The following is a 115,343-nucleotide window of genomic DNA, read 5'->3' as shown; positions in this document are numbered from 1 at the left end:
CTGTTCAACCATCGACTGCATCCGAGTCGTCTGTTGCTGCATCAATGATAGTGGTTTGTGATTAGGAGAGTCTGCATCTTCCATGGTTTGCATAATTTCTAAATACCCCTGTAATACTGTTAATGGGGTCTTAAGTTCATGGGAAACGTTTGCCACAAAATCTTTGCGCATACCCTCTAACTGATGAATTCGGGTGACATCTCGAGCGATTAACAGCAATTGTCGATCACCATAGCTCATTACTCGAATTTCAAGTAAACGCTTATCGGACACGGGAGAAGGGATTTCTAATGGTTCTTTGTATTGTGCTTTCTTTATATAAGTCGAAAAATCAGGATGGCGAATAAGGTTATCAATTCTCTGACCATTATCCTGAGGCCAAACAAACCCTAAGATTAACTGAGCGAGTTTGTTACACCATAAAATATTATGTTCGGCATCAAGCACTACAGCCGCATCAGGCAAGGCCTCAGCGCCTTGACGAAAACGGGCTAACAACGTAGCTAACTGACCCACTCTTCGTCGATTCTTGCCCTGCAGGCGATATATTCCATTGAACACGCCCTCCCAACTTCCCCGCCCTTGTGGAGGCGTAAGCTTTTTATCTTTCCATAACCAGAAGTTTAAACGAGTAATTTGACGATAATGCCACACAAGTAATGCAATCGAGCCTAATAGCATAACGATAACAACTTGATTGAATAAAGCGCCGATAAGCATGAATAAAACAAGCAATATAGCTAACCGGAAAAATAAACGATATCCAGAGTACGAGATAAACATAGGCTACCTAAATACGAAAGTAACGCCGCCAACACATTCAGTGCCGTTACTGATTATTAGGGCTAACGAGGAACCACAAGATAGCCTAAATCGACTATTATGGCTAGACAGCGAAAAAAACAGTTTTTAAAAAGCTCTGCCTAGCATGGCAGAACTTTTCGAGCCGCCAATACGAATTACATTCTGGTTGAAAATCGATAACCAGCACCACGAACAGTTTGGATCAATTTATCATGTCCACCCTCTTCTACGGCTTTTCGTAAACGTCTGATGTGCACATCGACAGTTCGATCTTCAACATACACATTGGTGCCCCAAACGTTATCGAGTAACTGCTCTCGACTGTAGACTCGCTCAGGATGGGTCATAAAGAAATGCAATAAGCGAAACTCTGTCGGTCCCATATCGAGCACGGCGTCACCAACGGTCACTCTGTGACTCACAGGGTCGAGTTGTAATCCTTGCACATCAATAGTTTCTTCTAAGCGCGTTGGTGCGCTTCTGCGCAAAACGGCTTTAATTCGTGCGACGAGCTCTTTAGGTGAAAAAGGTTTAGTTATATAGTCATCAGCGCCTACTTCAAGGCCCTTCACTTTATCTTCCTCTTCTCCACGAGCTGTCAGCATAATAATCGGGATCTGACGCGTAAATTCATCTTGCTTTAAACGTTTAGCTAATTGGATGCCACTACCACCAGGGAACATCCAATCCAATAAAATTAAGTCAGGGTATGGCTCTTTAAGCAACTCAATTGCTGAATCAAAATCTTCAGCTGCAGCTGTCGTAAAACCATGTTGATCCATCACAAATGTCAGCATCTCACGGATTGCTGATTCATCTTCTACTATTAATATCCTAGCTGTCATATTGGGTTTCTACGTTAATTTGCCACGAGACTATTATTGGACACTTTTGTTACAGATTTATGATCTAACAGCTGATTTTGGCATTAAATACGCCTTTCTGTCATAAAAAATTCATTGCTGTTAATGCAATGTAACAAAAAAAGGGCCTAAGCCCTTTTTAATTGATTGAAGATTTAACCATCACATGATGACTGGGTTTAGAACTTATGTTCGATACCAATACCAACATAGCTATCATCTTGGTCATTTGAATCAAACGAGTTGGCTGTGTAGAAAGCAAATAGTTTAGTTGGTTTACCTAGTTTGTAGTCAGCACCTACAGACCATGAATCGCCTTTGTTTTCCATGTCGACATACTGAGCTTTTAGTGTCACATCATTGATGTCATAAGCTGTACTTAATAAGAAACCGTTATCTGTTACACCGCTATCTATTGCTTCTTGTTGCTGGTACATACCACCAATAACTAAGCCAGCAACTTTACCTTGAACCGTTGCACGTGCAGTGTCATAACCTTTTACTTTTGAATCATAAGCAATCGCTGCATATATTGGTGTACTTTTAAGACCTGCATCACCGTACATTACAGCCATACTCACACCATCTTCACCAGTTGTATTGTCACCAACAACTTGGTCTGAATCGCCAGATGCAACATACGTTACACCCGCTTGAAAATCACCAAACATAGGTGTGTAGTATGTCGCGGTTTGCGCCATACGGTTTTCACCTTTGAACATGTTTTTTACGTCACCAGATAAATCGTTAAACTGGTCAACTTTACCTTGAGATACTTTAAGGATAGTGTCGTTACGACCTACAGAAACGGCACCAAAGTTACCTTTTAAACCAACAAATTGGTTACGAGCTAAAAAGTTTTCTTTGTCATCATCACCGGTATTAACTTCGTATTCGATGGTATAGAAAGCTTCTAATGATTTGCTTAACTCAAACTCACCGGTTACACCAAAACGTGATGCATTACTTTGAATAGTTGTTTCAGTTTCATCATTAACATCATTAGACTGTGCTGTAACATTTAATTTTCCATAAACTTGTAGAGGATCTGCCGCATAAGCACTTGATACTAAAGAGGCTGCCATTGCAGAGGCTAATAGAGTTTTACAAAAAACATTCATCATTTCATCCTTTCGACGCATATTTCGTCATGGTTATTCTGGGTTAGTTGTATCGGAACGAGCAGAATTTTGCCTTGCGAATGTTTCAGAAATATTGCAATGCTTAATTAAAAATGAATATTTGCCATACCAAACCACATTATTGCGCAGTAGATCTAGCTACAGCAGTGGTTTCAAGGAAGTTTGGGGGAATGTGACAATTTGATGAATTCTAACCCTAGCGACGACAGCGGTCGTATTATTAGTGTTTTTTTGTAGGTTTACCGCTTTGCATCTATCCCGTAAACTGCAGTAACTTATTTTTCCTGTTAATTAATGAGAGCCTTCTATGTGGTTTAAAAATCTCACCCTGTACCGTTTCAACAAACCTTTTACGACAGATACCGAAACATTAGAAAATGCCTTAGCTGATTTCACTTTCTCTCCTTGTTCAAGCCAAGACATAAGCAAGTTTGGTTTTTCTAATGCCCTAGGCAAAAAAGGCCAGGCATTAGTCCATAGTGCCGAAAATCGCTATCTAATTTGCGTCACGAAAGAAGAAAAAATTCTCCCAGGCCAAGTAATCAAAGAAGCCTTAGATGAAAAAGTGGCAGAGATTGAAGAGTTAGAAAATCGTAAAGTCACTAAAAAAGAAAAAGACACCATTAAAGACGAAATCACCACAACATTATTGCCTCGTGCATTTTCTCGACGTAGCCAAACTCATGCACTCATCATGCCTGAGCTAGAAATGATTTTAGTTGATAGTTCTAGTGCGACTAAAGCGGAAGAGTTGTTGGCACTGCTTCGTAAAGCGATAGGTAGCTTACCGGTTATCCCGCTAAGTTATGCCACACCAATCGAATCAACGTTAACGCAATGGTTGCAAGCGGGTGAAGCACCGGCGCCATTTGAAATGCAAGATGAAGCCGAGCTTAAGTCAGACTCTGATGAAGGCGGTATCGTTCGCTTTAAACAACAAGTGCTTCAAGAAGATGAAGTGCTTGCCCATATTGCGACAGGTAAGCAAGTGCACAAATTGGCATTGCATTTTGGTCAGTCGATTGCTTTTTTAATGCAGTCTGATGCCAGTATTAAACGACTTAAGTTTTCTGAAGAGTTTAGAGCAGGTAGTGATGACGTTGGTACCGAAGATCCATTAGCACGTTTAGACGCTGACTTTGCCTTGATGGGCAGTGAATTAGTGGCTTTCGTCAATGCGGTAAATCAAGCATTTGGTCCTTTAGAGCAAAGCGTTTAATACCATAAGGGTATCCCATGAAACTTTACGGTAGCTTTACGTCTCCCTTTGTTCGGCATTGCCGAATAGCCTTATTGGAATCAACATTAGATTATCAATTTATTGAAACAGATCAGGCTAGCAGCGCAATGCTATCCCCTACAAAACGGGTTCCTTTTTTACACGATGGAGAGTTATCGTTAACGGATTCAAGCGCTATCTTGCGCTACATCCGTCATAAGTCATCAAAAACGTACCTTGATACCGTGGTAGAACTTGATCAGTTTTGCATGATCAACACTGCTCTAGACAGTTCAATTAACTTGTTTTTCTTGTCTCGTGATGGCGTTGATATTGAACGTTTTGATTACACAATCAGACAAGCGCAACGCATTAACGCAACACTAGCTGAATTTGAAAAATTCGAACTACCGCTATACGGACCGTTTAATGATGTGCAATTGCGTTTAGGTTGTTATTTAAGTTGGGCGGTTTTCCGCCAACGGATTGATATCGAAGATTATCCAAAACTGAAAATATTTTTAGCCACAATAGAAAAAGAGCCATTTTTTATCGAAACAGCTCCTCCGGCGTAACCATCATACAAAAATGCCCTGTTCTCAGGGCATTTTATTTATCATAACGGCTCGCATCTCAATACTGAATGACATATTCAACCAAGCCACTTCAACATGCTCGTTTCAAAGCCCCGTAGGATAACTGAACAAGGCAGTGATTGAAGAGAATTAATATCACTATTCTTAGAGCGCTGCGCTGCTAGGACGCTACGCGGCTAGATTCTATAAAAGCAGACAGCACAGCGAAGCTGTCACAACCGCTTGAGGTAGCAAGCGGTGACGAGCGAAAGGGCGATAACAAGCCGCGAGACCGCTTTATCCGTGAGCGCAGCGTTCGCTTGTTATCGTTTCTGAAGCGTCACTTCTCCACATGCTGGATCCTGCATTTCAAGGTCGTTTGGGTATATGCAAATCAACATTTTAGTCAGTAGTATTAATCCACTCACCCTTGTCATCAAACGGCCATTCAACCCCCAACCATGCTTTATAAAACGCTTTCTGCGCATCAGTTACCTTATCTACTGATGCAATTGATAAGTCACCTTTGGGTTGTTCAGTCAGGAGTAAACTCACTTCTTTTAAACGCTCATCCCTGAATATGCTTAGTTTAATCGTATCACCAACATTAAAATCATTAAGACGTTTAGTTAAACCATCCGCGGTAACCTTTAAACCATTAACAGCAACAATTTCATCTCCGGCAGCAACACCAGCATTCCAAGCTGGGCCATTTTTTAGCACACTCGCAATAATTAGATCGTTATATAAGCCAGACAACATCATTCCGGCATCGACTTCTGTTTTAGGAGATGGACCATAAGTCGTGATCAAACCAGCATGTGCCAACAAGTCATCAAAAGATAAACTAAACGGTTGGTTTACATATTCAGCCCACCACGACTGGTAATCTTTACCAGAAAGATTTTTTAAAATAGATTGCACGTCCGCGACGTTATAACTTAATGGAATTTTATATTGTTGATAAAGCGCTTTATGGACATCTCTATATGAATGAGCAAGTTGCGTATCGCTTAACAAACTAAAATCAAGTGCCATTGAAGCCAAGTAACCTTCAGAGTAAATATTCACACTGTGATTAACCGCATAATCGCCCCAAGTGCTACTCCACTGGCCTAAACTGGCTTCTGCGACAGATTGGACTTCACGACCTGGGTTATGTTGATTAAGCACAATACGTTGACTTAAATCGTCAAAGAACTCTTTGGCGGTTATCACTCCAGCACGTAACAATAACTGATTTTGGAAATAACTGGTGGAGCCTTCAGCCATCCACAGTAAATCGGTCATATTTTCCGACTGATAATCATACGGAACAAGCCCTTGAGGTCGGTAAGCTTTAACATTCCACGTATGAATAAACTCGTGCGAGGCGGTACTGATAAAGCGTAAATAATCTTCGCGTTCACGAAAATTAAATCGTGGTAATTGGATAATAGTAGAATTGAGATGCTCTGTTGCACCACGAGCACCGCTGGTTGCATGCACCATGTACACATATCGTTTAAATGGATAATCAGGCCAAATAGCCGATGCCTGACCACTGATTTTGGTGAGATCTGCTACAATTTTTTGAGTATCGTAATTACCTTCGCCCCAAAATACCACGTCGTAATCACGACCGTCAGCCTCAAAGCTGACATGTTGGTTTATGCCTGTTTCTATCGGTGAATCAACTAACACATCATAATTGGCCGCTTTAAATGAATGTGATGTGCTGCCTTTATCCATGCCAGAGTAACTTTTCCAACCTTCAGGAACTTCCATGTTGACCGTAACGGGTTGCTGACGAAATGCAGGGCTATACATAAATACACCACTAGCATCTAAAAAAGCATGGCTACTATCAATGTGACGTAAACGATCACCAAGCTCATTGGCATGTAATTGATATGTCACCTTCACCGATGTAGGTTTGGTTAAGGCGATTTGCCATTCGCCACTGGCAGTGCGTTTCCAAGGTAATGATTGTCCTTTACTGTCGGTCGCATTAAACAACCTTACGCCATCTGCAACGGGTAATACTTGATAACGACCTGTTCGCCATACCGGTAAATTGACCGTTAATACATCCGAATTGGTTTGAGGGAATGACACACTCACTTGGGCTAAATGGTGTGTGGGTTGGTTAATATCGATATGGTAATCGACATCTGCAAGTGCAGGCATTGCCCAACTCATCGAAAAAATAGCACTGCTGGTTAAAATTGCAAGAGAAGTAGGTTTCACTCTAGGTTCCTTCTGGTATGATTCTATTGTTTTTATTTTAAATTCCGAACAATTATAACGATCTAGACTCATTAACACAGTGGCAATTTGCAATTTAGTGGAAAACACCCGGTGAGAACATCTGACCCAGGTAAATTTATTTATTCATTCCACGTAAAAATGAAGTCCACGTTAACTAACACTATAAAAGGTATCTCTTACTATGCTGCGATGTTTTCCTCTGGTCATATTATGTTCGATACTATTAAGTTCAGTGGTTTCAGCAAGGGATATTGAGCAGCAAGAAATATTTTTCAAAGAAAATCCTCAAAAGCTGTATACAAAACTAATGAAGGCCACAGAGTTTCCTTTACAATTTTCAAATAAGGAGGAATTTGAGCAAGCCGCAAATGAATTAAGTTACCCACCCAATGAACTTCATCGCGATTTAGAGCTGCTGGCTCGACTGAATTTAGAAGCAAAGCTTACATCACCTACTAAGTATAAAGACGCTAAATTGCTCATAACACAATTAGACGCCATTGCATCAACCACACTTGAGCAAGCCGTCGTCATCATGCTTAAAGCGCGAATTAAAGGCCGTCAAAACCAAGAATATAACCAGGTGATTGTTGAATCAAATAATGCGTTGAATATGGTAAACACAGATGTCAGTTTAGAAAGTACGCTATTTAAATCAACACTTCATGAACAACTCAGCATGTTACATTCATTGCTACTTCAACCTACGCCGGCATTTTCTCACTTAAATCGTTACCGCGATATCGCTTACCAATTACACAATAATTATTTTATCTCCGATGCCGAAACCCAGTTAGGTCGTTATTACAATCTTAATGGCGATCAAGCCAAGTCACTCCAGCACTACAGTGAAGCATTTCGTTTAGCCAATAGTCTGGATTACCCCGGAATTAAAGCTCATACACAACTTAATCTTGCGCGTACATACCGAGATTTAGAACAATGGGATGATGCCCTAAAATATGCCCATAATGCTGCCGAAATACTTCAAGCGATAGGTCAAGATGTCTACCTAGCAGAGACCTTGACGGTCATCGCAATGATTTACGCTGGCCAAGATCAATGGAATAAAACCATCGACTATTATTTAAATGTCCAGCAAGTTAATGAGCGTATGGGAAATGAAATCGCCATAGGGCTCACATACCACAACTTAGGCGAGGCTTACTTCAAATTAAATAATATCCAAGCAGCATTGAACGTAATGCAACGTGCAAATGATATATTTAGAGCTCGGAAAGTAGAACATTACTTAGTCCATAATGAACTACTATTTGCCCAAATAAATACCAGTGAAGGCATGTGGAATGAGGCTATTGATCATGCGAGCAAGGCTATTGAACTGGCTAAAAAGAAACATTTAAATGATGTGCAAACAGAAGCATTAGGCTATTTATCTACCGCATATCGCAAAACAAACAACCTCAATGCAGCACTTGCAACAGTCGATGCCATTGTTGAGCTGATCAACACATCGCAACAAAAAACCGAACAAACAAATGATTTTTCTGAACTCACTGAACAAAAATTAAAATTCGAACTGGGTTTATTACGTAATAAACTACATCAACAAACGGCAAAGAATAAATATAGTCAATTTATCATTTTAGTATTAATTCTCGGTTTCAGTATTGCGATTATCGTGTTGTTTTTTATCTACAGAAAATTTCAACAGCGAAATACCTTATACCTTAACGCCCAACATTTAAATACCATAGACCCGATAACGCAAGCCCAAGGTTACAGGGCGTTTATTCAACGCATCAGCACTCTTAAACACACTGAGTCTAAAACGATTGCGTTAGTGAATATCAATAAATTAAACAATATTGATATTCAACTTGGGCTCACTGAATCTATCGCATTGATGCAAAATTTTAATAGCCTGTTCAGTAAACACCTAGACACTGAAGTGTATATAATACGTTCAGGATTGATTGCATGTTATTTCGATAAGCAATACGACGCAGAAAATATCTTACATGCTGTAATTGATTGCCTTAAACAATTACATGAGACCCAATTTACTATACCAAATTTTGCTAACATATCCGCGGTCCAACATGCCAGTATTGGTCACATTAATTTGCCACTACTGGGTAACCCAGATGCCAGCATCAGTGCTGAATTACAATTTGAAACATTGCAATACGCACTTGCTGCAGCCATGGAAATAACTGAGCAACCCGCTTATGTGTCATTGCGACCACTTAATTTCGCTCCAGCGGCTGTTTTTATGCGCCCACTTTATTTAAATCTGACTCAAGCACTTAATCGCGGCATCATTCGTGCAGAAAGTAATCGTAACACCCAAGAGATCAACTGGCCGAAAAACTAATTGATTAATAAACATGCTATTGTGACCAGTTATGAGATTTTGTACGGTAATTGGATTTGCTGCACAACATTATTGAGATAATATTACTATAATGTTAATCGATGATATGTTAATTACTATAAATTCGATTTGCCGTCTAAATTAATATCCTAATCACGGCAATAGATGCCTTTAGCTGAAGAATGAAAGTAGGCACTGCAAAATGAAAGAGTCAAATACAGCGATAACTCAAATTTCGTTGATGAAGCAAAAGCTCCATGCAGCTAAACTTGCTCTCGAAGAAATAAATATCGATCGTAATGATAAATTGAAAACATTAATTCAATTTATCACTCATCTGAGTCTTGCTTGTAAAGGGCAAAACTTAGAACTCGATAATAAACTGGCTAAATTGCGCCATCATATGCACAATTTTGAGCAAATTGACGAGGCACTACCTGAACTCGTCGATATCGAAAGACTATTAAAATCTCAATATAGCCATACCATGACTCGTTTAGAAGACAGTCGTAATGGCCTCAATCGAGTGATCCGTCAGATCCAACGAATTAACTCTGCGCCAGACAAACTCAAAAAAGAAATCACTTACTTTAAACAAGAATTAGGCAAACCATTCCATACTGTATGGGAATACATTCCCAAAGTTGAAAAACTGATTTTTTTCTATGAAGAAATTTTAAAACACGAATTTGCTGATGCCGACAATTACGAAATTTTGCCTCACCATATTCAGCTAGCTAAAGAGCTTGCCGCTAAAATTGCTGAAATTGAATTTAGAAAAGATCAACGGGACCAAATTCTAGTCATAAAAGAAGTGTTACTTGGTGATATCAGCTTAAATAACTTACTGGATTCTTACCAATCGATATTAAGCTTACTATTAGAAAATATTGCTCGCGAAAAAACCGCATCACAAGACTTTTTATTTGCCCTCAACGATGCTCTGACTATCGTTCGCGATGTGGTCAACAACACCCATAACAACAACCAACGTTGTGAGCAACTTAAAGGTCAATTAAATAAAGAAATCAATTTACGCGTCAATAACGCCGACGAGTTAGTGGTAGATGCAGATGATCTTAACCAATTAAAGATTCAACTGACGGTGCAGTTATCTTCACTTCGCGATTCACTGTCTCGTAAAGAGGCACTGGAACAACGTGAACAAACCATTTTACGTAAATCAATAGAGACAATGCGTAAAGAGCTCAATTCAATGAGCCAGGAAGCGAATAGTTACAAAGAAAAGCTATTTGAACATCAAAAGCTCAACCTACTCGATCCGCTTACCCAATTAGCAAACCGTACTGCGTTAGAAGATCGCATGGAGCAAGAGTATCGCAACCATGTCCGCTTTAAAACGCCACTGTGGATAGCCGTTACAGACATAGACCACTTTAAAGGCATTAATGATAGCTTTGGCCACAGTACCGGCGATAAAACCCTGCAAGTCATTGCTATGGCGTTAAAAAACTCATTACGCGATAGCGAGTTTGTTGCTCGTTATGGTGGTGAAGAATTTGTATTACTATTACCTGATATTACTGATGAACATATCTCTCAACTATTGAATCGAGTGAGAGAGAAAATCAAAAATATTCCGTTTAAGTTTAAAAATCAGAGAATTACAGTTACATTATCTATAGGTGCTGCACAAGTAATGGAAAACGAAACGCTTGAAGAAGCTTTCGAAAGAGCAGATGCTGCATTATACCAAGCAAAAAACAACGGCAGAGACCGAGTCGTTATTGATATCTAGCCTCCCAAGACAGTTTTCTTTGGACTCGGCATCAAACACTCGAGTCCAAAGGAGTTGCTTATGATAGTAAAAATTAGTCCACGTGGTAGTCTAGATCAGCTTTCTCAATTAGAAGTCGAACGTCTGAAACAAGGTGCAAAAAGCGACCTTTACCAATTATATCGAAATTGCTCACTCGCGGTGTTAGCTTCAGGCCTTATCAGCGACAGTTCCGAAGACCTGTTTAGTCGCTATGAATCTTTTAGCCTTAATATTTTACAGCGTGAAAGAGGCATCCAAATTGAACTCATCAACCCTCCTCTGCAAGCCTTCGTCGACGGGGAAATCATTGTCGGTATTCAAGAACATTTGTTTGCAGTACTCCGCGATATTATATACATCAGCAATAAGTACGAAAATTTAAAGCATATTGACTTAAGTAATGCCAGCCACATTACCAATGTTGTGTTTGATATTTTACGCAATGCTCAAGCAATCTCGCCAATGAAAGACCCTAATGTGGTGGTTTGTTGGGGAGGACACAGCATCAATGCTGTTGAATACCAATATACCCGCGATGTCGGTTACCAACTTGGGCTACGTAGACTGGATATTTGCACCGGTTGCGGCCCTGGTGCTATGGAAGGCCCAATGAAAGGTGCGGCGATTGCCCACGCAAAGCAACGAGTTCACAACGCCCGTTATATCGGCTTAACCGAACCCAGTATTATTGCTGCTGAGCCCCCAAACCAAATTGTTAATGAATTAGTTATTTTACCCGACATAGAAAAGCGTCTAGAAGCCTTTGTCCGTTTAGGCCATGGTATTGTCATTTTCCCTGGCGGCGCGGGTACGGCTGAAGAACTACTCTACTTTCTTGGTATCTTATTAAATAAAGAAAATTGCCATGCATCCTTTCCACTGGTATTAACCGGACCTGCTGAAAGTGCTGAATACTTTGCCGTTATCGATGAATTTATCGGGGCAACATTAGGCGAAGAAGCACAGAGTAAGTATCAAATCATTATCGGCGACCCTGCCAAAGTGGCGCAAATAATGAAGCAAGGCATGGAGCAAGTAAAAATCTATCGCAAAGAAAAATGTGATGCTTACCAGTATCAATGGTCACTCAAAATTGAACCCGAATTTCAATTACCCTTTGCGCCGACCCATGAAGTTATGGCAAATTTGAATCTCTATTTTCAAGAAAATAAGGCAGAACTTGCCGCTAACTTACGTAAAGCGTTTTCAGGTATTGTCGCCGGTAACGTAAAAGGCGATACCATCAAGTTAATTCAAGAGTTTGGTCCCTTTAAGATTGAAGGTGATGCTAAGCTCATGCTAATGATGGATAAGCTATTAAACGCTTTTGTTAAACAACAACGAATGAAACTGCCAGGCAGCGCTTACGTGCCCTGCTACGAAATAATAAAAACCAATGAATAAATTACTCATTATTGATGGACTCAATCTCGTACGCCGCATTCATGCGGTGCTACCTGATGAAAACGATATTACCAGCGTTCAAGAACGTGTTTTAGCAGCATCCAAAAAAATGCTGTTACAACATCAGCCGACTCATTGCATTGTCGTTTGGGATGGCAATGAGCCATCTTGGCGCAAAACGCTGTACAGTGATTACAAAAAAGGTCGTAAACCCATGCCGACGGCATTAAGTGATGGCCTGGTAAATATCAAAGCCACACTGGCTGAACACGATATCAATTCTTTCGACGCTCAATCTGAAGCCGATGATGTTATCGCCACCATCGCGATGAAAATGATCAGCAACAAGGGTGAAGTGATTATTGTGTCAACCGACAAAGGCTTTAGCCAATTACCGACCAAAAATCTCACCTTGTGGGATCACTTTAATCAGCACGTTTTTGATGTTGCGCAATATGAAAAGAAACTGGGAATAGAGCAATACCAAATGCTCGACTTTATTGCATTAGCGGGTGACAGCGGCAATAAAATTCCCGGAATTATGGGCATAGGCCCAAAATCTGCAGCGGATTTACTCAATAAATTTAGAACGCTAGCTAATTTATATCGTTCTTTAGATAACCTTGGCGCCAAGCAAGCACTTAAATTAGCCGAAGGAAAAGAGATTGCCAGAATTAGTTATAAATTAGCGCAGTTACAATGCGATATTCCACTGAATATTAATTTGAAACAATTTAGGATCAATCCAATAACAAACTAATGCCATAATAAGCTAACCTCTACTCTGGATAAGGGATGGGCTAAAGCGTTAAAAATAAGTGTATTTAACGTCTGCTATCACTCTTGCTATTGATGTTGCCAAGGGTTTTAACATGATAGTAGGCTTATGGTAAGTCGATACAATACAGATAACAAAAAAGTGTTATTTGATAACCGTTTATTATCCAGAGTTGAGTAAAAACACATAACCTCAACGGTATTAATACCATAACGGATTACACAGATTATGAATACAAAAGTGACGTATATCATCGGTGGAATTTTCACTGCCTATTTACTGTTTGTTGCCGTGGTGATTTTTGTTTATGAACCACAGCCAGAAGACCGAGCATGGGATGATCGCCAAGCATTCAACTTACAAAAAATGAGTGAAGTCAGCTTTGGTCAAAGCCTTGATGAGATCAGAACATTATTAGGCAGTGCAGATTTTGTCGAAGCCAAAACCGGCATTGATGGACAATATCAAGTGATGTACTACCGTACCCACCACATAAAATCAGACGGTGAAACCACTAAAGAAGAGTGCACCCCATTGTTATTTAGAGATAATCTGCTGATTGCATGGGGACAAGACACTGAAGATCAATATTTTGCCGTGCCAATAACTCATCAAGAACCACAATAGTTGCTTATTTGTCTGTGGTATCAATAACAAAAACGCCCTATCGGTATCAGCATAGGGCGTAAAAGTTAATTCAGATCAAACATTGATAGCCGTTTTAATCTACTTTTTATACTCCTGATAAGCTTCACCTTGGCGGAGCCAATCTGGGGCTTGCTCACCCTTTAAGTAATGATCGAAGTACTGCTTCATCTTAATGGTATAATCAAGTTTATTGGGATATTTTTTCAAATGATGTGGCTCATCTTCATATTGTAAAAACACCACATCCTTGCCTGCACGACGCATTGCCAGATATAGCTCAATACCCTGCTCCCATGGTACAGCATCATCTTTATCACCAAACATAATCATCATGGGTGTTTGAATGCGATCGACATAAAAAATCGGCGAGTTTTCAATATACTTTTGTGGTGCCTTGAATAGACTCTCGCCCATTCGACTTTGGCCCGTTTCATATTGAAATTGTCTTGCTAGCCCTGAACCATGGCGAATGCCACTATAAGCACTGGTCATATTCGATACCGGAGCACCAGTCACAACAGCTTTAAAGATATTGGTTTGGGTTACCGCATATGCACTCTGATAGCCGCCCCAAGAATGCCCTTGAATACCAACAGCATCAGGATCGGCAATCCCCATCGCTATCAATTTTTGTACGCCTGCGGTCAGTGCTTTTACTGAAGATATTCCCGGATAACCTATCTCGAAACGAATATCAGGCAAGAAAATCGCATAACCATTGTCTGCATACCAAGCAAAGTTAGGTCGATGATTGAGCTTCATATCAGGAAACGCATGTAGCCTATCGCTCATAAACCGATAGAAATACACCAAAGTTGGATACTGTTTACCGGCTTGGTAATTTGTTGGCTTAATGAGTACCCCATCCATGTTAACACCGTCACCATCTCGCCAATGTACTAGCTCCGCATTGCCCCATTTAAAGGGTTTACGCTGCTTATCAAGTTGGGTCACCTGTTGGGCGTTCTGTGGTGAGGTATTAGTTGCAATATATAAATCAGGATATAAATCATAGCGCTGTTTCGAAAACACCACTGTCGAGGCTTTATTAGCTCTGGCAAGCAACGTTAATTTACTGTTGCTTTCGGTTAAGCGCTTCACACCAGCAACACCCATTTTGGCGCTGAAAAAACCGTCTGCTTTTGATAGATGACTATAACCTTGCAATAGCACAGTTTCAGCATCACTAACTACTGCGGGTAACAATTCATCCTTCACTAAGCCAACCAGTCTAAATTGAGTTTTCTGCTTTCGCCCTTCGCCATTGGTTAACATAAACCCTTGGTTCGATGCGGTATTAAACTGCCATACATCATATTTATCATAAACGGTTATCGCACTATCATCAGTTAGCCAAGGGCCAAAACCGTAACCGGGTGCAGCACTGGGATAGTCATGGTCTTCATCAGCAAACGGTGTCGTAATATTAGCAGTCAAATTAACCCGACGTTGAGATGCAATGTCTAAAAGAAACACGTTACCTTGCTGATAATAAGCTAGAAACTTAGCATTCGGTGACAGAGTCGGCATTGCATCACTAGGTTGCTGAGTTAACACTGGAATTTTATTACCGTTGTTTACATCAACCAAATACACATCACGATAAAAACCTGCCCAGGTGATCATTTTTTGATATGGCACATCTGAACTGGCCAATAAAAAACGCGCTTGCTCACCATAAGTAACATCTGGCACCACTTGATCAGCTAATTGGACTAACTTATTTGAATCTAAGTGTAAAACCGCTAAATAAGTGCGTTTTAATTCTTGCTCATATTCTTTGACTTCTTGAGGCTTAATTTTGGCATCATCACCATGCCAAATGCGTAGCTGCTTTTTCGCCGTGATAATCTCTGGATTAAACACATCATTGGTATTTTGATAATCAGCTAATTCAGCTTGCTGAGCAACTTTTGGGACTCGACCAATATACAAACGTTGGCCGTCTTTTGAAAACTGTAAGCTTGAATATTGGTTATATGTCCAAGCTTCAGACTGGGCAAATTGCTGTTGTTTATTCTGCTCTACATCAATAAGCAACATGTTGTGCTCACGGCCATAGCGTGTCGAACTCGCAGCGCCTTTCGTCACGGCAACATATTGACCATCATCGCTGATAGCTAATGCTTCAATATGTTCATCGCGACTACCATAAAGTTGACGCTGTTTTTGGTCATCCAATGCTACCAGCACTAGTTGGTGCAATTGATTTTCAACTTGATTAACGACTGCAACAAAATGCTTCCCAGCTTTATCAAAAGCAAATTGGGTCACATCAGATAGCTGGGTGTGTTGATTGGTAGCCAGATTAATTAACCGAACATCAGAGCCTTTATCTGCTTCCTCAATTTCAACATCAGTATCATCTTCAACCTTAGCAGTATTTTCGGTAACCGTTGATTCAGAGATAATAGATTCAGAAGCTTTAGACTCAGAAGCAATGGATTCAACAGCCTTAGATTCCGATAATTCAGATTTCTCATTCGTAGACTCAGGCTTGTTAATTTTAAATTTTAAAACTAAAAAATGACCATTATCGCTAAATAGGGCAGATTCAACATTCTCAAACGTCTGTTGCTTACCACTTTGAGTATTCAGTAAGACCACTTCATGGGGTAAATCGGCTTTCTTCTTGGTTTCTCGCTCAAATAAGTTCGCTTCAATGGTCGCCAACACAAATTTGCCATCAGCACTGACATTCACATCGGTGCCATTGGCAATTTCATACTGTTTACTGTTATCACTAAAACGGATTAATGCACGACTATTGCCTCTATCAGGAGTAGCCTGTACCGCAATCACGTTGCCATTATCAGAAATAACCGGCTGTTGTAAGGTTTCAAAATGCATAATGTCATCAAGGGACAGTGCACGTTGTGGAGCCGCATGGGCATTAAATGACAGACAGACTGCCAATGGAATTAAATTGAATAATTTCACAGTTTTCCTCTAATGGTAACGTTGATTGATTATTTTTATAGATCACCGTAATAGATCATCGTGTTGGATTATCTCAATATTGACTAGCTAACGTTAAGCCAACCAGCAAAAGACATGACATGCGACCAAAGTCGTCTTTATAAAAAATGCTTACAGAATAAGCTAATGCTGCCAATAAAACATTGAACCGCAGATAAATCTTCAGCATTAAGATACTTTACAAGTAAACGATTTGTAATAAAGGTTCATAGTAAAACAATCAAATTAGAATTGACTTAAAAATAACGGAAATAATGTGATAATACTCACTATTTTCTGTAAATAAACATTAAAAGTCGTTAAAATACGCCGCAGAAAAACGACGCTTTTTATCGTCACCTAGCCGTGCCATATATGCGGTCTATCAATTGCAGTAACCACAACCGTGGAAGGACTATTCATGTCAAAACGTACAATAACCGTGATCCCAGGTGATGGGATTGGCCCAAGCATTATCGATTCAGCATTGAAAATCCTCGACAAAGCAGGATGTAACTTTGAATATGAATTTGCAGATGCAGGGTTAACGGCGTTAGAAAAGCACGGTGAATTAGTACCACAACGTACATTAGACCTTATCGAGAAAAACCGCATTACGCTTAAAGGACCTTTAACCACACCTGTCGGTGAAGGTTTTACCTCTATTAATGTAAGCTTACGTAAAAAGTTCAGTCTTTATGCTAACGTGCGCCCGGTGATTTCATTTAAAGGAACCCAAGCGCGTTATGAGAACATTGATATCATTACCGTGCGTGAAAACACTGAAGGTATGTACTCAGGCTTAGGTCAAAAAATCTCTGACGATGGTCAAACAGCCGAAGCGACCAGTATTATTACTCGTCATGGTGCAGAGCAAATCACCACATTTGCTTACGAACTTGCTCGTAAAGAAAATCGTAAAAAAGTGACTATCGTTCATAAAGCTAACATCATGAAATCAACTTCAGGTTTATTCTTGAAAGTGGCACGTGAAGTGAGCTTGCGTTACCCAGACATCACCACCGAAGAAATGATTGTTGATGCCACTTGTATGAAACTGGTTATGAATCCTGAAAACTTTGATGTTATTGTGACCACTAACCTATTTGGCGACATCTTGTCTGATTTATGTGCCGGTCTTGTGGGCGGTTTAGGCATGGCTCCAGGTGCAAACATTGGTCGCGATGCCGCTATTTTTGAAGCTGTACACGGCAGTGCACCAGATATCGCAGGCAAAAACTTAGCCAATCCAACCTCAGTAATTTTAGCGTCGATTCAAATGCTAGAGTACTTAGGCATGTCTGATAAAGCTGAGATGATCCGTAGCGCTGTATCGGCTGTTATTGAAGAAGGTGACCGTACTACCCGCGATTTAGGCGGCACTCACGGCACTACCGACTTCACTCAAGCAGTACTCGATCGTCTAGGATAATTCCATATGGTTACGTTAATGACTGAGTTATCTGTCATTAACTAAAAAGCCCCTTATGCACTGTTGCATAAGGGGCTTTTTGTTAGCGGCGCAATAATATTTTTATGCGTAGCTCACACCCTTTTCAGGGAATATCCATAAATGCACGGTCACTTCATCGCGGTCATGATAAAGGTGCTTACACTGCATTTTAAAATCAATTTCATTTTCAGTTAAAATGGCACCAATGGTTTCTAAAATCACGCTAACTTCTTTATAGCGGCTTTTCATGGGTAACTTAAGATTAAAAATAGCTTCTTTAAACCAACCATTAATCGCCCAAGCTTCCATTAATTCAGCAACTCGGGCTGGCTTTTCAACCATATCACACACTAACCAATACACATTTTTACGCGGTGGCTCAAAACGAAAACCATCTGCACGGTAATGCTTCACCTGGCCTGTTTCCATCAATTTTGGATCCATTGGACCGTTATCAACGGCAGCCACCATCATCCCACGGCGAACTAATTGGTAAGTCCAACCGCCAGGACAAGCGCCTAAATCAACGGCATTTAACCCACTACGACAACGTGTTTCTTGCTCTTCTTTAGTTAAAAAGGCTCCAAACGCTTCATCTAGCTTAAGGCTTGAACGACTTGGTGCATCTGCAGCCATTCTTAACCGAGGAATACCCATAAAGTGTGGCGAACTATTGTGGCTTAACGAATAACCCGCATACGCTTTGCCTGGTCCGATAAAACACACATGAATAATGGGACGGCGGTCACTTTCAGCGTTAAGTAATGCGCCGCTCTTTTTTAAACCTTGACGTAACGGCACTGTCAATTTACGACAAAATGCAGATAATTCTTTTGCTTCATTGGTGTCAGGCGTTTCAACGCGTAGCTCACCACATTTTGACAGCGCGGCCAATGAAGCCACAATAGGCCCGACTCGATCTTGTTCAGGTAAATCACTCAACAACTCACCCGCGGCAAACATCTGACGCGCAAAAACTAATGAACTAAGCGCCAATTCCTTAACTAACGTATCGGCACCATTATCGTCAAAACATTGATAAATCACATAGGCATCGTTGATGTTGGTTTTAACAAAACCACCCACATTTAATTCTGTTGCCCGTTGTTGAATTTCTGCCGCACAGTCTTTTTCATAGCCTGAGCGACAAAATAGGAATAGGTTTTTCATTTGGAGCCTTAGCGTAAGGATATTCGCATAATAGCGAGACAATAATCTCGCTATTATACTCAAAAATGCTCAAGGTGGGAGAATTTAGCTAAGGCATTATTCTGCTGATTTTGCATGCCAAATCGCCGCAGCAAATAACAACCACCCCACTAAGAAGCATAACCCGCCCATAGGCGTAATTGGGCCAATCCATTTAGCCCCTGTAAAGGCATAAAGGTATAACGAACCAGAAAACAATATTATCCCGGCAATAAAGCTATAAGCTGCCCAGTTGATCAACTTAGAGGGGATCCAATGAGCAGAAAAAGCCAACGCAATCAATCCGAAGGTATGATAAAACTGATAATCGACCCCGAGTTTAAAAATACTCACTAATTCCGGTGGTGCGATAGTTTTAAGCCCATGAGCAGCAAAAGCACCCAGTGCTACAGCCATAAAACCACTTAATGTGGCAAATAATAATAGACCTTTATTCATTTTACTTAACCTCATACAACATAAACCGACAATGCATCATACTATTGAAGCAAGCTTATTTTCGTGACTTAAACCATCACCGTTAGTATTCGTGTAGTGTTAATATTAATACTGGGGTTGATTGAACTATCAGCAAAGTAGACACAACATATGCGTAAAACATCGCGTTACAGCATTAGCCTACTCGGGTAATAAACTGACTAATATTCTCAATGGCATGATTAAGATTGCCCTCAAGGGTATAACCAGACGATTTTCGCGGTTGTAAACTATGGTCACCATCACCAATCCAACAGACTTCTGCATGTTCACCCAAAGCCCAATTGGGTACTTGTTGAAGGTCGCCAAATTTATCGCGTTCACCTTGAACAATCAGCATCGGAATGGAATTGTGCTGAATAGGCGCAAGTCGTGGTTCTCCACCTTTAAGGGGAATAAATGGGTAGCCCAAACACACAATTGCACTAATTTTATTGGCAACATCGGTAATAAGGGGCTGTTGTAGTTGATGGTCTGAACTGGTCAATATCGCCGACATGCGACCGCCCATTGACTTACCCATTAAGATTATCCGCTGACAATTGATAAGACCAAGAGCCATTTTTTGTTGAATATCAAGCAGCACCTGTTCATAGTGCGCAAGTAATTTAGGCGCTCGGTCAGGCGGACGACGTTTACCATCTTGCATATTGGCTTGCATATACAAGAAATTAAATCGGTACACTTGATAGCCTTGAGCGATTAACTTATCGGTCATCGAAGTCATATATTGATGATGCATATTCGCACCAGCACCATGAGCAAAAACAATCAAGGTGTCACTTTTAGAACCTTGCAAAAGAAAGTCTTCAGCTAATACTGGCGTATTATCCGGTAAGTAACTCACTACGCGACTCCTCTGCAAACATATCGACCATCCACTCTCTGAACGCTGATATTTTACCTATTTCGGAGTGATTTTGTTGGCACACAAGGTAATACGCATCTTTACTGACTAACACTTCAGAAAACGGGCACACTAAGCGCCCTGCTTTGATATCGGGTCTTGCTAGTACGCTATATCCTAATGCCACACCTTGACCATGTGCAGCAGCTTGCAGCACTAATGATGAATGACTGAATATCGGCCCTTGATTGACATTGATGTCAGTGACGCCACATTGCCTAAACCATGCCTGCCAATCTTGGCGACTGGAATCATGTAATAGGGTATGGAGCTTTAAATCACTCGGTTGAATTAATGGCTTAGGGCCGTTAAGTAATAATGGTGAGCATACTGGAATCAGCACTTCATTACGCAGTTTATCCGCACGTAGTCCAGGCCAGTTACCTTGACCGTAATAAATCGCCACATCGACATCATCCGTTAACGAACTGGCATCGCTGTCTACCGCTTTAATACGCACATCAATATCAGGATTTTTTTCGCTAAACTTAGCTAAACGAGGCACTAACCATTGAATAGCAAAACTCGGAGACATACTCACCGTTAACGATCCTACCGCGCTTCGGGCAAGCAGACGATTAGTTGCCTCGCCGAGTTCAATAAAAATGTCTTTAATGTCCAGAAAATAGCTTTGGCCTTCTTCTGTTAACAATAATGATCTATTTTTACGTCTAAACAGTTTTAGCCCTAAAAAATCTTCTAATGCTTTAATTTGATGACTCACCGCAGCCTGAGTGACAAACAACTCTTCTGCGGCGCGGGTAAAGCTCAAATGTCGTGCTGCAGCTTCAAATGCTTTAACTGCATTCAAAGGAGGTAATCGTCTAGACATAGTGATCAATCTCTCGTTTTTTAATTAGTTTTTCTAATGATTATCGTTATTTTTTGTCGTTTGTAAAGAACACTGTGTTTGGTTAAATTAGCATCATTGAAAATACAGTTGGACAATCTCTACGATGTTACTGGGATAGTCCGGCAAATGTGACTTATTAGCCTGGAGGCTCATCCCCTATGTTCAACCTAAACACTATTTTTGCAGTCGCACTATTATCTATATTGGGTTTATCTTCTACTCAAGCGACTGAACTAGAACCTATCGATATGATCGATTTACATGCTGAATTATCACAAAGCATTGAAGCGATGCAAATTGATATCAATAATGATGTTAACAGCATTTTAATTGCTGACAATGATGAACAACAAAAAACTTCAGAAGTGGTTCAAGCTAACTAGAGCTAGCTCATCTTAAGCACGTTACTGAGACAATAAAAAACCGCATTAAATGCGGTTTTTTATTGTCTGTGATTCATCTCACTCAAAGCGTATTACTGTTTAAGCTCACCGCCAAAACTAACACTAACGTGGATAAATCCCTAAAAATAGACCAAAGTCACGACACCGCAAAGACGGTGTCGTTTCGACAACTTAAGGGCGATACACTTTAACGTTAGTATAGCCCTTTTCTACAAGATATAAGGCTTGCAGCTTACTCATTACGCCACGATCGCAATATAACAAATACGTTTTAGACTTATCTAAATCGGCAAATTGGGTGGCTAACTTAAAGAATGGAATCGCTTTAACCATTACATTATCAATTAATAATGGGCTACGTTCTTCTTCTTCAGGTGCACGAAGATCAATAATTATTTCGCCAGAAGCGACATCGTTAACCGTTTCGGTCTCGGTCACTTGTTGGTTCATTTCAGCTTCAATATCGCGAATATCCATTACCACTGCAGATGCAACCACACGGTCGATTAAATCTTCAGAGAATTTAAGCTCTTCGGCTTCAACCTTAGATAATACCGCTTTAACCGTAGGTTTTTGTGAAATAACACCACAATACTCGGGAATAGATTTAGCAAAATCTTCAGTGCCAATAATACGGCTCTGATTAATAATATCTTGTTTGTCCATTGCGATAAGCGGGCGTAAAATCAATAAATCGGTGCTGCGATCGATAACATTTAGATTCGTCAGTGTTTGGCTAGATACTTGACCTAAGCTCTCACCTGTCACCAGTGCTTGAATACCATATTTGTCAGCAATGCGTGTTGCTGCTCGCATCATTACACGCTTAAGTACCACACCCATCTGACCGTTATCAATACGCTCTAAAATCTCTTCAACTACAGGCTCAAATGGCACCGACACAAAACGTACTTTGTGAGACTCACCGTACTTCTTCCATAGATGGTAAGCGACTTGCTTAACGCCAATTTCGTGCTGAGCGCCACCTAAATTAAAGAAACAGTAATGGGTACGAGCGCCTTTTTTAATAAACTGAAAACTCGACACACCAGAATCGAAACCGCCTGAAATAAGCGACAACACATCTTCTTGGGTCGCCATCGGAAAACCACCCAAACCTTGAATACGACGCTCAACCATGTAAAGCTTATCTTGATTGATTTCAAGATTAACGGTCACGTCAGGGTCTTTAAGTTTTACCCCTAGCGCCTCAGTGTGTTGATTTAATCCGCCACCGACATAACGCTCAACATCAATTGAATTAAAGTCGTGATTACCAGAACGTTTTACGCGGACACAAAAAGTTTTACCGGCAATTTCATCGCGGTACTTTGGTAAAGCTTGCTGATAAATATGATCGATTGAATCAAAAGTGTACTCACTCACTTGCACCACGTGAGCAATACCTGGAATACACGCTAGTCGCTCTGCAAAAACATCACATAACTCCGGTTTATCGCTCGGTACTTGCACGATTATACGATCGTATAAGCGTTGTACTTTTGCACCTTCATCCACATTTTTAAGCACATTACGTATATTAGTTTCAAGCATTTTGGTAAAGCGCATTCTTACCGACTTGCTCTTCATCATAATTTCAGGGTACAGCTTTACAATAAACTTCATGGGGCGTCCACAGGTATCACCATCAAATAGCACTACACTCGGTTTTGCTAAATAAAAAAGACAGTAATACCTTGATAATAAATTAAAAAAACAGCACAGCTCTATTTTCTAGATGTGTATATAATCCAGTCGATAGCATAACGTATGCAATAATTCGTCGATTATACCAAATGATGCCTATTAACCAAACATATTCACTTTTTTATCTGTTATTTGTTAGTAAAAGCGCTGTAAGGCACATTTATAAAACAAAAAAGCGCAATCTCTTTAACTTGTAGAGATTGCGCTTATCTTTTGATGGCAAACTATTGAGTTACAATTATTTCATTCGACTCTTTCGCTTTGCCTTGTTCGATAGAGATTTCTACCCGGCGGTTTCGAGCCTGATTTTCAATAGAATCATTGGCGATTAATGGTCGATTAGACGCCTCGCCAACCACTTTCATCCTTGATTCATCAAAACCAGAAACTCTTCTTAATTCATGAGCCACAGCCACAGCTCGTTGGCTTGATAGTTCCCAGTTTGAACTGTAAAGCTCATTATTAATATCAGCACCATCAGTGTGACCCGACACCGTAATAATCCCAGGGACATCTTTTAATAATTCACCAATTGAGCGCACAATAGGTTTGAACTTAGGTTGTAAAAAGCCTGAGCCCGAAGCAAAAGAGCCTTTCTCACGGATACGGATAATAATTTGTTGGCCTAAAGATTCAATTTCAATGGCGCCATCGACAATTTCTTCATTGAGTTTTTCAGCCATTTTTTTAACTTGATCATTAATGTTTTCTTGCGAAGAGGCAGCGTCTTTTTTAACGGCTTCAGCTTCTTGTTGCGCTGTTGCGGCTGCATTGCCACCGCGTTGCTCACCATTCTGTTTTTGAGTCCCACCCGCGCTGTCTTCTTCACCCGCCTGATATTCTATCGTCGGCTGAGTCATTTCATTGGTTTGTTGATTAATGATCTCTATTGGAGTGGGATCGGGGCGACCTGGGCGGAATTCAAGCGCAATAACAGACGTCCCCTTAGGAATGTCTTTTACTTCAACTTTGTTTTGTACCCCGAATGCATACTTCATTGAACCAGCGATTTGTTTAAACTTCATCACGTCCATTTCAGAGAACGCTAACAACAACACGAAGAAACACATCAGCAACGACATTAAGTCTGCAAATGTGGCAAGCCACATAGGGGCGCCAGCGGGTGGACAATCACACTTGGCCTTAGCCATGAGTTACTCTCCGTCCGTTGTATCGATTTTTCGCACACTTTCAGCCAAATAGTTCTTCAAAAAGCCTTCAATAACCCGTGGATTCTGTCCATCTTGAATCGCTAATACTGCATCCATAATTAAATTACGATTAAGCAATTCTTCATTCATCCGCAATGATAATTTATCTGCCATCGGGATGGCGATCATGTTGGCAATCACCGCGCCGTAAAGAGTCGTTAACAATGCCACTGCCATTGAAGGTCCAATAGACTTTGGATCGTCCATGTTAGATAGCATCGCCACTAAACCAACTAAAGTACCAATCATGCCCATTGCAGGTGCCACATCGCCCATGGCTTTAAAAATACCCACCCCTGTTTTGTGGCGTTCTTCAGTTAATGCGATGTCTTTTTCTAATGCGTTGCGCACCACATCACCGTCATGGCCATCAACTAACATATCAACGGCTTTTTGCATAAAGGTGTTGGTAATAACCGCTTCTTCTAATGCTAAAAAACCGCCTTTACGGGCAGCATCAGCCATGGTGACAGCTTGTTCTATCAAGTCTTCAGGTTTATCTAATTTAAACATGAAGGCTTTCATACCAATCTTTATTGAACCTAAAAATTGCTTTAGGTTAAATTTCATCATCACCACAAATAAAGAGCCTGCCACAACAATCAAAATTGACGGTACATCGATAAATAATCCGATACCACCACTGGTGATCATCGCACCAATAATAAATGCAAAAGCACCGATAATACCTATTAGGGTAGCTAAATCCACAACCTCTCCTCAATCGCAGTCATTATGCTGCTTATTTGTGCTACTTCCATCGTGCTGTTAGCGCACGTTATATGATCCGAATAATCCGACAGCATTTTGTGTTGATAACAATGCCCATCGTTATGTATTACAGCAAAAGTTTCAATACTATTTTTGCTAGCAAATTTAAATCATGACTTGTTATCGGACAAACTTGGCTCAAGTTTAGCTTGTTTTTGTACATTCTAAACAAAATTCAATAACAAAGCGTGCTGTTGAGCAAATAACCAGCGACTGTATTTGACCGATACGCTGGGCTGATATACCTTGTCACACGCTGAATGAAAGGAATATTACTCGTGGCTAAAAAACCTGAAAATCTCAGTTTTGAACAATCATTAACTGAACTTGAAACCATTGTTGCTCATTTGGAGCAAGGTGAAGTGTCGCTGGATGATGCACTTAAGCAGTTTGAGCGTGGCATTAAGTTAGTACGTCAAAGCCAAGCAAAACTTGAGCAAGCACAGCAAAAAGTCTCTATCTTATTAAATGAAGATGATGCCGAATTAGCGTCGTTCACTGTAGAAAGTGAATAATCGTCAACATAGTGTGTATTAAATAATAGGTCTTGATACGTGTTAGCTGAAGCAATAACAACATACCAAAATCGCGTTAATGGTATTCTTAACCAACATTTAACGCTGCTCGATGACGCTGCACCAGATTTAAAAGCAGCGATGCTCCATGGTGCGCTATTGGGTGGGAAACGCATAAGACCATTTTTGGTCTACAGTGTAGGTGACATGCTCGGTGTCAATATCAATGCACTTGATAAAGCCGCGGCTGCTATTGAGTGTATTCATGCCTATTCATTAATACACGATGACTTACCGGCAATGGATAACGATGCACTTCGTCGTGGCCAACCAACTGTTCATATTGCATTTGACGAAGCCACCGCGATTTTAGCCGGTGATGCGTTGCAAACATTGGCTTTTGAAATTATCACAGCCCCTTGTAATGACTTACATCCGAAGCAACAACTGGCGATGGTCAGAGTACTCGCAAAAGCTTCAGGGTATCAAGGTATGTGCGGTGGGCAGGCGATTGATCTGAGTGCAACAGATCACAGTATAAATTTAGACCGATTAACCGAATTACATAATAAAAAAACCGGAGCGTTAATCAGTTGTGCGGTTGAGCTTGCCTTAATCGCTGCTGACGTACCCGATGAGCATTATAAATTAATGATGAAATATGCCCATACGCTTGGGCTCGCTTTTCAAGTGCAAGATGATATTTTAGATATTACTGCTAGCACCGAAGAGCTAGGCAAACCACAAGGCAGCGATCAGCAATCGAATAAAAGCACTTTCCCGAAACTATTGGGTCTCGATGGTGCCAAAGCCTGTGCAGAACAACTAATACAAGATGCACTATCAGCGCTGACTAAATTACCATACAATAGCCAGTTAATTGCAGACTTCGCCCACTACATTATTGAGCGAAGATTATAATAAAGAGTCAGACAATCTCGCTATGAGCTTCGATATTTCTAAATTTCCAGTACTAGCGAAAGCTAATACACCAGAAGAATTAAGGAAGTTACCTCAAGGTTTACTTCCTCAAGTGTCTGATGAACTCAGACAGTTCTTACTTCAGTCTGTTGCTATTTCTAGCGGACATTTTGCTTCTGGCTTAGGCACAGTTGAATTAACTGTGGCACTTCATTATGTCTACAATACCCCATTTGATCAGTTAGTTTGGGATGTAGGGCATCAAGCTTATCCACATAAAATCCTTACCGATCGTCGTGAACAGATGCATACCATTCGACAAAAGAATGGCTTACATCCTTTCCCATGGCGTGAAGAAAGCCCATACGATACGTTTAGCGTGGGTCACTCTGGCACCTCTGTTAGCGCCGCCTTAGGTATGGCGATTGCTGCAGGTAAAGAAGGTGCGGGTCGAAAAGTGGTTGCTGTGATTGGTGATGGCGCCATGACCGGGGGAATGGTGTTTGAAGCCTTAAATCATGCTGGCGACTTGCACAATGACATGCTCGTGGTACTGAATGACAATGAAATGTCAATTTCTGAAAATGTTGGCGCGCTTAATAATCATTTGGCACAGCTGATGTCAGGTCGTTTTTATACCACCATTCGAGAAAACAGTAAAAAGGTCCTTAAAGGGATGCCGGTCATTAAAGAAATGGCTAAGCGTACTGAAGAGCACCTTAAAGGCATGGTGGTGCCTGCAACGTTATTTGAAGAACTAGGGTTTAATTATATTGGCCCAATAGATGGTCACGATGTTGATTCGCTCGTTGAAACAATGCGTAATATGCGTAACCTCAAGGGTCCACAGATACTGCATATCATGACCAAAAAAGGTCGTGGTTATGAGCCTGCTGAAAAAGATCCTATCGGCTGGCACGCGGTGCCTAAATTTGATCCTAGCCAGTTTAAGAAACCGACAACTAAACCAGGTTTACCTACGTTTTCACAAGTGTTTGGTAAATGGTTATGCGACATGGCTGCCACAGACGACAAGTTAGTCGCTATTACGCCCGCTATGCGTGAAGGCTCAGGTATGGTTGAATTTTCGCAACGATTCCCAAGCCAATATTTTGATGCTGCCATTGCCGAACAGCATGCGGTCACCTTATCCGCAGGGTTTGCCTGTGCAGGTCTAAAGCCTGTGGTTGCTATTTACTCGACTTTTTTACAGCGCGGATACGATCAACTTATCCACGATGTGGCTTTGCAACGTTTACCAGTATTATTCGCTATTGACCGTGGTGGTATTGTTGGTGCAGATGGCCCAACTCATCAAGGGGCATTCGATTTAAGCTTTATGCGTTGTATTCCTAATATGATCATTATGGCGCCATCAGATGAAAACGAATGCCGTCAAATGCTCTATACAGGTTATTGCTATCAAGATGGGCCGACTGCGGTACGTTACCCTCGAGGGTTTGCGACTGGGGCTGAACAAGTCGAGGCCATGACATTAATACCGATAGGTAAAGGGGTATTAACCCGTCAAGGTCAAAAAATTGCCATTGTTAACTTTGGTACCACACTTGAAGCTGCTACCTATGCTGCTGAAAAACTGGATGCTACCATTGCCGATATGCGCTTTGTTAAGCCACTAGATTTAGCCTTGCTTGAACAACTTGCCAATAGCCATGATGTTATCGTTACCGTTGAAGAAAATGCGATTATGGGTGGTGCGGGTTCTGGAGTGATTGAAGCATTACACAAAATGCGGATCGTGAAACCTGTGTTACAGATTGGTTTGCCTGATGAATTTATTCAACACGGCGCACCTGATGAAATCATCACGGATCTTCAACTTGATGCTGAAGGTATTTTAGCGCAAATCCAAGCATTTATGGCTTAATATTCTACTGTTATTACTGGCAGAGGATCAAAAAAGGACTGAAAATTCAGTCCTTTTTTATGGCTCGCGTTCTAGTGATCATAGTGCAAGTAACTATAATAAATAGCACTATATTAAATAGCACTATATTAAATAGCACTATGATAAATAGGACTATATGAATAGCACTATGTTGAAGAACACTATAATGCTATTGGCTACAGCTCTAGTGTCAACAAGCGAGTATTGAGATTAACGTTATCGTTAAGCTTCAACATCCACACTGCCACCGCCTTGAGATACCATCACCATCGCAGGACGCAGTAAACGGTCATTCAATAAATAACCTTTCTGCATGACCATCATGACAGTGTTGGCAGGAAACTCAGCACTTGGCTGCATGCCAATAGCTTGATGATGTTCAGGGTTAAATGCTTGGCCTTGTGGATCAACTTGAGTTACACCAAACTTTGCCACCGAGGTTAAAAAGCCTTTCATGGTCAGTTCGACACCCTCATAAATCGCTTTAGTCGCTTCATCTTCAGGGTTAGTCCCCTGTAAGGCACGTTCCATATTATCGATTACAGGCAAGAGTTCGTTAGCAAACTTTTCCAAGGCAAACTTACGTGCTTGCTCGACATCTTTTGCCGCGCGAGTACGAATGTTCTGTGTTTCTGCCGCTGCGCGCATTTCAACATCTTTACGCTCAGCTAAGGCAGTTTCAGACTCAGCCAATAATTGCTCTAGTTCTTCAATACGAAAATTTGCTTGGGTTAATTCATCCATCAAACTTACCTCATCAGCCACAACTTCAGGAGTTACAGCTTCTTCCACTTGATCTTGCGATGTGTTGTTCGATTCGTTGCTCATTTTCACTCCAGCTAAAAAATGCGTTATTTCGTAATCTACGACAATAAATAAAGTGGCCATTTACTGATAAATTAACAGCAAATCTCACACTTTTAATAAGTTTGAGTATATTATGGGGATCAATTCTTATGTTTCAAGGCCTAAAGGCATAACAAACTCGAATATGACTAAAATGTTCCAGACAATCGGCCTCATCGGTAAACCACATCATCAAGGGACGAACCTCACGTTAACCCGATTGCATCATTGGTTGAGCATGCAGGGCTTTAGAGTTATCGTCGAAGGACGAGTCTCCGCAGAGCTAGGGGCAGATGTTTGCTCAATGGACCTACTTGAAATGGGTGAGCATTGTGATTTAGCCATCGTGGTTGGCGGTGACGGTAATATGCTAGGTGCAGCCCGAGTATTAGCTCGCTTCAACGTTGCCGTAATTGGTGTAAACCGAGGAAACTTAGGCTTTTTAACCGATTTACCTCCTGATAACTTCGAAGAAGCCTTGTCCAAAGTCCTTAGTGGTGAATTTGAAACTGAACACCGTTTTTTACTGGAGGCTGAAGTTCACCGTCACGGCAAAATAACCGCCAGTAATACTGCCGTCAATGAAGCGGTACTTCACCCTGGCAAAATTGCTCATATGATCCAATTTGAGGTGTATATTGACGAGCAGTTTATGTATAGCCAACGTGCTGATGGCATGATTGTGTCTACACCAACAGGTTCTACAGCTTATTCTTTGTCAGCTGGCGGTTCAATATTAACCCCTAATCTTCAAGCACTTATTTTAGTGCCGATGTTTCCTCACACCTTGTCATGCCGACCTATTGTAGTCGATGCGTGTAGTACCATTAAATTAGTGGTATCACCTGATAATGGTGAAAACCTCGAAGTCAGTTGTGATGGCCATGTTCATTTAGCCGTATTACCCGGTGATGAAATTTTTATTCGCCGCTCAAATGAACGCCTAAGACTCATCCATCCCAAAGGCCATAATTATTTTCACGTATTACGTAACAAATTAGGCTGGGGAAGTAAACTTTTCTAACTGTTTGAACTCGATCACAACACCGTCGCCTTTCTAGTGAGCCTCTTCACATTACCAAATGCTAATTAATTATATTGTAAGCCAATCGGTAACTCGCTTGGTTTTACTTTATATGAATTGTTACATCTCTGAAAAGCGTGATCTCTACCACGCACTAAAAACCTCACATTGGACTCGCTTCACAGTTCTGTCGGCTAATGCACTTTCCCGTGTATTAGATGATCTCGATCAACACTTTTAACACTTAAATAACGTCTATTACGCCCTAGTTAGCCAAATGCTAACAAATAATAACAATTTAGTACCCACTTATAGTGATACGAGGTATGCATGACAATATTACAGATACTAGCAAGCTTAACCCCCATTATTAGCGTAATGGTATTCTTGGTGCTTATGCGCTTACCAGCGTCGAAAGCAATGCCCATATCAATGGTTGCTACAGGCCTTGTAGCAATGTTTATTTGGCAAATGGATACGCAACTTCTTGCGGCATCTGTAGTCGAAGGTCTTCTCGCTGCATTAACACCGCTGACCATTATTTTTGGCGCGGTATTTTTGTTAAATACCCTTAAATATTCTGGCGCCATGGACACTATTCGTTCAGGCTTTACTAACATCAGTGCCGATGCGCGAGTTCAGGTGATTATTATTTGCTGGTTGTTTGGATCGTTTATTGAAGGCTCTGCAGGCTTCGGTACTCCAGCTGCAATCGGTGCACCGCTACTAGTATTATTAGGTATCCCACCCATTGCTGCAGCCGTAGTGGCCTTGATTGCTGATTCAACATCAGTGTCATTTGGCGCAATTGGTTTACCTGTTCTATTTGGGATGGAACAAGGCCTAACTGAAGGCGGCGTTAACATGGCGGCAGCTCAAATTGCTGAACATGGTGGCACCTTCGCAGGTTATGCGCAGTATATAGCTAAACACATGATCACCATCGACTTAATAACAGGTACATTAATTCCGTTAGTGATGGTTTGTGTATTAACAGGATTTTTTGGTCGCAACAAGTCGATTAAAGAAGGTTTACAAGTTTGGAAATTTGCAATATTTGCCGGTTTTGCCTTTACCATACCAGCATGGTTAATTAACTATTTTGCCGGTCCTGAGTTCCCTTCTGTTATTGGTGCTCTTGTGGGTATGGCGTTAGTTATCCCTGTCGCGAGAAAAGGCTGGTTACTGCCATCAACACCTTGGTGTGACTTCAGCGAAAACGACAATAAATCAGATGAAGAGCTCGCGATTAATCAAACACCGGTTAAATTCTCACAAATTGCCGCTTGGTCTCCATACATCATTATGGCGTCGTTATTAGTCTTATCTCGTGTCGTTACACCATTTAAAAGCTGGTTGCTTGGCTTTAACATTAGCTGGACGGGTTTATTAGGCACAGAGCTTAAAGCCGGCTTTGCTACATTGTATGCACCGGGAATCTTCTTTGTTGTTGTATGTTTATTCGGTTTTATCTTATTTAAAATGAAACCTACTGCAATGAAGCAATCAATCACCGTATCTTGTCGTTCAATGTTACCAACGATCATTTCACTAGGTGCATCAGTACCTATGGTAAAAATATTCCTAAACTCAGGTGAAAATGGCGCCGGTCTCGCTTCAATGCCAGTTGCATTAGCAGACCTACTGGCCAATAGCATGGGCTCAGTTTGGGCTTGGGTTTCACCTATTGTCGGTATTTTTGGTGCATTCCTGTCAGGTTCTGCGACTTTCTCAAACATGATGTTCTCAGGCTTACAGTATTCAGTTGCAGATAATATCGGCATGAATCACGCCATCGCGTTAGCGTTGCAAGGCATTGGAGCCAATGCGGGCAACATGATGTGTGTAATGAACGTCGTTGCTGCTGCTACCGTGGTAGGTATGGCTGGTCGTGAGTCTGAAATTATTCGTAAAACAATGCCTATCGCACTGGGTTATGCCTTAGTTGCAGGCACTATTGCTGTTATCTGGGGTGGATTCTAATTAACGATAAAGTTACTTATATTCTAACGATAACAATACAACAGCAGGCACAAAATGCCTGCCGTTCATTCGAGTGTAAAGAGAGCATGTTATGACTATTAATTATCAAGTAGTGATGGATACGTTAACGTCACAGCTCGGCAGTCACGCCGTATCCAATGATCCAGTGCGTCGTTTTGCTTGGTCAACTGATGCCAGTTACTTTCGTATCGTACCTGAAATTGTGGTACACGCAGATACTCAAGAACAAGTTAAAATAACCCTTAATATCGCCAGAGCACATAATGTGCCAGTAACCTTTCGTGCTGCCGGTACCAGTTTATCTGGCCAGGCAATTGGTGATGGCATTTTACTTATTTTGGGCCATGATGGTTTTAGAAACATTGAAATCAGTGAAGATAGAAATTCAATCACTCTAGGTGCTGCGGTCATTGGTTCAGATGCCAACATGGCATTAAAACCCTTCAATAAAAAAATTGGTCCCGATCCAGCCACACTAGCCTCTGCACAAATTGCCGGAATGGTAGCAAATAATGCATCTGGAATGTGTTGTGGCACCGCGCAGAACAGTTATCAAACCATTAAATCAGTTAAATTAATGCTTGCCGATGGTACTGAACTTGATACAGGTTGTCCGCATTCAAAAGCAGCATTTAGCCAATCTAATCCTGCGTTACTTACGGCGTTAACCGATCTTGCGCAATTAACTCAAAATAATCCAACCCTATCGGCGCGGATCCGTAAAAAGTTCTCGATTAAGAACACCACGGGTTACAGCATTAATGCACTGGTAGATTTTAGCGATCCATTTGACATCATTAATCACTTAATTGTGGGCTCAGAAGGCACACTTGCGTTTGTAAATGAAGTCACTTATCACACCGTTGAAGAAGCTCAATTTAAAGCTTCTGCCATGGCGGTGTTCTTCAATATGGAAGATGCTGCCAGCGCAATACCACCGATTAAAGGTGATAGTGTGGCCGCTGCAGAATTACTTGATTGGGCATCGATTAAATCGGTTACCGGTAAAACTGGCATGCCGGAGTGGCTAAGTGATTTACCAGAAGGTTCAGCCATTCTATTAATTGAGTGTCGTGCTAATGATCCCGAAACGTTAGTGCAATACACTCAAGATGTGATCACAAAAATCGCTCACATTGACACTGAACGTCCAACTGAATTCAGTAATGATCCAGCAGTATTTGGCCAGTATTGGGCAATGCGCTCTGGTTTATTCCCTATTATTGGCGGTGCAAGACCTAAAGGCACATCGGTTATTATTGAAGATGTTGCATTCGAATTACAACATTTAGCCAGTGCAGCAGCAGACTTAACCGCTTTATTCCATCAACACGGTTACCCAGAAGGGGTGATTTATGGCCATGCTTTAGCCGGTAACTTCCATTTTATTATCACGCCAACGTTTGCCTCTCAAGATGATATCAATCGTTTCCAAAATTTCATGCAAGATGTCGCTGAAATGGTGATCAATAAGTACGATGGTTCGATGAAAGCAGAGCATGGTACTGGTCGAGCTGTAGCCCCCTTTGTTGAAATGGAATGGGGCACTGACGCATATACATTAATGAAGCAAATCAAACAGATTTTCGACCCAAGTAAATTGTTAAATCCTGGGGTTATTCTCAATGATGACACGCTGGTACATGTTAAAAACATCAAACCTTGCCCAGTGGTAGATGACTTTATTGATAAATGTATTGAATGTGGTTTTTGTGAGAAAACCTGTCCAACATCGGCGCTTAACTTCTCTCCGCGCCAACGTATTGCGGTATTGCGTGAAATTGAACGTTTAGAGCAATCGGGTGATAAAAAAGCCGCCGCAGAAATGCGTGCCAGTGCCAAATATGATGTGGTTGATACCTGTGCAGCCTGTCAGCTATGTACTATTGCCTGCCCAGTTGACAACAGCATGGGTAATTTGGTGCGTAAACTGCGCACACCGTACATCACCACCACAGAACAAAAAGTGCTCGACTTCCAAGCCAAGCATTTTGGCGCAGTAAACCAAGTGATCAGCACCGGCTTTGATATTTTAGGTATTGTGCATAAAATAACTGGCGATGGTATCACCAACTCGTTGATGAAAGCGGGTCGTTTGATTTCCAAAGAAGTACCTTATTGGAATCCAGACTTCCCTAAAGGTGGCAAAGTGGCAAAGCCATCAGCCCATAAACCGGGTCAACAAACAGTTTTATACTTCCCTGCATGTGGTGGCAGAACCTTTGGTCCAACACCAAAAGATCCTGACAACCGCACCTTGCCAGAAGTGGTTATGACTTTACTTGAACGCGCTGGCTACAATGTGATCATCCCAGAAAATACCCGCCATTTATGTTGCGGTCAGATGTGGGAATCAAAAGGTGATTTTAAAAACGCCGATGCTAAGCGTGATGAACTTATTGACGCACTCAGTACACAGTCTGAAAATGGCAAAGTGCCTATTATCGTTGATGCATTGTCTTGTACTTATCGCACATTAACCGGTAACCCTAAGGTGAAAATAACCGATTTAGTCGAGTTTATGCACGACGAGATGTTACCAAACATGACAATTACCAAGAAATCTAACGTCACTTTACACCAAGGCTGTAGTGCCCGTAAGATGAAATTAGAGCCTAAGCAACAAGCTATTGCTGATGCGTGTGCTAACCATGTAGTGTTGCCCGCGGGCATTAGCTGTTGTGGTTATGCCGGTGAAAAAGGGCTTTATAAGCCTGAAATTAATGCCAGCGCACTGCGTAACATTAAAAAGCTCATTCCGGCAGAAACGAAAGAAGGTTACTACGCTAACAGAATGTGTGAAGTCGGCTTAACCCAACACAGTGGTATTTCATACCGCCATTTAGCCTATTTATTAGAAGAATGTACTCGTTAAACTAATGGACCATCACAGTAAATAGCGTAAACAATAAGGGCATTGATATCATATCAATGCCCTTAATTTTTGTTACCATACTTAACACTAATATCCGAACTCAGCGTTAATTAGCGTACTCAAACGAGTCATCCTACTCAATCGAGAGGTACTATCAAAACGACATGTCCTATAAAACGAATTGCTCATCTCAACTCAGACTAAATCAATAAACACGCCAGTAACTGTTGCTGCAATCTTTCATGTTCAAGCGGCATATCGCTAATAATTTCGACCCGTGTATCTAGTGCATCATCAAGTTCATTAAGCATCAACTTATCATCCACCATATTGACACTGAGCACCCCATCCTGGGTAATAACAATAGCTTTTAATCTCAGCACCTTGTCCATTTTAACCGTGTCTACCCACGCCATAAATTGCTCAAACTGAAAACAATGTACTGCTGAAAATATCCAACCACTACTGTAACAGCCCCCACCTTGGTTAGTTTTGTGAATAAACCCAGTAGGGGAAAACTCAGGGGTATCGATATCGCTCAGTGGTGGTTCGTTAGACAGCCAGTTATCCATAAGCGTTTTCCGCCCCAATAGCCGTTGTCCCGCTGGCACCGTTTGATACTTTGTCGGGGTATTTAAGCGCAATAATAACTGTTGGATTAGGTCAACATCAGTAAAGTGATTATCGACACTAATTAGTGGCGTCTGTTGTAAATGTAACTTGCAGAGGAATTGCTGTAACTGTAAATGATCTGTTTCAGTGTAATGCTGGGCTTTATTGGCCAACAGCACATCTGCCATCTGTAATTGCTGCGTAAACGTATCATGATTTCGATAGCGCGGATCGCTGACTTTACGCGCATCAACCAGACACACACTACTTTGCAAAGTAATAACATGTTGATAATATTCAGATGTTAATAACTTCACTATTTCAGCAGGATGCCCAAGCCCAGTAGGTTCTATCAATAACCGGTCCGGCTTAGTTTGCTGAATAAGTTGATTTATCGCGACTTGTGTTGGTAAGCCGGAGACGCAACACAGGCAACCACCTGGCACTTCTTTTATGACAATACTGGCAGGCTTTGCTGGTGTAACATCAGGACTATTACTATTATTACTATTATTACTATTATTACTATTACCTGCAGCAGTCGCATTTAACAAACCACCATCAATGCCTATTTCGCCAAACTCATTTACCAGCACCGCCCACACTTCATCTTTGGGCTTATGAGCTAATAATTGGCTAATGAGCGTGGTTTTACCCACCCCCAGAAAGCCAGTAATAATATTGGTGTTAATCGGTTTGGTGATCATTTTTTCGCTTTAGCGTATTTACCCTTTCGAGTAGGTTTCACATCGGTTTGCGATGGCTTGCCACGTTTGTACTTAAGTACTTTTTTCGGTTTTTCTGCCGCAACATCGCGATATCGAGCCGGTAATGGTGCCCCTTCCTCGTACCCTGTTGGTACCAATATCGGCAATGATTGTTCAATAAGTTGTTCAATCGCGCCAAGTAACTCTAGCTCTTGAGGACTCACCAGCGAAATGGCTTCACCGCCTAATCCCGCACGGCCTGTACGCCCTACTCTATGAATGTAATCTTCGCATTCTTCAGGTAATTCAAAGTTAATGACTCTTGGCAGAGCTTGAATATCAAGCCCTCGAGCGGCCAAGTCAGTAGCGATTAACACGCGTAATTGACCAGTTTTAAACTCTTCCAACGCACGATTTCGAGCCCCTTGGCTTTTATCACCGTGAAATACCGATGACTTAATACCGTCTAAGCTTAACTCGCGGTATAAATGATCTGCTGTTTCTTTACGGCTGGTGAACACCATAACTTGTTGCCAGTTATGCTTGCCAATTAATTCAGATAACAACTCAGCTTTTCGGCGGGTATCCACTTGATAGACTTGCTGGACAACATTAGCGGCAGTAGTTTGGGTTTCAACATGAACGTATTCAGGATTGTTTAGCATTTTAGCCGCTAGCGTTTTAACTTCTTCAGAAAAAGTAGCAGAAAACATCATAGTTTGATGTTGTCTGGCGATTAAACGCTTCACTTTTTCAATATCTTTAACAAAACCAAGATCAAGCATGCGATCAGCTTCATCAATCACTAAGTGAGTAACAAAAGATAGATCCAATTCATGCTGGCCAATAATGTCAAACAATCGTCCTGGCGTTGCCACTAAAATATCGACGCCTTGTTCTAATGCCTTACGCTGAGGATTGATGCTCGCGCCACCATAAACGGCTAAGCTGGTCAGATTGATAAACTGGCTGTATTTAACTAAATTTTGCTCAATCTGAATTGCTAGCTCGCGAGTCGGTGTCATGATTAATGCGCGTAAACGATTTGGTGGCAATAAGTCTGAATGATCTTGCGCCATTAAATGACTTAGTAACGGTAACGCAAAAGCAGCTGTTTTTCCGGTACCGGTTTCGGCACTGGCCAATACATCTCGGCCATCGAGCGCTAGTGGGATCACAGCTTGTTGGACAGGAGTAGCAGTTTGATACCCAGATTGATTAACCGCATCTAATAATAATGGCGGTAACCCTAGCGACGTAAATGACATAACAGACCCAATAACACAAATAAAAATAGGTCGCTATTGTATACTAATCTAAACATCATTAACTATTACATTAGTGATGGCATTAGCCATATCATCACGATGGGTCACGCCGGTTTTGAATGAACAGTCACAGTACTAACGTTATATCTGCTGACTAACCTGCAATGGTATTACCTTTTCCACTAAATACTTTTGCTCAAAATCATCGCGACACAAGGCATGCGAAAATACATATCCTTGGCCATAATCACAACCAGCAGACGCCAATAAACGCCGTTGACTTTCGGTTTCAACACCTTCGGCAATGACTTTGATACCGAGTTTATGAGCCATTGCAATAATCGCTTCACACAAACACATATCATTGTTTTTGGCAGCCAATCGACCCACAAAAGATTTATCAATCTTAAGATAATCAACATTATATTTGGTTAAATAGGGTAATGATGAATAGCCAGTACCAAAGTCATCAAGCGACAATTGCATACCTGCATCACTATAAGCCTGCAATTTAGCCTCAACATTAGGTTCAATGTCATGTAGTAAGTTTTCAGTGATTTCAATACAAATGCTATTGGTAGGCAGCGCGAGTAAAGACATGTGTTTAAGCCAATTTTCAACATCGGTCGACTCGTCTTTAAACTGTACTGGTGACATATTAATACTAATCTGAATATGGTGATTAAATTGTGTCTTCCATTTTGCGACTTGCTCGCAGGCTTGATAAAAAGCCCAATTGCCAATATCGATTATCATCCCAGTATCTTCAGCAATAGAGATAAAATCTGCCGGTGGAATTAACCCCATTGTTGGATGGTTCCAACGAATTAACGCTTCCACCTTGATGATCTGCTGACAGCTTAAATCCACAATAGGCTGATAATACAACTCAAATTGCTGCTGGATAATCGCCACTTTAAGGTCTTGAATCAACGCCATCCGCTTTTGTGCATCGTCTTGCATTGCGGAGGTAAAATAATTAAACCGATTACGACCATGGGATTTTGCCGAATACATGGCTTGGTCGGCATTCTTCAATAATGCCTCGGTTGTTTTTGCATCGTCTGGAAATAACGTAATACCAATACTGCCACTAATATAGGCCGTTTGATCACCTAATAAATAAGGCTCTGCAAGTCGTTTAAGTATTTGTTGTGCAACACGTTCTACCCCATGAGTATCTTCAAGATTAGTTAACACTATGGTAAATTCATCACCACCAAGACGGGCGACAACATCAGTTTCGCGTACGCTGTTTTTTAAGCGTTCCGCCGTCTCAATTAACAATACATCGCCCATATCATGGCCCAACGTGTCGTTAACCTCTTTAAAAAAATCCAAGTCTAAAAACATCAATGCAAAATGATTATGCTGTCGGTCAGAATGGAATACCTCTTGATTCAAAAATGTTAACAACATCCTACGATTTGGCAAACCGGTAAGTGCATCATAATTAGCCTGGCGCCATATCAACTCTTCAGTTTGCTTTTTCTCAGTAATATCGGAAAACAACGCAACAAATCGCGCAGCCTGCGACTTTGTTCGGATGATTGAATTAATGGTTAATAAGATAAGGTAATTTTCACCATTTTTACGACGCATCCACACTTCACCATGCCAATGTCCCTGCTGGCTAAGCTGTTGGCTTAATTGTTGATAAAAATGTTGGGGTTGAAGATCTGTTTCAAACATACGTAAATGCTGATCTTGTATGTCTTGTTGACTGAATCCAGTGATAAAAGAAAAGGCAGGATTTGAATCAATGATAATGCCCTTTGCAGTAAACACACTCATGGCTTCACTGGAGTTTTGGTATACAGATGCTGCAATACTTAGCGAGTCTTCAACCTGCTTGATATCAGTGATATCACTATGAGTACCACACATTCTAAGCGGTTTACCTTTATCATCAACGTCAACCACTCTTCCTGTTTGCAAAATCCACCGGCTGTCGCCGTCCATGTTAGTTAATTGATATTCCACTCGTTGGCTTATACAGCGACCTTTTACAATTTCATTAATGCTGCGAAGAAACTTAAATTTATCTTTTAGCTGTATCGCATTTATCCACAATTTAGGATGCTGATTAAGCTCTTCCATTGAGCAACCTAAAATGTCAGCACTGTATCGATTCGTACGAATTCGATTGTGTTGTACATCCCAGTCCCACACGCCTAACTCACTGCTATCGAGTACCAGCGCAAGTTGCTCGTTACTTTGCAATAAATCTTGTTCGGCCTGTTTCTGATGAGTGATATCAAGAAAACCGGCAATAACGAGGAAAGTATTGTCTTGAACATGACGGCGGCAGGCGATGGTCACATGGGTATAAATGACCGAACCATCTTTGGCAATAAAACGCTTATCAATTTCATATTCATTGAGTTCGCCTTTACTCATTTTCTCAAATAATAATAAATCTTTATTCAAATCATCTGGGTGTGTTAATTCAGCCCACGTTAACGCCTTTAATTCATTTTCGCTGTAACCGAACATTCGACATAAATAGGGGTTAACTCTCAACCAATGCTTAGTTTTAGTGGTAATAGAAATACCAATATTGCCAATATCAAATTGATTGTTGAAAAGAAAATCTTCTTGTAATTTGACTTGAATATCGCGCCCACGAAACACTATTTTTGCAAGTAAATGACCGATGACCATAGTCAATAAAGGTAATACCAGCATGATAGGCAAAGACACAACACTGATAGCGTGTAACGCTTGATCAAATGGCAATAAAAATAGCCATAACAACAATAGGGAATGAACAATAACGCCAAAAAGGTAGAATTCACGATAACGAATTTGATCTAATTCATGCCGACGGTACCGACGCCACACTAATCCAATGACAGCACTACTGCTTAACGCAAATATACCAACCCATACAGCAACGCCACCCAAATGATAGCGATAAAGCGCCATGATAATAGTTGCGACAAGTGTTGGAATACCTCCAAAAAACAGTCCACTTAAACAGAGTACTACCGAGCGGGCATCAAACAATATTTCCTGTTGATGAACCAAGGGATCCATCATAATAACAACGCCAATAGTGCCAATAACTGCGCCCATTAAAAATTGCCATAAAAAAGGCGTCACCTTACGTTGATGCGTAGGAGAGAGTGAGTAAACATAAACTAGCGCAAGTAATAGCGCTGCATTTTCTAAAATTGAGAAAAAAACATTTAGACCAAACATCTATACATTTCCCTTATCCATCCTTAACAAGCACATTAGCATCCAAGCTGTCTCTATTTAGTATAGTAGAAGTAAACTAACACTATGATTTTTCGTCTTTATACCGTAAACCATTCTATATATAAAGGGCATAATATTCATCTGAAATTTCGATAATATTATTTAAGAGAAATTGTCATCCTATCCAACACAACAAAATGCGCAATAACCGACCAACCATAGTGTCGGTGTCAAAAAATATCACCCTAGATCACAGTTATTTGGAAAATGTCGTGTTGGTAATAAAACGGCCTATTGATTGTGACTTAATCGACGTTAACGAGCTTCACGTCACATAAAAACTGCAATGTTATTGGTATGTTTAATTCAGAGAAAACTTAATTCTATATAAAGGACAATCAATATGGCGACTAAATTTTTCATTCCAAGCGTCAACATTCTGGGTCAAGGCAGCGTAGATGAAGCGATTAAAGACATCAACGCGTTTGGATTTACCAAAGCACTTATTGTCACCGACAAACCACTAGTGAGTATTGGTTTAGTGGCAAAGGTTGCAGATAAACTCAATGCCAATGGTATTGAAGTGGTTATTTTTGATGGCGTTCAACCTAACCCAACAACAGGTAATGTTGCTGCAGGCCTTGAACTACTAAAAGCCAATCAGTGTGATGTGATTATTTCTTTAGGCGGCGGTTCACCGCACGATTGCGCTAAAGGAATCGCACTCGTGGCCACCAACGGCGGTAGCATTAAAGATTATGAAGGTGTGGATGTATCAACTAAAGCACAAATGCCTTTAGTCGCGATTAACACTACCGCAGGCACAGCAAGTGAAATGACCCGCTTTTGTATTATTACCGATGAGGCAAGGCACATTAAAATGGCCATTGTCGATAAAAATACCACACCTATTCTATCTGTAAACGATCCTGAACTGATGCTAGAAAAGCCAGCATCACTGACTGCTGCAACCGGGATGGACGCATTAACACACGCAATTGAAGCTTATGTCTCTATTGCAGCCAATCCCATCACCGACGCGTGTGCAATCAAAGCTATTGAACTGATCCAAGCCAATTTAATTAATGCAGTTAAAAAAGGCGATGACATTCAAGCCAGAGAAAACATGGCTTATGCACAATTTCTAGCGGGCATGGCCTTTAATAATGCCAGCCTTGGTTATGTGCATGCTATGGCACATCAACTTGGCGGTTTTTATGACTTACCACACGGGGTTTGTAACGCATTATTGCTACCTCATGTACAAACCTATAACGCCCAAGTTGTGCCTGCACGCTTAGCTGATGTCGCAAAAGCTATGGGTGTCGACATAGCAGCAATGACAGACGAGCAAGGCGCTAAAGCGGCCATCGACGCCATTAAGCAATTATCAAAAGCGGTTAACATTCCTGCTAATTTAACCGAGCTAGGCGTAAAAGCACAAGACATCCCAACTTTAGCAGACAATGCCCTCAAGGATGCTTGTGGCTTTACTAACCCGAAACAAGCGACACATCAAGAGATCTGTCAAATTTTCACAAACGCTTTATAACTAACCTCAGCAAGGGATAATAAGCAATTATCAAATAGTTATTAACCAGAATTAAGCTAAGCTCGTTTTATAGCACAGCATAAAGCCCGTATTTTATTACGGGCTTTTTTGTCTGCCGTTTAATGTAAAAAATCAACAATGACAACAGCTTATTTTTAATTTAGTAAAAAGTGATGCTTAGATCTAAGTTCTTGAAATAAGGATTGACCAATATAAAAAATAAGGTCTATAGTGAAAACACTTAGATAGCGAATAGGTAGGTAAACAATGACAGCAATCACTCATATATATAATTACACCGTTCGATGCCCGCACTATAAAGAAAACGAACAAGCTGCAACATGGCTCAACCATATCGAAGTAAACCAATCTTGCGAAATTGCTCTAGACCGTATCACTAAATGGCACAACCTCTCTGGCACCAAATCATTTGAACTAGACGATTTTGTGGTTCGAAAGGCCGATAATGAAGAAGCTTATTTTGCCATGCAAAGTAGCCGCCTTAAGCATGATGGCCATGCCCTTGTCACTTTTAAAATCTATTTAGACAACTGCTGCCAAGATGCTTCTCCGAATCAAATAATGGAGCATTTAATCGATGATTATCAACAGCGTATCGCTAAAGTCGAATAATACATCAAGTCGATTTACCATCAACATTAAGGAGCTATCATAGCTCCTTATTTTTTGCGGTTTTATTGTCAATGGCTATAAGTTCTTGCCCTGTCGTAACACATACTTACGAACACGAACCCACGATAATAGAAATACAATTAAGCGGCATTGGCTCGCATACCGTGCGGAATGGGTAAGCCATTCTCATTCACGTTGACAAATACCATCTTATCGATGAAAGCAATCGGCGCATGATTGACTTTATTACGTATTTTACAGCGAACAGTGACTGAACTTTGACCTAAGCTTACTAGCTCAAACCCAAACTCGATAATGTCGCCTGTTTGTGCCGGTGCCATAAAATTAATTTCCGATATCACTTTGGCAATATGGAATTGGCTGCGCATTTGGCAACTGGCAAAAATTGTTGCTTCCTCATTAACCCAACTTAATAACTGGCCACAACATAAGCTTTGAGTGCTATTAAGATGAATAGGCATGATGATATGACGTGAGAAATATTTCATAGTGACCTCATTATCTGACTTATTAATTTTGCGTCGTTAGGCGCATACCTCTAAATAAGTAGCAACGATCAAGCCAAGTATATTAAGCTTTAATAATCAATGTGATAAATAGATTTTTAAATTAAAAAATTCTCAGAATGCCCAAAATAAATGCATCTTCGCACCAAAAAAGAAAAAGGCCACACTGAGTATGGCCTTTAAAATGAATATTAACTGATATTGATTAGCGAATAATTTGCTTCAACGTATTCACAAAAACACTGATGTCATTAGCACTAATATCTTTATGAGTCACCAAGCGCAACTGTCGGCTTGGACTAATGATAATGCCTTTATCGGCCAGTTTGGCAGTAAGCATTTTAGGGTCGATATGTTCTGCGAGTGTGGCGAAAACCATATTGGTCTGCACCAAACTAACATCGACAGCAAACTCACTCATTTCAGCCAACAACAAAGCCAAGGTTTTTGCATTGTAATGATCATCCGCTAAACGATCGACCTGCTCAGTTAACGCCAACTTAGCCGCTGCAGCGATAATACCTGCTTGACGCATTCCACCACCGAGCATTTTACGCCAACGTGTCGCTTTACCAATTAATCGCTCATCGCCTAACAAAATCGACCCAATCGGTGCACATAAGCCTTTTGATAAACAAATCGATACAGAGTCAAAGTATTGAGTAATATCGGCAATAGCAATGCCCTGCGCAACCGCAGCATTGGCAACCCGGGCACCATCTAAATGGATTTTAAGCCCACGATTAAACGCAAGACTTTGTGCCTGGGATAAATAATCTTGGTTTAATACCTTGCCGCCAATGGTATTTTCTAAGCTCAATAACCGTGTTCTTGCAAAATGCACGTCATCAGGCTTAATCGCAGCTTCAATATCATTCAATAAAATACTGCCATCAGCTTGATTATTCAGAGGCTGAGGTTGAATGCTGCCTAATACCGCTGCCCCGCCGCCTTCAAACTTATAGTTATGAGCTTGTTGACCACAAAGATACTCATCTCCGCGTTCACAATGAGACATCAATGCCAATAAATTAGCTTGCGTACCAGAACTGACAAACAGAGCACCATCAAAGCCAAACATCTCTGCAGCCATATCTTGTAAATTATTGACGGTCGGATCATCACCATAAACATCATCACCGACCTCCGCCCTCGACATGGCTAAACGCATTGCTTCAGTCGGTTGAGTCACCGTATCACTTCGAAAATCAATCATGCTGCATCTCTATCCTCTTTTACTCAACATTATGGAAGCTACGCAACTACTTCGCCGCTGATGAAATTTCTGTTAATGCCGCTAAAGCAGCATCGTAGTTTGGGTGTTCACTTACTTCAGTCACTAATTCTTGATATTTCAATATGCCTTGAGAATCAATAATAAAAATTGAACGGGCTAATAAACCACGGTCTTTGATCAACAAACCATACTTTTCGCCAAAATCACGCCATACGGAGTCAGACAACACTTTAATTTTATCCACATTTTCGGTTTGGCAAAAACGCTTCTGAGCAAACGGTAAGTCTTCGCTAATGGTTAACATGACCACATTGGCATCATATTGAGTAAACTCTTTATTAAATCGTTTGGTCTGTAATGCACACACGCCAGTGTCTAAACTGGGTACCGCGCTAATGAGTATCGTCTTACCTTTAAAGTCACTCAAACTGACTGGATTAAACTTTTCATCCACAACAGTAAACAAGGGTGCAACCGTATTTATACTCGGTATTTTACCTTCTAAAGCAACAGGGGTTCCCCCCATAGTAATCATGGTTTTCTCGCCAGCAAAACTGGGGGCACTCATAACCGATGAGGATAATAATGTGATCACTGCAATGGTAGAAAATAGCTTCATGGAAAACTCCTGTTAAAGGTACTGATGAGCGGTTTGAACTGGGTGCTAACGAGAGATCTTAGTAAACATGACACCAGTAGAAATAGTTAGAGCCAATAGTTACGCAAATGATAGCTAATGGCTCAGTGCTCTTATGATAAAGATAGTTAATCAGTTTTAATATTATATATTTAACTTTGAATCGATATTACTAGATAAAATTTTCTCGATACTCTTTAAAAGCCAGTTTAGTGACTTAATAAGCCTCAATCTACAGTTTAGACATTATTAGTTATTGTAGTATCGACAAGGCATTTTACGATGTAACGCTTAACGATCATATACTTTCCTAAAGGGCTAAATGACCGAGCCCAATAAGAACGGAATTTGATTAACGTGACCAGTTGGTTTTACTCAGCTCAACAATTTCATTACCTTTACCATTAATTAGCGCTTTCATCATGTAAACGCTAAAGCCTTTCGCCTGTTCGAACTTAATTTTTGGTGGCATCGCAAGCTCTTGTTTCGCCGTATCGACTTCAAGAACAACTGGCCCAGAGTGCTCCATCATTTCCGCCATTGCTTCGGGTAGTTTGCCTGGATCGTTGACATGGATCCCTTTCAGACCACAAGCTTCAGCAATTTTTGCAAAGCTTGGATTCTCTAGATCAGTATCATTTGATAAGTAGCCACTGGCTTTCATCTCCATGGCGACAAAACCCAGTGAGCGGTTGTTATAAACAATAATTTTAATCGGTAGGTTAAGTTGTTTCAGAGAGAGTAGCTCTCCCATCAACATCGAAAATCCACCATCACCACACATTGCAATTACCTGACGATTACGATCCAGTGATTGAGCACCCATTGCCTGTGACAATGCATTAGCCATTGACCCATGGTTAAATGATCCAATTAAACGACGTTGACCATTCATCGATAAATAACGAGCAGCCCAAACTGTTGGCGTGCCAACGTCACAGGTAAAGATAGTATCTTGACCTGCTTGCTCATCAAGCAGACGGGTTAAGTATTGTGGATGAATTAAATTATGTGATGTTTTACCATTGGCGAGAACATCCAAATCTTTTCGGGATTCTTGATAGTTTTTAACACACTGCTCTAGGTGAGCGCTAGAACGGCCTTCCTTAATAAGTTCAAGCAGTGAAGTGACGGTATTTTTGGTATCCCCTAGAACACCAAAATCAATCTGCACATGTCTCCCGAGTGACGCGGGCTGATTATCAATTTGTAAGATAGTGATATTTTCTGGATAGAAAGCTCGATAAGGGAAGCTGGTGCCTATCATCAACAACGTATCTGCTTGTTGCATTGCGTGGTAACCAGATGAAAAGCCGATAAACCCAGTCATCCCAACATCGTAAGGGTTATCATATTCAAGGAACTCTTTACCGCGCATGGCATGTACAATGGGTGCTTGTAGTTTTGCGGCTAAGGCAACAATTTCATCATGAGCATCTTTACAGCCAGCACCACACAATAAAGTGACTTTGCCGCTTTTATTAAGGTGAGTAGCAAGTGTTTTTGTGTCAGCTAAATCAGCGATATAAGAAGCAGGTTTTGGGACGTTCCATTTTGGTTTGGTCGTTTCAGGCATCGCCTTAAGCGCGATATCTCCCGGAAGAACCAGCACACTAACATCATTATGTAAGATAGCCTGACGCATGGCTGTTTCGAGTAAATATGGCATTTGTTCAGGGCTGGAAACTAATTCACAAAAAACACTGCACTCTTTAAATAATTCTTGTGGGTGAGTTTCTTGGAAATAATTGCTGCCAATTTCTGATGAAGGTATATGAGCAGCAATGGCTAATACTGGAACTTTATTACGATGACAATCGAACAAACCATTAATCAAATGAAGATTACCTGGACCACAAGAACCAGCACAGACGGCCAACTCTCCTGAAATATGTGCTTCTGCACCTGCGGCAAAAGCAGCGCTTTCTTCATGGCGTGTTCCTAGCCATTCAATCGTACCCATTTTTCGCAAGCTATCACTAATTCCGTTAAGTGAATCGCCAGTTACCCCCCAAATCCGTTTCACGCCTGCTTGTTCAAGGGTTTGAGTAATAAAACTTGCGATACTTTGACTCATATTAAGATACTCCTAAGTATGAAATTTGATGAAAAAAGGTGCAGCAGTAGATTTTTAATCAATGACAACCAAAAATCTTACCTTTAATTATCATCCTCTTGGAAACGCTGCTTAACAATGTTAAATGGTTATTTTTTCATAAACATTTATTTTTTATATGTTCAAAAAAATATATATTTATGAAATAAAGCGTTATGGCTGCTAAAAACAGTAAATAATAAAAGTAAGACTAACTAGATGATTATTGACGCAGAAAAACAACTCAATTAAGGATATTTTTGGGGGAGTAGAGCGGATATTAGGTATAAAAAAACCAGCAAATGCTGGTTTTTAGAAGATTAACTTGTCTGCAATATTATTTTGCTGGAACTTCTTTCACATGCAAATCCATTTGTGGGAATGGAATTTCAATCTCAGCTGCATCTAATGCATTCTTGATTTGCTCAAGCAATTCAAAACGCGCAGTCCAATAGTCTGGTGTTTTAACCCACGGACGTACAACAAAGTTGATTGAAGAGTCAGCAAGCTCAGCTAGACCGATAGTATAACTAGGGTCTTTTAACACAAACTGATTATTATCTAAAATATCCGCTAATACCTTCTTAGTTTTAGCGATATCAGCAGTATACGAAACACCAATCGTTAAATCGATACGACGCTTTTCTAGTGCTGAATAGTTGGTGATAGTGCCGTTCATAATCGCTGAGTTAGGCGCGATAATCATTTTGTTGTCACCAGTACGTAAACGGGTTGAGAAAATGGTAATTTCATCAACTACACCGGCAACACCAGCCGCTTCGATAAAGTCACCTACCCGACATGGACGGAAAAGCACCATCAATACACCTGATGCAAAGTTCGAAAGTGAACCTTGTAATGCTAAACCTACTGCTAAACCCGCGGCACCGATAACCGCAACCAATGACGCAGTTTGCACACCAACTTGACCCAGCGTGGCGACAATAGTAAATACAAACACCAACATCCACGCTAAGTTTGCCACAAACGAAACAACTGTTGTATCCACTTTGCGGTTGGTCAATAATTTGGTTGTTATACGTTTTGCTACACCGGAAAAATACTTACCGATGAGAAAAATAACAATAGCAGCTAGCGCTTTAAGACCATAAGTCATCAAAAACTCAGGTGCCTGCTCCACTAAAGCATCTAAACCTTCTATATGTTCCATTTCTTTCTCCATTTTAATAGCAGTCTTATTCTGCCGATATAATAAATTCTACTCGTCGATTACGCTGACGCCCTTCTATAGTGGCATTATCCGCGATCGGATTTTTGTTACTCATGCCAACGATCTCAATCGACGTCGGTTGAAATTGGTACTCATTTACGAGTAAATCTTTAATGGTGGCTGCACGTTTAAGTGATAGTGAGCGGTTAACAGCATCACTACCAATATTATCAGTGTGTCCCTCTAAACGAATAGCCACTTGAGGATGTTGCTCAATGTATTGCTGTACCCTAACCAAGGTTGGCCGCTGAGTTAACAACACTACTGATTTATCAAAATCAAAATACACAGGTTGAAGAATAGACCCAAAACAATCTACTGCCACAGAAACATCTCGTTGTTGACGACATTGTTCAGCAATAAGGGCCGAATTATTTGTTACTGTCGCGCCTAATTCAGCTTCATCAAACTCAGCATCATCTTCGGCATCCTCATCAACAATCAACAATTCAGTATCAATACAACCATTTGCCATAACAACACTGTTAACAGGGGTATCATTACAGGCATCTTTTTTATCAGGAACGCCGTCAAAATCTGTATCAACCCATGCATGGGCAGTGCAGATAAAACAGCCAATTAAAATCAATGTCACAGCTCGAATGATAGTCATAAATACCTCTTCGACATGACATCGAAATTTGTTAAAGAATCGTATTTTAACTGTTTATCGCTTAAATTAAAAGACAACACTTTATAATCAACACCTTGCACAATCATGCTTAACTAAAATGTCACTTAAGCGTGATATAGGTATCGGCTCGATGCCAGAAAACCTTATTAATTTCCAGCCAACTTTGCAACAAAAACAATACAAATAACTAACATTACTGATAGTTGATTGTTTGTATTGACACATTTTATAACAAGCTTAACCTCTCTGTTCCCCGCATTAACATTGACTTTGTCGGCATGAAAAGGGTATATAAGGTTAGCTTTTTGATGTTTGGTTAGCATTCAGCGTCAAACTGACATTATTTAATATAAAAAATAAACAATAAAGTTGCTCAGTATTGCTTCATCACGGTCAAACACCCGTTATTTCAAGTGTTAGTTGATAAGGCAATCATAGACAACTCTTGCAAACAATTATTTCTGTGACGATATTTTCTCACAGGCAATCACAAGCTTAAGGTGGAAGACTTAATGAGTGACGCAAAACCACAAGGTACATTGTTTGGACACCCTAAGGGGCTGTTCTTGCTTTTTACAACAGAACTATGGGAACGCTTTAGCTATTACGCAATGCGTGCAATTTTAGTACTTTATTTGGTAGATAAAGTGCAAAGCAATGAAGCAGGTGGTGGTTTAGGCTGGAGCCAAGCAGACGCATTATCTCTATATGGTACTTTTACCGGTTTAGTTTACTTAACACCATTAATTGGTGGCTGGCTAGCAGATAACGTATTGGGTCAACGTAAAGCCATTTATATTGGTGGCTTCTTAATGGCAGCGGGTCAATTTACGCTTGCAGCACCACATAGCTGGATGCCGGGTTTAGAAACCACTATGTTTTATATTGGTTTAGGGACGCTAATTATAGGTAACGGCCTATTTAAACCAAATATCTCCACAATGGTAGGTGATTTATACCCTGCTGGTGATCACCGTCGTGATGGCGCATTTACCATATTTTACATGGGCATCAACTTAGGTGCAGCCTTGTCAGGCTTTATCGTTGCTTGGGCTTACACTTCATTTGGTCATGAAGTGGTTATTGGTGGTGAAGACGTGTTTATCAATAACTGGCAAGCAGGCTTCTTCTGCGCCGGTGTTGGTATGATTTTATCGTTGATTATTCAATTTTTCTTTGCTCAAAAATTACTTGGCGACATCGGTACCGAACCGGCAGCTAAAGTAGAACAAAGAAAAAATGCAGCGAGAGGTGAAACCAGAAGTGAACCACTAACTAAGATTGAACGTGACCGTATTAAAGTCATTATGGTAATGGGGTTATTCACCATTATTTTCTGGGCTGGCTTCGAACAAGCAGGCGGATTAATGAACTTGTTCACCAACAATTTCACCGATCGTATGATTGGCTCGTGGGAAGTACCGACCACTTACTTCCAATCACTCAATGCTATCTTTATTGTTGTTTTTGCCCCAGTGATTGCCTCTATTTGGATCCGCTTAGGTAAAAATGAACCTAACTCACCCGTTAAATTTGCGTTAGGTTTATTCTTACTGGCCATTGGTTTCTTATTCATGATGGGCGCAGTGTTCGAAATGGGTGGCGACGCTTCAGTTAAATCAAGCATGTGGTGGTTAGTAGGAGCTTACTTCTTCCACACCATGGGTGAATTATGTTTATCACCAATTGGTTTATCGATGGTCACTAAACTGGCTCCACTGCGTATTGCATCATTAATGATGGGTGCATGGTTCCTATTTATTGCTGCTGCAAACAAAATTGGTGGCCTAGTCGGTTCATTGATTGGCCATGGCGGCGAAGTCGAAGAACAACTCGCTAACGCAATGGCAATTTTTGCCGGCATTGGTATTACCGCGGTCGTCTCAGGTATTATTTTATACCTAATGTCAGATAAATTAGTTGACTGGATGCACGGTGCAGAAAACAAAAATGAGACTGAAGAAGAAGTATTAGAAGAAGAAATTGCAGTCACGGCCGAACACGAAGGAATTCAACGTTAATTGGTTTTGATGTAATTGTTATTCTTAATAAAATCCCCTCCAAGTTTCACTTGTGAGGGGATTTTTTATATACCCACATCATCCTGCTAGGATCGCTTCGCTGCTAGAGCAGACTTCGTCCTGCTAAAGTCGCTTCGCTACTAGAACGGACTGTGTCCTGCTAGGATCGCTTCGCGGCTAGAACGGACTTCGTCCTTCTAAAGTCGCTTCGCTGCTAGAACGGACTGTGTTCTGCTAGAATCGCTTCGCTGCTAGAGCGGACTTCGTCCTGCTAGGATCGCTTCGCGGCTAGAGCTGACTTCGTCCTGCTAGAATCGCTTCGCTGCTAGAGCTGACTTCATCCTGCTAGGTTCACTTCGCGGCTAGAGCTGACTTCGTCCTGCTAGAATCGCTTCGCTGCTAGAGCGGACTTCGTCCTGCTAGAATCGCTTCGCTGCTAGAACGGACTTCGTCCTGCTAAAGTCGCTTCGCTGCTAGAGCTGACTTCGTCCTGCTAGAATCGCTTCGCGGCTAGAACGGACTTCGTCCTGCTAGGATCGCTTCGCTGCTAGAACGGACTTCGTCCTGCTAGGTTCACTTCACTATGCTGTTTGCTTTTATAGCCTCTAGCCGCGAAGCGTCCTAGCAGCGCAGCGCTCTAGGTTTCTAGTGTCTAAATAGTCTCTAACAATGATCAGCGACACGCTAACTGCATAAAGCCACCTGCTTTAATATCGGATTGATAAACCAATCCTGTAAAACGGTTATCAAGCAGTTGTTGTTTATGCTCATAAAAATGTGTGCCAATACAAATTTGTTCATCCAGTAACAAGGTTCTAGTTTGCATACTCGGCTTATCCCATACGGTACTGCCAAGAGGTGCTGATTCTGGCAATGCTAGAGGAGTAAGCTCATTACCGTTACGTAAATAGCACCTTAATCCTTTACCAGACTGCCCTATTGATAACTGGTAGCGGGTCAAATCGAGGCACACATAAATAATATCGGTATTAATATGTAACCCAGACTTCACCATACGCTCATGAAGATAAGACAACATATTATTAGGTTCGATTAAGGTATTGCTTAAACCATTTCTAAATAACTTAAGTTTTTGATTAATAAAACTACGCAATAAGACACAGCCAAAAGCGGCGCTATTATCCTCAGGTGAAAAGTGTGCCATATACATCACTAAATGATGCTCCCCCACCATTGTAGAATCGATGAAGTAAGCACTAACATCATTATTTTTAAATAGACTGTAATTGATTTCGGCTTTGGGATAATAGATATGCGACGCAGGAAATAACTGCTGCTGAACACTTTTGGCCGCTTGAGCATTTTGCTCAAGTAAAGATAAGTTATCGGTAAGCTCTTGATAAGATAACTCATTCATTTCTTGTAAATGCGATTGCCCAGAAACATTCATCGGCGTAGCGGCTGACATCATCGCTTGTATGATTGCCTGCTCAATAATGAATAAATCAGCAATAGGTTTAGTCAGATAATCACTGGCACCGATGCGCAATGCTTCTACAACATCAGACATCACATCATTACCAGAAATAACAATAGCGGGTATAGCAGGATTAATATCTTGCATTTGTTTAAGCATCGACAAACCATGAAGGCCTGGCATGCTTAAGTCTGCAATAACAATATCAAAAATAGCATCGGAAAAAAGGGCTATGCCTTCATCGCCATTACATGCTTGTTGAACCCGAGCACCTTGCCGCTGCAAAAAATCAGCAACGACATGGCGAAATATCGGGTCATCTTCAACAAAGAGGATCTCGACATCAGTAAGCGCCATACAACAACCTCGCAAACTACACTGCCGAGGTGCCTGTATGCCTCGACTATTCTAGTTCATCTAAATATTCGTCAAGTAACTCATCGTCCGCTTGACTAGATGGCACATCACCATCAAAAACTTTGTAATCCATATGCTGCAAATAGGCATCTTTTACAAAAGCATAAGGATCAAGAGCATTGTCTAATAATCTTTCTTGATCAATGGCTTTAGAACGAGCATCCAAGCCTTTTAAACCCCATTTTAATACTGACTGCCACATCGTTAGCTCAGATAAAGGAAAGTATAGACCATCCACCCAATCAGAGGCGATTTCTCTTGTCACAATTGGGCCATAAAACGGCGCCATAAAATAAGGGCCATTTGGGGTACCGTAATAACCCAACACTTCGTTGAAATCATCTTGTTTACGGTGCATCCCCATCATGTCAGCTACATCGACTAAACCCAGTAAACCTATGGTGGTATTAACCGTAAAACGACCGCCGGCATTAGCAGCCCATCCCCACTTTCCTTGCAAGGTATTATTCACCAGAGAGCTAGGTTCCTCTAGGTTATAAACAAAATTATTAACACCCGTTCTGACTGGATTAGGGACATAGTCTTTATAACCATGGGCAACTGGGCGAATAATATACCGATCTAAAAACAGATAGTTAAAGTCCCACATTGTGCGGTTAACTTCTTCAAATGGATCGCGAGGATCATTGTATTTGATTTCGACCGCAGGACGTGATGATGTGGCAACTTGAGGTGCTTCTGCTTCGGCATACACGGGCATGCTAACGGCAACAAACACCTGAAGTAATATCCATTTATACTTCATATAATTCTCTTTAAAATGACAAAAGGTACTACTCAACAAACTGCTATTTTTGTCTTTTTTATTAAAGCAATTTTTGTTCAAGTCGATATAATTTAGCAAGCAAGTGTAAGGCTGTTATTATTCACTATTTATCAGTCAGGCCTTACTCATACGTCTGTGTTATCAGCAATCATTCACTGTAATGGCAATAAAACCCTGTATGTTACCCCAATAAGGTAACAGGGAGCTAAGGATACTGTGCCATTTGACAATATCAATCAAAAAATTGTAAATGTGGTTAATATTGTTCACTGACATGTAGATTGATTTCAATAGACAAACATGTTCGTTTGAAAGGATTTCTATGGCTGTACCAACAACGCTCCCTCAAAAAACGGTCAATACCGTCACAATAAAACCTGCAGATGCAAGTCCGCAGAAGTTGTCTGAGCGCAAACAAACTCAAACCGATAGTCCTTCTTTACCAACAAAAACTTCAAATGACAAATCCGCGGTATCTAGCTCGTCGACCACTAAATCAGATTTAGCAGCCGTATTATTGCCCGTCAAAGTGTTACAACCACCAGCAAACGCACCACTCGACGTCACCATTGAAAATCAGCAATATCAACTAAACAAGACCGCTGAACTGCAAAAATTATTACAACAGACAGCGCAAGTCGTTATAGCAAGCGATCACGCTAAACTTGTGGCTCGTGCCGTTTCCAGTGTAAATGTCCCCGTAGTCCAAACAGAAATCATCAACAACCAAGCTACCACCCCTGTAATGTCAACGGCTTCTGCTGGCTCAACGGCCACATCACCCGCCCAAACAGTTACCACTCAATTAGTGCTTTTGGCACAACCCATTCAGCTTTCCTTACCACAAGGTCTTGAGGAACTGGCAAAGCAAAATGGTGTATCAACACAACAACTCGCAACGCTGGCAACCAGAACTCAAGGTTATCCTCTGCCTACAGCGATAATAGACCAAGGGAAATTAACTTTTTCGGGTGGCACAAGCATCCAATTATCGCCAAACACCGCGTTAAACTCAGGCCAATATTTAGCTAAGGTGGTGGTGCAGCATCAGCAATTGCAACTTGCGCTCACGCCAGTCATTGCTGAAATAACCGTTAATTTAACGAAACTCACCACAACGCCTCAAGCAGATCAGTCTGTTCAAGCAGCAAACATCATCATCACTAAAAATGAACCAGCACAAATCCTCAGCCAATTTCTAAAAAAGCTAGAGTCAACACCACTGCCAACACTTGACAATGCGGTAAAAGGAAGCGATACCCAACAAAAAACGCCTATTGAATTAACGCCTTTTTCAGCCAAAGTCGGCCAAGATAGTGCTACAGTAAAAACTGGGGGGCCGGTAACACAACAACCTAATCCATCAGGACTATCATCTGAATCGAATCTCACTAAAACCACCAGCAATATGGCTCAGCAAGCCAATCTAGCCAAAAATGCTACCAACACGGTAGAGCAAACATCGTTATCGACAAAATCATTAGCGGAACAAAACACACCCAAAGCAAACACCGCTTCTGCGATAGACAATAGTGCAAAGAGCAATGCGCCAAGCAACAATGCATTAAACAACAGCGCATTAAACAACAATGCATCCAACAACAACGCATTAAACAAATTGAACGGTGACCCTGCACCAATAGAAGTGCTGAATAAAGCGTTATCAAAAGCAGGCGCGATGCCAATAAAACAGCAGTTAAGCCAACAAGTCCCACATAATCTGGCCAGTGAACTGTTTAAGCATTTGCCACAAATTAGCCCGCATCCATTAAGTGCATTAAGTGATCCAGCATTACTCAGCAGTGAGCTATACAGTTTAGCGGCGCTTAATCTTGCCCACACTCAGCTAGGTCACTCAACTAACTCACAACCCTCGCCTCTGTTTTCTGGTAGCGCTATCACAACTCTATTCCAGTTGTTATTAGGGGTGAAAACAAAATCAACAGGCTCAGGGATCAGCGATAAACTTCAGGCCCACCTTGCGCAGTTGCAACAACGGACCTTGAGTAAACTCAGTGCTAATTCAGGTCTGTTAGCCGCATTAGATAAGTTAGGAGGGGCAGACTCTTTGGCACAATTGGCTAACAGTATTGCGCTGTACCAACATGCAAGCACCGATCCCAATCAAGCCATGACTTGGTACTTTGCTCTACCTTATTCAATTAACCAACGCGATGAACAGTTTGAAGGTAAATTTGAACAAGAAAATGATTCAGACAAAGATAAAAAAGCAGGATGGAAACTACAACTCAAATTTAATTTAGCCCAAGGATCATTATTGATTTGTGCTCATAAGCAGGCAGATGTGCTTGATATCCAATTTAAAGGCAACAACCAAATGCTACTTACGAAAGTAGAACGTTTTAACCAAACACTGTCAGATAAAATTACACAAATTGGTTTTACACCAGGTAAGCTCACAACACAGTTAGCCCAAATTCCAGCGACGTTATTACCTGGCGATCACTATTTAGTCAAAACCAGAGCTTAATAGAGAAAATAATGAAAGATGACTCGAAAAAGATACAGCAAGCAGTTGCACTCAGTTTTGATGGTAAAAGTGCTCCTAAAATTACTGCTACGGGTAAGGACTTAGTTGCCGAGGAGATGATCTTAATCGCTAAAGAAGCGGGGATCCATATACATCAAGATCCACACTTAAGTGAGTTTTTGCAGCTATTAGAATTAGGTGATGAAGTACCTAAAGAGCTGTATCTTTTAATCGCAGAATTGATTGCATTTGTGTATATGCTGGATGGGAAATTCCCAGAACAATGGGATAATCTTCATCAAAAAATTGTCGCTCAAGCATAACGCCATTCAGCGATAAAATTGTCAAACCTACATCATCTTAGGTTAATGCTGTACAAATTGGTAAATCAAACTCGCGGTGATAATTATGCCACCAACCCCCAATCCACCGAGACACAATCCAGCTAAACGATCTTGATCAAAATCAAGCCAATCATTAAATGCAGCATAATAACGCAGTGATATGCCATACAGTACAATGAGCGCTAAAGAGATAAAACTATACAAATAGTGCTCTGGATAGGCAAACGTCAACAACGGAATAAATGCCAACAGGTAATCACAACCTTTTTGTTGTACGTCAGTTCGATACACAATGTACGTATCAATACACATTTGGATTGGAATATAGATGGCCAGTAAACCTAACAACCAAATGAAATCCATCACAGCTCCAGCATCGAACAGTGAGGGACTGTATCGCTAATATTGCAGCAAGTGATCCTGAAAAAAACGTTCTCGCCAATAACAATGTCATAAACAACAGAGATAAAAGGTACAGTTGAGTAAACTAATCGATGATGTATTGCAGAAATATAAAGGTTAAGAAATAGTTCGAAGGACATTGATTGCGTAAATTGAAAAGAAAGTTTTTTCATTACAAATCCATTTTATTAATGCGTATCCATTACACATTTTGGGGAAATAACGCTTAAATAATACAACTAAAAACTGAATAAACCGGCAGTTTGATATCACAAATAACACATTAAAGAAACTATATTTCTGTACAGCAACAGCATTCAAATAACAATTCAAAATTAACACTATCATATTAATTTCATTATTCACAAGGAGCCTATAAATAATTTTATACCTTGCTATCAGATAATAATCAATACTTTACAAATAAAATAATCGTTTAAATATTCAGTAATATTAGCTAACATTATCTTAAACAGTGAATACTATTGTTAACATAGGAGTGATGATATAACTGAACGTCATAATGTGTTCCTTTTGGATATTTAAATTATGTTCTCATACCATCATAATGCGCACAACCTCATCAACTAACACCACTAAATATTGGCAGATACGAGTATTTATTTTATTTATGTAATTAGCCGATACAAATAGATTAACTGGACAGTTAACTCAGGGAATAGCGATGAAGACCAACCTTAAACTGATATCCATTGTGAGTATTTTTACGATCTTGCCTGCAAAAGCGCAAGTAGTCAGTTTTAATGATTACGGACCGTTACAGGTATATGCGCAATCACCGATGCAATCTATTAATCTTAGCCCACTTTTACGATCTGGCTTTTCGTTGCCCCAAGGTCAAAAAGAATGGTACATCACAGCCAATGCAGCCAGCGTCTGGTCAGAGTCAGATGAGTTATTAGCTGATTACTACCAAAATGCGATTAGCAGCGGCTTAAAATGGCAAATCACTGAGGATTTATTGTTTGATGCTAAATACACTTGGCAATTTAGCGGTGATAACCATTTAGACTCCTTAACAATGTGGTTTCACGATGCTTTTGGATTTGATCAAAATGGTCGTAATAAACAAGCGAAACACCAAAGTCAGATCCATTCAGAAAAATACCATATCAATGTTGAAAACTTTAATGGTGAAACCCTCAATAATGCTCTTACTGCATACCTAGGTTATCAATTACTGCAAAATGAACACCATGGTATTTCCATCGGGGGAACCTTGTACTACAAGTATGTAGATTCAGGCCCATTTGTTGATGAAAGTTTCCAGCAAAGCGTACAAATCAATTACGGTTATCACAATGGCAATCACCATGTGAACTCGACTTTAGGAATGAGTTTCTTACACAATACAGAACCGTTATCGCAAAATGCCTTCGAATCACATTACTTAATGTTGGGGCTGGGTTACGAATATCGTAGAGGTAGGCACGGTTGGTTAGCTGAATATCATCGTTATGATGGCATGGTGAGTTGGGATAAAAACTTCTCAGAAGCCTCTAATGAAGCGGTGTTGGGTTATCGCTATTACTTCAATAGCAGCGCCATCGAATTCACTATGGTTGAGAACTTTTTAAACATGGATAACAGTGCTGATATAGCTTATGTATTAGGTTATCGGCATAAATTTTAGATCCTAGGTTCTAGAGCGCTGCGCTTCTAGGGCGGACTACGTCCTGCTAAGGACAGCTGCGCTGTTAAGCTTAGATCCTAGATTCTAGGTTCTAGAGCGCTACGCTTCTAGGGCGGACTGCGTCCTGCTAGGGACAGCTGCGCTGTTAAGCTTAGATCCTAGATCATAGGTTCTAGAGCGCTGCGCTTCTAGGGCGGACTGCGTCCTGCTAAGGACAGCTGCGCTGTTAAATGTAAATCGATAGCAAGCGATGAAAAGCGATATCAAGCGAACTAGATTCTAGTCATCTAGGCCTTTGGTTTTATAGCAGCGCAGCTGCTCTAGTCGTCTAGACTCTAAGCTCTAAGCCTTTGCATTTATAGCATCTAGCAGCGAAGCGCTCTAGTAGTCTAGACTCTAAGCTCTAGGGCTATGCATTTATAGCATCTAGCAGCGCAGCGTTCTAGGCTGTTGCTAAGATTTTATAGCATCTAGCAGCGTAGCGCTCTAGTTATCTAGGCCTTTTCTTTTAGCTACTATGATCAGCTAAGCTATTCTGCTAAACAACCTAACACTCTATTTCTGCCACGGTCTTTGGCTAAGTACAATTGTTTGTCTGCCGCTTCAACTAAATTTTTATTCGGCATATCATACATTGGCACTACCGTTGAAACCCCTGCGCTTACAGTAACAAATTCAGATATTGGTGAATTTAAATGAGCTATTTTTAATGACACTATACTGTCAACAATTTGCTGAGCCACATAAGTTCCGCCAATTAAATCGGTGTTTGGTAGCACGCAGATAAACTCTTCACCACCATAACGCGCGACTAAGTCATAAGGACGATTAACGGTGTCTTGAATCTTCTGTGCAACGATGCGTAAGCACGTATCACCTTCAGTGTGGCCGTAAGTATCATTAAAGTGCTTAAAGAAATCGATATCCAATAAAATAATGGTCAATGGCTGTTTTTCACGCGCACATTGTAACCAACTTACAGGCAACACTTGATCAAACTTACGCCGGTTAGCGACACCGGTTAATCCATCTAACAGTGCAATAGAGCGTAATAAATCAGTTTGAGATTTAGACATCATCTGATTTTTAATACGTGCTTTAGTGATAACCGGGTTAATGGGTTTATGAATAAAATCGACTGCCCCTAACTGAAATCCTTTAACCTCTTTAACTTCATCAAAATGACCGGTGACAAAAATAACCGCCACATCTTCGGTATCGGGATCTTGTTTCAAATGTGCACACACATCAAATCCATTGAGCATCGGCATTTCAATATCTAACAATACGATATCTGGTTTGACTTTTTTACACATATCAATGGCTTGATGACCATCGCGAGCCATATAAATGTCGTAATCCGCTTGCAAGAGTTGATGCAATATTTTGATGTTCACAACTTGATCATCAACTAACAGTATTTTACCTCTAACAGGCGCAGAACCTGAAATATACTCATCTATGAACACGCATCACTCCTTAATTATCGATTTTAATGTATCGACAGCATCCAAGAACTCAAGTTGGCTCACTTGGTTTTTTAATCTTAACCACTGTTTATCTGGCACCACGTTGCTTAACAGGCGCTCAAGATACTCAATGGCATCTAAATTTTGATCAACCAATAATGCCATTAATCGATCGGTTTTATCCGCGTCTATGCTTTGTATCGGCAATACAGCGCTATTATCAAGTGTGCGAGTGGTTAATACAGCACTTTCATCTGGAAATAGAGTATCTAACATATGCAGGCTATCATTTATCTGGCCTTGCATTTGGCTTAAACAAGCATCTGAATCAACATTAACAGCATTTTTTATATTGTGCTCTAGTGTGGCAGCAAAAGCTGCCAGCCGCTTAGCACCAATATTACTCGAAGTGCCTTTAATTGTATGAGCAATACTACTGATAGCATTGTCATCTTCGAGTGCAAACGCTTGCGTAAGTAATGATAATTGCTCTGACATTTCTGATGCAAAATGATGTTTCACATCAATGAAAAAGGCAAGTTCACCACCAAAACGACGTAAAATAGAATCAGGATTTTCGATAATCGCATCATCGTCGCCATCATTACGCACCTCAGGTAACGCAACAGGCGGATTATTAACAGTTGAATGATAATAAGCACTATTATCTTGGCCTAGCAGGTTAAGTATACAAGGTAACAAAAGTGTCATGTCTATCGGTTTACCGATATGATCATTCATCCCCGCGTCTAGGCATAAAGTTTTATCGGCAAGCGATGCGTTAGCCGTCATCGCTAAAATAGGTACATCATTAAATCGGCCATCGGCACGAATAATACGTGTTGCTTCAAGTCCATCCATTACCGGCATTTGCATGTCCATAATAACAATATCAAATTGATTATTTGACTTAGTGACCCAATCAACACCCTCAATACCGTCTTTAGCCAATGTAACAATCGCACCTTGTAGACGTAATAATTCATCAATAACTTGGCGATTAAGCTGATTATCCTCAACCACCAGAACCCTGGCACCTTTTAATGCTAAATTAGTTATTTTTCTAGATTGTATTGGCTGTTCTAAACCATGAATGGCTCGGTAAACCGACTCGAGCATCAAGTTCGCCGTCACCGGTTTGGTCAACATACTCACAAAAGGCTGTTGGCGATATTGTTTAGTTTGTTCCATCACCTCTGCACCATACGCGGTCAGCATAATAATGGCCGGAGCTTTACCTGCCGGAAACATCGCTTGAATATGATTGGCGGTTTCTAAGCCATTCTTATCAGGCATGCGCCAATCCATAATAATCACATCATAATGATTGCTAGCATTTAAGCTTTGATCAATAAGATTGATAGCCTGCTTGCCGTTATGAGCCTCATTAACATAAGCACCATGGGCCATTAAGGTTTTGGATAAAATTTTACGGCTCATCTTACTGTCATCAACAATCAGAATATTCTTACCCTGTAAGTCGATATCTAAATCGTTATTCTTTATTTCAACAATATTGAACGTCAAATCAAACCAAAAGCGACTGCCCTTGCCAACATGACTCGATAACGTTAATTCACCGCCCATTAACTCAACTAAACGTTTAGTGATTGCTAATCCCAATCCTGTACCGCCGAATCGTCTTGACGTTGAAGACTCTGCTTGGACAAAACCTTGGAAAATTTTACTCCCTTGTTCAGGACTGATTCCGATACCCGTATCGGTAATCGAAATGGTTAAATTCGCTTGGTTAGCAATACATTCATTGCAGTGTACACTGACAATAACATGACCTTCTGAGGTAAATTTAATCGCATTACCCGCAAGGTTTAACAACACTTGGCGCAAACGAAGTTCATCACCTTCAATAAGGTATGGAATGGCAGGATCTAAATCAAAAATAACTTCTAAATTTTTACTGTGTACATTGGTCGCCAGCATCACCGCTAGCTCACGCATTAACGTTTCCAGTTGAAACGGATGCAAATCAAGTTCTAACTTACCAGCATCAATTTTAGAAAAGTCTAAAATATCATTTAACAGCCCTAATAATGACTTAGCAGCTATTTCAGCCTTAGAAACATAATCAGCTTGCTGACGACTCATATCAGAATGTTGAATAAGTTGTAGCATGCCTAATACAGCATTCATTGGGGTACGGATTTCATGACTCATATTCGCTAAAAATTGAGATTTAGCTGCACTGGCTGCATCTGAAGCTTGTTTCGCTAACCGCAAGGTTTGCTCTAACTCGCGTTGCTCAGTAATGTCGCGGTTAATCCCGACCACACGCACCGGTTTACCTGATTTATCGTAACTAATATGGGCACCAGCATGAATATAGCGAATCTGATTCGTACTGGTAATGATCCTAAAAGTAGGATCGTAAGGAAGGTTTAAGTCAATGGCTTGTTTTAAAGCGAGTTCAGCCATAGCAAGATCATCTGGATGGACCCGTTTTTGCCAATGTTGGTAACTTAATTCCTCTTCCGTAAGCGCTAATGGATAATCGTACATGGCAAACATACGATCGTTCCATTGCAAACGATTAGTGTGAAAATCTAAATTCCAAATACCTAACTCAGCCACCTCAGCCGCTTTGGACAGTTGGTTACTGGCTGATACTAGTTCTTCTTGTTGTTGAAGCATCACATCAATATTAACCGCTACCCCTAAATACCCAATTATCTCTCCATTTTGATCGCGCATAGCGGATACCGACAACGACACTTGGCACTGAGATAAATCTTTACGAATATACGTCCAAGTACGCGTTTCAGGCCCTTGTACTCTTGGTTTATACACAAACACGTCAAAAGCAATAATATCTTCGCCAAATTCTTTGGTTAACTGTTTACTGCGTTCACGGATCTCCGAAGGTAAATGCCATATTGCAGGGCTTTGCTTACCCACTATCTCTTCAGCTTGATAGCCAAGTAATAACTCGGCACCGCGATTAAAAATATTAATAATACCGTTATTATCGGTGGAAATAATGGCTATTTCTGATGCAGCTGCAAGCACATTGGTAAGTAAGGAAGCCAGTTCATTCTTTTCAAGCTGGGTATTCTTACGTTCAGTAATATCAATTCGCAGTGCAAAGCAGCGTTCAAGGTTATCGTCCGCATCCATCACAGGCGCAATGACCGTATCAAACCACTTAACATTACCCTGACTATCATGGTTACACACTTCATCATGCCAAGTTTTACCAGCATTAATGGTTTGCCACATATAGGCCCAAAAGGCATCATCATGCTGGTTAGATTTCAAAATTGAATGCTTCTGACCGATCATTTGTTCACGAGTAAATCCAGATGCTAAACAGAAATAATCATTTACCCCCAAGATAACGCCGTCTTTATCCGTTTCAGAATAAAGCAGCTGCTGGTTAATATTATCCAGTAAGGTTTTATTTTCTGACAGTGCTTGCTGTAACGCCTGGGTCCGCTCGGTAACTTTACGTTCAAGGTTGGCATTAATATTTAAAATTTGCTTTTCAGCATTCAGCTGTACCGTAATATCTCGAATAGTCTGGCTGACGCCGATTATTTTGCCAAACTCATTATAAATAGCCAATGAGGTCATCGACGTTGACAGTAGTGCATTGTCTTTTCGTTTATGTTGGCTAACAAAATTTAATAACGATTTACCGCTAAGGACCTGATTAAACTTTTCAGCTTCTGCATCATATCCATCGTTAGGAACAATGAACGTTGTTTTATTGAGACCTATCACCTCATGTTTTTCATAACCAAAAATCGTTACTGCGCCATCATTCCAACTGGTAATAACACCATCACAGTCAAAACTAATAATCGCATCAAGCGAATGTTCTAAAATATTGGCACGTCTTTCATTATCTTCCAAAATTAGGCGCTTACGACCTAATGCGTAGCCGTAAAAACCAATAAGCCCGCCCAATAACAAACTAACAATCGCACCATAAATGAACACAATATTAGAAGAGGTTAAATGTAAACCACTGACAAACTCGGGATAAGCCACTAACGATACATGCCATTTACGCCCAAATATCTCTCGATCTAATGTAACTGAATAATCCGATAACGGATTTACATCATCTAAGTGGGTTTCATAAAACATGACATTATTTTGAGCATCGGTCACATCATTGATCAATAATTTTGTGGTCTTACGGGATAAACTGATCTTATCAAACACTTCATTGGCAACTAACGGTGCATAACTCCAACCAAAAGCTTGTTGCTCCCTTAATGCTTCGGTTGATGGGGTAAAACCAGTACGGTAAATGGGCATTAAAATGAGAAAGGCTTGTAAAGGATTACCTGTTGCTTGCACTAACGTGATCGGCCCAGTTAAGCGCACTTCACCAGTTAAATACGCTTGTTGTGCGGCATTTTTGCGGTTTTGCTCAGAGGAAATATCCAAACCGACAGCGGCAAGATTACGCTCAATGGGTTCAATATAGTCAATCAAATACCGTTCATCATCATGAGGGTTAAGCTGACGTACACTGTAATTTGGCCAATCATCAAGTTTAGCTTTGGCAACAAAATCAGCTTCATCGGCTACAGGAACACGTCGGATATAACCAAACCCACGAGCGCCAGGGAATTCACTCTCAATATCACGCGTTAAGCTATATTTTCTAAAAATTTCGCGGGTTATTTTGTCTTCACCGATAGTGGAAACGGCACCTCGAGCACCTCGTAAACCATATTGATACAAAACGATCCGATCAATAATATTGTTAGCAACTTGTTCAGATACCGTTTCGAGAGATTGAGTAATGATGGTGTTATTTTGATTCTTAACACTTAAAACAGTAACAAAACTAATGACTAAGCCAAAAGCAAATACTCCAATACCCAATTTAAGCGCATTTTTATAACTAGATAGTATGGTCATTTTTATCATTAGTTAAGTGTCATAGGCATTAACTTTGGACGACAAAATAGTTTTTTACAAGCTAGACACTGAAAAATATAGTGTTTCCCAATTTAAAGGCGATAAACAGTAGTAAAAGCGATGACGAGCGGTAGCAAGCGATAACAAACGATTAAAAGCAATTAAAAGCGGTAAAAGGCGATAATCACAGATAAATGACTAGAAGGCTGATGACGGGCGAAGAAAAGCGATATAAAAAGATGATTTAATTAAGGATAAATCATGATATTAGGCAGCCTCGCTTCCCAGCTCCAACCCGCTTGTCATCGCTCGTTATCATCCCAGCTCTAACCCGCTTGCCATCAGCTCCAACCGCTCGTTTATCATCTCAGCTCTAACCCGCTTGTCATCATCTCAGCTCTAACCCGCTTGTCATCATCTCAGCTCTAACCCGCTTGTCATCATCTCAGCTCCAACCATCTTGTCATCATCCCAGCTCTAACCCGCTTGTCATCATCTCAGCTCCAACCCGCTCGTTATCATCTCAGCTCCAACCCGCTTGTCATCGCTCGTTTATCATCTCAGCTCTAACCCGCTTGTCATCGCTCGTTTATCATCTCAGCTCCAACCCGCTTGTCATCGCTCGTTATCATCTCAGCTCCAACCCGCTTGTCATCGCTCGTCATCATCTCAGCTCCAACCCGCTTGCCATCATCTCAGCTCCAACCCGCTTGCCATCATCTCAGCTCCAACCCGCTTGTCATCGCTCGTTATCATCCCAGCTCTAACCCGCTTGTCATCGCTCGTTATCATCTCAGCTCTAACCCGCTCGTTATCATCTCAGCTCCAACCCGCTTGTCATCGCTCGTTATCATCTCAGCTCTAACCCGCTTGTCATCGTCTCAGCTCTAACGCCCAACTGTCGTTTCGGTTAATGCGTCAAACTGAATGATATAATAATGGCCATCACTTTTGTCTTGCTGGTTATTGACCACTGGAGACTGATGTAACTTATTCACCGTAACTAACAACTTACCATCAGCCGTGGTTGAAAAGCCGTCAGACCAACTGAACTTGTCATCATCTTGATACAAAATATGATATTGACGATCTGTGTCGATATAACCGACAGCATTATGGCTTATGTCAGTAACATAAATGTTGCCGCCATTATCAATGGTGATGCCGTCGCTAATCGGTTTATTGGCATAAAACTCTACTTTGCTGCGTAACATATTAGCCGATAATTTAGCATCCAGTAGGTATTGAGTGTGCACCCGATATAGCTTCTCACCACTCAATGCACCAAAATAAACCCACTCGTTGTTCGGATCTACGGTCAGAGAATCAACCCCTATACGAATAGGCTGGCCACCGATAGATAAAGTATTGCCATCAATCACCGTATCAACATCTTCGGGACGGGTATAAACGCTGCCATCTAATACTCGTCTTGTTGTGCCACTCGTTAAATCAACCACAATTAATGCTGCATTACTGCCACCAGCAGGATCGGTGATATAAACCGTTTCGTGCTTTCTATCAACCGCAAGATCATTTAAAAATGAATTACTGGGCAATACTGACGCAGTTAAAGATATTGTTTTGTATAGGCTGTTTTGTTGAGTATCCCAACCGATAAGTCGCCCGACACCATCAGCGGAAGCGGTTTCAAGCATCCATAAAATACCCTGTTCATCAATTACCACGCCCAAAACAGGATTAAGATTTTGATTAAATTCTGTATTGGGATAATCAACGATAGAGCCATCTTTTTTAAGCTCAACAATTCTCGAATCAACACCGTAAAAGTGATGATTACTCATGAACACTCGCCCTGTAGACGACACGGCCACATTACCAGGAGGATGCTGGCTATCTAGCTCGCGAAACACCGAATAATCAGCGGCAAACACTGTGCTGGTTAATAGGCTACTCAGCAACACCAAAGACGCAATCACTCGCGCTTTAGATAACAACACTATTTTAGGTAATACGTTCATTCTAGATGCCATCACGGTTTTAGATTCAAATAAGCTTTTAAACATCATAAATCAGATCCCTACAGTGCTTTTAATGAGCTAATGATATCTTCAGGATCAAGACGGTAAGTATAATCAGCATCAACAAATGCTTTCACAATGGTGCCATCTTTGGCTACTACGAATGTCGCAGCAAGCGGAAAATCAAACTGTTCAGCACCATTATGTTTCTCAACTTCGACACCAAATTTCTTATAAAGATCACGAATTGAATCAGGTAACGTAAACACCAGTCCAAGCGCTTTGGCATACTCGGCATTCACATCTGACAATACATCAAACTCAAGTTCATTTTTCTCTGCCGTTGAAAGTGACATATCAGGTAACTCAGGCGTAATGGCCACCAGTGTTGCCCCTAACTGTTTAAATTCAGCAAGATGCTGCTGATAGGCACGCAAGGCTAAATTACAATAAGGGCACCAATTGCCACGATAAAATGTCACCACAACCGGTCCATTGGCTAACAAATCGGTTAAATGACGGGTAACGCCCAATGCATTCGTTAACGAAAACGCAGCCAGTTTATCGCCAGCCTTAGGCGCATTATCAATAATGCCGGATAACTTCAGATTTAAGGTCGCATCCGACATGATCGCCAATACCTCTGCAGGTAAGTTGGCTGCAGAGGCATCTCGTTTTTCAGTCAGTTGAGTGGATAATGACATAATGGCTTCTCAGATTATCTTGAATTTTCATTCAAGATAATCAAATCATGTCAACAACGCAAGCAGTTTTTGAACAATCATTCAAGTAGTGGTATTATAGCGTCAGTAACGATTGAGGATCGATGTCATGGCAAAGAAAAATTTTGAACGAGCGGACGTATTAGATAAGGTCATCACCCTATTTTGGCAAAATGGTTATGCCGCATCGAGCATTCAGCAAATCACTAAAGCCACCGGATTAAAACCGGGTAGCTTATATTATGAATTCGATAGCAAAGAAGGCTTATTCCAAGCAGCCTTAGCACGCTACGCCACCTTTTCGATTGAGGCGATACATCAACTGATGCAACAAGCTGACGATGTCAAAGTAGGTATTAGACAGATCCTCGACAACATTGTCGAGCAGTCAAAGTCTTGTGATTACTGTGGCTGCTTCTTAATCAAAACCCAACTTGAACTCGCCTCTCAAGGCAACGAGCTATACAAATTTGCCTCATCACAATTAACTGAGATTGAGCATGTATATCAACATTACCTAAGCCAATTATTTGAGCCTGAAACCGCTAAAGCCTATGCAGCTCAACTGATGACCGTCACATTTGGGATCCGCATCTACGGCTATCAATCAGAATCAGCAGCAACCCAAACCAACACCATCAACGCGCTACTGCCATGGTTAAAGGAAGAGTGTTAAGCCTGTGCATTACCCAGTATTTTGATAGTTCCCCCTGCTATCACGGGACTGAATGTAGACAGTTTAACCACATTGTTATTAATGATAACTACGGTATCTTGGTGCAACAGTTTACCTATGTAAGTGGTCGCTCAACGTCAAACGTTCCAATGACCACATTACTTTGATTAAGTCCTTTTGCGCACGTTGCCCACACGTAAAAAAACAGCCTCGCAATACGAGGCTGTTTAACCTTAAGTAACCTCAATTCGGGTTAAGAGGTGGGATATGTAAGGCAAAATGAAAATATTCAGCCTATTTAATATCAAACTTGTCGTTTGTTTTGCTAGCAAGGCGCATAGACGCATCAATAGCGAGCCTATTGCAAGTCAATGCAACACAGTTAGCGAGACAAATGGCTGTTTGATAACCGCTTATTATCCCGAGCTGAGGTTAAGTCACTACTGTTTTTTTGTCTCTGGGTAGATACTGTTCCACCACTGTGGTTCATCTTTTAACTTCATATCGAACCATGCCATAGTGGTATTCCACCAATCAAAGCGGGCTTGGCGGCTATTGATGTGATGGTCTTGATCGTTAAACTCAACCAACTCAACTTCTTTGCCTAATAGTTTAAGCGCGGTGTACATGTAATGGCTTTCACCTACAGGTACGTTGGTGTCAGCATTACCGTGAATAAGTAATAACGGCGTGGTAATTTTGTCTGCATGGTATAGCGGGCTTTGCTCTACATAGAGCTCTGGATTATTCCACGGAAAACTGCCGCGACTGGCCACGCCAGAATAACCATAACCCCACCAGCCATGGCCCCAGTAAGACGACAAATTACTGATCCCCGCATGCGACATTGACGCCGCAAATATATCGGTTTTTGTCGCCAAATACATAGTCATAAAGCCACCATAAGATGCGCCCATATTGCCCACGCGTTTAGCATCAACCGACGGGTACGCATTTAAGAAAGCTTTAGTGCCCTCGATAATATCGTCAGCGCTGTACTTGCCCCAGGCATTCACATGACGGCCACTAAAAGCTTGGCCATATCCGGTTGCACCGTTTGGTTGCACAACATACACAACATATCCCTGGGCTGCCCATAAATTAAATGGCCAACGCCCGGTAAAATGACGCCCTACAGGTGAGGTGCCGCCATAGTAATACACTAATGCGGGATACTTTTTACTGGCATCAAAGTCGGCAGGTAAATAAACACGACCATCAATGTTATGCCCATGGGTATTCGTAAAATCAAAATCTTCAATTTTACCCAAACGCGTGTTGGCATAGCTCAGTTGTTGACTATCAAACAGCAACTGTTTGCGGCTTGAATTAACTGCCATTTTATAGGCTTTTTGCGGCGCAGTGGCTGAGGTACCTGCAAATACCAATGTCGGCGTAGATTGTTCAATGGCAACACTAAAACCGTCGATCATATCCACACCAGTGTCTATTCGATTAAAGCGTGTTTTGCTTTTATCAAATAAATACAAAGGTGCACGGTCGCCTTCGGTTACCGTCACAATTAAATCATCATTTTCAAGCTTGGTCATGCTGCCTATGGAAGGATCAAACGCTTTACTGAGTGCACTGACATTGCCTTTAGCATCACGCCAATATAACTGACCATCATAGTCGTTCACTTCAATATTAGGATCTTGTATTCCTGTGCCGTCCATAAAACGCGGCCCAGCGGTAATGTACATGCCGTCATCAGCATATAGTGCACTATTAAAACTGCGATACTCACCTATCATGGTTTCGCTTAAATCAGCTAACGTCAGCTCAACAAGCTGCGTTATTCCATGGGCTGGCTGTGCATAATCCACAGGCGAGCGCGTTAACAATAGTTTGCCTTTATCTGCATTACTGTCTAACAAAGAACTGCTGACGTTGTTGTCTGTAAGTTGACGAATAAAGCCCGAGGCAACATCTACTTGATAAAGTTGACTGTTGTTACGCCAATAACTCCAGCGGTCTTCTAATGCTTGAAAACGTTTTGATGTCGCTTTCTCATCGGCTTTAAAAGGCTTTTCCCAGCTAAATAACACAGTGTTACCTAACCACTGTAAACCAGACACATTGTCCATATCAGTCGCGACAACGTTAATGCTCAAATCAGCAACATTAAATAATTGAATTTGTTTGTTAGCCACAAAGACGAGCTGTGAAGAGTCGCTTGACCAAACCGCACTGCTTGGGCGGTTATCTTGCCAGCGGTACATCACGCTGTTGTCCGATAATTTACGTAACTCGGTCACTTGAATCGGCGTATCGCCTTGGCTAGCTTGGTATTCAATGGTCGATTGCAATAAATACTTGCCATTAGGTGACAAGGTTAAGCCACTGATCACTTTTGAATCAAATAACTGCTCCGCAGATACTCGCTGTGTTTTTTGTGCAGCAAAGTCGAGATTATCAACTTCACTTTTGCCCTGCCAATCAAGGCTAAATTCGTTATCTTGCGCTTGGCCATCGGCCAATACCACAAGGTGGTAGTCACCATTTATCAGTTCAAGTTCGACTTTATCGGCAGATTTAACCAATTGCCCATTCAAATACACTTGAGGATTTTCAAGCCCTTTAACGGTTAATGTGCCTTGGGTAAAACGATCTGTCGACATTGTCACTTGATAGGCTAACCAGCCCTCGCCTTCAACCTTAGTTGATGCAGCTTGCCAAGACAGTGGTTGATTAAATACCGTCACCTTACTGGCGTGATTAGCCTGGCTAAGCTGAGCAACCAAATTAGCACGCAGCGCATCTGCATGAGCACTTTTCGATAATGGCGCTGCTGAGACTTGATTTACTGGGCCGATTCGCTGAATGTACTTAGCGTCAATTTCTGCCCCGTGCGCCATGCCCGATATTGCAATGGCTAAACTGGTTAACACCAGAGAAAACGTTTTCATTACCTGTCCTTATTGTTGCTTTTTTATTGATTCTTTATGCAAGTGTGACAAAACTGACCGATAAATGCATATTTTTTGTGTATCAATAATTGTCGCCTTTTATATGCGGATCATTGATTAACAAGGATAAGTGAATTAACGATGGGTAAGTGAATAAAAGAAGCAATACAGTGAAAATGGAAATGGAATAGAAACCGCCAGTATTAAACTGACGGTTCATCTGTTTTGTGGCGGGCCAACTTACACGAGCAAAACGCGATTAATGACCAAATTTAACTCTTATACCTGCGTTAGCAATAAAGCCATCGTTACGTGACCAGATATCGGTAGTCCATTGGCCGCTAGGCGCTCTATTAGGCAGTAACATTGGATGTTCATCGGTTTGTTTTACATCGAGTAAGTTTTCTAAGTTAATAAACCAACTGACTCTGCCCACAGTAATTTCGCCCATTAAACCGAGATGCCAATAAGGATTGGTTTCATCAATATAAGGGTTATCGTTAACGTTTTGGGTGCCGGTATAATAAGCTTCAAAGCCCGCTCTAAAGTTGCCATGTTGCTCCCACATAGCGACAAAACCACCAGAATGACGTGGTGTTAAAGCAATGGCTCTACGGCCGTCTCCGTCGGGTGACACTTCAGTTGCATCTAAATACAAGTAACTTGCTGTAAGCTTTACATCGCCTAAGTAGTAACGCAGCAACACTTCAGAACCGCGGATCTGACTTTCGCCGGGTGCATTAACTAATCTAACAGCATCTAATGAACCATCGTTATTGGCAGAGAAAGCCTCTAAACCCGTGACGTTATCCACATTCGAGCCAAACAAAGTCAAACTCGTTTCCACATCATTAAAGGTATAACTCACATCAAGCGATGCCGTTTTAGCGCGCTCTTCTTGTAAGTGGTCAATCGGCGCTAATCTTGATAATCCTGCGGCCTCAATCTCTTCAACAAACGGCGTAGGGGCAAAGTACCCCTCCCCATAAGAGCCTCTTATGGTTAAGTCACTTGGGCGATAAAGCACCGACACTCTTGGGCTAAATTGAGTACCATATTCACTGTGCTCATCAATGCGCGCACTGTAAGATGTGGTGATTTGGTCTGTCAGCTCATAATCAAGTTGAGCAAATGCACCCGGAACTTTATAAGAATAATCGAACTCAGGGTACGTGTTAGAGGCAAAGATTTCAGACTGATAGGCTAAACCAACAACCCAATCACTGTTATCGGTATAACCTGCAATGCTATTTTCAAGTAAATAACTCTCGTGTTGATCTTCTTCTATATCGGCACCATAAACATGCACATGATCTTGTACCATCGCCGATGCGCGAGTATTAAACGTCAATGACTCTAATAACGGCATACTAAACACTAGGCCGCCATCAAGCCTATCGGAATCTTGCGATTGTTCAAACGAAGTGCCATCAGCGACCGTGTTATCACCTAAAGTACCGCCAGTGCGCTGCTCGGTCATAAACCCGCTAGTCACATACAGTGTTTGTCCTTCTTGTCCTTCCCAAAATAATCGCGGACGAACTGTGTATCGCTCATAACCTGCCAAATCGATCCAGCCGTCATTATCAATATCTTGCTTGTCTTGATAATGAGCTCCTGCCGTCACCGAGCCTTTTACATTCTCGCTCAATGGCGACTCAAAATAGGTGGTCACATCCTGACCATCGCGCGTGGTTGCATTGACCAACACTTCACCACTGAGTTCATCGCCAGGCGTTCGAGACACAAGGTTAATCACCCCACCGAGTGCTGAACCACCATAAAGTGATGATGCCGAGCCTTTAATAATTTCAACGCGACTTAAATCAGTCGGCGGCACTTGCAACAAACCAATCGACCCTGCTTGGTTACCATACAGCGGTAAACCATCGGCCAGTAATTGGGTATAACGACCATACAAGCCTTGTAGGCGAATATTGGCACTGCCTAGCGCCGGTGAGGTAGTTTGTAATCTTACCCCACCCGTTTCAGCCACCAGCATAGAAATATTACCCGGTCTCATCGCTGCTTTTTCTTCAATCTCTTCGCGGTTAATCACCTCAACTCGAATAGGCTGTTCATCGGCAATCCGCCCAGAGCGAGTGGCTTGTATGACAATGGTTTCCATTTCTTCTTCGTGTTCATGCTCGTGTTCATCAACATCCGCTTTTGGGTCATCATGCTCAGAATGTTGAGGGTTTTCACTGTGACTTTCACTGTGACTCTTAATGTCATGCTCACTGTGATTTGCACTCTGCCCAGACGTATTTATCGAGTCGTCCACCGCACTGGCTTCACTCACCCCAATAACACCTAGCGACAAAATTAATGACGCCGCGGAATAACTCAACATACAACTTCCTTATAACAAGACATTATCGAAAATGATATGCTTAAGCTTAAAGGTTACAGCCACTGGAAGGTCAATATGAAAATAAGTGAATTGGCATTAATTGCTCAGGTATCGGTTAAAACCATCAGATACTATGAGCAGATTGGTCTACTCTCCCCGCCAATCCGTACCAGTAATGGCTATCGTCATTACCAAGAAAAAGACATCAAGACATTGGTATTTATAAGACGATGCAGAGAATTAAACATCGGACTCGATGACATCAAGCGCTTGGTGGATACACAACAAGACCCAAAATCGTCGTGCGCCTTGGTCGACAATATTATTGCCGAACAACTTGCTCGTATTCAACAAACCCAGCGAGAATTAGCATTACTAGAACAATCATTAGCCGCACTCGCGAGCTGCTGTAAAAGCCATCAGATTAAGGATTGCAGTATTTTACAGACGCTGAAATCGGCTTAGGCTAAAACAAGAATAACTGTTTTTTAATCGTTGAATAAGGGTTTATTGCGCTTTACTGCATGCATCTAAACGACTATGATTCCGATCCATTAGGTGTTGCGTATACGGTACGGTTAATCCTCTCATTTGCGAGAGAGTTAAATCATGATAACAACGCTAGTTTTGTATATTATTTAACATAAGAAAGGATCATCTGGGCACCCAGAAAATGTATGGATACAATTATGACAACACAGACGATAACAGTACTTTACTACCCAGCTGAACTCGCCATTAAACCCATAGCCGAAGTGTTATACGATCTCGAAGTAGGCGTGAGCGGACGTGTGATTATCCCAACGGAATACAAAGTAGATAAAATCATCGTGGCGGTATTTAAAGGTGAAGTTGAAATGTTGAATGCACTTGGCGACCGAGTGGCATCTGAGCTTAATGACGTTGCCTAGAGGTAATATCATTAATGACTATAAACGGCTTAACCAGCATAGAAGTCACTTTATAAGCTTGACGTGAAAACAATCACTTTTATCTGGTTTAAGAGACGTGTTTGCATGAACACGCCTTTAACATCGACCAAGATCGGCAAACGATATAATGTCCGATATGATGCCAAGTATGATTACCCTCTTAATCTAATCCCTCTAGTAATCTCATCCAAAGTAATCTCATCCAAAGTAATCTCACCCAAAGTAAATCGTGCCACAAGCAGAATACTAAGCACTAGGCTTTGCAGCATTCTCGTTAAGTGTTTAATTAATTTCACTTAGTCGGCGACCTTACGGTTAGCTAATAGTGGTCGTAAATCATTATCGAATCATCTTAAATAAATGACCGTTACAGTATTTTCTCAGCAGCGAAGCTGTCCTTAGCAGGACGCAGCGCACTAGAATCTAGTTCGCATGTTCCCGCTTGTTATCTATTTCCTCGCCCGCTACCGCTTGTTACCGCCTGTTACCGCTCGATATCGCATGTTCCCGCTTGTTATCTATTTTCTCAGCAGCAAAGCTGTCCTTAGTAGGACGCAGTCCGCCCTAGAAGCGCAGCGCACTATCCGCGTAGCGGCCTAGAACCTAGAAGCGCAGCGCACTATCCGCGTAGCGGCCTAGAACCTAGAAGCGCAGCGCACTATCCGCGTAGCGGCCTAGAACCTCGCAAAATCTCACAACCACTGCTAAGTTAACTAACCGTACTGAATACAATTAAAGGACTAACATGCAAATCATCCACCATGGAGCGGTAAACGGCGTAACAGGATCATGTCATCAACTAGATGTGAATAACGACAATAATAATAATAACAGTCATAACCACGGAAACGGCAACAACATCAGCAGTTATCTTATCGATTGCGGACTGTTTCAGGGAGCAGAAACTGCCGGAAAAAGTTCAGCAGAACAGCTGCAAATCACCTTTGACATTAGCAATATCAAAGCCCTCATTATTACCCATTGTCATATAGACCACGTAGGGCGAATTCCCTACTTACTGGCAGCAGGATTCAATCAGCCTATTTATGCCACAACCGCCACAGCGGCACTATTACCACTGGTAATAGAAGATGCCTTAAAAGTCGGTGTCACTCGCGATAAAAAACTCATTCAAGCTTGCGTTAATAGACTCAACAAACTGCTTGTAGCTGTAGATTATGGCCAGTGGATAACGCTACCAATCAACCCTCCGGCAATAACGACAACAAATTCAAATAGCGCTTCAATCGAAACAGAACTGACAGCCGCAATATATACCAGCGCGAAACTTAAATTTAAACCTGCCGGCCACATACTCGGCTCAGCCTATGTCGAAATAGACTTAAGCAGCCCTAAAACGAATGCCAAAACCAGCAACGCAAATCACCGCGTGGTATTTTCTGGTGACTTAGGCGCAACCTATGCGCCGTTACTTGCTAGCCCCAAAAGCCCGTATAGAGCAGATACCTTAGTCATTGAATCCACCTACGGCGATAAAAATCATCAAGGGCGTAAAGAACGAAGCCAACAACTCAAAAGTATCATCGAAAGCGCCGTAAAGGATAATGGCGTGGTACTCATTCCTGCATTTAGCATCGGCAGAACCCAAGAGCTATTATACGAATTCGAACACATCATTCATCGCAATAAACACAACCCAGTATGGCAAAACATCGACATTATCGTCGACTCCCCTATGGCCGCTAACTTCACCGAGAAATATCGTCAGTTTAAAACACTCTGGGACAACGAAGCCAAAGGTAAACTTGCCCAGGGACGCCACCCACTCGACTTCAACCAACTCATCACCATAGACAGCCACCAAGACCATATCGCCGTGATCAATTATTTAGACTCAGTTAATAAGCCCGCCATTATCATCGCCGCATCCGGCATGTGCACCGGCGGGCGAATAAGCAACTACCTCGCTCGCTTTTTATCAAAACCCACCACAGACATACTGTTTGTCGGCTATCAAGCACAAGGTACTACAGGCCGAGACATACAAACCTACGGCCCACAAGGCGGATACGTTTACATCAACGAAGAAAAAGTTGATATCAAAGCCGCCATCCACACCATCAGCGGCTACTCCGCCCACGCCGACCAACACAACCTCATCAACTTCGTCAAACGCATGCACCACAAACCCAGCCACATCAGAATCGTCCACGGCGACAACGAAGCCAAACAAGCGCTAGCAAACGAATATCAAAAGTTACTGCCAGAGGCAGAAATTGTTATCGGTAAGGAGTGATAAAGCCTAGATCGCTGCGCTGCTAGTACGCTACGCGGCTAGATTCTATAAAATCTTAGCAACAGCCTAGATCGCTGCGCTGCTAGGACGCTACGCTGCTAGATTCTATAAAAGCAAATAGCACAGCGAAACTGCCCTAAACTTAGCAGCAAAGCAAAGCTAGAATAAATGGAGAACACATGAGATTTGAACAATTAGATGTATGGAAAAGAGCATCCAGATTATCTTGTGAAATTTATAAATTAACGGAAAAGGTTGATAATTGGGGTTTCAAAGATCAGATAACACGTTCAGGCTTATCTGTTCCATCAAATATTGCAGAAGGTGAAGAAAGGGATACAACAAAGGAAAAAATAAGGTTTTTATACTATGCAAAAGGTTCATTAGGCGAGTTAGTAACCCAGCTATACATAGGAGTTGAAGCAGGATTTTTAGACAAAAAAACTTCATTAATGCTAGTCAACGAAGCAAAAGAATTAGCAAAAATCATCGGAACAATGATCAAAAATAAACAGTCAAAGATTAAAGATGCTAGAAAGCTGAGAACAGAGCCTAGAGTCTAGCATCTAAGCTCAACAGCGCAGCAGTACTTAGCAGGACAATGTCCGCCCTAGAAGCATAGTGCACTAGATTCTAGCATCTAGCATCTAGCATCTAGCATCTAAGCTCAACAGCGCAGCTGTCCTTAGCAGGACGAAGTCCGCCCTAGAAGCGCAGCGCACTAGCATCTAGCATCTAGCATCTAGCATCTAAGCTCAACAACGCAGCTGTCCTTAGCAGGACAAAGTCCGCCCTAGAAGCGCAGCGCACTATCCGCATAGCGGCCTAGAACCTAGAAGCTAGTGACTACTTTAGCGATATGCTCTGCTTGCGCTTGTGACATTTCTGGATCTGTTGACTCTACCATTACGCGGATAAGCGGTTCGGTGCCAGATTTACGTAATAATACTCGACCGTTTTCGGCAAGTATGGCTTCGGCTTCTATCACCGCTTGTTTTACGGCTTCTGACGCTAAGATTTCATCAGCGTTATTAGCGGTTAGCCGAACATTGAGCAGTACTTGAGGTAACTTTTTCATGCCCGATACAATCTCAGCTAATGACTGGCCAGACTGTAATACTGCTTGTAATACTAATAATGACGCCACAACAGCATCGCCAGTTGATGCATGGTCAAGGTGCAGGATGTGACCAGAACCTTCGCCGCCTATGCGCCAGCCTGTGGCTTTTAATTGCTCAACCACATAACGGTCACCGACTTTGGCGCGTTTAAACGGGATATCCATTTCTTTTAACGCGATCTCAAGACCAAGGTTAGACATTAACGTACCAACAACACCGCCACTTAAAGTACCTTGTTGCTTAGCTGTTTTGGCCAGAATATATAAAATTTGGTCGCCATCGACAACATGGCCATTGTGATCAACAAACATCACCCGGTCAGCGTCACCGTCCATCGCAATGCCTAAGTCAGCTTCATGTACCATAACCGCTGTTTGCAAACTGTCTAAATGGGTCGCGCCGCAATGGTCGTTAATATTGGTACCATTAGGCTTATCATTAATGCTAATCACCTCAGCACCTAATTCACGATATACATTGGGTGCAATATGATACGCCGCACCGTTAGCACTATCGACGACAATTTTAAGACCTGCTAAGGTTAAATCTTTAGCAAATACGCCTTTACAGAACTCAATGTAACGACCCGCTGCATCAGTAATCCGGCGGACTTTACCTAACAATTCAGATGAAACACATTCCATCGCATTATGATTTAACGCCTGGTCGAGTAATGCTTCAATTTCAAGCTCCTGCTCGTCATTAAGTTTAGTACCCGAATTTGAGAAAAACTTAATACCATTATCATAAAAAGGATTATGTGAAGCACTGATAACAACACCAGCATCGGCACGGAATGTAGAGGCTAAATACGCCACTGCAGGGGTTGGCATCGGGCCAATTAATGCCACATTTACACCAGCAGCAGACAAACCGGCTTCAATAGCCGACTCCAACATATAACCACTGCTACGAGTATCTTTACCAATCAACACTTCTTGTGTACCGGTTGACGCTAAAACCTTACCCGCAGCCCAACCTAACTTCATAGCAAAATCAGGCGTAATAGGAAACGTCCCCACCTTTCCACGTACACCGTCGGTGCCAAAATACTTACGAGACATAAAAACTCCAAAATTAAAAATTAAGTACCTAGGGCGTGACTTCGTCACTGCTAAGTTCTAGGACGGACTTCGTCCTGCTAGGTTCTAGGAACTCGCAGGCTCGCCAGAGAGCGGACTGCGTCCTGCTAGAGTCGCTCCGCGTCTTAGATTCTAGGCCGCTACGCGGATAGTGTGCTGCGCTTCTAGGGCGGACTTCGTCCTGCTAAGAACAGCTTCGCTGCTAAGATTTTATAGCATCTAGCAGCAAAGCGTCCTCGAAGACCGAAGGTCGTCCTAGGAGCCGCAGGCGCCCTATTCTTAACATCTAGCTGCGTAGCGTCCTAGCAGCGCAGCGCTCTAGGCTTTTAGCTAATTGCAAAAAGCAAAAAACCAACTTGATATAAGTTGGTTTTTAAAATTATCAGTAAAAAATTACTGCTCAAGCATAATCTTTTCAACACTTTTTTTGAAATCTGCGCCTAACTTAGCATCGCGTAGGCCATATTCAACAAAAGCATTCATATAACCCAATTTATCACCACAATCGTGCGACTTACCAGTCATGTTAAATGCTTCAACGGTATCTTGCTCAATTAGCATATCAATCGCGTCAGTTAACTGAATTTCATCACCAGCACCCGCTGGTGTTTTAGCCAATAAAGCCCAAATTTTTTCAGATAACACGTAACGACCTACTACCGCTAGATTAGACGGTGCTTCACCAATAGCAGGCTTTTCAACCATTCTTTTAATCTTAGCGGAATCACCTGGTGCTATCTCAACACCATTACAATCGGCTATACCGTATTTATTAACGTCACATTCAGGTACTGGTGCAACCATAATCTGGCTAGCAAAAGAGGCCTTATAACGAGCAATCATCGCCGCCAAATTTTCAGTTTTTTGGTTCGCAGTATATTCATCTAGAACAACATCTGGTAACACTACTGCAAACGGGTTATTACCGATACAAGGGTAAGCACATAATACCGCATGGCCGAGGCCTTTGGCTTCGCCTTGACGAACATGCATTATAGTCACATCTTTAGGACAAATTGCTTGAACTTCTTCAAGTAATTGACGTTTGACTCGTTTTTCAAGCGTCGACTCAAGCTCGTATGATTTATCAAAATGGTTTTCAATCGCATTTTTACTCGCGTGAGTAACTAACACAATCTCTTTAACCCCAGCAGCCACACACTCATTAACGATATATTGAATTAACGGCTTATCAACTAAAGGCAGCATCTCTTTGGGAATAGCTTTAGTGGCGGGTAACATGCGGGTACCTAAACCAGCCACTGGAATAACAACTTTCATAATAAATCCTTGTCAAATAGACCTAAACTGACTGTAAACGTAACGAGTAATAAACATAAATTAACAACTAGCTTAAACTAACAACTAACTGAAACTCGATAAATCATCAGTTATAAAGAATAAAGAGTAAAATATAAAACACTAAGAAATAAAGTTAACGATTTTTTTTACTGATGCACTATTTTTGGCTTTTTGTTGATACACTAAATCACAAATGCCATCCGTTGGTGCAAAACCTGTTGGCGTGCTAAGTAAAATGTCTCGAATCAATTCATGGTCAAAATCATGACAAGCAGCATCTAAGCGATCGAGGATGACAGAATACTCTTTCCAGGTCAGATATAACTCGTTTGCCGTCATAATCCGTTCGTGTTCAGTACCGGTAACATCATCACCAATCAGCAGTTCTTCGTATAACTTTTCACCTGGGCGCAACCCACTAAACTCGATAGCAATATCACCATCAAGATTGTTATCACTGCGCACTTCATAACCACTTAAACGAATCATCTTTTGAGCTAAATCAACAATCTTGACCGAGTTACCCATATCCAACACAAAAACATCTCCGCCCTTGCCCATAGCACCAGCTTGGATCACTAATTGCGATGCTTCAGGTATGGTCATAAAAAAACGAGTGATATCAGGGTGCGTGACAGTAACTGGGCCACCGTTAGCAATTTGGGTTCTAAACAACGGCACTACCGAGCCCGATGACCCAAGCACATTACCAAACCGGACCATACAAAAACGAGTTTGATGATTTTCACGAGACAGCGCTTGCAGCACTAATTCCGCCATCCGTTTAGTTGTGCCCATCACATTAGTTGGCCGCACGGCTTTATCAGTAGACACTAATACAAAGGTTTCAACTTTAGCCGCTATAGCCGCTCTAGCAGTATAAAGAGTACCAAATACATTATTACGTACACCTTCTACTACATTATGTTCAACTAAAGGTACATGCTTGTAGGCTGCAGCATGGTAAACAGTTTGTACTCCAAAAGACTCCATAACCGCTTGCACACGATTCTCACGTTGCACAGAACCTAACAAAGGCAAAATTCTAACGTTTAAGCCGAGTTCTTTAGCCGTAGAATTTAACTCACGCTCAATGGCATACAAGGCAAACTCAGACAGTTCAAAAAGGATTAATTTTTTAGGCAACTGTTTTAAAATTTGCCGACATAATTCAGAGCCAATAGAGCCACCCGCTCCGGTCACCATCACCACTTTATCTTTAATATTGGCAGTCAACAGATCTTCTCGAGGCGCAACGGCATCACGCCCCAGTAAATCATCAATTTCGACTTCTTTAATATCAGTGTAAAGCTTAGAGCCATTAACCAAATCAGACATAGCAGGAATAGTTAATACCTGTACTGCTAGTGGTTCAAGCCGAGTCAGAATCTCCTGGCGCTTAGTTCGACTAGCACTAGGCATCGCGAGCAAGATTTTTTTTGCTGTTTTCTGTTTAATCAATTTACGGATAATAGAGGGAGAATGGACATGAACTCCTTGAATAACAGTTCCATGCAAGGACTCATCATCATCCACAAAAGCAAACGGATAATATTCATGACTTTGCACCAATGATGTCAATAACTGCCGACCGCTGACACCTGCGCCATAAATAATCACTGGTTCACCGAAGCGTTTCATCCCGGTTCCGACTAACGAACGCACTAACGCACGCGATCCACCCACAAGCACAAGGGCAAAAGCAATGTAAATTAATGGCACTGTTCTTGGGATACTTACGTTTGCATAAAATGACACCAAAATCAGCGAAAATGTTGAAAAAGCAACCCCCCCTAAAATAGCCATAAGGGCTTGTAAACCCATATACCTTAATACCGCTCGATAAAGCCCAAGCCGAGTAAATACAAATAAACTAAAAGGCACAACGGTTAACATAACAACCCAGTTGGAAATGTTACTTAATACATTAACATCATCAAGTCGGACTAATAATGCACCAAAAAAAGCCACCATTAAAAATATTGAGTCTACAACAAGGCTCACTAAGCGTTTTTTAGCTCTAGATAAGGAAAATATGGTTTGCAAAAAGTCCATTTTCCGCTCCTAATATTAAAGGTGAACAAACAATTATACTAATAACAATAAAATTACTTTCAATTTTAACGAAATAAATTATGAATATTTAACGATAGAATTCACGAAACCAATCAACAAAACGTTTAACACCTACTTGTACACTGACCTCAGGGATATAACCGGTTGAAGCAAAAAGATCTTTGGTATCTGCGTAAGTTTGATAAACATCACCAGCTTGCATTTCACGAAAGTTCTTACGTGCTGTGATACCTATTTCAGTTTCAATCGCTTCAACAAAATTCATTAGGTTAATCGGACTGCCATGACCAATGTTATACACCGCGTAAGGTGCAGAACTAGATGCCGGTGAGCCACTTTCGACTTTCCATTGAGGATTAACAACAGGAATAATATCAGCGGCTCGTACAACGCCTTCTACAATATCATCAATATAAGTAAAATCACGCCACATATCACCATTATTGTTAATGTCTATAATGTCACCATTAAGTATCTTTTTAGTAAAAATATATGGAGCCATATCTGGACGTCCCCAAGGACCATAAACAGTAAAAAAGCGTAACCCCGTTGTTGGTAAATGATATAAATGGGAATAGCTATGGGCCATTAACTCATTGGCTTTCTTAGTTGCTGCATACAAAGATACTGGATGGTCAACACTATCTGATGTCGTAAAGGGTGTTTTTTCATTTAAGCCATATACAGAACTCGATGAAGCATAAATTAAGTGCTTGACGTTATTATGACGACAGCCTTCAAGTACGTTTAAATGACCGACTAAATTAGAGTCTGCATAAGCATGTGGGTTTTCTATAGAGTAACGAACACCCGCTTGTGCAGCAAGATGAATGACCTTATCAAACTGATAAGTTTGAAATAACTCAGACATTACTGGACGATCTGCGATATCCATTTTAATAAAAGTAAAATTTTCATGATTTTCAAATTGAGCAAGCCGAGCTAATTTTAAGTTAACATCGTAATAATCGTTTAAATTATCAATACCCACCACATTATGACCAGCTGCTAATAATTTTTGAGTGGTTGCTGCACCAATAAATCCTGCAGCACCTGTAACTAAATACTTCATGTTATTCCTTAACAAATTTAATAAATGATACTAAAGGCTAATCACTACCGAATAAATCACGAGTGTAAACTTTACCAATAATATCATTTAGCTCATCAACCATACGATTAGAAACCACAACATCAGAAATTTGCTTAAATTCCTCCAAATCTTTAATAACACGAGAGTGGTAAAATTCATTTTGCTCAAGAGACGGCTCATACACAACAACCTCAATCCCTTTAGCCTTAATTCGTTTCATAATACCTTGAATTGCGGAAGCTCTAAAGTTGTCAGAACCTGTTTTCATCACTAACCGATATACACCTACAATGGTAGGATTACGTTTAATAATAGAGTCGGCAATAAAATCTTTACGTGTAGTATTGGCATCGACAATTGCACTAATTATATTATTCGGTACTTCAGCATAATTCGCTCTTAATTGCTTAGTGTCTTTTGGTAAACAATAGCCACCGTAACCGAAAGATGGGTTGTTATAATGGTTACCTATCCGAGGGTCTAAACTCACTCCTTGGATAATTTGCTTGCTGTTTAATCCATGAGCCTCAGCATAACTGTCTAATTCATTAAAATAGGCAACACGCATAGCAAGATACGTATTAGAAAATAGTTTTATAGCTTCTGCTTCAGTAGAATCAGTAAAAAGTGCTTCTACATTTTCCTTTACAGCCCCTTGCTTCAATAAATCTGCAAAAACCTTAGCTCTTTCACTCTGCTCACCTACAACAATGCGGGAAGGATGTAAATTATCGTAAAGCGCTTTACCTTCACGTAAAAATTCAGGAGAAAAAATAATATTATTAGTGTTATATTTTTCTTTTATTGATTGTGTAAATCCAACAGGAACTGTTGACTTAATAACCATAACAGCATCTGGACAATACACAATAACATCTTTAATCACAGCTTCTACTGAAGAAGTATTAAAATAATTTGTTTCAACATCATAATCCGTTGGTGTAGCAATAATGACAAATTGAGATTTTTTATAAGCATTAACTTTATCTGTTGTAGCACTGAACATCAAATCTGTACGTAATAAAAAGGTACTTATTTCTTTATCAACGATAGGTGACAGTTTAGCATTTAATAAATCAATCTTAGAACTATCTATATCTAATGCTATAACATTATTATGTTGTGCTAGTAGCATCGCATTAGACAAACCAACGTAACCGGTGCCAACTACTGTAATATCCATATAAACCCTTAAAAATCAAAACGAAAAACATTAAAAGAAAGAAAAAAGATATAATAAGCTTATTTGACTCGATCACCGCTACCTTTACCCAAAACAGTCATAAAAATATATTTAAAATAATTTTTCATAGTTAAATTATCGATCATTTCACGATCAAATGTTGCTAATAATTCTGGAGTAGACATATCAATATCATTTACCTGAGCCAAGCCGGTAATACCAGGTCGGACAGAATAAATATTTTTAGCGTCACGAGCTAAAATCAACTCTGGTTGGTTAAACAAACCTGGTCGAGGACCAACTAAACTCATTTCTCCTTTTACTACATTCCAAAGCTGTGGTAGTTCATCTAACTTTGTTTTACGCAAAAAAACACCAAAAGTGGTTATTGATGTAGTACTTGCTAAATGACTTGCAACAGATGCTGTATCAACCGTCATTGTCCTAAATTTCACTAAAGTGAACGGTTTTTTATTACGGCCCACACGTTCCTGTATGAAAATAGGTGAACCGGTATCAAACAAACCAATAATGTATAAAATCACTAAAAACGGTAACAAAATTAACAAACCAAAAAGCGAAAACAAAAAATCGAGCAAACGTATCATTTATAAATCCATTAAATTATTTTTTAGTAGAGAGTTGAAAACCATGATCAACTGAATATGGAGGCTTCCAATCTAATGTGTTTTTTGTATGAGTAATATCTAACTGTAATGAGCCTGTTAATCTATCAATGACATCACGCTTATTAAACAAAACACCTACGAATTGAAAGCACCAAACAGGTATAGGCAAAAAGAAGCTTTTCCTTTTCTGCACCTTAGCCATCAAAGAAACCATTGCAGATGTTGATAGATCATTATCGTCAGAGGCTAAGAATATTTGATTAGCTGCATTTGGATGTTCAATGCACAATTTAATCAAATCAACTAAATTATAAACGGATATTAGACTTCGTTTATTATTTTTTATGGCTTTAAATGGAAGTGGATAGCCTTTGTTTACAAAGCTCATTAATGAGGAAAAATTTGCTTTCACACCTTCACCATAAACAAGTGGTGGGCGAATAATGACAATTTCCATACCTGTTATTTTACCCAATGCTAATAACTGCATCTCAGCTTCTGCTTTAGATATTCCATAAGGGTCAATAGGAGCTGGGTTATCACTTTTGGTAAACGGAGGCCTATTCGTAGTAGTTTCGCCATTAACTTTTATTGAGCTAATAAAAATAAATCGCTTTACACCTGCATCAGCAGCTTGTTTAGCTAAACTTAACGTTCCTTGAGTATTAACAGCTCTGAATTCAGCTAAAGGATTATCGTTGATGTCATTCATTATATGGACACGAGCAGCAATATGAATTAGTACTCTCGCTTTACTTAATGAAGTAGCTAAAAGAGAATGATTAATAGCAGATAAATCAAACTCACAGAAATCATAATCGAAAATATCTTTTGGCTTTTTACGTCCCAAAAGTAGCAACTTTGAAGGCTTTAATTCAGAAATGAGTACTTTACCAACAAATCCTGAATAACCAGTAATACCTATCATGTATAAAGTCTCACTATGATTCAATGCTTAATGTCGAACGATATAAATCAAAGTGTTGTTGAAAAACACTTTGGTTAGCAAATTTAGATTCAACTAATTTGCGCCCATTGATACCCATACTTTCAATAATAGATTGATTATCAACAAACTTACATAATGCATTAACTATTGCATTGATAGAGTCTGGTTGAACTAGAAAACCATTATAACTATCTTTACAAATATCCTTACAACCACCTAATGGAGTTGTGATTATCGGTCTACCAACAGCACATGATTCGATTAAAATTCTAGGAACACCTTCGCCGTAGGTTGTAGGTAAACAAACTACATCTGACATTTCAATCAAATTTTTAATATCAGATCTTTTCCCTAACCACTCGACAAAAGGAAATTCAGCAAAATATTTAATCTCATCTTCAGTGTAAGCAAAAGGTGAGTCATGATCGAAAATGCCTGCAACAATCAATTTAACATTTAAACCTTTAACATTTAATTGTTCCACTGCTTCAAACAATAAAGATAACCCTTTATTCTTAAGTAATCGACTAGCAAAAAGTACAGTTAGTTGTCCTTTTTTAGTCGAAGGAGAACAGTATGAAAACTCATCTAGATTTATACCAGCACCAAAAACTCTTTCCAATCTATTAAAAGGTATAACATTGTTAAATTTAAATAGTTGAAGATCTTCTTCATTTTCAAATAAAGCATAATTATTCTGACTTTTAGAAAATAACTTTAAAATAATGAATATTATTTTCCTAGATAATGTATATTTTAATTCTTCTGAAACTCCTAAAGTACCTAAACCAGGATAAGTAGATACCAAAGCAATTCGATTGAACCTACACAAGATTGTAGAATAAAGGTTTGGTTTTATCGTAACTGAGTGAATTAAAGATGGCTTAGCATTTTTTATAATTTCCTTAAGTTCAATAAGAACCTTGTATTCGTTTAAAATTGACATAGAAGTTCGTTTAATAGATATGGGATGAATAACAAACCCTAAATCTTTTAACCTTTTAAGTATAACGACATCTTGTATCGGAAAAGCCACATGAATAATATAACCTAAAGATTTAAAATACAAAGCTCTCTCTAACCAATGGAGTTCAAAATACCAATCGGCATTTATTACGTATAATATTTTATTCAAAGTTAAAAGCTCCTAATAACATTCGTAAATTCATTAATAGAATTTTATTTAATTATTATTAATTATTAATAAAATGAGAGTAAAAATGAGAACGTTTGTTTTTTAATGAGCTGCTTAAATATCTTGATGCTATATTCAAACTATGAATAGAACTAATTTGAGCCAAGTTAGGGTCGTTTAATACTTTTATTATATCTTGCCTTAACTTTACATAATCACCCGAAGTGTGAATATAGTCACTCATAGTTAATTCCGAAAGTCCACCTGCATCAGATGAAATAACAGGGCAACCTCTACTCATAGCTTCAATAGTAGCTCTTGGTAGCCCCTCTTGAAATGAAGGTTGGATATAGATATCAATATCATCTAACCAATCATAAACATCATTTTTAATAGCCATAAAGCCATCATAGTTAAAATTAACAGCAAACTTTTTTGATATTTCTAAGTACTTTTTGGGATCACCGGTTCCTATAACATGGAAACTAATATTTTCTAGCGAGTCTAACGCTTGAAGTGCAACAGAAATTCCTTTTGAATCGTTTTGCATTGTACCCATCAAGCCAACTTTTACAGTTCGATCTTTTATTCTATTAGATAATCTTTTATACCTAAAATCAACAGATTCTACATTAGCTAATAAATCAATCTCTACATTTGATGCGTTAGTTGTTAGGCCATTACAACTATACCTTTCCTGTAGAGCATGTTCCGTTACATATAATGCACCATCACATTGCTTAACCCAATATTTCATACGTAACTTTATTATAGGTGCATATAACTTTGCAAAAAAACTACCATGATAATTTAACCCATCATATGGACAAGCTACGACCTCACAAATTACTTTTTTATTAAATTTTTTGCCAAACTTAATCGCATTAAAGCCTATCTCACTAGGAACCCTCGCAACTACAATATCAACATCGTTTACAATTTTTTCAACTACATTATTCCCAGTACCAAATAATAAAGACCGAATGTTTGACAAATTTCTGGAAAACACAAATGTTACATTATCTCTTTCTGAAATTTGACTAGGTTTAATACTATTTGAAAATCTTCCGCATACAATTAACTTGTTCACTCCTGCGTCAAAAAATCGATCCCAAACAGATTTATTTAAAGTACCTGTAGTATAAATAACGTCATTCTTTTTAGTAAAAATATGGTCATGAAAGAAGCCTATTTTCATGAATTAAACACCTTTTTAATATCTGAGATAATAGATTTTCTATCAATAGAAATAACCTCAAAAGCGAGAGACAATTTATTCTTATACTCAATACTATTCTCCACAAGATTATCGAAAATATTTTGTAAAGTTTCATATGTAATGTCGGTAATATCAACTACATATTCATGTAATCCTATTTCTTTCATTATACCGTGAGTTTTATTTCCTCCGTAAGCAATAGCAGCAGAAGGTATACCTTGAACTTGAGAAAAAATAACTGAGTGAAAGCGAGTACCTATTAGATAATCAAGTTTGGAATAAATATTCATAATTTCTTTATAATTAAGATCAAAATCTATTATCGAATATTCACAATTATTATCTAATTTTGATACTACGTCATTAATAGCTAATAAATCTGTTTCATGGGCACTTGGACCTTGAACTTGAACAATAAAATGAAACATGCAATTTTTTTTATTTTTATTACAAAAATCTGCCATTGATTGAATATAATTCTTATATTTCATGTCAGGGTCATTTGATTGAGGAAACCTATAGGGTCTTACTGTAATTCCTACGTTTTTCTTTGACTTACTATATTTTTCAATACAGTTGTCGATCAATTTTTTAATCGGAAGTTCAAGAAAACTAGATTTGGCATAATAACCAAGATCAAAGGCATATTTAACATTATTAATACCAATATCACGAGCAAAACTTAATGATACACGTTCCCGTACATAGACTAAATCGCATTGATTTAAAACCCATCTGGTAAAAAGTTTATTAGTAAAACCAGTTATTGGTCCAATGGAATTAGGTAAAACAATGATTTTTTTATTTAGTCGCTTTCCAAGTAATAAATAGTAAAGTCCAAACCAGAGATAATATAGATCACCAAGCTTGCCATAAGTATGTAGAAAACCACCACCTTTAACAACTATTGCATCAGATTCTTTTACAGACTTAAAAGTTTTTTGATGTTCAATATTTGGAAACAAGATAGAAAAAAGATATTGTGTTGGAATACATAAAATAAGAAAGTGTCTAAAGAAATCAAATAATGCCATTAGACCAGCTTTTATAAAATCAAATTTAGAATCGTGAACTTCATTCTTAGTCAAGATTCTCTTAGGATTTTCAACTAAATTTCTCAAAACTTTAAAACCTGCGGCTTTAGTTTGTTTAGACTGGTTTTGTCTGTCTTCATTATTATTACCATAATCAACAATTGTTATATCGACATTTTCCCCTATCGCATCTTTTAATAAATACGCAGCTTCCCAAACTAGTGCTTGATCACCTCTATTCAAATCAGTACAGGCTGGTACTATTACAACTTTCTTCGTCATTTTCACATCCAAACTCATTAAAAAAATCAACTTAAATCACTATATATTATTTAATACTGTTTCGTACTTAGATATAATATTTTTACAATTGAACTTAGAAATACTTTCTAATAATTCTTTTTCCTTCCAATTATAACTTAAAGCGGAAATTATCTTCTCTTGCAAATCATTTTGGTCTAAATGTTTAACTAAAAACCCATTAACACCATTAATTATAATTTCAGATGGACCACTTGGACAATCATAGGATACAACAGGAGTATTGTATGAGATAGACTCTAATAAGACGTTAGGAAACCCCTCATTGAAAGACGATAAGATTGTCAAATTAGCTTCACTATAATATTGGGCTACATTTAAAACTTTACCAACAAAAGAGACATGTTTAACAATATCATTTTCAAGACAAAATAATTTGAGACGTTCTTTTTCAGGACCATCACCTACAATTATTAAGATGACATTTGGATTAGATATACTTATAAACTTGACGGCTTTTAGAATATCTATAACATTTTTTTGTTTGACTAAGCGTCCTACGTAAAGCAGTTGATGTTTAGAATTAGATTTTTTATTTAATATAGATGTTGGCAAACCAATTGGATTAGGAATTAATTCAGAAGGACCTGTTACATAATAATTTCTCACTAAATCATCTTTAATTCCTTTTGATTGATAAATATAAAAATCCATTTTCTTATAGAACAACTTCATGAGTAGCGTTACAAAGAACCTATATTTTTTAGATTTAAACAAAACTGTAATAGAAAAAGTATTATTCATTCTACTTATAATCTTTAAATCTTTCCTTAAAAATAGCTTTATTAATAATAAAACGAGGGCATATTCATGGTTAAAAACTAAAATAGAACCCCCAGCTAATTGGGGTACTAAACTGAATAAGGAAGGTATAGACTTTATAGAACTAGCTTTCCCTAAGAAAAACAATCTTACATTAGTATGACATTGTTGAACAGCTAATTCATCTCTATCATCAAATATATAAATATTGATAATATAACCCTTTTCAGCTAATCCATTTGCGATAATTTTACATACTTTCTCAGTTCCACCACCTTGAAGTGAATTAATTAAGAAATTATGATACATACTATATTCCTATTACGAGTAAAAATAAAATGAATTTAATGATATTTACTTTTTAAAATAATAAAAGAATTTATGGTTAAAATATATGAAAAACCATACCAAAAATATGCCTGAAAGCTCTAAGAAAATAGATGCACGACTTAAATAAATTGATTTCGAATAGTAAATCAAAAAACTAATCCATGGTAAACTCAAATATGAAATATAGTCATTACTAATTATACGCTCGCTTGTAGCCATGAAATAGCCAAAGATAAACATTCCAAGAAATACTCCTAGAAAACCGAAGTCTAAATACAAATCAGCAGTAATTGAAGTTCCATCGCCATAAGTTGTATTATCGCCTTGAATTAAAAAAGATATAAACTCTGATGTGGAAGCATACTTTTTTTCACCGTCATCTATCATTTCACTAAGTAAACCTTGAGCACCAGGTATTACACCTGCAATTCTTTTTATAGCATATGCACCATACCTAAAATCATAATTGTTAGGTACATTAACTAGAGCATGGTTTAAAGTCCGTCCTGAATGGGCTAGCTCTATGAAACTATCTCCTGGAACTTTTTCACTATACCAACGACTGTTGGATTTGTTATCTGAAAATGTAGTTTCTAGCTGTTGTAGGTAATCTTTACTTTGCCTTACTTGCCCAATAACAGACATCAGTATAGAAGCACTCAATATTAAAATAACTAATTCTATAATTTTAATTCTTCGAAATTTATAGATATATAATGAGACAACTAATAAACCATAAGATATTATCACACCTCTATCGCCAACATATAAAGAAAAAAGAATATGCCAACCGAGTAAAAGCAAAAGCGGTGCACCAAATTTAGAAAGATAATTTAATAAACTAATTTTTACACATGTATTGGCTATACTTGTTATTTTTACAATGATAGCAGCCGTTATTGATGCATTGAATAATTTTAGAAAATAGTTTGATACTGATAACGAATCACCAGCATAATATACTCCGGAACGATATGATCCAGAGGTTGCAAAAAAAAGAAAATAAGCAAAATAAGCAATAATTAATAATATATAAATGGAACTTGTATTATTAATCTTATATGACTTTACTTCATATCCACATCGCCCATAACTATTACCAAGCATGTATAAAGTAATAGCTAAAACAGAAGTTATTAAAGAAGTATTTTCTATTTCAGAATTAGACCAATATTTATTATATGACCAAGTAGGCAAATAATAGTCAAAATGCTGAAGAATAATCACTTGAAAAAAAACTATAAAGAAACCGAATAAAAAAATATTATTAAATGAAAGGTGGTTTTTGTCTTTATTATTTCTTATAAATAAAAAGTATAATACTGTTGCAATTAGATAAAGAAAAATACAGATACGTTGATAACTCATATCAACATTTAGAGGTGTATCAAAAAAAAGTAAAATACAAATAATACAAATCAAGTGTAGTATCAGAAATGAAATTCTTTTTATTATTGTCATTTAATACTCTTAGATTATTTATAAATAATTAGACATTAGATAATTTTTTTTCTCTTCAGCTGACAAATGCTTTGTAAACTTAATTTTGGGTGTAACTTTAGATTTGTAATCCTCGAGGGACATAATTTTTCTTACAGGTACACCAGCATAAACAAAATTACTTTCCAAACAGCCTCGAACAATTGAACCCGCTCCTACAATTACGTTATTACCTATTGTGGTATTAGGCAAAACAATAACATTACAACCCAGAAATACATTATCACCGATTTCAATTTTGCCAAACAAATCTGCTCTAGTAAGATCTGGATTAATATTTCTTAAGACATTAACAGCACCATCATGGGTGATAAACTTTATACCTGTAGAGCAATAAAAATCGTTACCAAGGGAAATTAAATATGGCTCACTTCCAAATGAAATCTTTTTATTTAGTTTACAGTTTTCCCCTAAATTGACACCCTTAACTTTGGCTAATTTATTTGGAGAATAGAATATCTTTTGATACAAATCGTATAGTTTTTTTATTAATGCCATATTTACCTTTTAAATATTTTCTTATTAACTAACAATTGGATGACGAAATGAAAAATCTGTACAATTAAAAAACAATAGGCCAAACCTAAGGCATCGTAAAATATAATAGAGGGGTACACTATTATTAAGTTTATGATAACAGTTAAAAAAGTAACTTTAGACAGTAAGGTTCCTTTTCCTTCTATTATCAGAATAGTAGATAAATATCCGCCAATTGAAAATACTAGTGAAAAAGAGAAAACTGTTAAAATTTCTTGGACATATTCATTTTTGTCTGCGATTAAAAAATCAATTATGTATCCACCTAAAAAATACAAACTTATTGAAAGCATAAATAAAGAAAGTAAGATAAAAAAGAACGCAACTCTTACCAATCGATTATATTTTATTTCATCGACTAGCTTTACTTTTGACAAATAAGGAAAAACAGACTGTATTATAGGATTAAACATTGACCTTAATGCCATATATATATTTTCTGCTATCGAATAATATCCGACAAGAACTGGTGTAGTTAACAAACCTAGTAATACTATGTTGAATTTAGTGTAAAAAAGTACAGCTATTTTTGATAAAAATACATGCCACGAGCTTTCAAGTGCAGACTTGACACTAAAATAAACAGGAAACTTAAAGCTTAAAGAGAAAATTTTAATACCCCATAAAATAGATATTAAAGAAACTATTATTGATATAACCCCTTCAATTAATGGTACATATAATATATCTTCTGAAGTTTTAACAAATAACATAGTAAGAAAGACAAAAGAAAACCTTCCAATTAACTTTAATATAGTTATAACCTTCATATTTTGCATTCCCTGATACAGCCACACTGGGAATAATGCATCAGCAATAACTAAGTTAAAAAATAATAGAAAGAGATACTTGTTTTCATAAATTTGAGGAATCGAATAAATAAATATAAATAAAAATAAATAACAAATTAATACTATAAATATTTTTGCATATATAATATCCTGAAAAATAGAATTGACTTTAACCTTATCATTCGAAACTTCTGCTATTTGTTTTGTTCCTGTCAAATCAAAGCCATAAGACACAAGAGCTCTGAAGAAAACATTTACTGCCGTTACAAAACTTAATATCCCAAAGCCTTCTATACCTAATGTGATTATTAAATATGGTGTTAACACCAAAGGAACAATGTAATTACCAAATTGTAATAATGTTAACGATACCCAATTACTCAAAATACTATAAAAATTTCTATTAATATTCATTAATTGCCAAAAAGATAATAACCATTAAAAAGTTAAATTCTAAGATTAAAGTTAAAGTATAAAATTAATTATTAGATATTTATGTATTTTATATTTATTTATCATTGTAAATAATTTTTTATTAAATACTATTACTTATCTGATTTATACTCATAATTATAATACCCATAATATCCATAAGCATTACTAGCTTTCTTAACAACACCGTTAAAGACTACACCTTTAACATCGATACCATTTTGTTCGAAGCGATCACGGGTTAATTCGATTTCTCGTAAATGGTTTTGACCAAAACGAGCAACTAATAACGTCGTGCCAGTATGGGCACTGACAATGGCCGGATCGGTTACCGCTAATATTGGTGGAGTGTCTATAATAACCAAATCGTATGCAGCGCTTACTTCTTCGACTAGCTTACTAAAATTACTGTGCATTAATAACTCAGAAGGGTTGGGCGGTATTTGGCCCCGAGTAATTACTTTTAAACCTTCTATTTTGCTAGGTTTAGTTACCTCATCTAATGTTAAGCGCCCAGATAAGTAATCACTTAAGCCATCATCCCACTTTAGGCCAAACTGAGTTTGTAAATACCCTTTACGCATATCGGCATCGATAATCAGTACTTTTTTGCCACTTTGGGCCAGTATTGCCGCTAAATTAACCGAAATAAATGATTTACCCACCCCTGGGCTTGGGCCAGATATAGCAATAATATTATTTTTTGCTTCCATCATGGCGAAATGCAAGCTAGTTCGTAGACTACGTAATGCTTCGATAGATAGGTCTGCAGGGTTGTCTATGGCTAAAATCGATTTAGCCTTAGCAGCCGCTTTAGCTTTACTCGATTTACCGAAGCTCATGAGCTTCTGTTGATTTTCTGAATACGGCACACTGGCATAAACAGGTAATCCAATCGCTTCAATCTCGCTTGGGTCTTCTACGCCACGATGCATGGCTTTTTGCACTAACACAATCGCAATGGCTAACATGCCACCCAACATCGTTGCCATAACCACAATTAATGGCTTCTTAGGTTTGACAGGTTTAGAGGTGTTGACCTCGGCAGAGTCAATAATGCGCACATTACCGACTGTTCCGGCACGGACAATGTCCAACTCCTGAGTTTTACCCAGTAGCATGGTATAAATTTCGTTACTGACTTCAACATCGCGCTTTAAACGTAACAATTCTTGTTGAGTTTCAGGTAAATTACCTACCTGCCCCACAAGCTCTTTCTTTTGATCATTAACCGCACTAATTTGCTCGACTAAGCCTTGATAAGTAGGATGATCTTTTTTGAACTTACGGCTTATTTCTAGTCGTTTTAATTCCAACTCTTGTAATTTTGTCTCGAGGGCAACAACTTGCTCAAGTACGCCTTGGGTTTCTAGGGTGATGTTAATAGACTGACGCTTTATTTGATAATCGTTAAAGCGTTGCTCGGCCAATTCAAGTTGCTTTTTAATCTCGGGTAATTGAACTTCCAAAAACTCCAAAGATTTTTGTGCTTCGGCAGAGTTACGCTCGACATTACGACGGACATAAATAGCCGCGACTTTATCGAGTACTTTTTCGGCATAACTTGGATTATCACTTTGTAAGCTTAAATTGATAATGCCTGAGTCTTTACCCTTTTCACTAGCACCTATTGCGGCTTGCAAATCTAGAATGGTGTTTAATCTATCTTGGCGTGTAATCGTAAATTCTGTACCAGGACGCGCATGTAACGTGCGCACGGTTAAGCTAAATTTTGCATTGCTTAACTCTTGACCCACTTTGCCTTTGAGAATTTGTTCGCCATCGCCGTTTAATAACGCTACAGCGTTGTTTTCTAAAGCGACTAATGTGAACTCGATATCAATAGCAGATTTTGGTACATCGAAACGGTATACGTCGATAATTTCGCCGCCCCAGGCATAACTGCTGGCACCAAAACTGGGCTCGGCTAGGTCACCTTCATTCATAGGCGCAAATTTACGAAATGAACGGGAACCAATAAATGGAAATAGGTTTGGCTCAGCAATAACATCTAGCTTTAAATTATCGACGGCTTCACCAATCACCGAACGTGATTTTAATAGTTCAATTTCGGTCACCGCTGTTGAAGTACTTTCGAACATCCCCGCCATATCATCTAAACCGGGCACGGATGAGCCGCTGTCTTCTACTTGTATCATCGCAGTCGCCTGGTACACAGGTGTCGATAACACTGCATACACAACTCCAATGAACATGAATAACGCCGTTAAACCAATAATAAAATATTTACGGTCTAATAAGGCGCCAAACAATGCCATTAAATCGATTTCTTGTGCTTGTTGAGCAAGGTTATCATTCTTTTTTGTTGTAGGCTGAGCACTCATTAAGTTGCCATTCCTTATAGATATTTTTGCCAAGCGCTACATGCGCTATCGATTAATGCGTACACATGCTCAAAGGCTTCTTGGCTTTGGCGATACGGATCGGGAATTTCTGCATTATTGATCCATTTCCCTAATAAAAACGTTTTACCACGCGCCTCAGGGTAGCGGCTGTGAACATCGTTTAAATGGCGTTGTTCCATAACAAGAATGACACTATTAGTGGCAATTAATTGCGACGATAATTGCTGACCTTGGTGTGAGTCCATTACCACACCATGACTTAAGGCAATTTTTTGCGCCATGGCGTCAGCTGATTTACCGACTAATGCGGTTAATCCTGCTGATGCGATGGTGATATTTTTATCGATAAGCTTGCTTTTTAAAACATACTCAGCTGTTGGGCTGCGGCAAATATTGCCTGCACAAACCATTAATACTGAATCAAACATAGTGTAAAACCCTTAACGGAGTAGACATTAATTGATTAATTTTAAATACCATTAATATTATCTAATGTCGCGACCGAAGGCAGTAATAAGCTGATTACGCGGTTCCAACGGGCCAATGGTGCAGAAGTTACATACACTATATCGTGAGGTTGTAACTCAAATTGCTCAGCCAGTACCAACGAGGCTATGTTTTTGGCGTGTAGTTGATATACATCGGCTAAAATACCCGTTTGTTGATAATCGCGTTTACGCAGTACAAATATACCGTTAGCATCGGCGGTATTTTCGTTTAAGCCGCCTGAATCGCTTAACGCCTCTGCTAGGTTTAAGCCATAACGGTTAAGCATTACCGTACCGGCTTTTTTGACATCGCCTAATACAAACACTTTTTGCGCATCGTTACGGTTTACATGCACGATGTCGCCGTCTTGCAGTAAACGGTTTTGAGATATATCGCCTTGAGCATAAAACTTGTCTAACTCTATAATCTCAGTGGTTTCACCACGAGTAAATGTCACCGTGCGCCAGTCGGCAGATTCTGATAAGCCGCCAGCCTGGTTTAATGCATCAATAAGGGTTAATGGAATTTCTGTAATAGGAAACACACCCGGTTGGGTGACTTCACCGGTGATATAGGTTTTTTGGCTTCTAAAACCAACCACTTTAATATCGACTTGAGGGTCTGCGATGACTTTACTTAACCGTTCAACCAATTCTTTATGCAGTTGTCTGACTGTTTTACCTACTGCAGGAATATTGGGTGCATAAGCATAAGTAACTGTGCCATCTTGTTGTACCCTAAAACCATCAAACTCGGCAGTACGTTGAACTGCAGCAGGAATGGTTAACTCAGGGTGATCCCATACACCGATGGTTAATACGTCACCAATTCCTAACTTATATTTATAATTGCTGGTATCGATACCTGCATAACTGGACATCGGTTTAGCACTTTTTCGAAGTTGTTTTTGCTGTGCTATTAATGATGCATCAATAATTTGAATGTTGACCTTGTCTAAGTCTTGTTCGAGGCTTCTTGTTTGATCACCAGAATCAATCCCCTCAAAATGACTGCCGGGAACAATGGCGCAACCCGACACAGATACAAGCAAAAATGATGTAATGAGTGTTTTGTAACTAAACGTCATTGTATGATTCCAATTTATTTAAATTTTTTGTAATGAATTAAGGGTAAAAGATAGAAAGCTTAGAAAGCTTAGAAAGCAAAAGCCTAGTTACTAGATTCTAGGGCGCTGCGCTTCTAAGTAGAGCAAAAGGCTAGAAAGCAAAAGCCTAGAGTCTAGATTGCTATCGCACGTCATCGCTCTATACCGCCTGACACCGCTCTAACTGCTAGAGTCTAGTTCATTTATTATCGTTTTTATAATTTTAGGATTAGCTGACTCGTTAAGGAACAAAGGCGTTGCCATGTTTCTTATGAGAATTGAGTGAACATAATCCATTATTTATTCGAGGAGATTAGTCGACAAGCCAAAAGGGCTCATTCGCTATTTATTGTTAGATATCGCCTGATACCGCTCTAACTACTAGATTCTAGAGCGCTGCGCTTCTAATAGAGCAAAAGGCTGGAAAACAAAAGCCTAGTTGCTAGATTCTAGGGCGCTGCGCTGCTATAAAATCTTTACAGCGAAGCTGTCCTTAGCAGGACGAAGTCCGATCTAGAAGTGAAGCGCACTATCCGCGTAGCGGCCTAGGCTCTATGACTCTAGGGCGCTGCGCTGCTATAAAATCTTAACTGCGAAGCAGTCCTTAGCAGGACGGAGTCCGATCTAGAAGCGAAGCGCACTATCCGCGAAGCGGCGTAGAAACAAAAGCCTAACTACTAGATTCTAGGGCGCTGCGCTGCTATAAAATCTTAACTGCAAAGCAGTCCTTAGCAGGACGAAGTCCGCCCTAGAAGCAAAGCGCACTATCCGCGTAGCGGCCTAGGCACTATGACTCTAGGGCGCTTCTATAAAATCTTAACTGCGAAGCTGTCCTTAGCAGGACGAAGTCCGATCTAGAAGCGAAGCGCACTATCCGCGAAGCGGTCTAGAGCCTATTAGAGCCTAGAGCGATTTTCAGACACGCTACCGCCCATAGGTTACGGCTCCAGCATGCCCAAAATTTCAACGAAACTTCCATTTTTTAAGCATTTACGACTAAATTACGTCGAATATGCATTTTGAGCGCTGATTATACTTAAAATTTCTGTAATTTACAGACGGAAATGACAATCTTGTGATTAATTTTGCCATTATATTGCGGTTACGTGACAAAAACACTACAGCCAAAAAAACTAATATACAGTATTAAACCCTAATTAATCATCATGATAAGCCTACAATAACGGTTACAATTAGATATTTGACTTGCTGTATTTATTTTTAGTCATAAAAAAAGGATATTGCTGATGCAATATCCTTTTTTTGAAGCAAAAATACACATTTATTGGCGTTTTTAATTAATCTGTCTGTAGTTAACTTTTTATTTTATCAGTGTAATTGCATATTTTAACCGAAACCGACTGATACACCCTTTTCTACTTTAGTGTGCGCTACTGCTGTTGTTTAACTTACAGCAACTTGGTTGCAATATCTTGTTAGTATTGGCTAGTCACAATAAATGAAGTTACATGTTAATGCCAAGTATTAAGCACTGGTCTTAAGCACTGGTCTTAAGCACTAGTTTTAAGCCCTAGTATAAGCACTACATGTTCGCTAAAGTGCGAGTCATAATAGTTAGTACTTTGGTTACCCATTGTTTTGCAGTTTCAAGATTATCGGCTTCGACGTAACAACGAAACTCAGGTGCATTACCCGATGGGCGCAAATGAATAATTAACCCGCTTGCTAAGGTGAGTCGCAGGCCATCGGTTGCATCAACATTAACAAGTTCATCGGCATTAACACCTAATGTCGTCAGTAACTCTTGAGGTGATGCATGCACCGTTGCAATGATGGCTTTGCTTTTGTCGGTTGGAAAGTCTTTTAAACGATCGCTGTGTGTATAACGTTGCGGTAAATGGCCTACTTGAGCCGCAATACCTGTCGTTTGTGATAAAGCTAATACCGCTAATACCGGCAAAACGGCATCACGTGTTGGTAAGGCTGTTAAACTAGATTGAGATTGATTTAAGCTTACATCACTGCCAAGTAAAAAACCGCCGTTGGCTTCAAAACCTGCCACTGTGGTGTACTGAGTTAACAACGGAGCAAAAGCTTCGATGACATAAGGTGAACCAATTTTAGTTCGTTTAACTGTTCTGAATAATTTAGTTTGCTCTATAGCAGTATTACAACTAACAGGGATAGCCAGCGCTTCTATATTAAGGTACTTGCTGCACAACAGGCCTAAAATATCACCTCTTAACCAATGGCCATTTTCGTCGGCCAGCATAGGACGATCGCCATCACCGTCGGTAGAAAATAGTGCGTCAAGCTTGTGCAATCTCACCCAGTCGAGCGCTTTTTGGCAGTCTTGTTCACTCACGGCTTCTGTGTCTATAGGAACAAATACATCACTACGTTCTAAAGTAACAACATCAGCTCCGAGTTTACTAAACAACTCAGGATAGATATCCCGGCCAGCACTGGAATGTTGGTAGATACCTATTCGCTTACCCTGTAATAGTGTATTGCTGAATACATTTAAATAACGTTGAATATAGTGTTGTGCAGCATTTGGATTAACCGTTAATGGGTCGAGCTCGGTTAATGGACTAAATCCAACTTGGCTCGAGAGAATCGCCAGTTCATTTTGCTTAGAAATTTCGCCATCTGGTCGATAAAACTTGAGTCCGTTACGGTCGAACGGAATATGACTTCCGGTAACCATAATTGAAGGAATGTTTTGATGCATGGCAACATAGGCCAATGCCGGCGTTGGTATTACGCCGTAATATTGAGATTTAAGGCCTAGTTGCGCTAATGCTTGTGCACAAGCTTGGGCCATAGCATAACTACTAGGGCGGTTGTCTATCGCAATGGCTATGGTATCAAACGTAAAGTCTTGCTGCATAACAGCGACAAAGGCATGAGTAAATGCAGCGCATACCTCTGGGGTAAATTGCTCAACTAACCCGCGCGCACCACTGGTACCAAAAAGCACGCCGCTTTGAGCTAAAGTTGCTTTAGTGTTTAACATCAGTTATTTCCCTTCTACACGGCCGTAGCGGTCTTCAAAACGAACGATGTCATCTTCGCCTAAATACGAACCCGATTGAACTTCGATAAGTTCTAATGGCATTTTGCCTGGGTTTTCTAGTGCATGAATAACGCCGACTGGAATATAAGTAGACTGGTTTTCGGTTAATAGAATCTCTTTGTCACCATTGGTTACTTTGGCCGTGCCCGATACCACAATCCAATGTTCTGCGCGGTGATGATGCATTTGTACTGACAGTTTCGCACCAGGTTTGACGGTAATGCGTTTCACTTGAAAACGCTCACCGTTGTCAATTGAGTCATATTGCCCCCAAGGACGATAAACTTCACGGTGAAATGTGACTTCAGAACGTTGTTCAGACTTAAGCTGATTAACAATTGCTTTTACGTGTTGCGAATGGTCTTTATGCGCAACTAATACCGCATCTTTAGTGTTAACGATGACTAAATTTTCAACACCAACGGTGGCAACGAGTTTATCTTCACCAAAAACCAAGGTGTTTTTAGTATCGACAGCTTTAACATCGCCTTTGAACACATTGCCATTATTGTCTTTTTCAGATACATCCCATAATGCTGCAAAACCACCTACGTCGCTCCAACCTGCGTCCATTGGTACAACGACAGCATCTTGAGTTTGCTCCATTACTGCATAATCGATAGATTCATCTGGACACGCTTCAAACGCGGCTTTGTCGACACGAATAAAGTCCAGATCATTATTTTGTACTCGCATGGCTGCTTCGCAGGCGGCATAAATGTCTGGTCGAAATGCTTTTAGCTCGGTTAAGTAACGGCTAGCTTTGAATAAAAACATGCCGCTGTTCCAATAATAATCACCGCTTTGAATATATTGTTGCGCTGTGACGAGGTCCGGTTTTTCGACAAAGCTGTCGACAACAAAACCGCTTTGAAATTGCTGGCCGCGTTTTATATAACCATAACCCGTTTCTGGTTTGTTACCTACAATGCCAAACGTCACCAGCTTGTCTTGTGCTGCTAACTCTGCCGCCTTTGCGACACTTTGTTGAAACGCACTTACGTCATCAATAACATGGTCTGCAGCTAAGACTAACAATAACGGGTCTTGGCCTTGCTCTGTGGCTTTAAACGCTGCCAATGCAATGGCTGGTGCAGTATTTCGGCCTACTGGCTCTAAAAATATCCCGCTATGTTTAACCCCAAGCTGCCTAATTTGTTCTGCTGCAATAAAACGATGTTCTTCATTACAGATAAGCATTGCAGGCGTATGTTCAAGGCCTTTTAAACGTGTAATGGTGTTTTGCAGCATTGTTTGCTCACCACTTAAGGTTAAAAATTGCTTGGGGTAATTACCGCGCGAAAGCGGCCATAAACGTGTACCTGAACCGCCAGCCATAATAATAGGTGTAATTGTCATAATGCCGCCAATGCTATTTTAAAAGTGTGTCCAACCAATGGGACAAGGAAAGAGGTGTTGTCGATATATTGCCAATGGCAACTTGCTTAACAAATTGTTGTTTTTGGTCGTTGCTCCACACGGTTCCATTGGTGCGATCGAGAATGTCGATGGCTGCAATTGGTTGGTGTAATAACACGTAAGGATTTGTTGTCAGCAAGTTGTAATCTAGGCTCAAGGTTTCCCAGGTTCGCATGGTTAACCCCGACTGTCCTTTATGGTGTATATCGATAATAAAACGACTATCTGAGAAAATATCGTTCATGGTGTCGCGATCAATAATGTCGAATGTAATCCATTCTTTAGGACATTTTCTTACATAAGGATCGAGTAGATAAAATACACAGAATTGTATTTTACTTTGAAAATAAATTTTAATAAATGAGGCTGTAGAATGGCCTTGTTGATTGTTTACTACCTGATATAACAGCTTTGCTCTGTCGCCGTGATAACTGCCAATAAAACTGTATTGATAGCTGTTGGCTGATTTATTTGATGCTGCGTTGCTAGTGTTATCATCTGGATAGAATAATGGCACATACTCTAATTGGTGTTGTTGGCAATCGGCAAAGTCGAATGACATAGCCTTATCTGCTACCGCAGCTAATTGAACAAATCCATTTGAGTTAGCTATAGAATCCCAACAATATACAACCACGCGGACTTTTGGATTTAACCTCTTAATTCCCTGTATTAAAAGCGGTGAAATACAGGTGCCTTTAACAATAATAACGGTGGTTATATCGTGTATTAATGGAGTTATTTTATCGAGTAATTGTTGACTATACTGACGCGAAATAAAGTGATTGTAATTAGCTACGTTATATTTGATTAACGCTTTACCAATAGAAGAACATAGCGGTCTGTCGGAAAAAGAGTGTACAGAAGTAAAACGCTTTGTTAGTTGGTTTTCAATCAGTACTTTATAGTCGAAAAATGCGGGACAAATTAATACTGCGTGGTCGTTGTTACCCATGAATTGCTAGCCACTTTTTTTGCTCGAAGTTATAAGTTTTAATTACTTTGGCAGGATTACCTACCGCAATTGAAAATGCCGGTACATTTTTAGATACCACAGCATTAGCGCCAATGATTGCACCTTGGCCAATGGTTACACCAGGTAAAACAATCACTCCTTCGCCTAACCATACATTTTGTTCTATTACGACTGGGGTACCTGTTAATGGTCTGTCTTTGCAAATTGATAAAGGATCTGAATGTAAGTTACCGCCATAGCCACCGTGATTAAGATCGGTAATAAACACTCGACTCGCAATTAACACATTATCGCCGATACTGACACTTTTTAGAGCTGCTATGTGCACTGAATCATTAACCTGACAATTGTTACCAATAGCAATATTAATTTCGCCATGTTGGCCATGAGCTTCGAAACGACAATAACGACCAGTCGAAAAACCCTTACCGATTTGGATATTTTGTTTGCCGCGACAATCAAATGGACGACGTATTATTTTGGCTTGTTTGAACAAAAAATAGGTTAATACTTTCTCATAAGCTAAGGACAGAATACCAAAGAAGCCGTAATGTTTGATTAAATTACCCAAAATCTATTCCTTTACAAAGATATTGCATCAAGTTCTTGATAAACAGCGAGAGTATCTTGGTAACATTTTTCCCATGAAAAACGACTCGCTTGTTGAAATCCTTTTTGAATAATATCACTGCGTATTTGTTGATTATGTAATGTGGTAAATGCTTGGTTGAAGCTTGCCACGTCAGCTTGTTGAGTGAGTATGGCAGCAGAGCCTGCGACTTCTGGAATAGAAGACACGTTTACCGCGATTACCGGACAACCTGAGCGCATGGCTTCTATAACTGGGATGCCAAAACCTTCATAGCTAGAGGGATAAAATAAGCAATGGGCGCGATTGTAAAGTTCGTTTAGCTGTTCATCAGTTAGGCGTCCCAACCATTCGTATCGGCCAGGTATTGTCGCTTCAAGCAACTGGAGTTCTTCATCAGAAAGTTTACCTCCACCGACAATTGATAGGGTTAAGTCTGGTTGATGCTTTAATGTTTGTACTGCTAAAGTGAAGTTTTTGTACCATCCGCGGGCACCGATAAACACCACTTCATTCGTTTTTTCTGTGGTATCGAGCGGGTAGTAGTCAGATGACACACCATTGTACACCACTCGAATTTTACTTGGATCGATAGGGCAAAATTTCATTAAATCATCGGCGGTATTTTGCGATACGCAAATCACTAAATGACTATTACGAATCGCTCTAAATTTTTGCCAAGAATGCATCCATTTAGCAGGACCTTTTCGGTACAGCTCATAGGTAAAGTCATGCACTGTCGTCACCGTTTTTACTTTTTGTTTGGCTAAACGGTAATGAGTAGAGTGAAAAACAGTATCGTTAGTGACTTGTTGCAGGTTTACGTCTCGCCATCTTTCTTGCCACTTTGGGGCTTGAAAATTCACTTGGGTGTTTTCGCCAAACAGTGGGATATGACCTTGCTCGTCTTTAAATCGAATATAGTTAAGATCGATTTTGTTGTTTTGCATAAAAGAAAGTATTTGCGCAAAGTAAACGGTACAACCACCGTTGTCTTGTAAGTTTTCGATAATACCATCAACAATCAGTTTCATTTTTTTCCAACTTAATTTTTGCTTTTTGTACAGTGAAATAAAAAACACTGACTAGAAATAGATACATTAGAGGGCTGAAATAGCCGACACCACGAATAAAAAACTCGAGAAAACTGGCTAAAAAAATGGCATAAAAAAACACATCCATTTTGGAAACAGATGCATTGCTTCTTAGTGTTAAAAATACTTTTAGATAAAATATTAAGTAACCACATAGAAATACGATTCCGAATATACCAAACTCGCCGACAAGTTTAGGCGCTGTTGCGCCACCATCAAATTGATTAATACTGAAGCCAAGCAATGCATAAAGCTTGTCGGACACCGAACCGTAAACAGTGGTTACACCAAACTGTTGAAAACCACCACCTAGGTAGGATTGAGTTGTTAAAGTCTCTATTGCATTTTGCCAACCCTGAAATAATACCAGTACAGATAAGTTGTCGTTATCACCAGAAAGAACCAGTCGATCGGTAAAATAGCTTAAGCTATCGATACCCAGTAAAGTGACTAGCGCACCAACAAATAACGTAAATAATAGTGCTGCAAATACTAAATTTTGGCGGGTAGAAATCGTAAACGCTAATACCACCCCCATCAGCAGAGTTAAATTTTGAATATACCCAGCCCAACTTGCCACAATAAGCAGTAGTAATAACGCTTTGTTTCGAGAAAGAGTGAGACAAAAATAGATTAAAAATGGAGTGACGACTAAGGCAAAATGTGACGGTTCGAGAAACAAAAATGTTGGCTTAGCTAGCCCTGTACTAAAAAAATCTATTTTTGTTAAACTCATTAACCCATTTAATAACAATAAGATGCCACAAATATTAACCACATTGTAAAAGTGATAGGTATTGGAGTTATTTTTTAAATATAAAGCGGCTAAAAAAGCAGATAACACCACGATAAATAAACAGGCAAAGCTGAAAATAAATCGTTTAGCATCCACTTCGACTAGCATTGGTAATTGTTGGTTTACAAAGAATAAGTGCACAAAAACAAAAAAACAGCATGACACTATAATGAGTAAAGCGAAGATAACACTTTGGTCGAGTTTTACCGTTCTGTGTAAATAAAAATGAATACCTAAGAAAAAAGAAATACACAAAGAAGCAACGACAATTCCTAATGTAAACGATGATTGTTTTAACAAAATCATTGTTAAAGAAGGGAAAAACAATATCATTGAGACAGCGAAAAACATCAATAATGTTTGCGGAGTAATACGATTACATTTTGAAACCATCCGCCATCCCTTTTTTTATCGCCTGACTAATTTCAGGGGTGGCTGATAAAAGTCTAATACCACGCGTGGATACAGTGTAAAGCAAACTAATGTACTTTCTTATGCCACTAATATTTTTACGGATAAAGTAAATTCTATTTCGCGCTAGGTGATAGGCGCCAAAGTAGGATAAGTCACCGCCGGTTGAACTGCCTACTTTATGGTAAATAACCACATTTGGCAGAAGTTCTACTTTGTATCCAGCTTGGTTACAACGAAATAAGAAATCAGTGTCGTCGTAGTATGCAAAGTACTTTTCATCCATACGCCCTACTCTGCGGAGTAATGCAGCCGTAACCATTAAGAAACAGGTGGGTGCGTAGTTGTACGATGCGCGTTGTATGCTATTAGGAATGTATTCATCATCTATACAGTGATGAGGGGCAACAGCTTTAATTGTGTCTATGTATCCGCCAGCGTACCAGATTTTTTTTGCTGGATAGTTGAGAATAACAGGACTACACATATTGAGTGCATCTGAGTTCATGCTGTTGACCAGAGTGGACAGCACATTTTCATCTTTAAAAATTAGGTCATTGTTAATAAACAATACCAGATCGCAGTTGTCATCTAATGCGGCATCTATACCCTGATTATTCCCGGCTGCGACCCCCACGTTATCGCCTTTATTATCGATAAAGGTAACAGGGATTTGATAACGTTCAGCTAGTTCTCGCGATTTAGCTAACGGTTCAGGAATGGTACTATTGTCAATAATATATATCTGATAGTGTTTATAATTCTGGCAGGATAAGCTAACAAAAAAGTCGTCTAATACGTCTGGTGAGTTAAATAAAACGGTGACTAGACCCAGTTTTTTATGTTGATTCATGGTTAATTTTTTTCCAAGACTGGCTTTCATGACAATAACGTTTGATTATTCTGGCAGGAGCACCTGCGACTACACAGTAATCTGGTACATCTTTTGTGACGACAGAGTTTGCTGCAACGACTGAATTTTTACCGACACTAGCACCAATAATGCATACATTCTCACCAATCCAAGCTCCTGATTTAATAAGCACATCACGATGGAATTTAACAGGTTGATGGATTATCGGTAATGATATTGATTCGAAGTCGTGTAAATTATCTGAAATATAAACTTTATCAGCAACTAAAACGGCATCTTCAATTATGACTTTTCTTACAGAAACAATATGAACATAATGACCAATATAACAATCATTTGAGATGACTAACTGCGGATCATTATCATCAATTTTAAGCGCTAGTAACCAAGCATCAGGCATAAATGATGTTCTACAACCTAAATCAATATACTTTGCACCTTGAATATTTCTAGGCTTATAGATAGTCGTTTTTTTACCAAATGACTTAAAATCGCGTTGAAATAGAATGTTCCATAATAATAAGTAAATACGACGATTTACTTTATAAATAAACTCATACATGTGAATCATCAGCCTTGGATAAATATTCATTCAAGCTAGTATCATCAAGTTCCCACCATGGAATATTAGTCACTTCTGGCTGAGTTCGATACTTAATTATTTTTGCCGGTACTCCAGCGACTATAGCGTAATCATCAATATTCTTAGTAACGATAGAACCCGCCGCAATAACAGCGCCATTCCCTACAACGACACCATCCAAAATGATTGCATTTAAACCAATCCAGACATCGTTACCTATAGTGACGGTTTCTGATTCGATAAAAGGTTTTGATCTTGAAAAATGTCTATAAGGAAAAATAGTATTACTAGAGAAAGTTGATGGATGTGTAGAGACCCAATCAAGCGGGTGTAATCCGATGCCAATTTTAACGCCATCGGCAATAGAACAATAACTACCAATTATTGCATTACTGACAGTTCCCTTACCGGCAAAGTAAGTGTATTTTCCGATTGATGAATTGGATATATCTATTTTTTTAAAAAGGATTGTTTTATCTGCAAAAACAGAATTTTTATTTAATCTTTTATAGTAATTAGACTTTATTACGACTAAGTAATCTCTAATCAATTGCTTTAGTTTCATTAACAATACCTTTAACTTTCGCAAAACATTTACTCAGGTAGAACCCAGTAGCAATAAATACAGCAACCTGTGCTAATTGCAAATAAATACGATATGCATCACTTACAGAATCAAAGGAAAAAATAGAGATTACAGCTACTGAAGGTATTACCAGAAATGACAAGAATATAATTAAACCACTTTTATCTAATACAGTTTCTTTTGAGTATTTTAATGTATAGACAAGCATAATCGTAATAGCTGAGATTATGGTTGAATATGCTACACCGATTGCACCAAATTCTTTGACTAGAATAATTGAAAGAATGAAATTTAACAGCCCTTCGAAAACAGGAAAGTGGGCAATTTTTAGTTGCTGAGCATTGGCAACTAACTTCATACCGTAAGGTGCAATAACCATTCGAATGGCAAATGCGACTAATAAATAATTGAAGTAGTTATTAGCTAATGCGCCATTACTGTCGCCAACCCAAAGCTGAAGTATCGGTAAGGAGATATAGCTAGAAAGGTTAACACCTAGGAATATCGTCAACGCAAAAATCATTGATAACGATATCACCAGTTCATCAACCCCCTTTTTGTTACCAGCTTCGTTTAACTTTACTATAGGTTGAATGATTGGATTTACAATAGCACCTAACAAACCAACTATGGCATTCACCATGGTCATCGCGAGGACAAAATAAGCTAGATTATCGAAGTCGTAAATAGAAACAACAAAGATACCTATTCCGGATATTAGAAACTGCGCCACATTCCAAATCGTTAACCCACCAAAGAACTTTACTAGCTCATCGATTTTACCTTGCAAACCAATTGAAAAATGATGTTTTTCAAAAGAACTAAACTGTTTGTACATAAATAAATAGGAAATAATATTAATCACGAAGTAGCCAGACGCTATAGCAATTAAGCCATAGTCAGCTAGAGATACAACTACAATACCAATAAAAACTCTAGAGATAAGGTTAATATTTGCCGTGACATGGTTCTTCTCAATTCCAATGAAGTAACCAATGAATACCGTCGCAAAAATACCGAGAGTAAATGAGCCAAAAACTAACAAGAATGCGATTTTAGACTCGAAAACTATTTCATTTGGAATGTTTGCGAATATCGATTCAAAGTTAACCAGAACAACAGCGAGTACGAGTAGGAAAAAGATAAAAATATAGAGAACAATATTGAAGTAGTTGTTAATAACTCGATTTAATCCTAGCTCATCATTGTTAAACTTGAACTGAGATGTGAAGCGGCCTATGGTTATTTGTCCTGCTACTCCAAAAATACTAACTGCAATTCCAGCTTGAAGACAAATAGACCAAACTGAAAACTCATCCAGACTTAATATGTTTATCAAAAATGGTGATATTACTATGCCTAAAATAACATTTGAAAAACCATTGATAATGTTAGCTAATGAGTTTTTTATTAAACGATTAAATCCGCTCATTAATTGGTACTTAACACTTTTTTAAACTCGGTAATCATTTCTTTTAAATCAACTAACACATTATTAGGCGTAAAGTTTGTAATCAATTGGTTTATTGTGGTTATGTCTGTTGTTGGAAAAGACTCATTAGGAAAGTCAATTTCATGCCAGATAATTTCGCATTGTGTATGCTCTTGTAACACATCAGCAATTTGCTTTGCCGTTATGTTATAACCTGCTGCTACATTAATGGTTTGATTATGGCATAGTTCATTTGATGCTATCTCAATACAGGTAGAGGCAACATCTTTTACTGACACGTAATCTTTAGCGTAATCCTTAGCAATATACATATCGACTTTGCCGTGGTTAATCGCATTACGGGTAATAGCGGGTAGAAATAGCGGACTATTTAACGCCACGCCATAAACATTACTTGGTCTAACGATGCAGACATTACGACCGCTTTTAAGGCATAACTCTTCTGCAACTAGTTTAGTTAAATTAAATAGACGACGGTTATCATCGACGCATACCGTTAGGTTTGCTTGTTCATTAGCTGATGCTTGATTCATGTATACCCGAGTTGAAGACACATAAATTAAACGTTCAAACTTTGCATGCTGCAGTATTTGGGCGAGTAGACTGACATTGGCTTCTAATACAGAAAAAGGGGTATTTTTACAGTCGCCATTTCCGGCACAATATAAAACAATCCCCAGTTCGCGCTCGAACAGACTCGTGTCGTCTCTTGCAGGTACAAATGTACTATGGCCTTGAGCTTGAAGTTGATTGACGATTTCTGAACCAATAAAACCTCGGCCACCAAATACGGTATAAAACGCCATTTATTACCCCCAACCGTTAATCAGTTTGTCTTTAATTGCCTCTAACGTAGGCTGAATACTGTCTTTATCCGATAATAATGGCTTGCTTAATGGCCATTGGATTTGCAAGCTTGGATCGTTCCACAATAAGCCACTTTCGTCTGATGGGTCATAGTAATCGGTGCATTTATATTGGAAGTCTGCAGTGTCGCTGAGTACACAAAAACCATGAGCAAACCCTGGAGGCACATAAAACTGTAACTTATTTTGTCCGGTTAATATTATCGCTTCATGTTGTCCGAATGTTTCAGAGCCTGGGCGTAAATCAACCGCAACATCAAAGACTTCACCGTCTGTTACCGTGACTAATTTCCCTTGAGGTTTCGTTTTTTGAAAATGCAAACCTCTTAGAACACCTTGGCTTGAGCGTGAACGGTTATCTTGGACAAAGTCAGCATCTATTCCCGCAGCTTTGTAACGTTCAGCTTGAAATGTTTCATAGAAGAAACCTCTATCGTCACCAAAGACTTTGGGTTCAATAATTAACAAATCTTTAATTTTTGTTTTAATAATATTCATATTGGTTTCTTTTTTGAAATTATTTTGTGATGTTCAATAAATATTGACCATAACCGGTTTTAGCTAAGGTTTGCGCAATGTCGCGTACTTGCTGTTTTGTTAACCAGCCCTGTAATAAGGCTATTTCTTCTAAACAAGCAATTTTGAAACCTTGTCTTTTTTCAACCGTCTGAACAAATTGTGACGCTTCTAACAATGAGTCATGAGTCCCTGTGTCTAACCATGCAAAACCACGTCCTAATTGCTCAACGTTTAGGTTACCTTGCTCTAAATACGCTTGGTTAACACAAGTAATTTCAAGCTCACCACGTACAGATGGTTTAACATTTTTAGCAATATTAACAACAGAATTATTGTAAAAATAAAGTCCTGTAACAGCCCAGTTTGATTTAGGTGTTGTTGGCTTTTCTTCTATTGATAACGCTTTAAAGTTTTCATCGAACTCAACCACACCGAAACGTTCTGGATCCATGACTTGGTAACCAAATACCGTTGCTCCAGATAGGTTTTGAACTGCATGCTTTAATTGTTTACCAAACGCTTGGCCAAAGAAGATATTGTCGCCCAATGCTAAGCAGACATCGTCTGAACCAATGAATGATTCGCCGATAATAAATGCTTGAGCAAGGCCATCTGGTGATGGTTGAACTTCATAAGTTAGGTTAATGCCAAACTGGCTGCCATCACCTAATAAACGGATGAATCCATCTTGTTCTTCTGGCGTAGTAATGATGAGGATTTGGTTAATTCCCGCCAACATTAATACCGACAATGGGTAGTAAATCATCGGTTTGTCATAAATAGGCAGTAATTGCTTTGATACGCCTTTTGTTATTGGATGTAGTCTTGTACCTGAACCACCGGCTAAAATAATGCCTTTCATAAAACCTCGAATACAGATTACGGTATATGCTAAACCGAATCATCAAATAATAATGTCACCCACTAGCTTAACTGCATATTGCTGTAACCTATGCGTTAATACCTAGTCGTTAATACCTAGTCGTTAATACCTAAACGCTCACGTTGGTAACTGCCATCTTGCACGTGCTGGCACCATAACTGATTATCTAAGTACCATTGAATGGTTTTGCGTAAGCCAGTTTCGAATGTTTCGACTGGTGTCCAGTTGAGTTCTTTACTCATTTTGCTGGCATCAATGGCATAGCGTCGGTCGTGACCTGGTCGGTCGGTAACATAAGTAATTTGGTCGGCATAAGGGTCATTTTTAGGCACTAAAACATCTAAAATTGTACATATCGTTTGCACAACTTCGAGGTTTTGTTTTTCGTTATGTCCGCCTATATTATAGGTCTCGCCGACTTTACCTTCTGTTACCACTTTGTAAAGTGCACGCGCATGATCTTCTACATATAACCAATCACGAATTTGGTCACCTTTGCCATAAATTGGCAACGACTTACCTTCTAGTGCATTTAAAATAACGAGTGGGATGAGTTTTTCTGGAAAATGGTAAGGACCATAGTTATTAGAACAATTAGTGATCACTGTTGGTAATCCATAAGTGCGTAACCAAGCTCGAACGAGATGATCGCTTGATGCTTTTGATGCTGAATATGGGCTGCTTGGTGCGTAAGCTGTAGTTTCAGTAAACAAAGGTAAATGAGTTGTTGCTGAAACTTCATCTGGATGAGGGAGATCACCATACACTTCATCGGTAGAAATATGATGAAAACGAAAAGCCAATTTAGCTTCTGGCGTAAGTGTATTCCAATATTCGCGAGTGGCCTCAAGTAAGGTATATGTACCGACAATATTGGTTTGGATAAAATCAGACGGGCCGGTAATTGAACGATCAACATGGCTTTCTGCCGCTAGATGCATGACAGCATCTGGTTGATAAGTAGCAAAAACACGTTTTAACTCTGCATGATCGCAAATATCCACTTGCTCAAAATGGTAACGAGAGTTGTCGTTAATGGTTGCTAGCGATTCGAGGTTACCTGCATAAGTGAGTTTATCGACATTGATGACACTGTCTGGAGTGTTAGCGATGATGTGACGAACAACTGCAGAGCCAATAAACCCTGCACCACCTGTAATAAGAATTTTCACAATATGTCTCTTTTATCTATTTACCAAATCGAAAACTATCTGCCCATTCCAAAGAGAACCACTTTTATGGTTCGGAATAAAATCTTGATATCTAACCTGGTACTATGGTGTTTTATATAAAAAATATCGTATTTATGTTTCCAGACTGCATCTTCAATAGAGTCGCCATATGGATAGCGCACTTGTGCTAAGCCAGTAACGCCGGGCTTAACTGCATGACGAAAACGATAGTATGGAATTTCTTTCTCGAGTGTATTGATGAAAAATTCTCTTTCTGGACGTGGGCCAACTATCGACATTTCACCTTTGAGAATATTTAAGATTTGCGGTAGTTCATCAATACGCGTTTTACGAATAAATTGACCTACTTTAGTCACTCGAGCGTCATTTTTAGAAGCCCATTTTGCACCTGAGCTTTCTGCATCATTTCGCATTGATCTAAATTTGATCACTTCAAATTCGATATTGTATTGACCGGTGCGTTTTTGTTTATAAAACACATTGCCTGGACTTTCTAACTTTATGGCTATAGCCGTTAAAAGGGCGATTGGCAATGCCACAATTAAAAGTAATAATGCCGCGACAACATCCACTATTCTTTTTGCTAATTGAGTGCGCTTTGTAGACAAAATTGAAAAAGCTTTTTGGTGCAGAAAGTAGCTGCTGTGTAACAGGCGTACTTCTGTATAGCCTAACC

At 39.8% G+C, this 115,343-nt stretch carries 89 protein-coding genes (2 of these 89 cut by a window edge); 26 read left to right on the top strand and 63 right to left on the bottom strand.

What is annotated here, in order from left to right:
* From phoR to CXF88_RS08625, 3 genes are all read right to left on the bottom strand, one after another.
* A protein-coding gene (phoR, locus tag CXF88_RS08635) for a phosphate regulon sensor histidine kinase PhoR (protein ID WP_101086501.1) crosses the window boundary here: on the bottom strand, positions 1 to 783 show its 5' portion. It extends 513 nt beyond the left edge of the window; the window shows 783 of its 1,296 coding nt (coding positions 1-783); the start codon lies at positions 781 to 783; its stop codon lies beyond the left edge, outside the window.
* Between the two features lie 176 nt (positions 784 to 959).
* Positions 960 to 1,649: a phosphate regulon transcriptional regulator PhoB gene (phoB, locus tag CXF88_RS08630; protein ID WP_011638217.1), complete on the bottom strand. Its 690-nt coding sequence runs from the start codon at positions 1,647 to 1,649 to the stop codon at positions 960 to 962.
* A 197-nt stretch (positions 1,650 to 1,846) separates the two neighbouring features.
* Positions 1,847 to 2,791, bottom strand: a complete 945-nt coding sequence (locus tag CXF88_RS08625; protein ID WP_101086500.1) for a porin — start codon at positions 2,789 to 2,791, stop codon at positions 1,847 to 1,849.
* 325 nt (positions 2,792 to 3,116) lie between these two features.
* Between CXF88_RS08625 and rdgC the strand changes: the two genes are divergently transcribed.
* Both rdgC and CXF88_RS08615 read left to right on the top strand, forming a co-directional pair.
* Positions 3,117 to 4,028 carry a recombination-associated protein RdgC gene (gene rdgC, locus CXF88_RS08620; protein WP_101086499.1) on the top strand — a complete coding sequence of 304 codons (912 nt, stop codon included), beginning with the start codon at positions 3,117 to 3,119 and terminating at the stop codon, positions 4,026 to 4,028.
* A 17-nt stretch (positions 4,029 to 4,045) separates the two neighbouring features.
* The gene (locus CXF88_RS08615; RefSeq protein WP_101086498.1) at positions 4,046 to 4,603 is read left to right on the top strand and encodes a glutathione S-transferase family protein; all 558 of its coding nucleotides are present in this window, start codon (positions 4,046 to 4,048) and stop codon (positions 4,601 to 4,603) included.
* A gap of 402 nt (positions 4,604 to 5,005) precedes the next feature.
* On the opposite strand, the gene CXF88_RS08610 is transcribed toward CXF88_RS08615, so the two are convergent.
* A complete protein-coding gene (locus CXF88_RS08610) occupies positions 5,006 to 6,832 on the bottom strand; it encodes a PDZ domain-containing protein (protein WP_101086497.1) in 1,827 nt (608 codons plus the stop codon).
* Positions 6,833 to 7,160: 328 nt separating this feature from the next.
* Here CXF88_RS08610 and CXF88_RS08605 point away from each other — a divergent pair, with 328 nt between their 5' ends.
* From CXF88_RS08605 to CXF88_RS08585, 5 genes are all read left to right on the top strand, one after another.
* Entirely contained in the window at positions 7,161 to 9,191 is a 2,031-nt protein-coding gene (locus CXF88_RS08605) for a tetratricopeptide repeat protein (protein ID WP_162023580.1), read from the top strand.
* Between the two features lie 202 nt (positions 9,192 to 9,393).
* Positions 9,394 to 10,950, top strand: coding sequence for a GGDEF domain-containing protein (locus CXF88_RS08600; RefSeq protein ID WP_101086495.1), 1,557 nt, complete (start codon positions 9,394 to 9,396; stop codon positions 10,948 to 10,950).
* A 60-nt stretch (positions 10,951 to 11,010) separates the two neighbouring features.
* Entirely contained in the window at positions 11,011 to 12,375 is a 1,365-nt protein-coding gene (gene ppnN / locus CXF88_RS08595) for a nucleotide 5'-monophosphate nucleosidase PpnN (RefSeq protein ID WP_101086494.1), read from the top strand.
* Positions 12,368 to 13,135 carry a flap endonuclease Xni gene (gene xni / locus CXF88_RS08590; RefSeq protein ID WP_101086493.1) on the top strand — a complete coding sequence of 256 codons (768 nt, stop codon included), beginning with the start codon at positions 12,368 to 12,370 and terminating at the stop codon, positions 13,133 to 13,135. Before ppnN ends, xni begins: the two co-directional genes overlap by 8 nt.
* Before the next feature lie 246 nt (positions 13,136 to 13,381).
* The gene (locus CXF88_RS08585; RefSeq protein WP_101086492.1) at positions 13,382 to 13,780 is read left to right on the top strand and encodes a DUF3192 domain-containing protein; all 399 of its coding nucleotides are present in this window, start codon (positions 13,382 to 13,384) and stop codon (positions 13,778 to 13,780) included.
* A 99-nt stretch (positions 13,781 to 13,879) separates the two neighbouring features.
* Here CXF88_RS08585 and CXF88_RS08580 read toward each other — a convergent pair whose 3' ends face one another.
* Positions 13,880 to 16,741, bottom strand: a complete 2,862-nt coding sequence (locus CXF88_RS08580) for a prolyl oligopeptidase family serine peptidase (RefSeq protein ID WP_101086491.1) — start codon at positions 16,739 to 16,741, stop codon at positions 13,880 to 13,882.
* 439 nt (positions 16,742 to 17,180) lie between these two features.
* On the opposite strand from CXF88_RS08580, the gene CXF88_RS08575 reads away from it, so the two are divergent.
* Positions 17,181 to 18,191 carry an isocitrate dehydrogenase gene (locus CXF88_RS08575; RefSeq protein WP_101086490.1) on the top strand — a complete coding sequence of 337 codons (1,011 nt, stop codon included), beginning with the start codon at positions 17,181 to 17,183 and terminating at the stop codon, positions 18,189 to 18,191.
* A gap of 102 nt (positions 18,192 to 18,293) precedes the next feature.
* Here CXF88_RS08575 and rlmM read toward each other — a convergent pair whose 3' ends face one another.
* The 4 genes from rlmM to CXF88_RS08555 all read right to left on the bottom strand — a co-directional run bounded on the left by rlmM (position 18,294) and on the right by CXF88_RS08555 (position 21,637).
* Positions 18,294 to 19,382 (bottom strand): 23S rRNA (cytidine(2498)-2'-O)-methyltransferase RlmM, encoded by a 1,089-nt coding sequence (gene rlmM / locus CXF88_RS08570; protein WP_011638229.1) that lies wholly within the window; start codon positions 19,380 to 19,382, stop codon positions 18,294 to 18,296.
* Positions 19,383 to 19,478: 96 nt separating this feature from the next.
* Positions 19,479 to 19,859: a DUF423 domain-containing protein gene (locus CXF88_RS08565; RefSeq protein WP_011638230.1), complete on the bottom strand. Its 381-nt coding sequence runs from the start codon at positions 19,857 to 19,859 to the stop codon at positions 19,479 to 19,481.
* 175 nt (positions 19,860 to 20,034) lie between these two features.
* Entirely contained in the window at positions 20,035 to 20,745 is a 711-nt protein-coding gene (locus CXF88_RS08560) for an alpha/beta family hydrolase (protein WP_101086489.1), read from the bottom strand.
* On the bottom strand, positions 20,726 to 21,637 hold the full coding sequence (locus tag CXF88_RS08555) for a transcriptional regulator GcvA (protein ID WP_011638232.1): 912 nt from the start codon (positions 21,635 to 21,637) through the stop codon (positions 20,726 to 20,728). The genes CXF88_RS08560 and CXF88_RS08555 overlap by 20 nt, the downstream gene beginning before the upstream one ends.
* A 179-nt stretch (positions 21,638 to 21,816) precedes the next feature.
* Between CXF88_RS08555 and CXF88_RS08550 the strand changes: the two genes are divergently transcribed.
* A complete protein-coding gene (locus CXF88_RS08550; protein ID WP_101086488.1) occupies positions 21,817 to 22,041 on the top strand; it encodes a hypothetical protein in 225 nt (74 codons plus the stop codon).
* 192 nt (positions 22,042 to 22,233) lie between these two features.
* On the opposite strand, the gene thiI is transcribed toward CXF88_RS08550, so the two are convergent.
* The 3 genes from thiI to pomA all read right to left on the bottom strand — a co-directional run bounded on the left by thiI (position 22,234) and on the right by pomA (position 25,691).
* Positions 22,234 to 23,688, bottom strand: coding sequence for a tRNA uracil 4-sulfurtransferase ThiI (gene thiI / locus CXF88_RS08545; protein ID WP_101086487.1), 1,455 nt, complete (start codon positions 23,686 to 23,688; stop codon positions 22,234 to 22,236).
* Positions 23,689 to 23,993: 305 nt separating this feature from the next.
* Positions 23,994 to 24,920: a flagellar motor protein MotB gene (locus CXF88_RS08540; RefSeq protein ID WP_101086486.1), complete on the bottom strand. Its 927-nt coding sequence runs from the start codon at positions 24,918 to 24,920 to the stop codon at positions 23,994 to 23,996.
* Between the two features lie 3 nt (positions 24,921 to 24,923).
* Positions 24,924 to 25,691 carry a flagellar motor protein PomA gene (gene pomA, locus CXF88_RS08535; protein WP_101086485.1) on the bottom strand — a complete coding sequence of 256 codons (768 nt, stop codon included), beginning with the start codon at positions 25,689 to 25,691 and terminating at the stop codon, positions 24,924 to 24,926.
* A gap of 338 nt (positions 25,692 to 26,029) precedes the next feature.
* Between pomA and xseB the strand changes: the two genes are divergently transcribed.
* The 3 genes from xseB to dxs are packed head-to-tail and all read left to right on the top strand — an operon-like array spanning position 26,030 to position 29,075.
* Positions 26,030 to 26,266 (top strand): exodeoxyribonuclease VII small subunit, encoded by a 237-nt coding sequence (gene xseB / locus CXF88_RS08530; protein ID WP_011638237.1) that lies wholly within the window; start codon positions 26,030 to 26,032, stop codon positions 26,264 to 26,266.
* Between the two features lie 39 nt (positions 26,267 to 26,305).
* Positions 26,306 to 27,187: a (2E,6E)-farnesyl diphosphate synthase gene (ispA, locus tag CXF88_RS08525; protein ID WP_011638238.1), complete on the top strand. Its 882-nt coding sequence runs from the start codon at positions 26,306 to 26,308 to the stop codon at positions 27,185 to 27,187.
* 22 nt (positions 27,188 to 27,209) lie between these two features.
* Complete coding sequence (dxs, locus tag CXF88_RS08520; RefSeq protein ID WP_101086484.1) at positions 27,210 to 29,075, top strand: 1-deoxy-D-xylulose-5-phosphate synthase; 1,866 nt, start codon at positions 27,210 to 27,212, stop codon at positions 29,073 to 29,075.
* Between the two features lie 243 nt (positions 29,076 to 29,318).
* On the opposite strand, the gene grpE is transcribed toward dxs, so the two are convergent.
* Entirely contained in the window at positions 29,319 to 29,924 is a 606-nt protein-coding gene (gene grpE, locus CXF88_RS08515; protein WP_101087194.1) for a nucleotide exchange factor GrpE, read from the bottom strand.
* Between the two features lie 163 nt (positions 29,925 to 30,087).
* Here grpE and nadK point away from each other — a divergent pair, with 163 nt between their 5' ends.
* The 3 genes from nadK to CXF88_RS08500 all read left to right on the top strand — a co-directional run bounded on the left by nadK (position 30,088) and on the right by CXF88_RS08500 (position 35,845).
* Positions 30,088 to 30,966 (top strand): NAD(+) kinase, encoded by an 879-nt coding sequence (gene nadK, locus CXF88_RS08510; protein WP_101086483.1) that lies wholly within the window; start codon positions 30,088 to 30,090, stop codon positions 30,964 to 30,966.
* Between the two features lie 330 nt (positions 30,967 to 31,296).
* Positions 31,297 to 32,949: an L-lactate permease gene (locus CXF88_RS08505; protein WP_101086482.1), complete on the top strand. Its 1,653-nt coding sequence runs from the start codon at positions 31,297 to 31,299 to the stop codon at positions 32,947 to 32,949.
* A gap of 91 nt (positions 32,950 to 33,040) precedes the next feature.
* The gene (locus tag CXF88_RS08500) at positions 33,041 to 35,845 is read left to right on the top strand and encodes an FAD-binding and (Fe-S)-binding domain-containing protein (RefSeq protein WP_101086481.1); all 2,805 of its coding nucleotides are present in this window, start codon (positions 33,041 to 33,043) and stop codon (positions 35,843 to 35,845) included.
* 200 nt (positions 35,846 to 36,045) lie between these two features.
* Here the strand turns inward: CXF88_RS08500 and CXF88_RS08495 are convergent, their stop codons facing one another.
* The 3 genes from CXF88_RS08495 to CXF88_RS08485 all read right to left on the bottom strand — a co-directional run bounded on the left by CXF88_RS08495 (position 36,046) and on the right by CXF88_RS08485 (position 41,636).
* Positions 36,046 to 37,164, bottom strand: coding sequence for a GTP-binding protein (locus tag CXF88_RS08495; protein WP_101086480.1), 1,119 nt, complete (start codon positions 37,162 to 37,164; stop codon positions 36,046 to 36,048).
* Positions 37,161 to 38,432 (bottom strand): DEAD/DEAH box helicase, encoded by a 1,272-nt coding sequence (locus CXF88_RS08490; protein ID WP_101086479.1) that lies wholly within the window; start codon positions 38,430 to 38,432, stop codon positions 37,161 to 37,163. Before CXF88_RS08490 ends, CXF88_RS08495 begins: the two co-directional genes overlap by 4 nt.
* Before the next feature lie 141 nt (positions 38,433 to 38,573).
* Positions 38,574 to 41,636 (bottom strand): EAL domain-containing protein, encoded by a 3,063-nt coding sequence (locus tag CXF88_RS08485; protein ID WP_101086478.1) that lies wholly within the window; start codon positions 41,634 to 41,636, stop codon positions 38,574 to 38,576.
* Between the two features lie 403 nt (positions 41,637 to 42,039).
* Here CXF88_RS08485 and yiaY point away from each other — a divergent pair, with 403 nt between their 5' ends.
* Both yiaY and CXF88_RS08475 read left to right on the top strand, forming a co-directional pair.
* The gene (yiaY, locus tag CXF88_RS08480; protein ID WP_101086477.1) at positions 42,040 to 43,188 is read left to right on the top strand and encodes an L-threonine dehydrogenase; all 1,149 of its coding nucleotides are present in this window, start codon (positions 42,040 to 42,042) and stop codon (positions 43,186 to 43,188) included.
* Positions 43,189 to 43,455: 267 nt separating this feature from the next.
* Positions 43,456 to 43,821, top strand: a complete 366-nt coding sequence (locus tag CXF88_RS08475; RefSeq protein ID WP_101086476.1) for a cytoplasmic protein — start codon at positions 43,456 to 43,458, stop codon at positions 43,819 to 43,821.
* 140 nt (positions 43,822 to 43,961) lie between these two features.
* Here the strand turns inward: CXF88_RS08475 and CXF88_RS08470 are convergent, their stop codons facing one another.
* From CXF88_RS08470 to CXF88_RS08445, 6 genes are all read right to left on the bottom strand, one after another.
* The gene (locus CXF88_RS08470) at positions 43,962 to 44,330 is read right to left on the bottom strand and encodes a hotdog domain-containing protein (RefSeq protein ID WP_101086475.1); all 369 of its coding nucleotides are present in this window, start codon (positions 44,328 to 44,330) and stop codon (positions 43,962 to 43,964) included.
* 223 nt (positions 44,331 to 44,553) lie between these two features.
* Entirely contained in the window at positions 44,554 to 45,564 is a 1,011-nt protein-coding gene (ltaE, locus tag CXF88_RS08465) for a low-specificity L-threonine aldolase (protein WP_101086474.1), read from the bottom strand.
* Between the two features lie 46 nt (positions 45,565 to 45,610).
* A complete protein-coding gene (tpx, locus tag CXF88_RS08460) occupies positions 45,611 to 46,204 on the bottom strand; it encodes a thiol peroxidase (RefSeq protein ID WP_101086473.1) in 594 nt (197 codons plus the stop codon).
* A 370-nt stretch (positions 46,205 to 46,574) separates the two neighbouring features.
* Positions 46,575 to 48,299, bottom strand: a complete 1,725-nt coding sequence (poxB, locus tag CXF88_RS08455) for a ubiquinone-dependent pyruvate dehydrogenase (RefSeq protein WP_101086472.1) — start codon at positions 48,297 to 48,299, stop codon at positions 46,575 to 46,577.
* Positions 48,300 to 48,654: 355 nt separating this feature from the next.
* Complete coding sequence (locus tag CXF88_RS08450) at positions 48,655 to 49,479, bottom strand: mechanosensitive ion channel domain-containing protein (protein ID WP_101087193.1); 825 nt, start codon at positions 49,477 to 49,479, stop codon at positions 48,655 to 48,657.
* Positions 49,480 to 49,513: 34 nt separating this feature from the next.
* Positions 49,514 to 50,161 carry an OmpA family protein gene (locus tag CXF88_RS08445; protein WP_101086471.1) on the bottom strand — a complete coding sequence of 216 codons (648 nt, stop codon included), beginning with the start codon at positions 50,159 to 50,161 and terminating at the stop codon, positions 49,514 to 49,516.
* Between the two features lie 533 nt (positions 50,162 to 50,694).
* On the opposite strand from CXF88_RS08445, the gene CXF88_RS08440 reads away from it, so the two are divergent.
* Positions 50,695 to 52,203, top strand: coding sequence for a peptide MFS transporter (locus tag CXF88_RS08440; RefSeq protein ID WP_101086470.1), 1,509 nt, complete (start codon positions 50,695 to 50,697; stop codon positions 52,201 to 52,203).
* 673 nt (positions 52,204 to 52,876) lie between these two features.
* Here the strand turns inward: CXF88_RS08440 and CXF88_RS08435 are convergent.
* Both CXF88_RS08435 and CXF88_RS08430 read right to left on the bottom strand, forming a co-directional pair.
* Positions 52,877 to 53,998, bottom strand: coding sequence for a response regulator (locus CXF88_RS08435; RefSeq protein ID WP_101086469.1), 1,122 nt, complete (start codon positions 53,996 to 53,998; stop codon positions 52,877 to 52,879).
* A gap of 46 nt (positions 53,999 to 54,044) precedes the next feature.
* Positions 54,045 to 54,824, bottom strand: a complete 780-nt coding sequence (locus tag CXF88_RS08430) for a VacJ family lipoprotein (protein WP_101086468.1) — start codon at positions 54,822 to 54,824, stop codon at positions 54,045 to 54,047.
* Positions 54,825 to 55,167: 343 nt separating this feature from the next.
* On the opposite strand from CXF88_RS08430, the gene CXF88_RS08425 reads away from it, so the two are divergent.
* Together CXF88_RS08425 and CXF88_RS08420 are read left to right on the top strand one after the other, a co-directional pair.
* Positions 55,168 to 57,336, top strand: a complete 2,169-nt coding sequence (locus CXF88_RS08425; protein WP_101086467.1) for a hypothetical protein — start codon at positions 55,168 to 55,170, stop codon at positions 57,334 to 57,336.
* Between the two features lie 11 nt (positions 57,337 to 57,347).
* Positions 57,348 to 57,659, top strand: a complete 312-nt coding sequence (locus tag CXF88_RS08420; protein ID WP_041413136.1) for an EscU/YscU/HrcU family type III secretion system export apparatus switch protein — start codon at positions 57,348 to 57,350, stop codon at positions 57,657 to 57,659.
* 42 nt (positions 57,660 to 57,701) lie between these two features.
* Here CXF88_RS08420 and CXF88_RS08415 read toward each other — a convergent pair whose 3' ends face one another.
* Entirely contained in the window at positions 57,702 to 58,043 is a 342-nt protein-coding gene (locus tag CXF88_RS08415) for a hypothetical protein (RefSeq protein ID WP_101086466.1), read from the bottom strand.
* A 724-nt stretch (positions 58,044 to 58,767) separates the two neighbouring features.
* Between CXF88_RS08415 and CXF88_RS08410 the strand changes: the two genes are divergently transcribed.
* Entirely contained in the window at positions 58,768 to 59,736 is a 969-nt protein-coding gene (locus tag CXF88_RS08410; protein WP_101086465.1) for a DUF3187 family protein, read from the top strand.
* Between the two features lie 530 nt (positions 59,737 to 60,266).
* Here the strand turns inward: CXF88_RS08410 and CXF88_RS08405 are convergent.
* The 4 genes from CXF88_RS08405 to CXF88_RS08390 form a co-directional block, all read right to left on the bottom strand.
* The gene (locus CXF88_RS08405; RefSeq protein ID WP_101086464.1) at positions 60,267 to 61,205 is read right to left on the bottom strand and encodes a diguanylate cyclase; all 939 of its coding nucleotides are present in this window, start codon (positions 61,203 to 61,205) and stop codon (positions 60,267 to 60,269) included.
* A 3-nt stretch (positions 61,206 to 61,208) separates the two neighbouring features.
* Positions 61,209 to 66,098 (bottom strand): PAS domain S-box protein, encoded by a 4,890-nt coding sequence (locus CXF88_RS08400; RefSeq protein ID WP_101086463.1) that lies wholly within the window; start codon positions 66,096 to 66,098, stop codon positions 61,209 to 61,211.
* Positions 66,099 to 66,985: 887 nt separating this feature from the next.
* Positions 66,986 to 68,128: an L-dopachrome tautomerase-related protein gene (locus tag CXF88_RS08395; protein WP_101086462.1), complete on the bottom strand. Its 1,143-nt coding sequence runs from the start codon at positions 68,126 to 68,128 to the stop codon at positions 66,986 to 66,988.
* Between the two features lie 11 nt (positions 68,129 to 68,139).
* Positions 68,140 to 68,784 (bottom strand): peroxiredoxin-like family protein, encoded by a 645-nt coding sequence (locus CXF88_RS08390; RefSeq protein ID WP_101086461.1) that lies wholly within the window; start codon positions 68,782 to 68,784, stop codon positions 68,140 to 68,142.
* A 127-nt stretch (positions 68,785 to 68,911) separates the two neighbouring features.
* Between CXF88_RS08390 and CXF88_RS08385 the strand changes: the two genes are divergently transcribed.
* Positions 68,912 to 69,478: a TetR/AcrR family transcriptional regulator gene (locus tag CXF88_RS08385; RefSeq protein WP_101086460.1), complete on the top strand. Its 567-nt coding sequence runs from the start codon at positions 68,912 to 68,914 to the stop codon at positions 69,476 to 69,478.
* Positions 69,479 to 69,918: 440 nt separating this feature from the next.
* Here the strand turns inward: CXF88_RS08385 and CXF88_RS08380 are convergent, their stop codons facing one another.
* Positions 69,919 to 72,387, bottom strand: coding sequence for a prolyl oligopeptidase family serine peptidase (locus CXF88_RS08380; protein ID WP_101086459.1), 2,469 nt, complete (start codon positions 72,385 to 72,387; stop codon positions 69,919 to 69,921).
* Between the two features lie 259 nt (positions 72,388 to 72,646).
* Positions 72,647 to 74,740: a TonB-dependent receptor gene (locus CXF88_RS08375; protein WP_101086458.1), complete on the bottom strand. Its 2,094-nt coding sequence runs from the start codon at positions 74,738 to 74,740 to the stop codon at positions 72,647 to 72,649.
* Between the two features lie 75 nt (positions 74,741 to 74,815).
* On the opposite strand from CXF88_RS08375, the gene CXF88_RS08370 reads away from it, so the two are divergent.
* The 4 genes from CXF88_RS08370 to CXF88_RS08355 all read left to right on the top strand — a co-directional run bounded on the left by CXF88_RS08370 (position 74,816) and on the right by CXF88_RS08355 (position 78,492).
* Positions 74,816 to 75,205 (top strand): Cd(II)/Pb(II)-responsive transcriptional regulator, encoded by a 390-nt coding sequence (locus tag CXF88_RS08370; RefSeq protein WP_101086457.1) that lies wholly within the window; start codon positions 74,816 to 74,818, stop codon positions 75,203 to 75,205.
* A 224-nt stretch (positions 75,206 to 75,429) separates the two neighbouring features.
* Positions 75,430 to 75,651 carry a DUF2375 family protein gene (locus CXF88_RS08365; protein WP_101086456.1) on the top strand — a complete coding sequence of 74 codons (222 nt, stop codon included), beginning with the start codon at positions 75,430 to 75,432 and terminating at the stop codon, positions 75,649 to 75,651.
* A 766-nt stretch (positions 75,652 to 76,417) separates the two neighbouring features.
* Positions 76,418 to 77,929: an MBL fold metallo-hydrolase gene (locus CXF88_RS08360; protein WP_101086455.1), complete on the top strand. Its 1,512-nt coding sequence runs from the start codon at positions 76,418 to 76,420 to the stop codon at positions 77,927 to 77,929.
* Positions 77,930 to 78,108: 179 nt separating this feature from the next.
* The gene (locus CXF88_RS08355; RefSeq protein ID WP_101086454.1) at positions 78,109 to 78,492 is read left to right on the top strand and encodes a four helix bundle protein; all 384 of its coding nucleotides are present in this window, start codon (positions 78,109 to 78,111) and stop codon (positions 78,490 to 78,492) included.
* Positions 78,493 to 78,761: 269 nt separating this feature from the next.
* Here CXF88_RS08355 and glmM read toward each other — a convergent pair whose 3' ends face one another.
* From glmM to CXF88_RS08195, 32 genes are all read right to left on the bottom strand, one after another.
* Positions 78,762 to 80,114 carry a phosphoglucosamine mutase gene (glmM, locus tag CXF88_RS08350; RefSeq protein WP_101086453.1) on the bottom strand — a complete coding sequence of 451 codons (1,353 nt, stop codon included), beginning with the start codon at positions 80,112 to 80,114 and terminating at the stop codon, positions 78,762 to 78,764.
* 411 nt (positions 80,115 to 80,525) lie between these two features.
* Positions 80,526 to 81,413, bottom strand: a complete 888-nt coding sequence (gene galU, locus CXF88_RS08345; protein ID WP_101086452.1) for a UTP--glucose-1-phosphate uridylyltransferase GalU — start codon at positions 81,411 to 81,413, stop codon at positions 80,526 to 80,528.
* 141 nt (positions 81,414 to 81,554) lie between these two features.
* On the bottom strand, positions 81,555 to 83,489 hold the full coding sequence (locus CXF88_RS08340) for a nucleoside-diphosphate sugar epimerase/dehydratase (RefSeq protein WP_101086451.1): 1,935 nt from the start codon (positions 83,487 to 83,489) through the stop codon (positions 81,555 to 81,557).
* A gap of 88 nt (positions 83,490 to 83,577) precedes the next feature.
* A complete protein-coding gene (locus tag CXF88_RS08335) occupies positions 83,578 to 84,582 on the bottom strand; it encodes an NAD-dependent epimerase (protein WP_101086450.1) in 1,005 nt (334 codons plus the stop codon).
* 37 nt (positions 84,583 to 84,619) lie between these two features.
* A complete protein-coding gene (locus CXF88_RS08330) occupies positions 84,620 to 85,786 on the bottom strand; it encodes a nucleotide sugar dehydrogenase (protein WP_101086449.1) in 1,167 nt (388 codons plus the stop codon).
* A 59-nt stretch (positions 85,787 to 85,845) separates the two neighbouring features.
* Positions 85,846 to 86,394, bottom strand: a complete 549-nt coding sequence (locus tag CXF88_RS08325; RefSeq protein WP_101086448.1) for a sugar transferase — start codon at positions 86,392 to 86,394, stop codon at positions 85,846 to 85,848.
* Positions 86,395 to 86,410: 16 nt separating this feature from the next.
* Positions 86,411 to 87,343: an NAD-dependent epimerase/dehydratase family protein gene (locus tag CXF88_RS08320; RefSeq protein ID WP_101086447.1), complete on the bottom strand. Its 933-nt coding sequence runs from the start codon at positions 87,341 to 87,343 to the stop codon at positions 86,411 to 86,413.
* A 13-nt stretch (positions 87,344 to 87,356) separates the two neighbouring features.
* A complete protein-coding gene (locus tag CXF88_RS08315) occupies positions 87,357 to 88,499 on the bottom strand; it encodes a glycosyltransferase family 4 protein (protein WP_101086446.1) in 1,143 nt (380 codons plus the stop codon).
* A gap of 58 nt (positions 88,500 to 88,557) precedes the next feature.
* The gene (locus CXF88_RS08310; RefSeq protein ID WP_101086445.1) at positions 88,558 to 89,697 is read right to left on the bottom strand and encodes a glycosyltransferase family 4 protein; all 1,140 of its coding nucleotides are present in this window, start codon (positions 89,695 to 89,697) and stop codon (positions 88,558 to 88,560) included.
* Entirely contained in the window at positions 89,694 to 91,034 is a 1,341-nt protein-coding gene (locus tag CXF88_RS08305; protein WP_157822788.1) for a polysaccharide pyruvyl transferase family protein, read from the bottom strand. Before CXF88_RS08305 ends, CXF88_RS08310 begins: the two co-directional genes overlap by 4 nt.
* A 39-nt stretch (positions 91,035 to 91,073) precedes the next feature.
* Positions 91,074 to 92,144: a glycosyltransferase gene (locus CXF88_RS08300; RefSeq protein WP_101086443.1), complete on the bottom strand. Its 1,071-nt coding sequence runs from the start codon at positions 92,142 to 92,144 to the stop codon at positions 91,074 to 91,076.
* Positions 92,145 to 92,189: 45 nt separating this feature from the next.
* Positions 92,190 to 93,626, bottom strand: a complete 1,437-nt coding sequence (wzy, locus tag CXF88_RS08295) for an O-antigen polysaccharide polymerase Wzy (RefSeq protein ID WP_101086442.1) — start codon at positions 93,624 to 93,626, stop codon at positions 92,190 to 92,192.
* 18 nt (positions 93,627 to 93,644) lie between these two features.
* Complete coding sequence (locus tag CXF88_RS08290) at positions 93,645 to 94,163, bottom strand: acyltransferase (RefSeq protein ID WP_101086441.1); 519 nt, start codon at positions 94,161 to 94,163, stop codon at positions 93,645 to 93,647.
* Positions 94,164 to 94,165: 2 nt separating this feature from the next.
* The gene (locus CXF88_RS08285; RefSeq protein WP_101086440.1) at positions 94,166 to 95,407 is read right to left on the bottom strand and encodes an oligosaccharide flippase family protein; all 1,242 of its coding nucleotides are present in this window, start codon (positions 95,405 to 95,407) and stop codon (positions 94,166 to 94,168) included.
* A 131-nt stretch (positions 95,408 to 95,538) separates the two neighbouring features.
* Positions 95,539 to 97,770, bottom strand: coding sequence for a polysaccharide biosynthesis tyrosine autokinase (locus CXF88_RS08280; RefSeq protein ID WP_101086439.1), 2,232 nt, complete (start codon positions 97,768 to 97,770; stop codon positions 95,539 to 95,541).
* A gap of 14 nt (positions 97,771 to 97,784) precedes the next feature.
* The gene (locus CXF88_RS08275; protein ID WP_101086438.1) at positions 97,785 to 98,219 is read right to left on the bottom strand and encodes a low molecular weight protein-tyrosine-phosphatase; all 435 of its coding nucleotides are present in this window, start codon (positions 98,217 to 98,219) and stop codon (positions 97,785 to 97,787) included.
* A 41-nt stretch (positions 98,220 to 98,260) separates the two neighbouring features.
* A complete protein-coding gene (locus tag CXF88_RS08270) occupies positions 98,261 to 99,367 on the bottom strand; it encodes a polysaccharide export protein (RefSeq protein WP_101086437.1) in 1,107 nt (368 codons plus the stop codon).
* Positions 99,368 to 100,928: 1,561 nt separating this feature from the next.
* Positions 100,929 to 102,365, bottom strand: a complete 1,437-nt coding sequence (locus tag CXF88_RS08265; protein ID WP_101086436.1) for a phosphomannomutase — start codon at positions 102,363 to 102,365, stop codon at positions 100,929 to 100,931.
* A gap of 3 nt (positions 102,366 to 102,368) precedes the next feature.
* Complete coding sequence (locus CXF88_RS08260) at positions 102,369 to 103,784, bottom strand: mannose-1-phosphate guanylyltransferase/mannose-6-phosphate isomerase (protein WP_101086435.1); 1,416 nt, start codon at positions 103,782 to 103,784, stop codon at positions 102,369 to 102,371.
* Positions 103,785 to 103,797: 13 nt separating this feature from the next.
* Positions 103,798 to 104,799 carry a hypothetical protein gene (locus tag CXF88_RS08255; protein ID WP_101086434.1) on the bottom strand — a complete coding sequence of 334 codons (1,002 nt, stop codon included), beginning with the start codon at positions 104,797 to 104,799 and terminating at the stop codon, positions 103,798 to 103,800.
* Positions 104,792 to 105,391, bottom strand: a complete 600-nt coding sequence (locus tag CXF88_RS08250) for a DapH/DapD/GlmU-related protein (protein ID WP_101086433.1) — start codon at positions 105,389 to 105,391, stop codon at positions 104,792 to 104,794. Before CXF88_RS08250 ends, CXF88_RS08255 begins: the two co-directional genes overlap by 8 nt.
* 11 nt (positions 105,392 to 105,402) lie before the next feature.
* Positions 105,403 to 106,443, bottom strand: a complete 1,041-nt coding sequence (locus CXF88_RS08245) for a glycosyltransferase family 1 protein (protein ID WP_101086432.1) — start codon at positions 106,441 to 106,443, stop codon at positions 105,403 to 105,405.
* Positions 106,427 to 107,692, bottom strand: a complete 1,266-nt coding sequence (locus CXF88_RS08240) for a hypothetical protein (RefSeq protein ID WP_101086431.1) — start codon at positions 107,690 to 107,692, stop codon at positions 106,427 to 106,429. Before CXF88_RS08240 ends, CXF88_RS08245 begins: the two co-directional genes overlap by 17 nt.
* Positions 107,676 to 108,563 (bottom strand): glycosyltransferase family 2 protein, encoded by an 888-nt coding sequence (locus CXF88_RS08235; RefSeq protein ID WP_101086430.1) that lies wholly within the window; start codon positions 108,561 to 108,563, stop codon positions 107,676 to 107,678. The genes CXF88_RS08240 and CXF88_RS08235 overlap by 17 nt, the downstream gene beginning before the upstream one ends.
* Positions 108,550 to 109,176 carry an acyltransferase gene (locus CXF88_RS08230; protein ID WP_242445123.1) on the bottom strand — a complete coding sequence of 209 codons (627 nt, stop codon included), beginning with the start codon at positions 109,174 to 109,176 and terminating at the stop codon, positions 108,550 to 108,552. Before CXF88_RS08230 ends, CXF88_RS08235 begins: the two co-directional genes overlap by 14 nt.
* On the bottom strand, positions 109,139 to 109,732 hold the full coding sequence (locus tag CXF88_RS08225; protein ID WP_101086428.1) for a CatB-related O-acetyltransferase: 594 nt from the start codon (positions 109,730 to 109,732) through the stop codon (positions 109,139 to 109,141). Before CXF88_RS08225 ends, CXF88_RS08230 begins: the two co-directional genes overlap by 38 nt.
* Complete coding sequence (locus tag CXF88_RS08220) at positions 109,710 to 111,185, bottom strand: flippase (RefSeq protein WP_101086427.1); 1,476 nt, start codon at positions 111,183 to 111,185, stop codon at positions 109,710 to 109,712. Before CXF88_RS08220 ends, CXF88_RS08225 begins: the two co-directional genes overlap by 23 nt.
* Positions 111,185 to 112,012: an SDR family oxidoreductase gene (locus CXF88_RS08215; RefSeq protein WP_101086426.1), complete on the bottom strand. Its 828-nt coding sequence runs from the start codon at positions 112,010 to 112,012 to the stop codon at positions 111,185 to 111,187. Before CXF88_RS08215 ends, CXF88_RS08220 begins: the two co-directional genes overlap by 1 nt.
* 3 nt (positions 112,013 to 112,015) lie before the next feature.
* Positions 112,016 to 112,570, bottom strand: coding sequence for a dTDP-4-dehydrorhamnose 3,5-epimerase (gene rfbC, locus CXF88_RS08210; protein ID WP_101086425.1), 555 nt, complete (start codon positions 112,568 to 112,570; stop codon positions 112,016 to 112,018).
* A 19-nt stretch (positions 112,571 to 112,589) separates the two neighbouring features.
* Complete coding sequence (gene rfbA / locus CXF88_RS08205; protein ID WP_101086424.1) at positions 112,590 to 113,453, bottom strand: glucose-1-phosphate thymidylyltransferase RfbA; 864 nt, start codon at positions 113,451 to 113,453, stop codon at positions 112,590 to 112,592.
* Between the two features lie 116 nt (positions 113,454 to 113,569).
* A complete protein-coding gene (gene rfbB / locus CXF88_RS08200; RefSeq protein WP_101086423.1) occupies positions 113,570 to 114,646 on the bottom strand; it encodes a dTDP-glucose 4,6-dehydratase in 1,077 nt (358 codons plus the stop codon).
* Positions 114,647 to 114,681: 35 nt separating this feature from the next.
* Positions 114,682 to 115,343, bottom strand: partial view of an exopolysaccharide biosynthesis polyprenyl glycosylphosphotransferase gene (locus CXF88_RS08195; protein WP_101086422.1) — the 3' portion only. Its footprint extends 277 nt past the window's final position; 662 of the gene's 939 nt are visible here — the last part of the coding sequence; its start codon lies off the right edge, out of view — the gene reads right to left on this strand; its stop codon occupies positions 114,682 to 114,684.

Source organism: Shewanella sp. ALD9 (assembly GCF_002836315.1).
Classification (GTDB): Bacteria; Pseudomonadota; Gammaproteobacteria; order Enterobacterales; family Shewanellaceae; genus Shewanella.
Note: the sequence above shows the minus strand (reverse complement) of the source record. Positions and strands in the feature narration are given on the sequence as shown.

Coding starts and splice junctions, on each gene's coding strand:
- wzy (WP_101086442.1), bottom strand. CDS start 93,626: ATGACAATAATAAAAAGAATTTCATTTCTGATACTACACTTGATTTGT.
- dxs (WP_101086484.1), top strand. CDS start 27,210: ATGAGCTTCGATATTTCTAAATTTCCAGTACTAGCGAAAGCTAATACA.
- CXF88_RS08230 (WP_242445123.1), bottom strand. CDS start 109,176: ATGAATATTTATCCAAGGCTGATGATTCACATGTATGAGTTTATTTAT.
- CXF88_RS08585 (WP_101086492.1), top strand. CDS start 13,382: ATGAATACAAAAGTGACGTATATCATCGGTGGAATTTTCACTGCCTAT.
- CXF88_RS08370 (WP_101086457.1), top strand. CDS start 74,816: ATGAAAATAAGTGAATTGGCATTAATTGCTCAGGTATCGGTTAAAACC.
- CXF88_RS08340 (WP_101086451.1), bottom strand. CDS start 83,489: ATGGACTTTTTGCAAACCATATTTTCCTTATCTAGAGCTAAAAAACGC.
- CXF88_RS08385 (WP_101086460.1), top strand. CDS start 68,912: ATGGCAAAGAAAAATTTTGAACGAGCGGACGTATTAGATAAGGTCATC.
- CXF88_RS08335 (WP_101086450.1), bottom strand. CDS start 84,582: ATGAAGTATTTAGTTACAGGTGCTGCAGGATTTATTGGTGCAGCAACC.
- CXF88_RS08430 (WP_101086468.1), bottom strand. CDS start 54,824: ATGAAGTATAAATGGATATTACTTCAGGTGTTTGTTGCCGTTAGCATG.
- CXF88_RS08215 (WP_101086426.1), bottom strand. CDS start 112,012: ATGGCGTTTTATACCGTATTTGGTGGCCGAGGTTTTATTGGTTCAGAA.
- CXF88_RS08360 (WP_101086455.1), top strand. CDS start 76,418: ATGCAAATCATCCACCATGGAGCGGTAAACGGCGTAACAGGATCATGT.
- rdgC (WP_101086499.1), top strand. CDS start 3,117: ATGTGGTTTAAAAATCTCACCCTGTACCGTTTCAACAAACCTTTTACG.
- grpE (WP_101087194.1), bottom strand. CDS start 29,924: ATGAGCAACGAATCGAACAACACATCGCAAGATCAAGTGGAAGAAGCT.
- CXF88_RS08410 (WP_101086465.1), top strand. CDS start 58,768: ATGAAGACCAACCTTAAACTGATATCCATTGTGAGTATTTTTACGATC.
- CXF88_RS08440 (WP_101086470.1), top strand. CDS start 50,695: ATGAGTGACGCAAAACCACAAGGTACATTGTTTGGACACCCTAAGGGG.
- CXF88_RS08380 (WP_101086459.1), bottom strand. CDS start 72,387: ATGAAAACGTTTTCTCTGGTGTTAACCAGTTTAGCCATTGCAATATCG.
- CXF88_RS08415 (WP_101086466.1), bottom strand. CDS start 58,043: ATGGATTTCATTTGGTTGTTAGGTTTACTGGCCATCTATATTCCAATC.
- CXF88_RS08435 (WP_101086469.1), bottom strand. CDS start 53,998: ATGGCGCTTACTGATGTCGAGATCCTCTTTGTTGAAGATGACCCGATA.
- CXF88_RS08305 (WP_157822788.1), bottom strand. CDS start 91,034: ATGACGAAGAAAGTTGTAATAGTACCAGCCTGTACTGATTTGAATAGA.
- CXF88_RS08260 (WP_101086435.1), bottom strand. CDS start 103,784: ATGACAATTACACCTATTATTATGGCTGGCGGTTCAGGTACACGTTTA.
- CXF88_RS08600 (WP_101086495.1), top strand. CDS start 9,394: ATGAAAGAGTCAAATACAGCGATAACTCAAATTTCGTTGATGAAGCAA.
- CXF88_RS08625 (WP_101086500.1), bottom strand. CDS start 2,791: ATGATGAATGTTTTTTGTAAAACTCTATTAGCCTCTGCAATGGCAGCC.
- yiaY (WP_101086477.1), top strand. CDS start 42,040: ATGGCGACTAAATTTTTCATTCCAAGCGTCAACATTCTGGGTCAAGGC.
- CXF88_RS08550 (WP_101086488.1), top strand. CDS start 21,817: ATGTTCAACCTAAACACTATTTTTGCAGTCGCACTATTATCTATATTG.
- CXF88_RS08375 (WP_101086458.1), bottom strand. CDS start 74,740: ATGTTGAGTTATTCCGCGGCGTCATTAATTTTGTCGCTAGGTGTTATT.
- tpx (WP_101086473.1), bottom strand. CDS start 46,204: ATGAAGCTATTTTCTACCATTGCAGTGATCACATTATTATCCTCATCG.
- CXF88_RS08555 (WP_011638232.1), bottom strand. CDS start 21,637: ATGTCTAGACGATTACCTCCTTTGAATGCAGTTAAAGCATTTGAAGCT.
- CXF88_RS08470 (WP_101086475.1), bottom strand. CDS start 44,330: ATGAAATATTTCTCACGTCATATCATCATGCCTATTCATCTTAATAGC.
- rlmM (WP_011638229.1), bottom strand. CDS start 19,382: ATGAAAAACCTATTCCTATTTTGTCGCTCAGGCTATGAAAAAGACTGT.
- CXF88_RS08565 (WP_011638230.1), bottom strand. CDS start 19,859: ATGAATAAAGGTCTATTATTATTTGCCACATTAAGTGGTTTTATGGCT.
- CXF88_RS08290 (WP_101086441.1), bottom strand. CDS start 94,163: ATGGCATTAATAAAAAAACTATACGATTTGTATCAAAAGATATTCTAT.
- CXF88_RS08390 (WP_101086461.1), bottom strand. CDS start 68,784: ATGTCATTATCCACTCAACTGACTGAAAAACGAGATGCCTCTGCAGCC.
- CXF88_RS08325 (WP_101086448.1), bottom strand. CDS start 86,394: ATGATACGTTTGCTCGATTTTTTGTTTTCGCTTTTTGGTTTGTTAATT.
- poxB (WP_101086472.1), bottom strand. CDS start 48,299: ATGAGTCAAAGTATCGCAAGTTTTATTACTCAAACCCTTGAACAAGCA.
- CXF88_RS08320 (WP_101086447.1), bottom strand. CDS start 87,343: ATGATAGGTATTACTGGTTATTCAGGATTTGTTGGTAAAGTACTCATT.
- CXF88_RS08280 (WP_101086439.1), bottom strand. CDS start 97,770: ATGAGTGCTCAGCCTACAACAAAAAAGAATGATAACCTTGCTCAACAA.
- CXF88_RS08445 (WP_101086471.1), bottom strand. CDS start 50,161: ATGACTATCATTCGAGCTGTGACATTGATTTTAATTGGCTGTTTTATC.
- CXF88_RS08310 (WP_101086445.1), bottom strand. CDS start 89,697: ATGAAAATAGGCTTCTTTCATGACCATATTTTTACTAAAAAGAATGAC.
- rfbC (WP_101086425.1), bottom strand. CDS start 112,570: ATGAATATTATTAAAACAAAAATTAAAGATTTGTTAATTATTGAACCC.
- xni (WP_101086493.1), top strand. CDS start 12,368: ATGAATAAATTACTCATTATTGATGGACTCAATCTCGTACGCCGCATT.
- ppnN (WP_101086494.1), top strand. CDS start 11,011: ATGATAGTAAAAATTAGTCCACGTGGTAGTCTAGATCAGCTTTCTCAA.
- CXF88_RS08275 (WP_101086438.1), bottom strand. CDS start 98,219: ATGTTTGATTCAGTATTAATGGTTTGTGCAGGCAATATTTGCCGCAGC.
- CXF88_RS08365 (WP_101086456.1), top strand. CDS start 75,430: ATGACAACACAGACGATAACAGTACTTTACTACCCAGCTGAACTCGCC.
- CXF88_RS08300 (WP_101086443.1), bottom strand. CDS start 92,144: ATGTATCATAATTTCTTAATTAATTCACTTCAAGGTGGTGGAACTGAG.
- CXF88_RS08490 (WP_101086479.1), bottom strand. CDS start 38,432: ATGTCATTTACGTCGCTAGGGTTACCGCCATTATTATTAGATGCGGTT.
- CXF88_RS08615 (WP_101086498.1), top strand. CDS start 4,046: ATGAAACTTTACGGTAGCTTTACGTCTCCCTTTGTTCGGCATTGCCGA.
- glmM (WP_101086453.1), bottom strand. CDS start 80,114: ATGTCTCGTAAGTATTTTGGCACCGACGGTGTACGTGGAAAGGTGGGG.
- thiI (WP_101086487.1), bottom strand. CDS start 23,688: ATGAAGTTTATTGTAAAGCTGTACCCTGAAATTATGATGAAGAGCAAG.
- phoB (WP_011638217.1), bottom strand. CDS start 1,649: ATGACAGCTAGGATATTAATAGTAGAAGATGAATCAGCAATCCGTGAG.
- CXF88_RS08605 (WP_162023580.1), top strand. CDS start 7,161: ATGAAGGCCACAGAGTTTCCTTTACAATTTTCAAATAAGGAGGAATTT.
- CXF88_RS08285 (WP_101086440.1), bottom strand. CDS start 95,407: ATGAATATTAATAGAAATTTTTATAGTATTTTGAGTAATTGGGTATCG.
- CXF88_RS08495 (WP_101086480.1), bottom strand. CDS start 37,164: ATGATCACCAAACCGATTAACACCAATATTATTACTGGCTTTCTGGGG.
- CXF88_RS08400 (WP_101086463.1), bottom strand. CDS start 66,098: ATGACCATACTATCTAGTTATAAAAATGCGCTTAAATTGGGTATTGGA.
- CXF88_RS08540 (WP_101086486.1), bottom strand. CDS start 24,920: ATGGCTAAGGCCAAGTGTGATTGTCCACCCGCTGGCGCCCCTATGTGG.
- CXF88_RS08255 (WP_101086434.1), bottom strand. CDS start 104,799: ATGGGTAACAACGACCACGCAGTATTAATTTGTCCCGCATTTTTCGAC.
- ltaE (WP_101086474.1), bottom strand. CDS start 45,564: ATGATTGATTTTCGAAGTGATACGGTGACTCAACCGACTGAAGCAATG.
- CXF88_RS08245 (WP_101086432.1), bottom strand. CDS start 106,443: ATGAAACTGATTGTTGATGGTATTATCGAAAACTTACAAGACAACGGT.
- CXF88_RS08575 (WP_101086490.1), top strand. CDS start 17,181: ATGTCAAAACGTACAATAACCGTGATCCCAGGTGATGGGATTGGCCCA.
- CXF88_RS08330 (WP_101086449.1), bottom strand. CDS start 85,786: ATGGATATTACAGTAGTTGGCACCGGTTACGTTGGTTTGTCTAATGCG.
- CXF88_RS08225 (WP_101086428.1), bottom strand. CDS start 109,732: ATGAAACTAAAGCAATTGATTAGAGATTACTTAGTCGTAATAAAGTCT.
- CXF88_RS08220 (WP_101086427.1), bottom strand. CDS start 111,185: ATGAGCGGATTTAATCGTTTAATAAAAAACTCATTAGCTAACATTATC.
- CXF88_RS08420 (WP_041413136.1), top strand. CDS start 57,348: ATGAAAGATGACTCGAAAAAGATACAGCAAGCAGTTGCACTCAGTTTT.
- CXF88_RS08500 (WP_101086481.1), top strand. CDS start 33,041: ATGACTATTAATTATCAAGTAGTGATGGATACGTTAACGTCACAGCTC.
- CXF88_RS08235 (WP_101086430.1), bottom strand. CDS start 108,563: ATGAATCAACATAAAAAACTGGGTCTAGTCACCGTTTTATTTAACTCA.
- CXF88_RS08355 (WP_101086454.1), top strand. CDS start 78,109: ATGAGATTTGAACAATTAGATGTATGGAAAAGAGCATCCAGATTATCT.
- nadK (WP_101086483.1), top strand. CDS start 30,088: ATGACTAAAATGTTCCAGACAATCGGCCTCATCGGTAAACCACATCAT.
- CXF88_RS08475 (WP_101086476.1), top strand. CDS start 43,456: ATGACAGCAATCACTCATATATATAATTACACCGTTCGATGCCCGCAC.
- CXF88_RS08425 (WP_101086467.1), top strand. CDS start 55,168: ATGGCTGTACCAACAACGCTCCCTCAAAAAACGGTCAATACCGTCACA.
- CXF88_RS08505 (WP_101086482.1), top strand. CDS start 31,297: ATGACAATATTACAGATACTAGCAAGCTTAACCCCCATTATTAGCGTA.
- CXF88_RS08265 (WP_101086436.1), bottom strand. CDS start 102,365: ATGTTAAACACTAAAGCAACTTTAGCTCAAAGCGGCGTGCTTTTTGGT.
- CXF88_RS08485 (WP_101086478.1), bottom strand. CDS start 41,636: ATGTTTGGTCTAAATGTTTTTTTCTCAATTTTAGAAAATGCAGCGCTA.
- galU (WP_101086452.1), bottom strand. CDS start 81,413: ATGAAAGTTGTTATTCCAGTGGCTGGTTTAGGTACCCGCATGTTACCC.
- CXF88_RS08240 (WP_101086431.1), bottom strand. CDS start 107,692: ATGGTTTCAAAATGTAATCGTATTACTCCGCAAACATTATTGATGTTT.
- rfbA (WP_101086424.1), bottom strand. CDS start 113,453: ATGAAAGGCATTATTTTAGCCGGTGGTTCAGGTACAAGACTACATCCA.
- CXF88_RS08395 (WP_101086462.1), bottom strand. CDS start 68,128: ATGATGTTTAAAAGCTTATTTGAATCTAAAACCGTGATGGCATCTAGA.
- CXF88_RS08270 (WP_101086437.1), bottom strand. CDS start 99,367: ATGACGTTTAGTTACAAAACACTCATTACATCATTTTTGCTTGTATCT.